99 protein-coding genes, 1 tRNA gene and 1 pseudogene are annotated in these 106,058 nt (G+C 28.9%); 47 read left to right on the top strand and 54 right to left on the bottom strand.

Annotated elements, in window-relative coordinates:
- Positions 1–176: 176 nt before the first annotated feature.
- On the top strand, positions 177–1,367 hold the full coding sequence (locus tag KO506_RS06760; RefSeq protein WP_215994139.1) for a pyridoxal phosphate-dependent aminotransferase: 1,191 nt from the start codon (positions 177–179) through the stop codon (positions 1,365–1,367).
- Between the two features lie 3 nt (positions 1,368–1,370).
- Positions 1,371–2,513 carry a permease gene (locus tag KO506_RS06755; protein ID WP_215994138.1) on the top strand — a complete coding sequence of 381 codons (1,143 nt, stop codon included), beginning with the start codon at positions 1,371–1,373 and terminating at the stop codon, positions 2,511–2,513.
- A 79-nt stretch (positions 2,514–2,592) separates the two neighbouring features.
- Here the strand turns inward: KO506_RS06755 and KO506_RS06750 are convergent, their stop codons facing one another.
- Positions 2,593–4,023, bottom strand: a complete 1,431-nt coding sequence (locus KO506_RS06750; RefSeq protein WP_215994137.1) for an SLC13 family permease — start codon at positions 4,021–4,023, stop codon at positions 2,593–2,595.
- A gap of 33 nt (positions 4,024–4,056) precedes the next feature.
- On the opposite strand from KO506_RS06750, the gene KO506_RS06745 reads away from it, so the two are divergent.
- Positions 4,057–5,715 carry a hypothetical protein gene (locus KO506_RS06745; protein WP_215994136.1) on the top strand — a complete coding sequence of 553 codons (1,659 nt, stop codon included), beginning with the start codon at positions 4,057–4,059 and terminating at the stop codon, positions 5,713–5,715.
- A 343-nt stretch (positions 5,716–6,058) separates the two neighbouring features.
- Here KO506_RS06745 and ahcY read toward each other — a convergent pair whose 3' ends face one another.
- Positions 6,059–7,372: an adenosylhomocysteinase gene (gene ahcY / locus KO506_RS06740; RefSeq protein WP_215994135.1), complete on the bottom strand. Its 1,314-nt coding sequence runs from the start codon at positions 7,370–7,372 to the stop codon at positions 6,059–6,061.
- Between the two features lie 62 nt (positions 7,373–7,434).
- Between ahcY and KO506_RS06735 the strand changes: the two genes are divergently transcribed.
- The 5 genes from KO506_RS06735 to arfB all read left to right on the top strand — a co-directional run bounded on the left by KO506_RS06735 (position 7,435) and on the right by arfB (position 10,714).
- Positions 7,435–8,061 (top strand): 4'-phosphopantetheinyl transferase family protein, encoded by a 627-nt coding sequence (locus KO506_RS06735; RefSeq protein ID WP_215994134.1) that lies wholly within the window; start codon positions 7,435–7,437, stop codon positions 8,059–8,061.
- A 94-nt stretch (positions 8,062–8,155) separates the two neighbouring features.
- Complete coding sequence (gene pnuC, locus KO506_RS06730; RefSeq protein ID WP_215994133.1) at positions 8,156–8,779, top strand: nicotinamide riboside transporter PnuC; 624 nt, start codon at positions 8,156–8,158, stop codon at positions 8,777–8,779.
- Positions 8,749–9,351 carry an AAA family ATPase gene (locus tag KO506_RS06725; protein WP_215994132.1) on the top strand — a complete coding sequence of 201 codons (603 nt, stop codon included), beginning with the start codon at positions 8,749–8,751 and terminating at the stop codon, positions 9,349–9,351. Before pnuC ends, KO506_RS06725 begins: the two co-directional genes overlap by 31 nt.
- 45 nt (positions 9,352–9,396) lie before the next feature.
- Positions 9,397–10,308, top strand: coding sequence for a phosphatase PAP2 family protein (locus KO506_RS06720; RefSeq protein ID WP_215994131.1), 912 nt, complete (start codon positions 9,397–9,399; stop codon positions 10,306–10,308).
- On the top strand, positions 10,301–10,714 hold the full coding sequence (arfB, locus tag KO506_RS06715) for an alternative ribosome rescue aminoacyl-tRNA hydrolase ArfB (protein WP_215994130.1): 414 nt from the start codon (positions 10,301–10,303) through the stop codon (positions 10,712–10,714). The genes KO506_RS06720 and arfB overlap by 8 nt, the downstream gene beginning before the upstream one ends.
- Before the next feature lie 4 nt (positions 10,715–10,718).
- Here the strand turns inward: arfB and KO506_RS06710 are convergent, their stop codons facing one another.
- Positions 10,719–11,888, bottom strand: coding sequence for a BamA/TamA family outer membrane protein (locus KO506_RS06710; protein WP_215994129.1), 1,170 nt, complete (start codon positions 11,886–11,888; stop codon positions 10,719–10,721).
- A gap of 512 nt (positions 11,889–12,400) precedes the next feature.
- On the opposite strand from KO506_RS06710, the gene KO506_RS06705 reads away from it, so the two are divergent.
- Positions 12,401–14,791, top strand: a complete 2,391-nt coding sequence (locus tag KO506_RS06705) for a TonB-dependent receptor (RefSeq protein WP_215994128.1) — start codon at positions 12,401–12,403, stop codon at positions 14,789–14,791.
- A gap of 81 nt (positions 14,792–14,872) precedes the next feature.
- On the opposite strand, the gene KO506_RS06700 is transcribed toward KO506_RS06705, so the two are convergent.
- The gene (locus tag KO506_RS06700) at positions 14,873–15,364 is read right to left on the bottom strand and encodes a hypothetical protein (RefSeq protein WP_215994127.1); all 492 of its coding nucleotides are present in this window, start codon (positions 15,362–15,364) and stop codon (positions 14,873–14,875) included.
- 384 nt (positions 15,365–15,748) lie between these two features.
- Here KO506_RS06700 and KO506_RS06695 point away from each other — a divergent pair, with 384 nt between their 5' ends.
- The 3 genes from KO506_RS06695 to KO506_RS06685 all read left to right on the top strand — a co-directional run bounded on the left by KO506_RS06695 (position 15,749) and on the right by KO506_RS06685 (position 17,832).
- Positions 15,749–16,612, top strand: a complete 864-nt coding sequence (locus KO506_RS06695) for a sigma-70 family RNA polymerase sigma factor (protein ID WP_215994126.1) — start codon at positions 15,749–15,751, stop codon at positions 16,610–16,612.
- 92 nt (positions 16,613–16,704) lie between these two features.
- Complete coding sequence (locus KO506_RS06690) at positions 16,705–17,214, top strand: DUF3124 domain-containing protein (protein ID WP_215994125.1); 510 nt, start codon at positions 16,705–16,707, stop codon at positions 17,212–17,214.
- A gap of 6 nt (positions 17,215–17,220) precedes the next feature.
- Positions 17,221–17,832: a MarC family protein gene (locus KO506_RS06685; RefSeq protein WP_215994124.1), complete on the top strand. Its 612-nt coding sequence runs from the start codon at positions 17,221–17,223 to the stop codon at positions 17,830–17,832.
- Between the two features lie 10 nt (positions 17,833–17,842).
- Here the strand turns inward: KO506_RS06685 and truB are convergent, their stop codons facing one another.
- The 7 genes from truB to KO506_RS06650 all read right to left on the bottom strand — a co-directional run bounded on the left by truB (position 17,843) and on the right by KO506_RS06650 (position 25,346).
- The gene (gene truB, locus KO506_RS06680) at positions 17,843–18,535 is read right to left on the bottom strand and encodes a tRNA pseudouridine(55) synthase TruB (protein ID WP_215994123.1); all 693 of its coding nucleotides are present in this window, start codon (positions 18,533–18,535) and stop codon (positions 17,843–17,845) included.
- A gap of 63 nt (positions 18,536–18,598) precedes the next feature.
- Complete coding sequence (locus KO506_RS06675) at positions 18,599–19,393, bottom strand: undecaprenyl-diphosphate phosphatase (protein ID WP_215994122.1); 795 nt, start codon at positions 19,391–19,393, stop codon at positions 18,599–18,601.
- Positions 19,394–19,396: 3 nt separating this feature from the next.
- Positions 19,397–19,639 (bottom strand): DUF3098 domain-containing protein, encoded by a 243-nt coding sequence (locus tag KO506_RS06670; RefSeq protein WP_215994121.1) that lies wholly within the window; start codon positions 19,637–19,639, stop codon positions 19,397–19,399.
- 5 nt (positions 19,640–19,644) lie between these two features.
- Positions 19,645–20,523 (bottom strand): cell division protein FtsX, encoded by an 879-nt coding sequence (locus tag KO506_RS06665; RefSeq protein ID WP_215994120.1) that lies wholly within the window; start codon positions 20,521–20,523, stop codon positions 19,645–19,647.
- Positions 20,524–20,596: 73 nt separating this feature from the next.
- Positions 20,597–20,998 (bottom strand): methylmalonyl-CoA epimerase, encoded by a 402-nt coding sequence (gene mce / locus KO506_RS06660; protein WP_215994119.1) that lies wholly within the window; start codon positions 20,996–20,998, stop codon positions 20,597–20,599.
- Between the two features lie 66 nt (positions 20,999–21,064).
- Complete coding sequence (locus KO506_RS06655) at positions 21,065–22,504, bottom strand: DUF5689 domain-containing protein (protein ID WP_215994118.1); 1,440 nt, start codon at positions 22,502–22,504, stop codon at positions 21,065–21,067.
- A 34-nt stretch (positions 22,505–22,538) separates the two neighbouring features.
- Entirely contained in the window at positions 22,539–25,346 is a 2,808-nt protein-coding gene (locus KO506_RS06650; protein ID WP_215994117.1) for a carboxypeptidase-like regulatory domain-containing protein, read from the bottom strand.
- Between the two features lie 146 nt (positions 25,347–25,492).
- Between KO506_RS06650 and KO506_RS06645 the strand changes: the two genes are divergently transcribed.
- The gene (locus tag KO506_RS06645) at positions 25,493–26,548 is read left to right on the top strand and encodes an endonuclease/exonuclease/phosphatase family protein (protein WP_215994116.1); all 1,056 of its coding nucleotides are present in this window, start codon (positions 25,493–25,495) and stop codon (positions 26,546–26,548) included.
- Positions 26,549–26,592: 44 nt separating this feature from the next.
- Positions 26,593–26,994 carry an ACT domain-containing protein gene (locus KO506_RS06640; RefSeq protein WP_215994115.1) on the top strand — a complete coding sequence of 134 codons (402 nt, stop codon included), beginning with the start codon at positions 26,593–26,595 and terminating at the stop codon, positions 26,992–26,994.
- An 80-nt stretch (positions 26,995–27,074) separates the two neighbouring features.
- Here the strand turns inward: KO506_RS06640 and KO506_RS06635 are convergent, their stop codons facing one another.
- The 8 genes from KO506_RS06635 to KO506_RS06600 form a co-directional block, all read right to left on the bottom strand.
- On the bottom strand, positions 27,075–28,667 hold the full coding sequence (locus KO506_RS06635) for an NADP-dependent glyceraldehyde-3-phosphate dehydrogenase (protein ID WP_215994114.1): 1,593 nt from the start codon (positions 28,665–28,667) through the stop codon (positions 27,075–27,077).
- A gap of 133 nt (positions 28,668–28,800) precedes the next feature.
- On the bottom strand, positions 28,801–30,063 hold the full coding sequence (ilvA, locus tag KO506_RS06630; protein ID WP_215994113.1) for a threonine ammonia-lyase IlvA: 1,263 nt from the start codon (positions 30,061–30,063) through the stop codon (positions 28,801–28,803).
- Positions 30,064–30,143: 80 nt separating this feature from the next.
- Positions 30,144–31,619 (bottom strand): ketol-acid reductoisomerase, encoded by a 1,476-nt coding sequence (gene ilvC, locus KO506_RS06625; RefSeq protein WP_215994112.1) that lies wholly within the window; start codon positions 31,617–31,619, stop codon positions 30,144–30,146.
- A gap of 81 nt (positions 31,620–31,700) precedes the next feature.
- Complete coding sequence (ilvN, locus tag KO506_RS06620) at positions 31,701–32,231, bottom strand: acetolactate synthase small subunit (protein ID WP_215994111.1); 531 nt, start codon at positions 32,229–32,231, stop codon at positions 31,701–31,703.
- Position 32,232: 1 nt separating this feature from the next.
- Positions 32,233–33,966 carry a biosynthetic-type acetolactate synthase large subunit gene (ilvB, locus tag KO506_RS06615; RefSeq protein ID WP_215994110.1) on the bottom strand — a complete coding sequence of 578 codons (1,734 nt, stop codon included), beginning with the start codon at positions 33,964–33,966 and terminating at the stop codon, positions 32,233–32,235.
- Positions 33,967–34,056: 90 nt separating this feature from the next.
- On the bottom strand, positions 34,057–35,733 hold the full coding sequence (gene ilvD / locus KO506_RS06610; RefSeq protein ID WP_215994109.1) for a dihydroxy-acid dehydratase: 1,677 nt from the start codon (positions 35,731–35,733) through the stop codon (positions 34,057–34,059).
- A gap of 356 nt (positions 35,734–36,089) precedes the next feature.
- Positions 36,090–37,211, bottom strand: a complete 1,122-nt coding sequence (gene leuB, locus KO506_RS06605) for a 3-isopropylmalate dehydrogenase (RefSeq protein WP_215994108.1) — start codon at positions 37,209–37,211, stop codon at positions 36,090–36,092.
- 13 nt (positions 37,212–37,224) lie between these two features.
- Entirely contained in the window at positions 37,225–38,400 is a 1,176-nt protein-coding gene (locus tag KO506_RS06600; protein WP_215994107.1) for a 2-isopropylmalate synthase, read from the bottom strand.
- 131 nt (positions 38,401–38,531) lie between these two features.
- On the opposite strand from KO506_RS06600, the gene KO506_RS06595 reads away from it, so the two are divergent.
- The 4 genes from KO506_RS06595 (at position 38,532) to thrC (ending at position 45,230) form a co-directional block, all read left to right on the top strand.
- The gene (locus KO506_RS06595) at positions 38,532–40,085 is read left to right on the top strand and encodes a hypothetical protein (RefSeq protein ID WP_215994106.1); all 1,554 of its coding nucleotides are present in this window, start codon (positions 38,532–38,534) and stop codon (positions 40,083–40,085) included.
- Between the two features lie 322 nt (positions 40,086–40,407).
- On the top strand, positions 40,408–42,846 hold the full coding sequence (thrA, locus tag KO506_RS06590) for a bifunctional aspartate kinase/homoserine dehydrogenase I (protein ID WP_215994105.1): 2,439 nt from the start codon (positions 40,408–40,410) through the stop codon (positions 42,844–42,846).
- A gap of 92 nt (positions 42,847–42,938) precedes the next feature.
- Positions 42,939–43,859, top strand: coding sequence for a homoserine kinase (locus KO506_RS06585; RefSeq protein WP_215994104.1), 921 nt, complete (start codon positions 42,939–42,941; stop codon positions 43,857–43,859).
- A gap of 87 nt (positions 43,860–43,946) precedes the next feature.
- The gene (thrC, locus tag KO506_RS06580; protein WP_215994103.1) at positions 43,947–45,230 is read left to right on the top strand and encodes a threonine synthase; all 1,284 of its coding nucleotides are present in this window, start codon (positions 43,947–43,949) and stop codon (positions 45,228–45,230) included.
- Positions 45,231–45,347: 117 nt separating this feature from the next.
- Here the strand turns inward: thrC and KO506_RS06575 are convergent, their stop codons facing one another.
- Together KO506_RS06575 and KO506_RS06570 are read right to left on the bottom strand one after the other, a co-directional pair.
- Positions 45,348–46,247, bottom strand: a complete 900-nt coding sequence (locus tag KO506_RS06575) for an EamA family transporter (RefSeq protein ID WP_215994102.1) — start codon at positions 46,245–46,247, stop codon at positions 45,348–45,350.
- Positions 46,248–46,323: 76 nt separating this feature from the next.
- Positions 46,324–46,395: transfer RNA gene (locus KO506_RS06570), tRNA-Gln, on the bottom strand.
- A 172-nt stretch (positions 46,396–46,567) separates the two neighbouring features.
- On the opposite strand from KO506_RS06570, the gene KO506_RS06565 reads away from it, so the two are divergent.
- Complete coding sequence (locus KO506_RS06565) at positions 46,568–49,699, top strand: glycosyltransferase family 117 protein (protein ID WP_215994101.1); 3,132 nt, start codon at positions 46,568–46,570, stop codon at positions 49,697–49,699.
- Positions 49,700–49,758: 59 nt separating this feature from the next.
- Here KO506_RS06565 and KO506_RS06560 read toward each other — a convergent pair whose 3' ends face one another.
- Together KO506_RS06560 and KO506_RS06555 are read right to left on the bottom strand one after the other, a co-directional pair.
- A complete protein-coding gene (locus KO506_RS06560; RefSeq protein WP_068356976.1) occupies positions 49,759–50,052 on the bottom strand; it encodes a thioredoxin family protein in 294 nt (97 codons plus the stop codon).
- Between the two features lie 86 nt (positions 50,053–50,138).
- Positions 50,139–51,362, bottom strand: a complete 1,224-nt coding sequence (locus KO506_RS06555) for a metallophosphoesterase (protein WP_215994100.1) — start codon at positions 51,360–51,362, stop codon at positions 50,139–50,141.
- Between the two features lie 301 nt (positions 51,363–51,663).
- On the opposite strand from KO506_RS06555, the gene polA reads away from it, so the two are divergent.
- The 4 genes from polA to KO506_RS06535 are packed head-to-tail and all read left to right on the top strand — an operon-like array spanning position 51,664 to position 56,378.
- On the top strand, positions 51,664–54,495 hold the full coding sequence (gene polA / locus KO506_RS06550; protein WP_215994099.1) for a DNA polymerase I: 2,832 nt from the start codon (positions 51,664–51,666) through the stop codon (positions 54,493–54,495).
- Between the two features lie 33 nt (positions 54,496–54,528).
- Positions 54,529–55,245 (top strand): glycine-rich domain-containing protein, encoded by a 717-nt coding sequence (locus KO506_RS06545; RefSeq protein ID WP_215994098.1) that lies wholly within the window; start codon positions 54,529–54,531, stop codon positions 55,243–55,245.
- A 12-nt stretch (positions 55,246–55,257) separates the two neighbouring features.
- On the top strand, positions 55,258–55,635 hold the full coding sequence (locus KO506_RS06540) for a hypothetical protein (RefSeq protein ID WP_215994097.1): 378 nt from the start codon (positions 55,258–55,260) through the stop codon (positions 55,633–55,635).
- Between the two features lie 20 nt (positions 55,636–55,655).
- Entirely contained in the window at positions 55,656–56,378 is a 723-nt protein-coding gene (locus KO506_RS06535) for a hypothetical protein (protein WP_215994096.1), read from the top strand.
- Between the two features lie 71 nt (positions 56,379–56,449).
- On the opposite strand, the gene KO506_RS06530 is transcribed toward KO506_RS06535, so the two are convergent.
- Complete coding sequence (locus KO506_RS06530) at positions 56,450–57,154, bottom strand: hypothetical protein (protein ID WP_215994095.1); 705 nt, start codon at positions 57,152–57,154, stop codon at positions 56,450–56,452.
- A 162-nt stretch (positions 57,155–57,316) separates the two neighbouring features.
- Between KO506_RS06530 and KO506_RS06525 the strand changes: the two genes are divergently transcribed.
- Both KO506_RS06525 and KO506_RS06520 read left to right on the top strand, forming a co-directional pair.
- Positions 57,317–58,987, top strand: coding sequence for an RluA family pseudouridine synthase (locus KO506_RS06525; RefSeq protein ID WP_215994094.1), 1,671 nt, complete (start codon positions 57,317–57,319; stop codon positions 58,985–58,987).
- Positions 58,988–59,029: 42 nt separating this feature from the next.
- On the top strand, positions 59,030–59,992 hold the full coding sequence (locus tag KO506_RS06520) for an L-threonylcarbamoyladenylate synthase (RefSeq protein ID WP_215994093.1): 963 nt from the start codon (positions 59,030–59,032) through the stop codon (positions 59,990–59,992).
- Between the two features lie 3 nt (positions 59,993–59,995).
- On the opposite strand, the gene KO506_RS06515 is transcribed toward KO506_RS06520, so the two are convergent.
- Positions 59,996–60,343 carry a phage holin family protein gene (locus tag KO506_RS06515; RefSeq protein ID WP_215994092.1) on the bottom strand — a complete coding sequence of 116 codons (348 nt, stop codon included), beginning with the start codon at positions 60,341–60,343 and terminating at the stop codon, positions 59,996–59,998.
- A 175-nt stretch (positions 60,344–60,518) separates the two neighbouring features.
- Between KO506_RS06515 and KO506_RS06510 the strand changes: the two genes are divergently transcribed.
- Together KO506_RS06510 and KO506_RS06505 are read left to right on the top strand one after the other, a co-directional pair.
- Entirely contained in the window at positions 60,519–62,348 is a 1,830-nt protein-coding gene (locus tag KO506_RS06510; RefSeq protein WP_215994091.1) for a transglutaminase-like domain-containing protein, read from the top strand.
- Positions 62,314–64,338, top strand: a complete 2,025-nt coding sequence (locus KO506_RS06505; protein ID WP_215994090.1) for a DUF3857 domain-containing protein — start codon at positions 62,314–62,316, stop codon at positions 64,336–64,338. The genes KO506_RS06510 and KO506_RS06505 overlap by 35 nt, the downstream gene beginning before the upstream one ends.
- A 2-nt stretch (positions 64,339–64,340) precedes the next feature.
- Here the strand turns inward: KO506_RS06505 and KO506_RS06500 are convergent, their stop codons facing one another.
- From KO506_RS06500 to KO506_RS06490, 3 genes are read right to left on the bottom strand one after another with little or no spacing between them, the layout of a single operon-like run.
- Entirely contained in the window at positions 64,341–66,146 is a 1,806-nt protein-coding gene (locus tag KO506_RS06500) for a GNAT family N-acyltransferase (protein WP_215994089.1), read from the bottom strand.
- A 57-nt stretch (positions 66,147–66,203) separates the two neighbouring features.
- Positions 66,204–67,457, bottom strand: a complete 1,254-nt coding sequence (locus KO506_RS06495; RefSeq protein ID WP_215994088.1) for an aspartate kinase — start codon at positions 67,455–67,457, stop codon at positions 66,204–66,206.
- 1 nt (position 67,458) lies between these two features.
- The gene (locus KO506_RS06490; RefSeq protein ID WP_215994087.1) at positions 67,459–67,938 is read right to left on the bottom strand and encodes a GNAT family N-acetyltransferase; all 480 of its coding nucleotides are present in this window, start codon (positions 67,936–67,938) and stop codon (positions 67,459–67,461) included.
- Positions 67,939–68,139: 201 nt separating this feature from the next.
- Here KO506_RS06490 and fbp point away from each other — a divergent pair, with 201 nt between their 5' ends.
- Positions 68,140–69,150: a class 1 fructose-bisphosphatase gene (gene fbp, locus KO506_RS06485; RefSeq protein ID WP_215994086.1), complete on the top strand. Its 1,011-nt coding sequence runs from the start codon at positions 68,140–68,142 to the stop codon at positions 69,148–69,150.
- A 113-nt stretch (positions 69,151–69,263) separates the two neighbouring features.
- Positions 69,264–69,872 carry a superoxide dismutase gene (locus tag KO506_RS06480; RefSeq protein WP_215994085.1) on the top strand — a complete coding sequence of 203 codons (609 nt, stop codon included), beginning with the start codon at positions 69,264–69,266 and terminating at the stop codon, positions 69,870–69,872.
- Positions 69,873–69,943: 71 nt separating this feature from the next.
- Here KO506_RS06480 and KO506_RS06475 read toward each other — a convergent pair whose 3' ends face one another.
- Both KO506_RS06475 and KO506_RS06470 read right to left on the bottom strand, forming a co-directional pair.
- Positions 69,944–71,842: an amidophosphoribosyltransferase gene (locus KO506_RS06475; protein WP_215994084.1), complete on the bottom strand. Its 1,899-nt coding sequence runs from the start codon at positions 71,840–71,842 to the stop codon at positions 69,944–69,946.
- A gap of 58 nt (positions 71,843–71,900) precedes the next feature.
- On the bottom strand, positions 71,901–72,827 hold the full coding sequence (locus tag KO506_RS06470; protein ID WP_215994083.1) for a PfkB family carbohydrate kinase: 927 nt from the start codon (positions 72,825–72,827) through the stop codon (positions 71,901–71,903).
- Between the two features lie 181 nt (positions 72,828–73,008).
- Here KO506_RS06470 and KO506_RS06465 point away from each other — a divergent pair, with 181 nt between their 5' ends.
- From KO506_RS06465 to KO506_RS06440, 6 genes are all read left to right on the top strand, one after another.
- Complete coding sequence (locus KO506_RS06465) at positions 73,009–73,434, top strand: SufE family protein (protein WP_215994082.1); 426 nt, start codon at positions 73,009–73,011, stop codon at positions 73,432–73,434.
- A gap of 36 nt (positions 73,435–73,470) precedes the next feature.
- Positions 73,471–73,791: a DUF59 domain-containing protein gene (locus KO506_RS06460; protein WP_215994081.1), complete on the top strand. Its 321-nt coding sequence runs from the start codon at positions 73,471–73,473 to the stop codon at positions 73,789–73,791.
- 73 nt (positions 73,792–73,864) lie between these two features.
- The gene (locus KO506_RS06455; protein ID WP_215994080.1) at positions 73,865–74,371 is read left to right on the top strand and encodes a DUF2480 family protein; all 507 of its coding nucleotides are present in this window, start codon (positions 73,865–73,867) and stop codon (positions 74,369–74,371) included.
- Positions 74,372–74,403: 32 nt separating this feature from the next.
- Positions 74,404–75,264: a DUF3078 domain-containing protein gene (locus KO506_RS06450; RefSeq protein ID WP_215994079.1), complete on the top strand. Its 861-nt coding sequence runs from the start codon at positions 74,404–74,406 to the stop codon at positions 75,262–75,264.
- Positions 75,265–75,331: 67 nt separating this feature from the next.
- The gene (locus KO506_RS06445) at positions 75,332–76,237 is read left to right on the top strand and encodes a DUF3078 domain-containing protein (RefSeq protein WP_215994078.1); all 906 of its coding nucleotides are present in this window, start codon (positions 75,332–75,334) and stop codon (positions 76,235–76,237) included.
- Between the two features lie 86 nt (positions 76,238–76,323).
- Positions 76,324–77,439: a CNNM domain-containing protein gene (locus KO506_RS06440; RefSeq protein WP_215994077.1), complete on the top strand. Its 1,116-nt coding sequence runs from the start codon at positions 76,324–76,326 to the stop codon at positions 77,437–77,439.
- Positions 77,440–77,443: 4 nt separating this feature from the next.
- Here the strand turns inward: KO506_RS06440 and KO506_RS06435 are convergent, their stop codons facing one another.
- The 3 genes from KO506_RS06435 to KO506_RS06425 all read right to left on the bottom strand — a co-directional run bounded on the left by KO506_RS06435 (position 77,444) and on the right by KO506_RS06425 (position 79,630).
- On the bottom strand, positions 77,444–77,641 hold the full coding sequence (locus tag KO506_RS06435) for a hypothetical protein (RefSeq protein ID WP_215994076.1): 198 nt from the start codon (positions 77,639–77,641) through the stop codon (positions 77,444–77,446).
- A gap of 319 nt (positions 77,642–77,960) precedes the next feature.
- Complete coding sequence (gene hflX, locus KO506_RS06430; protein ID WP_215994075.1) at positions 77,961–79,172, bottom strand: GTPase HflX; 1,212 nt, start codon at positions 79,170–79,172, stop codon at positions 77,961–77,963.
- A gap of 116 nt (positions 79,173–79,288) precedes the next feature.
- The gene (locus tag KO506_RS06425; RefSeq protein ID WP_215994074.1) at positions 79,289–79,630 is read right to left on the bottom strand and encodes a hypothetical protein; all 342 of its coding nucleotides are present in this window, start codon (positions 79,628–79,630) and stop codon (positions 79,289–79,291) included.
- 799 nt (positions 79,631–80,429) lie between these two features.
- Between KO506_RS06425 and KO506_RS06420 the strand changes: the two genes are divergently transcribed.
- Positions 80,430–81,404 (top strand): endonuclease/exonuclease/phosphatase family protein, encoded by a 975-nt coding sequence (locus tag KO506_RS06420; RefSeq protein ID WP_215994073.1) that lies wholly within the window; start codon positions 80,430–80,432, stop codon positions 81,402–81,404.
- Here KO506_RS06420 and KO506_RS06415 read toward each other — a convergent pair.
- On the bottom strand, positions 81,401–81,595 hold the full coding sequence (locus tag KO506_RS06415) for a hypothetical protein (RefSeq protein ID WP_252726809.1): 195 nt from the start codon (positions 81,593–81,595) through the stop codon (positions 81,401–81,403). The two genes, KO506_RS06420 and KO506_RS06415, sit on opposite strands and share 4 nt — an antisense overlap.
- 78 nt (positions 81,596–81,673) lie before the next feature.
- Here KO506_RS06415 and glpQ point away from each other — a divergent pair, with 78 nt between their 5' ends.
- Together glpQ and KO506_RS06405 are read left to right on the top strand one after the other, a co-directional pair.
- Positions 81,674–82,645: a glycerophosphodiester phosphodiesterase gene (gene glpQ, locus KO506_RS06410; protein ID WP_215994071.1), complete on the top strand. Its 972-nt coding sequence runs from the start codon at positions 81,674–81,676 to the stop codon at positions 82,643–82,645.
- A 75-nt stretch (positions 82,646–82,720) separates the two neighbouring features.
- Complete coding sequence (locus tag KO506_RS06405; RefSeq protein WP_215994070.1) at positions 82,721–83,254, top strand: hypothetical protein; 534 nt, start codon at positions 82,721–82,723, stop codon at positions 83,252–83,254.
- 85 nt (positions 83,255–83,339) lie between these two features.
- Here the strand turns inward: KO506_RS06405 and KO506_RS06400 are convergent, their stop codons facing one another.
- Positions 83,340–84,884, bottom strand: coding sequence for an Rne/Rng family ribonuclease (locus KO506_RS06400; protein ID WP_215994069.1), 1,545 nt, complete (start codon positions 84,882–84,884; stop codon positions 83,340–83,342).
- A 285-nt stretch (positions 84,885–85,169) separates the two neighbouring features.
- Positions 85,170–85,460: an HU family DNA-binding protein gene (locus tag KO506_RS06395; RefSeq protein ID WP_015481675.1), complete on the bottom strand. Its 291-nt coding sequence runs from the start codon at positions 85,458–85,460 to the stop codon at positions 85,170–85,172.
- A 141-nt stretch (positions 85,461–85,601) separates the two neighbouring features.
- Here KO506_RS06395 and mutY point away from each other — a divergent pair, with 141 nt between their 5' ends.
- The 6 genes from mutY (at position 85,602) to gldD (ending at position 89,597) form a co-directional block, all read left to right on the top strand.
- On the top strand, positions 85,602–86,645 hold the full coding sequence (gene mutY, locus KO506_RS06390) for an A/G-specific adenine glycosylase (RefSeq protein ID WP_215994068.1): 1,044 nt from the start codon (positions 85,602–85,604) through the stop codon (positions 86,643–86,645).
- Positions 86,646–86,709: 64 nt separating this feature from the next.
- Positions 86,710–86,955, top strand: a complete 246-nt coding sequence (locus KO506_RS06385) for a hypothetical protein (RefSeq protein WP_215994067.1) — start codon at positions 86,710–86,712, stop codon at positions 86,953–86,955.
- Positions 86,955–87,251 (top strand): type II toxin-antitoxin system RelE/ParE family toxin, encoded by a 297-nt coding sequence (locus KO506_RS06380; protein ID WP_215994066.1) that lies wholly within the window; start codon positions 86,955–86,957, stop codon positions 87,249–87,251. The genes KO506_RS06385 and KO506_RS06380 overlap by 1 nt, the downstream gene beginning before the upstream one ends.
- Positions 87,252–87,260: 9 nt before the next feature.
- A complete protein-coding gene (locus KO506_RS06375; protein WP_215994065.1) occupies positions 87,261–87,698 on the top strand; it encodes a single-stranded DNA-binding protein in 438 nt (145 codons plus the stop codon).
- A 20-nt stretch (positions 87,699–87,718) separates the two neighbouring features.
- Positions 87,719–89,050, top strand: coding sequence for a gliding motility-associated protein GldE (gene gldE, locus KO506_RS06370; RefSeq protein ID WP_215994064.1), 1,332 nt, complete (start codon positions 87,719–87,721; stop codon positions 89,048–89,050).
- Complete coding sequence (gene gldD / locus KO506_RS06365) at positions 89,043–89,597, top strand: gliding motility lipoprotein GldD (protein ID WP_215994063.1); 555 nt, start codon at positions 89,043–89,045, stop codon at positions 89,595–89,597. The genes gldE and gldD overlap by 8 nt, the downstream gene beginning before the upstream one ends.
- Positions 89,598–89,682: 85 nt before the next feature.
- On the opposite strand, the gene KO506_RS06360 is transcribed toward gldD, so the two are convergent.
- From KO506_RS06360 to rplU, 18 genes and pseudogenes are all read right to left on the bottom strand, one after another.
- On the bottom strand, positions 89,683–91,452 hold the full coding sequence (locus KO506_RS06360) for a MutS-related protein (RefSeq protein ID WP_215994062.1): 1,770 nt from the start codon (positions 91,450–91,452) through the stop codon (positions 89,683–89,685).
- A gap of 2 nt (positions 91,453–91,454) precedes the next feature.
- On the bottom strand, positions 91,455–91,931 hold the full coding sequence (locus KO506_RS06355; protein WP_215994061.1) for a hypothetical protein: 477 nt from the start codon (positions 91,929–91,931) through the stop codon (positions 91,455–91,457).
- Complete coding sequence (locus KO506_RS06350) at positions 91,921–92,997, bottom strand: HesA/MoeB/ThiF family protein (protein ID WP_252726807.1); 1,077 nt, start codon at positions 92,995–92,997, stop codon at positions 91,921–91,923. Before KO506_RS06350 ends, KO506_RS06355 begins: the two co-directional genes overlap by 11 nt.
- Positions 92,998–93,019: 22 nt before the next feature.
- Positions 93,020–93,322 carry a hypothetical protein gene (locus KO506_RS06345; protein ID WP_215994060.1) on the bottom strand — a complete coding sequence of 101 codons (303 nt, stop codon included), beginning with the start codon at positions 93,320–93,322 and terminating at the stop codon, positions 93,020–93,022.
- A 2-nt stretch (positions 93,323–93,324) separates the two neighbouring features.
- Positions 93,325–94,434: an NTP transferase domain-containing protein gene (locus KO506_RS06340; RefSeq protein WP_215994059.1), complete on the bottom strand. Its 1,110-nt coding sequence runs from the start codon at positions 94,432–94,434 to the stop codon at positions 93,325–93,327.
- Positions 94,427–94,903, bottom strand: coding sequence for a cyclic pyranopterin monophosphate synthase MoaC (gene moaC / locus KO506_RS06335; RefSeq protein WP_215994058.1), 477 nt, complete (start codon positions 94,901–94,903; stop codon positions 94,427–94,429). The genes KO506_RS06340 and moaC overlap by 8 nt, the downstream gene beginning before the upstream one ends.
- Positions 94,904–95,182: 279 nt before the next feature.
- A complete protein-coding gene (locus tag KO506_RS06330; protein WP_215994057.1) occupies positions 95,183–96,373 on the bottom strand; it encodes a molybdopterin molybdotransferase MoeA in 1,191 nt (396 codons plus the stop codon).
- On the bottom strand, positions 96,373–96,591 hold the full coding sequence (locus KO506_RS06325; RefSeq protein ID WP_215994056.1) for a hypothetical protein: 219 nt from the start codon (positions 96,589–96,591) through the stop codon (positions 96,373–96,375). The genes KO506_RS06330 and KO506_RS06325 overlap by 1 nt, the downstream gene beginning before the upstream one ends.
- Before the next feature lie 3 nt (positions 96,592–96,594).
- Positions 96,595–97,587, bottom strand: coding sequence for a GTP 3',8-cyclase MoaA (gene moaA, locus KO506_RS06320; protein WP_215994055.1), 993 nt, complete (start codon positions 97,585–97,587; stop codon positions 96,595–96,597).
- Positions 97,580–97,996: a hypothetical protein gene (locus tag KO506_RS06315; protein WP_215994054.1), complete on the bottom strand. Its 417-nt coding sequence runs from the start codon at positions 97,994–97,996 to the stop codon at positions 97,580–97,582. Before KO506_RS06315 ends, moaA begins: the two co-directional genes overlap by 8 nt.
- A complete protein-coding gene (locus tag KO506_RS06310) occupies positions 97,996–98,409 on the bottom strand; it encodes a YeeE/YedE thiosulfate transporter family protein (protein ID WP_215994140.1) in 414 nt (137 codons plus the stop codon). Before KO506_RS06310 ends, KO506_RS06315 begins: the two co-directional genes overlap by 1 nt.
- A gap of 3 nt (positions 98,410–98,412) precedes the next feature.
- Complete coding sequence (locus KO506_RS06305) at positions 98,413–98,970, bottom strand: YeeE/YedE family protein (RefSeq protein ID WP_215994053.1); 558 nt, start codon at positions 98,968–98,970, stop codon at positions 98,413–98,415.
- A gap of 2 nt (positions 98,971–98,972) precedes the next feature.
- Entirely contained in the window at positions 98,973–100,223 is a 1,251-nt protein-coding gene (locus tag KO506_RS06300) for a 3-deoxy-D-manno-octulosonic acid transferase (RefSeq protein WP_215994052.1), read from the bottom strand.
- A 230-nt stretch (positions 100,224–100,453) separates the two neighbouring features.
- Positions 100,454–101,170, bottom strand: coding sequence for a LytR/AlgR family response regulator transcription factor (locus tag KO506_RS06295; protein WP_215994051.1), 717 nt, complete (start codon positions 101,168–101,170; stop codon positions 100,454–100,456).
- A gap of 20 nt (positions 101,171–101,190) precedes the next feature.
- On the bottom strand, positions 101,191–103,122 hold the full coding sequence (locus tag KO506_RS06290; RefSeq protein ID WP_215994050.1) for a sensor histidine kinase: 1,932 nt from the start codon (positions 103,120–103,122) through the stop codon (positions 101,191–101,193).
- A 108-nt stretch (positions 103,123–103,230) separates the two neighbouring features.
- Positions 103,231–103,491 (bottom strand): 50S ribosomal protein L27, encoded by a 261-nt coding sequence (gene rpmA / locus KO506_RS06285; RefSeq protein WP_208080109.1) that lies wholly within the window; start codon positions 103,489–103,491, stop codon positions 103,231–103,233.
- A 39-nt stretch (positions 103,492–103,530) separates the two neighbouring features.
- A complete protein-coding gene (locus KO506_RS17240; RefSeq protein ID WP_394372179.1) occupies positions 103,531–103,767 on the bottom strand; it encodes a helix-hairpin-helix domain-containing protein in 237 nt (78 codons plus the stop codon).
- Positions 103,768–103,860: 93 nt separating this feature from the next.
- Positions 103,861–104,151: pseudogene (gene rplU / locus KO506_RS17235) on the bottom strand (50S ribosomal protein L21); the annotation flags it as partial.
- A 246-nt stretch (positions 104,152–104,397) separates the two neighbouring features.
- Between rplU and KO506_RS17160 the strand changes: the two are divergent.
- The 3 genes from KO506_RS17160 to KO506_RS06270 all read left to right on the top strand — a co-directional run bounded on the left by KO506_RS17160 (position 104,398) and on the right by KO506_RS06270 (position 106,001).
- A complete protein-coding gene (locus KO506_RS17160) occupies positions 104,398–104,532 on the top strand; it encodes a hypothetical protein (protein WP_289851793.1) in 135 nt (44 codons plus the stop codon).
- An 8-nt stretch (positions 104,533–104,540) separates the two neighbouring features.
- Positions 104,541–105,389, top strand: a complete 849-nt coding sequence (locus KO506_RS06275) for a hypothetical protein (RefSeq protein ID WP_215994048.1) — start codon at positions 104,541–104,543, stop codon at positions 105,387–105,389.
- A gap of 186 nt (positions 105,390–105,575) precedes the next feature.
- Positions 105,576–106,001: a cation transporter gene (locus tag KO506_RS06270; RefSeq protein ID WP_215994047.1), complete on the top strand. Its 426-nt coding sequence runs from the start codon at positions 105,576–105,578 to the stop codon at positions 105,999–106,001.
- The last annotated feature ends 57 nt before the right edge of the window (positions 106,002–106,058 follow it).

Genomic DNA, 106,058 nt, shown 5'->3' with positions numbered 1-106,058 from the left:
TTACAGTATACTTACAAATATTAATTAATTAAAAAATTATTAATAGTAAATATTTAAAATAACAAGAAATTATTCAATAAAAATTAAATATTTATGATTTATATTAAAATATCTATACTTTAAAAAAATATGATTTTCATAAATTGTAGACCAGTAAATTCTTAAAACATCAACTAATGAAAACAACAAACTTTAGCAGACGCGATTGGTTAAAAAAAGGAACTTTAACTTTAGGCGCTTTAGCTCTTGTACCGCACGAAATTTGGAGTAGCAATGTATTAACTGCTCAAAAAGAAAACCGAACTTTCTTATACAATTCTAACAATTATTTTAATGAGTTTACCCCTCCTATCATTAAAGAAGAGGCTTCATTAACTATTTTAAGAGCTAACGAAAATCCTTATGGGCCACCACCAAAATCTGCAGAAGCTTTTCAAAAAGAAGTTTTTAACGGAAATCGATATTCTTGGAAAACATTAACCAATTTAAAAGCTAAAATTGCTAAAAACGAAGGTATTGACCAAAATCAAATTTTAATGGGACCTGGCTCTTCTGATTTATTAGAAAAAGTGGCTATGGTTTTGTTTCAAAATGGAGGTAATGTAGTTAGTGCAGACCCAAGTTACATGTCTTTAATTGTAGTTGCTAAATCTGTAGGTGGTAAATGGAAATCTTATAAGTTACTAGATGATGCTCAGCACGATTTAGATGCAATGGAAGCTGGTATTGATGAAGACACCAAACTAGTATATATCTGTAACCCAAATAACCCAACTGGTTCTATTACAGACGCAAAAAAATTAAAAGAATTTTGTAGCAGAGTTTCTGAAAAAGTGCCTGTATTTGTAGATGAAGCATATATTGAATTGTCTAAAAATGGAATTAAAGATTCTATGAATTCTTTAGTTGCAGAAGGCAAAAACGTAATTGTTGCCAGAACTTTTTCTAAAATTCATGGAATGGCTGGTTTAAGAATTGGCTATGCAATTGGTAAAAAAGAAACTTTAGATATTATTTCTGAAATTACTAGAGGTGGAATGGGTATAACTGGTCCATCAATAGCTGCAGCAACTACTAGTTTAGAAAATACCGATTTTTTAGATATGTGTAAAACTAAAATTGCAGATGCAAGAGATTACACAATGTCTTATTTAAAAGAAAATAATTATTCTTATTTACCATCTGAAACCAACTTTATTATTTTTGAAATACCAATGACAGGTAAAAAATTCTTAAAAGAAATTTATGGTAAAAATGTTGCTGTAAGAGCTTTTAAATTTTGGGACAAAGATTGGTGTAGAGTTAGTATTGGTACTATGGATGAAATGAAAACCTTTACCAAAGCAATCACAGAAATTTTTGCCTAATTTATGGATGGAGCTTTAGAAAAATCCATTTCATTTTTACTTTTTATCTTTATAGGTGTTCTTTTAAAAAAGAAGATTTCTGTTGGTAATGAAACAAACGGAATTAAAAGTTTAATTCTAACCATAGCTTTACCTGCAACCATTTTTATTGCACTTTTAAAAGTAAAAATTGATGGTAACCTAATCCTTTTTCCTGTATTGGCATTAGGGTTAAACATTATTCTATTTGCAATTACGCCTATTTTACTCTCGCTAATTGGCATTAAAATGAATTCTGATAAAGGAAGAAGTGCAAGGTTATTAATATCATCTTTAGCACCAGGTTTGTCTTGTTTTCCATTTATTTTAGAGTTTTTAGGTGATGGGTCTTTAGCAAAAGCTGCAATGGCTGATTTAGGAAACAAATTTTTTGTACTATTTCTGCTATATTTAGTAGCCTTAAAATGGCACTATAAAAATGCAGATTTTGAAGCTAATTCGCTTAAAACAAAACTAAAATCTCTAGCAAAAACATTGCTATACGAACCTGTAAATTTATTTATAATAGTAGCATTAATACTAGTTTCCTTTGGCATTACTTTAGATAAAATTCCGAACTTTTTATCAAGTACATTAACTAGATTAAGTTATATTATGACGCCTTTAGTACTTCTTTTTATAGGTTTGGCTGTAAAATTTAAAAAGCAACAATTTTTTCAATTGTTTTCTTTATTACTTTTAAGAGCAGGTTTTACACTATTTTTAATTGCTGGCATCATTTTCTTTGCAGATATTACAATACAAAAAGACATTTTGGTAATGATTGCTTTTTCTTTAAGTTCTGCTAGTTTTTGGCCTTTTGCTCATATTTCTGCAGTAAATAATAAAGAGGAAAAAGAAAACACACCAGAAAAAACATTCGATACTAATTTTGCTTTATCAATTTTAGCACTCTCTTTACCCATTTCTGTAATTCTTATTTTAGGAATTTTAACAGCTGGCAATACGTTTACTAACATTAATAATATCTTACTTTTAGGCGGATGTTTATCTGCAATCGGATTATTTTATCCGATAATCATAAAAGTAAAATCTAATTTTTCTATTTCTAAAAATGATGTAAATACATCAAAAAAAAACTCAGTTGAGTTTTTAGCTGATAAATAATCTTTTCATTAATCTGTGCTTGTTTAAATTTTAAACAGGCTCAGATTTATGATTTTAATGATACATCAACTTAGAATTATCAAAAGAAAAGAGGAATTACAAATTGATAATATAAAATCAATAAGCAAACTGCAATAACATTTAAAATTACTCCTGCCCTAACCATTTGATTTACTTTTACATAACCACTTGCAAAAACAATTGCATTTGGTGGAGTTGCCATTGGCAACATAAAGGCACAACTACTTGCCATAGTTACAGGAATTAACAAATTTAAAATAGGAATATTTAACCCAATTGCAATACCAGCAACAATGGGTGCTAAAACAGCTACCAAAGCCACATTACTCATTAATTCCGTCATAAAAAGCATTAAAACAATCAACAAAGAAACAGTAAATAAAACATTAAACTCGCCAGAAGCAATTGTATCTGTAATTAGAGCAACTAAACCACTAGAAGCCATTCCTTTTGCTAATGCCAAACCACCACCAAAAAGCAGTAAAATTCCCCAAGCCAATTTGCTAGTATCTTTCCATTCTAATATAAAATTGTCTTTTTTAAAACTTAAAGGAATTGCAAATAAAGCAACTGCACCAATTAAACTAATAATTGTATCAGACAACTTTAAACCAGGAAAAACACTATTAATTAAGGTTCTTGAAATCCATAAAAAAACGGTGATTGCAAAAATGACCAACACTCTTTTTTCTTCGGATGAAATTTTGCCTAGTTTCTCTAATTCGTGATGAATTAAGTTTGCTGATGATGTAAACACAATTCCTTTACAAGGAAACATCCATTTTACAAGAACAAAATAAACTGCAGTTATCATTAAGACAGAAAAAGGCAAACCAAAACTCATCCAGGTTAAAAATGAGATTTGAATGTTATATTGATTCTCTAACAACCCAATTAAAACCGAGTTTGGAGGTGTACCAATAACTGTTGCTATTCCACCTGCATTTGCAGCAAAAGCGATGCCTAACATAATACTTAGTGCAAAGTTTTTATCGCCTTTTGTAAAACCATCTTTATCATCTATTAACAATTTTATTACTGATATTGCTATTGGTAACATAACTACTGTACTTGCTGTATTGCTAATCCACATGCTCATAAAAGCAGTTGCTAACATAAAACCCAACACTACTTTTTCTGGAGTTGTGCCTGTTAATTTTACAATAGTTAAAGCAATTCTTCTATGCAAGTTTACTTTTTCTAAAGCCAAAGCCAAAATAAAACCACCAAAGAATAAAAAGATAATTGGACTTCCATAATTTGCGCCAACATCTGCAATTGGCATGACTTTTAAAAGCGGAAAAAGGATTAGTGGCAATAAAGCTGTAACTGCAATATTTACGGTTTCTGTAATCCACCAAACAACCATCCAAACAGCTACTCCAATAACTGCATCTCCTTTTTGGGACACCAAGGTTATTGGTAAAAAGTGAATGATGAAAAATAATAATGGTCCTAGAAGTAATCCTATTTTTTTGGTGGGTTGCATTTTTGTAATTTTGAACAAAAATAAATTTTAATTGTGAAAAATTTAAAAGTACTTCTATATATAACTATATTTTCTGTTGTTCTAAGTTGTGAAAATGAAAATATATTTAATGAATCTCCCACTAGTTTTGAAGTTGAAACAGAAAATTTAAACTTTTCTACAGCTAGAATTAAATGGACTGAGTCAATAGATCCAGAAAATGATAAAGTTTATTATAATATTCTTCTTGAAAATAGATTGATAAAAGACTCTATTTATTACAGTAGAAACTACACAATCACTAACCTAAATGAGAATTCATTTTATTCAGGAGAAGTTGTTGCTAATGATTCATTAGGAAATCAGACAAAAGCTGTTTTTTCATTAAGAACCTTTACTTTTCCTTATCCGTCTGATTTTAATATCTCAATAAATTCTAAAAATCCTATTTATTCTGGTGTTAATTGGACAAAATCAACAGATACAATTAATAGAGAAATCCTTTACAATGTTTTTTTAAATGATTCTTTAGTTGCTGAAAAAACAAATCATCTCAATTTCACTTTTGGTGAACTAAAGGGGTTAACCAATTATAATGGAAAAATTATCGCTATAAATCCTGATGAAAAAACATTAACTAAGACTTTTTCTTTTACTACTGAAGAGAAAATTTTTGATGGTGATGTGCATTTGCAATCACAAGATGAAGTTAATGAATTCGCTAAACGATGCTATAACGTAATTACTGGTGATTTAATAATTGGAAATTTCCCTAATAATGTTAGTGATAATGATATTACAGACATATCTAAATTATCTGATTTAATTCGAATTCAAGGTGATAGGTTAATAATTAATAAAACTAAACTCGACAATATAAACAGTTTACAAAAGTTAACAACTACCAACGAAAATTTAATTTTAACCATAACTAATAACCCTTTATTGAAAAACCTAGATGGGTTTATTAAAATAAAATCTTTATATGATGTTTTTGTAACTTCTAATAATTCTTTAGAAAGTGTTGAGGGGCTTCAAAACCTTGAAACTGTAAAATTTAATGTTCATATAAACTTGAATCCAAACCTTAAGACATTAGAACTAAAAAGTTTATCTAATGTTAGATTTCTTAAGATTGAAAATAACGAAAAACTAAGACAACTCAAGGGGTTAGAGAATATAAAAACATTAAGTTCTTTATACATAATTGGACTTACTTTATTAGAAAATTACAGAGGCTTACATAATTTAAAAACTGTATCCGATTTTGTTATAGTAGAAAACAACCCTATAAATTTAATTGGTTTTGATAGTTTAGAAGAAGCTGGTTCAGTTAGTATTACTGATAATGAAAATATTACTTCGCTAGAAGGGCTAGAATCACTTACTAAATTAAATAACATATCAATTGCTCGAAATGACAACCTCGTCTATTTAACTGGAATTCAAAATGTCAATTTTAATGAAAATTATAATGTTAGGCATGATATAATAATAAGTACAAATCCTAAACTACTTGATTTAAATCCTCTAGAAAATTATAAGTTCAGCTACGGTAAAATATCAATAAATTTTAATAGTAATCTTACGGATTTTTGTGGTTTAAATAATTTATTCTCAGTTGTTAGTTTAGAGAATGGTTTTGCTTGGGCAACTAACAATGGGTATAACCCATCTAGAAATGATATGTTAAATAGAAAATGTAGATTATAAATTAACTATTATACTTCAATTTTCAACTTGTCAACTTCTATATCAGAATTACTAATATTACTGATGCACTTCTTTGATTATTGTCATTAAATTTTCTCTAACAATTAACTCTTGATATTATATAATTAATTAAGTATGTTGATAAATAATTAACGTGATTTCGATGTAAGAGATTGCAACAATCGTTTCTAGTTGACTTGAAAAAAGAAAACCCTTTCAATGAAACTGAAATACATTCAGTTCTATTAAAAGGATTTTTGCAGTTATTTGGATTCCCAATCAAGTTGGGAATGACAGATTTCATTGAATTAGTCACTAATTACCAACGACTAAAAGCTAAAGTTTAGTAACGATAATGCTCAGGTTTATATGGCCCCTCTACAGTAACACCAATATATTCTGCTTGGTCATTACGTAATTCTGTTAGCTCTACTCCTATTTTTTCTAGGTGTAATTTTGCTACTTTTTCATCTAAATGTTTTGGTAACATATACACTTCGTTTCCGTAAGCATCTGCATTATTCCAAAGTTCCATTTGAGCCAAAGTTTGGTTTGTAAATGAGTTAGACATTACAAAACTTGGATGACCAGTTGCACATCCTAAATTTACCAAACGTCCTTCTGCTAAAATAATAATATCATTACCATCAATTGTATATTTATCTACTTGAGGCTTAATTTCTACTTTAGAATCACCATGATTTTCGTTTAACCAAGCAATATCTAATTCGTTATCAAAATGACCTATATTACAAACAATTGTTTTGTCTTTTAAAGCAGAAAAATGTTTACCAGTTACAATATCTTTATTTCCTGTTGTTGTAATAATAATGTCTGCATTACCCATTACAGTTTCTAAACGTTTTACCTCAAAACCGTCCATAGCTGCTTGTAAAGCACAAATTGGGTCGATTTCTGTAACAGTTACAATAGAACCTGCACCTTTAAAAGAAGCAGCTGTACCTTTACCAACATCTCCATAACCACAAACTACAACTCTTTTACCTGCTAACATAATATCTGTTGCTCTACGAATTGCATCTACTGCAGATTCTTTACAACCATATTTATTATCGAATTTAGATTTTGTTACAGAATCATTAATATTGATTGCTGGCATTGGTAACGTTCCGTTTTTTACTCTTTCGTAAAGTCTGTGAACTCCTGTCGTTGTTTCTTCTGATAAACCATTGATTCCTGCAGCTAATTCTGGATATTTATCTAAAACCATATTAGTTAAATCTCCACCATCATCTAAAATCATATTTAATGGCTTTTTGTCTTCACCAAAAAATAAGGTTTGCTCTATACACCAATCAAATTCTACTTCGTTCATTCCTTTCCAAGCATACACAGGTGTTCCTGTTGCAGCAATTGCAGCAGCAGCTTGGTCTTGAGTAGAGAAAATATTACAAGAACTCCAAGTAACTTCTGCTCCTAAAGCTTGTAAAGTTTCAATTAAAACAGCGGTTTGAATTGTCATGTGCAAACAACCTGCAATTCTAGCTCCCTTTAAAGGTTGAGAATCTCCATACTCTTCTCTTAAACTCATTAATCCTGGCATTTCTGCTTCTGCCAATTCAATTTCTTTTCTACCCCAATCTGCTAAAGAAATATCTTTAACTTTAAATGGTACGTAAGCTGTTTTTGTGCTCATATTATGTATATTTATTGTCTGTTTTTTGCGACTGCAAAGTTACGACATAGAATTTAAAATATATGGCTCTTTACAAAACATTAACTATCAGCCCAGAAACGAAAGTTTTTATCTGGAAAATCGAAGAATCTATTGATGAATTAAAAGCTGGAATTTCTTTAACCGAAAAGAATCTTGCTAGATTTAATTTGATGAAATCAGATTTACATCAAAAAGGATTTTTATCTATAAGGCATTTGTTAAAAGAAATTAATTTAACTGATGCTGATTTAATTTATGATGAATTTGGAAAACCACATTTAGATAAAGGACGTTTTATTTCGATTACACACTCTTTTAATTTTACAGCTATTATTTATTCTACACAAACAGAAGTTGGAATTGATATTGAAAAACAACGTGATAAAATTTTAAAAATAGCTCATAAATTTACACCAATTGAAGAGTATAAAACCATTGCAAATGCTGATGCATTAATTAGTAAACTAACCATTGTTTGGGGTGCCAAAGAAAGTTTGTACAAAATTTACGGAAAGAAAAAACTACTTTTTTTACGTGATATTTATGTTGCTGATTTTAAATTTGCTGACGAAAAAACCACTGGTGAAATCCGTTTTAATGGAGAAACCTATGCTTATACTGTAAAATTTTTAGAGTTTGATGGCTTTACTTGTGTGTTTGCGTATTAAAATAAGTTGTAAAGTTTTGAGCCACAAATTTCCAAAGATTGGTAAATGCAAAAAATAACTTCTTACTTTTGATTTACAAAAACCCAAAAACATAATGTCAGAAATTTTTGATTTCTTTTTAAATGCTTATAAAAATACACCTACATTTTCTATAGTTTTAGAAGCCCTTGTTTTTTTATTTGGTATTGCCAGTGTTTGGTTTGCTAAAAAAGAAAACATTTTAGTGTATCCTACAGGTTTAGTTGCCACTGTAATTTCTGTTTACTTGCTTTACAAAGCTGAGTATTTTGGAGATATGATGATGAATTTCTATTATTCTGTAATGAGTATTTATGGTTGGTGGAACTGGTCTAGAACTAAAAATGATAAAGTTATAGTACCTATAACTAGAACTACATCTAAAGAAAAAATAATAGGTCTTGTTTTAGTTATTTTAACGATGATAGTTACTTATGCTGTCTATGTAAATTTTGATTACGAAATAAAAACTGAAAATTATATAGATATTTTTACATCAGGTATTTTCTTTACTGCAATGTGGTTTATGGCAACCAAAAAAATAGAAAACTGGACGCTTTGGATTTTTGCTGATTTAATAACTGTACCACTTTACGCATACAGAGGTTTAGGAATGTTATCTTTGCAATATTTAATTTTCACAATACTTGCAATACAAGGTTATTTAGCATGGAAGAAAAGCTTAGACAAAAACCAATAAACGTTGTAAAAGTTGTTTTATTCGGCCCTGAATCAACAGGAAAAACAACGCTATCCAAACAATTAGCACGTTATTACAACACTGTATGGGCACCTGAATTTGCAAGAGAATATTTACAAAACAAGTGGAATAATGAACGTAAAATTTGCGAGGCTGATGACTTACTACCCATAGCTATTGGACAAATGAAACTTGAAAACAAACTAGCAAAAAAAGCAGATAAAATTTTAATTTGCGATACAGATTTGCTAGAAACCAAAGTGTATTCTCAAGAGTTTTATGGTGGTTTTGTTGATGAAAAACTTGATGAAGCAGCTACAATAAATCAATATGATTTGTATCTCTTAACTTACATAGACACACCTTGGGAAGAAGATGATTTAAGAGATAGACCAGAACAACGTTTAGAAATGTTTAACGCATTCGAAAAAGCATTAAAAGATCATAATTGTAACTACATTTTATTAAAAGGAAATAAAGAAAGTCGTCTTAAAAAAGCTACTGATGTTATTGACAAAATTATCTACAAAAAAGAAAACTTACATTCATTTTCTGATTTAATGACTGAATAATTGTACTTTTAAATCCTGAAAAAGAATCCTATAAAAAATCAAAAAATGAAATTCTTAGTAACCTGTTTCTTATTTTTCTTTTCAATTTCTGTAATTTCTCAAAATCAAACATCTGATAGAAATCACTTGCAAACTGCTGGTTATGTATTTAAAACAAGCTTTAACACAATACCAAGTGATTTTGTTTTTTTAGGAAAAGAATTTTCTAACGATTGGAAAAAAACAGGTTATTATACAGCAGGTATTTTAGGATTAATTGCTACTGATAAAATTACTACTAAGTTTTATCATAATAATATAGAACCAAATATAGATTATAGCTTACCCAATATTACTCCTAAATTTTTAAGAAGCTCTAAAAACGTTTGGATTAATGGAGAAAACTCTTACTTAACCTATCCAATTATTGGGGTATATTTGGGTTCTTTAATTACCAATAGTGAAAGAGGGCAATTTGCTGCTGCAAACTCACTTAAAGCAATTGCTTATTCTACAATTATAACACAATTGTCTTTAAAAACAATTTTAGGTAGAAATAGACCCAACAGACCAATTGATGGTGTAATTTCAGAACCATTTACCAATAATAATTGGGATTTTTTTAATAGCAGAGATGGTTATTTATATGGTAGTGCAAAAGGAACTAGTTTACCTTCTATGCATGCAACTGGTTATTTTGCTTTAGCTAAAGTAATTCAAATGGAATTTGATAATTATTGGATTCCTTATAGTATAATGGCTATTACTTTTTTATCTGATATAAAAAGTCACGAACATTGGGTTAGTGATATGGTTGCTGGTGGAATTATAGGAACGCTTATAGGAAGGTCTATTGTAAAAAGTAGCTGGAAAGCGCGTGGAATTTTACCTCAAAAACAAAGAAGCATTTCTTTTAATTACATTCCTCAGTTTTCATCAGAATTTACAGGTATAAAAATTATTGCTAATATTGAATGATCTTAAACAACATCAATTAATAAACGAATTAAACTTCAAAGCCATCAGAAGTTCTGGAGCTGGTGGGCAACATGTAAATAAAACATCATCTAAAATAGAATTGACTTTCGATTTAGAAAACTCACTCTCTTTATCCGAAGATGAAAAAACACTTCTAAAAACCAAATTAGCATCTAAACTTACCAAAGAAAACCTCTTGATTCTTTTTTGCGAAGAAACACGATCGCAACATAAAAATAAAGAATTAGCTATAAAACGTTTTTTACAATTGATAAAAACCAACTTGGTGAAACCCAAAAAAAGAAGACCTACTAAACCTAGTAGATCTTCAATTTTAAAAAATGTTGAGAAAAATAAACGAAAATCGCTTAAAAAAGCCTTGCGTAAAAAACCAAGACTCGATTAAAACTCTAATAAGCTTCTGCAATATTTACATAAAAGTTTCCATCAGTTTCGCTACCCATTCCGTAATCGAACCTGATATTTAATTTTTCTTTTTTATCTAACATAAAACGCAAACCTACTCCATAATTCAATTTTATATCATTTAAACTTAAATCTTTAGATTTGTTAAACACGTCTCCTGCTCCTAAAAAAGCAACCATTCCAAATCTGCTATCTTTAAACGTTTTTCTATACTCAACTTGTGCTGCTAATAAATTTTCTTCAATATACCTACCTTCAATATAACCACGCATAATTTCTTCGTTACCAAAAAGCGCCAATTCAGACAAAGGTGTATCTCCATTTGCAAAATGTCCAATAGCTTGAAAAGCCAAAACATCATCATTTTTTTGAGACACTTTTAAATAATGTCTTAAATCGAATCTTGTTAACTCAAATTGATGAGTACCTCCTAAAGCCGTTCCATAAAAACCTCTGGTTAATTCTAAATACCAACCTTTAGAGGCATTTAAAATATTATCTCTACTATCATACAAAGCTGCTAACTCAAAACCGACAGAAGTAGAACCATCAAAACCTGAAGGCTGATTAGTAGCTAATAATTTATTGGGTTCTATTTTAGTTTTATAAATTTTATTATAACGCACACCACCACCTAAAAACAGATAACGTGTAAATGCCTGTTTTAATAAAATAGGTTCGAATAAAAATTGATAATTATCGTAATTTTCTTCGTTTGTTTCTGGTGAATTTTGACCAATTCCATAATACAATCTTGGGTAATTTTGAAAAATTATATTACCTGATATTACCCATTTTTCCTGATTTGTAAAAATCTCGAATCCAGAATATACAAAAAACTGATTTTTAAGCGTATATAACAAAGAAACTGGCATATTAGAAGTTCTTGTTTCTTCTCCACTTCCTTTAAACTTAAATAAATATTTTGCACCAACTCCAAAACCTAAACTCGTTTCTGGTGAGTAACTTAAAATAGGAGCTGTAATAATTTTTGATAAATACAAAGTAGAATCTTTTGCAACTTTATCTTTGTTTGGATAAAAAGTAAAGTATTCTACAAACTTATCTAATCCGCTTTCTTTTTCTTGTGCATTTAAAGGTAAACTTAGAGTTAGAATACAAATTAATAACCCTATTTTCTGTGATATTCTCATTAGTTGATATGTATTAGAAAAAAGTGTTTTTTCTTAAAAAAACAAAAGAACACTTTTATATTGAGTTACAAATTTATTGTTTTCTTATAGCAAGAATGTGCTCTATTGCAGTATATAATACACCATATGCGAAATGAAAGCTAATTTAATTTTTGTTTTTTTTTTAAAGAAATATACTTTGAAAAAAAATCAATTTTATATTTCATAAGAAACTTTTAGCACTTAATTTTGCAGCGTTCTCATAAAGGGGTGCTAAAACTGAATTAAGTTCCAAATTTGATAGATTTTGAAATAAATTCAGCTCAAGCTGAGATCATACCCAATGAACCTAGAACAGGTAATGCTGTTTAGGGATTATATTTTTAACGTCTTTGCAAGGCAATTTATAAAATTACTGTAGTAGTCTAAAAAAAATAGATTACAGCAAAAAATTGCAACGACTTAAATAACTAATTATTCAATATTAAACACAAGAATAATTACCTCTTTTTATTCGTTTTAAATTTTTTAAAATGAAAAAAATTACCTTTTTTTTATTCTTGTTTGCAAATATTATTGCAAACGCCCAATCGTTTACTGTAAAAGGAACTGTTTACGACGAAAACAAAAAACCTTTAGCTGGAGCATCTATTTTAGTTAAAGAAAAGAAACTAGGAACATCAACAGATTTTGATGGTAATTTTAGTTTAAAATTAGCAAAAGGGACTTACACTTTAGAAGTTTCTTTTTTAGGCTACAAAACGATTTCTGATAAAATTATCATCAACCAAAATGAAGCTTATGACATCATTTTAAAACAAGATGAAACTGTTTTGGAAGAAGTTTTAGTATCTGCAGTTCGTGCAAATACAGATGTGCCAGTAACCTTCTCTAATTTATCAAAAAAAGAAATTACAAAACGTAATTTAGGGCAAGACATACCTATTCTATTAAACTATATGCCTTCTGTGGTTTCTTCTTCAGATGCTGGTGCAGGTGTGGGTTATACTTATATGAGCGTTCGTGGTTCTAATGGAGAAAGAATTAATGTAACTGTAAACGGAATTCCTTATAATGATGCAGAAAGTCATGGAACTTTTTGGGTTAATTTGGGTGATTTTGCTTCATCAACTCAAAACTTACAACTGCAAAGAGGTGTAGGTACATCAACCAATGGTTCTGGAGCTTTTGGTGCAAGTTTAAATATTTTAACAGATGCAGTTTCTGATGAAGCTTTTGGAGAAATCTCTAATTCTTTTGGTTCTTACAACACCAGAAAACATACTGTAAAATTTAGTACTGGAAAAATTAACGATCATATAGAAATTGCAGGACGTTTATCTAATATTTCTTCTGATGGTTATATTGATAGAGCTACTTCAGATTTAAAATCTTACTATTTACAAGGTAGTTATACAGATGAAAATACATTAATTAAAGCGATTACTTTTGGCGGAAAAGAAAAAACCTACCAAGCTTGGTATGGTTTAACTGCGGATGAATTAGCTGCAGACAGAAGACAAAATCCGTACACTTATGATAATGAAGTAGATGATTATGGTCAAAATCATTATCAATTGCATTGGAATGAAAAATTAAACGACAATTGGTCTACAAACTTAGGATTAAATTATACAAAAGGATCTGGTTTTTTTGAGCAGTTTGAAGACGATACAGATGAAATAGATTTATATGATGGTATTGTTGTTGCTACAGATTCTTATATTAATGATTGGGGTGAAGTTGTACCAATTACAGATGTAATTAGAAGACGTTGGCTAGAAAATGATTTTTATGTTGTAAATTTTAATACAAATTATAAAACTGATCACTTAAATTTAATTTCAGGAATTTCGTATTCTAATTATACTGGAGATCATTTTGGTGAAGTTATTTGGGCAAAAGAATTATCTGAAAATGCAAATATCAGAGATCGTTATTATTTTTCTGATGCTAAAAAAACAGATTTTTCTGTATTTACAAAAGCTACTTTTGATATTAGCGAAAACCTTGCTGGTTATGCAGATTTACAAGGTAGATTTGTAAATTACGAAACTGCAGGTTTAACTTCTGATAGAGATCCTATAGATGTAGATGCTAGTTTTAGTTTTTTTAATCCTAAATTCGGATTAACCTATAAAATTAACAATAGTAATAAACTATATACTTCTTTTGCTGTGGCAAACAGAGAGCCAAATAGAAACGATTTTGAAGGTGATGTTACAACTCCTGAAAGGTTAAACGATTTAGAATTTGGATGGCGTTTAAACAAACCAACCATTAAACTAAACACTAATATCTACTACATGGATTATAAAAATCAGTTAGTTTTAACTGGTGCTTTAGATGATGTTGGAGCGCCTATTAGAGCTACTTCTGGTAGTAGTTACAGATTAGGTTTAGAAATTGATGCAGATATTAAAATCTCTAATAAATTTTCTATAAAACCAAATGCTGCTTTTAGTTCTAATAAAAACAGAGATTTCTTTGTTACTAGAGATGGAAACGAAAATCCTACTGCATTAGGTAATACAGACATTTCATTTTCGCCTGATGTTGTTGTTGGTAATATGTTGAACTATAATCCTACAGAAAATTTACAAATCTCATTTTTATCAAAATTTGTAGGCAAACAGTTTATGAGCAACTTTAGTAGTGCTATTTCTGAAAATGATGTTTTAGACTCATTTTTTACAAGCGATTTAAACATTGTTTATCAAATAAAACCGAATAAAATCTTTAAATCAATTACGTTAACAGCTTTAGTAAATAATATTTTTGACACGGAATATGTAGATAGAGGTTATTATGGTATTTACGATGATGATTGGTCTGTTGCTGGTGTTACAACTACAGTTGATTATGCAGGTTACTTTCCGCAAGCTACTAGAAACTTTTTAATTGGGGCTACTCTTCGTTTTTAGGTAAAAAAATTTTAAAAATATAAAAGCCGTTTCAAAAAATTTTGAAACGGCTTTTTAATTTTCTTTTTCAGTTAAAAAAAATTAGCTATTTGTATAATCTTCTACTCTTTCATTAATATCTTGTCTTAAATCTTTAAATTCTTTATTTAACTCTTTACAGTTGGCTCTTATTTGTTGAGTAGATTCGTTTAACTCATCAATTAAAACAGTGAATTCTTTTTCTACATCATTTATTTCTTCTTGCACTTCATTGGTTTGCAACCAACTTGGTATAGTTTCTGAGAGATTATTTACAAACTTTTTTAAATAAATAATTCTATTTTTAGATATTTTAAACTCATCATTTTCCATACTTAATAACTGAGCATTTGCCATATTATATGCGTTCCAATTCTCAAAAACAAAGCCATCTTCGTAATTTTTTCTGATAATTTCAGTATCACCATTATCTAATTCTATGTAAACAACATCAGAATTACTTTTTAAATCCGTTTTTTCTTCATTTTTAAAATTACAAGAACTAATAAGTAATATAGCTGCTAATAATATTTTAATTTTATGTTTAGATTTCATTGTTACTATCGTTTTTATTCTATACAAAATTAAAGCATAAACAAACTTAATTTTAGCGCAAATGATTTGATTGTTAACCCAATCAAAAAAACTAAAATTCTTCATTTTTCAATAAAAACTGATTAAAAACGAACAAAAAAACCTGTTTTCTTATTAAAATCGGCTTATTTTATGTAATTTCGAGATCTATGAAAAAATCAAAATTACATCAGCAAAGCACCATTATAAATAATAGAAATGCTGCTGATTTCTCTTCAAATTTTGTTTTCTAGTTTTTCTACATTCTACATCATTAGTTACAATTCATAAACTTTACTAACAAGTTTAATTGTTACAACCTATTTTAAAATTTCACCTTTCAAACATCAAAAAAAAATCTTATTTATGAGACAACTTAAAATTGCAAAACAAGTAACCAATCGTGATGAAAAATCCTTAGAAAAATATTTTCAAGAAATTAGTAAAATAGGATTAATTACGGCTGATGAAGAAGTTGAATTGGCTTTAAAAATAAAAAAAGGAGATGGCAGAGCTTTAGATAAATTGGTAAAAGCAAATTTACGTTTTGTGGTTTCTGTTGCAAAACAATACCAAGGACAAGGTTTAAAATTGTCTGATTTAATTAATGAAGGCAATTTAGGTCTTGTAAAAGCAGCCAAACGTTTTGATGAAACAAGAGGTTTTAAATTTATTTCTTATGCAGTTTGGTGGATTCGTCAATCGATTATGTCTGCTTTAGCAGAACAATCTAGAATTGTGCGTTTGCCTTTAAATAAAATTGGTAGCATTAGTAAAATTAAAAAAGTATACTCTAAATTAGAACAACAAAACGAAAGAATACCAACTTATGTAGAGATTGCAAATGAGTTAGATACTACTGTAAGTAGTGTTACACAATCTATGAAAAATTCTGGCAAACACCTTTCTATGGATGCGCCTTTTAAAGATGGTGAAGATACAAATTTATATAATGTTTTAAAGACAAATGAGTTTCCAAGACCCGATAAAAAGTTAATGAAAGAGTCTTTAAATACAGATATTGAAAGGGCTTTAAATATACTTACTCAAAAAGAAGCTAAGGTAATTAAAATGTTTTTTGGTTTAGGCAACTACAAACCTACTAGTTTAAGTGAAATTGGAGAAACATTCGATTTAACTAGAGAACGTGTAAGACAAGTAAAACAAAGAGCTATTAAACGTTTGAAAAACAAATATAAAACAGAGGTTTTACGTTATTATTTAGGGTAGACAAAAAGTAAGCAACCAAAAAATATCTAAGTAAAATACAATATATTTGTTTATAGAAATTAAATTGTTAGAAATTTGAAAATATTAACTTTATGAAACCAAAATATCTTGTATTAGTTTTAATATTCCTGATTTTTAATTGTGAAAAGAAAAACGGAATCGATACTTTAAATTCAGAAAACTGGTCGAAGCGAAAAATAAATCATGTTTTAAACGATTCTTTAGAATATGGAAAATCTTACCTTTCTATTTATTCTGAAATTTATAGTTTTACTGATAGTAAAAAAATAAGTTTAACATCGATGATAAGCATAAGAAATACAAGCGATTTAGATACCATTTATCTTTTAAAAGCCGAATATTTTGATACTGAAGGCAAATCGATTCGAAAATATTTTGATTATCCTATTTTTATTGCTCCATTAGAAACCACAGAAATCATAATTGGAGAAAAAGACGTAACTGGTGGTACTGGTTCTAATTTTATTTTTGAGTGGAAAAAGCAAAAAAACACACCAGAACCTATTTTTGAAGCAGTAATGACATCAACAATGAGTCAACAAGGGTTATCTTTTACAACACAAGCTAAACGAATTAAATAAACTAAAATGGCAGAATTTTTAACAACCATATTTTTTGTATTTGCTGTAATAGATCCTATAGGAACTATACCTGTTTACCTAGAAGCTACCAAAGAATTCGATTTAAAATACAAGAAAAAAATTGCTATTCGTGCTTCTGTAATTGCATTTTTAATTCTTTTATTTTTTATTGTAATTGGGCAATTGATTCTAGAAGGTATGTCTGTTTCTTTAGATGCTTTTCAAATTTCTGGTGGTGTAATTTTATTCTTATTTGCATTAACAATGATTTTTGGTGATGGCAAACCTGAACTAGAAAAAAGTGGAATTACTGATTATAAACATGTTACTATTTTCCCTATTGCAATACCATCTATGGCATCTCCAGGAGCAATTATGGCTGTTGTTTTAATGACTGATAATCATCTTTATACAATTCAACAACAAGTTATAACAACTGCAATTGTTTTATTGGTAATTGGTATTACTTGTATAATTCTTTTGGGTGCAAATTTGTTGCAAAAACGAATTGGAAACTATGGGATTACAGTAATTAGTAAAATTATGGGATTAATTTTAGCAGCTTATGCAGTACAAAGTATATTAACTGGTATTACAAGCTATTTCACCAACTTATAATAAATTACAATTACACCAACTCTTCTATAAATTGCTCTATAGAAACTGCATCATCTACAGAAAAATCACCAATTTTAGTTCTTCTTAAGACTGATAAATGTCCGCCAGAATTTAGTGCTTTCCCAAAATCGTAAGCTAAAGAACGAATGTAAGTTCCTTTGCTACAAACCACTCTAAAATCTACATTTGGTAAATTAATGTTTGTAATTTCGAATTCAGAAATGGTTATTTCTCTTGATTTTATTTCGGTAGTTTCACCTTTTCTAGCCAATTCATATAAACGTTTTCCGTCTTTTTTTATAGCAGAAAAAATTGGTGGTTTTTGCTGAATATTACCAATAAATTGATGGGTAGTTTCTTTTAATAGAGCTTCAGTAATATGCTCTATAGCAAAAGTCTCGTTAACCTCAGTTTCTAAATCGTAACTTGGTGTTGTTGCTCCTAAAGTTATAGTGCCTGTATATTCTTTAATTTGACCTTGATAAGTGTTAATTTCTTTAGTTTGCTTACCTGTACAAATAATTAATAAACCAGTCGCAAGCGGATCTAAAGTACCTGCATGACCCACTTTTATTTTTTTGATATTAAAGCGTTGCTTAATATGCCAACGTAATTTATTTACAACTTGAAAAGAGGACCAAGTTAAAGGTTTATCAACCAATAAAACTTGACCGTTTTTAAAATCTTCTTCTGTTCTTATCATTAAAAAATAAAGCGTTTCTTACTTTGGATAATCAGTTTAACACTAAATGAACATCAACCTAAATTAGTTAAAAAGTGCATAACCAATGGCAATTACACCAACTACTGCACAGTAAATTGAAAAGTAAGATAATTTACTTTTCTTAACCAAAGCAATCATCCATTTACATGCTAAAATACCTGCTAAAAATGCAGCTATAAAACCTGCTGAAATTGGTAACATTTCTGATGATTGGAAATTTAAATCGCCACTTAAAACATCTTTACCAATCTTTCCAAAAATTAAAGGAACAACCATTAAAAATGAAAATTTTGCTGCTCTAGTTCTGTCTATACCTAATAAAACTGAAGTAGAAATAGTTGCACCAGATCTAGAAATACCTGGCAACATTGCAATTGCTTGAGAAACACCTATTATAACAGAATTTACAAAAGACACTTCTTTATTGGTGTTTTTTGCCTTGTCTGCAAGTAATAAAAGTAAAGCTGTAACTAACAACATTACACCTACTAATAATATTTTACCACCAAAAAAAGACTCTAATTGCTCTTCAAAAAGTAAACCCACAATAACTGCAGGAATCATAGAAATTATGATTTTTAAAGAAAATTTTAATTCATCATTCCATTTAAATTGGAATAATCCTTTAAAAATTTCTGCCACTTCTTTTCTAAAGATAACCAAAGTACTTAATGCTGTAGCAAAATGCAAAACTACTGTAAAGGTTAAACTTTCTTCTGGTACTGATGTATCACCTAAAATAGCTTTTGCTAATTCTAAATGACCACTAGATGATACTGGTAAAAATTCTGTTAACCCTTGGATAACTCCAAGAATTATTGCTTCTAAAACATCCATAGCTTATTTTTTTGGGTCTACTAATATTGCATAAATTTCTATTCCTAATCCTATAATTACTAAAGTTGGCGCTAAACGAATTCGTTGCCAATTGTATATTTCTTCATTGAAAACGTTAGGATCATCACTACCTCCACCAGACATAAAAATAAAACCTAAAGTAATAAAAACAATACCTATAAGCATAATGATATAGTTCTTTTTGCCGAATAAAAATTCTTGATCTTGATTGATTTCTTTTTTCATATTTTTTAATAATAAAGTTCGTCTGTTTTTAGATTCAGAAAACGTTGTGTTGCAAAAAATGTACTAATCCAAGTTATTATAAATGCTGATAAAAGCACACCTACTGCAATATATCCTAAAGTAATATAATCTTCTAAAAACTGTAAACTTGGTATGTATTTATCTAAATAATATACAACAACTCCTAAACCTGCTAAAGCTATAATTGCCCCAATCATCCCTAATTTTATACTTCTCCAAATAAATGGTCTACGAATAAAACTTTTGGTTGCACCCACCATTTGCATGGTTTTAATATTAAATCGTTTCGAATAAATTGATAATCTAATTGAACTGTTAATTAATATCATTGCAATTAAGCTAAAAAATCCGCTTAAAACTAAAAGCCAAAAACTAATTCTGTTAATGTTTTTAGTTAACAAATTAATTAAAGGTTTATCGTAAGAAACATCAGCAACAAAGGCATTTTTAGAAAATCTTTGTTCTAACTCTGTAATTTTTTCTGGAGTAACAAAATCTGCTTTCAGGTAAATATCTATTCCGTTTTTTAAAGGATTTTCTCCTAAAAACTCTAAAAAATCTTCACCAATTTCTTCGCTATATTTTTTTGCTGCTTGTGCTTTGCTTGTATAAATTGCCTTTTTTGTGAATTCTTCTGTTAATAGAGATTCTCTAAAGGTTTTTATTTGTTTTTGAGTTACGTTATCTTTTATAAAAAGTGTAATAGCTACTTTTTCTTTAACGTAGTTAGCAGCTTTTGTAGATTTTAGTAATATCAACCCTAGAACACCTACCATAAAAAGCACCAAGGCAATACTAATTACAACTGAAATGTAAGAAGATGTTAAGCGTCTTTTTTGATAAGAGTCAAATTTTGATGACATTAATTAACTGTTAAAAATCGTTGCAAGATAATAATTACGTTTCAGTTGATAGTAAGAGTTTGCAGTATTTTAACTAATTGATTTCTTGGCACAATTCTATAAGAACTCCATTTGTACTTTTTGGATGCAAAAAAGCAACTAATTTGTTGTCTGCACCTTTTTTGGGAGTTTCGTTTAAGATGATAAAACCTTCGTTTTTTAATCTTTTTATTTCTGAAACAATATCGTTTACTGCAAAAGCTATATGATGAATTCCTTCTCCTTTTTTATCGATAAATTTTGCAATAGGACTTTCTGCATTCGTTGCCTGTAACAACTCTATTTTATTAGGACCTGTTTTAAAGAAAGAGGTTTTTACGCCTTCTGATAAAACTTCTTCTGTTTTATAATGCTTTTCACCAAAAAGCGCTGCAAATAGCTGATTCGATTTCTCTAAATCTTTTACAGCAATTCCTATATGTTCTATTTTATCCATTTTGTAAAAATAAAAAAACCAGTAAACTTAATTACTGGTTCTTTATTATTTTAAAAAACTAAAGGATTAGTTTCCTGAAATTTTTACATTATCTACTTGAAAAGTAGTTGTAACTCCATTATCTGCACCAACATATCTAAAGGCAACATGTAATTTACCTGTTAAACAAGATATGTTTATAGAACCTGAACTAGAAAAAGAATTATAACCAGAAGTTGGTCCTGAAGATAAATCTGCATCAACTTTTAACCAAGTTGCTGTTGTTACATCTCCTGTAAAATCTGAAGAAACAAATGCTGTAAGTGCAGCACCATTATCATAACCTGTATTTGTTTCAAATGTTAACTCTTCATCAGTTGTTGAATCTAAATCTACTTCTGGCGTAACTAACCAAACTTCTAAAGGAGACTCATCACTATTATATGCACTTATTTGCACATATCTGTTACCACTAAAACTTGTAGAAGAATAAAGAGTACTACCTCCATTTACGTTTACATTTGTCCATCCTGCAGCAGTTAAAGCAGTTGCAGAAGAAATGCTTTCAAAATCTTCTTCTAATAAAATTGTACTACCACCAACAGTACCTGTACATTCTAAAACTGGAGGATCACATCTAGCATCATCTGTAAAATCCATATCAGATGGTTTATTTACAACAGCTACTAAAAATTCAGATGCATAATCTTTAGATAAAACTCCTGTAAAAGAACCTTTACCTTGAGGTACTAAATTCGATTTAAAACTAGCAAAAGTACTTGTTTGTAGTTGAATTGTAGCTTCTGTATCGCACTCAAAAATAGTTCTAAAACCATCATACTCGTCACTAGATTCACCAGCAAAAGTTTTAGCTACATCAGATTTTAAGAATTGAGCAGAAGGTAATTGAATCATTGTATTTATGTGTGCATCTGTAATATCTGCTAATTGAATTGAAGTTGGCACAATATCTACTGTTGTAGCAGATCTCCAAATATGGTTTTCAATTTCTGTTGATGGTATATCATCTACTTGATCACCTGCTAAAACACCTAAAACGTATTTACCCAAAACATCGTTTGTTGGGTTTATCCAACTAGCGCTTTCTCCATCATCATAAGAAACAGATAAACCATCTAATTTAATATAAATTTTTCTACCTACTTCGTAAGTTTCACCTAATGAAGTTTGGTTTAATACAATTTCTATACCTGCTGTTGGGTTTTCTGGATTGTCTTGTACAATTAACTTTTTGTAAAAATTACCTGTTGCATCACTAGAAACAACATAAGCTTCTACATAAGTAGGGTTGTCTTCATTTTCATAAAAAGTATATGTAATATCTCCTGTAGAGTTGTACTCTTGTTGTAACGCTGTTTGAATGGCTAAAACTGAAGAATTAACTGTAATATCTGGTTCTACTACAGATACGTTTGGCACTGCAAAATCGCCATCTTCTACACAAGAAAATATTGTTAAGGCCACCATTATTAATGATAAAAAGCCGTAAATTTTATTTGTTTTCATAATTGTATTTATTAATTATTTTTTTATTTTTTATTTAAAATCTGTAGCTTAAGTTTAAGAAGTAATTTGTTCCTCTACCAAACCAATATTTGTTTCCAAAAACAGGTGTATCTAATTCTTTATCTGCTTTTAGTTCTCTATAATTTGCATTTCTACCTTGCTCAAAACCACCTGATTTGTACTCAGTGTTAAAAATATTACCAATACTAGCAAAAAGGCTAATGTATTGATTACCTATTTTCCAAGATTTACCACCAATCATATTTACTACCATATAATTATCAAACTTTTCTTGTTGTAACAATTCTCTAGCAATATCTTCATCATAATCGTTAAAAGGAACTCCTCCATCATCTGCAAAGTTAGATGTTCTTGTTAAAGGAGCTATATCTACATAAACATTATCGAAAAAGTTTGCAGTTGCACCTACAAACCAATAATCTGGATCTCTATATTCAAAACCAACTGAATAAGCTGTTTGTGGACCAGCTGCTAATTTGTAATTTTTAAGATTGGCTTCACCAAAATCTTTACGACCATCTACAAAACCTGCTTCTTGAGAACGAGTATTGTTTTCTGTAGTTAAGTATAAATTTGGATTATTATCATAAGTGTACTGACCAATATTACCTGCTGCTTTTAATTTAATAGTTGGTGTAACTTGTGCTTCTATACCAAATTCTGCTCCAAAATTCTTCTTATCAATACCTGATAAAACTTCTTGTACAAAGGCTGTATTGTCTCCTCCAATTCCATCAGCAAAGAAAAAAGAAATTTCTGTTGCATCTTGGGATTTAATATAATAACCTGTTAATTTAGCTTGAATAATTGGCCCCCTAAAAATGTAACTAATATCTGTAGCAAGTACTTTTTCGCTTGTTAAATTGTCTACAGTACTATTATTTTCTCTTGAGTTAGAAAATGAGTTTCTTAAATTAGGTGCTTTTGTTAAATAACCTGCATTAAAATCAAGTAAATGACGCCCTGTAAATTTATAGGTAAAACCTCCTTTTGCTCCGTAATTAGAAAAAGATAATTCATCAGATTTACCTAAAGAATTGTCTGCAAAACCTCCATTTTGGAATAACCCTTCTCTTTGGTGTGTAGTTCTTGATACATTTGCAGCTAAATAAAAATCTACTTTATTATATTTAAATTGCCCTTGAACAAAAGCATCAATTACACTTGAGTTTAAATCGAAGTTGTATTTAAATTTATCTCCTTCTCCTACAACATTTAAAGGGTTTAATAAATCATTCTGTTTCTCATCGAAAGAATCTGCAAAAGAATCTGCATCTAAATAACCTGTACCACCCAATAAATCGATTACTTCTGCAAAGTTTTCAGATTTTAATTGTGTGTATTGCAACCTTCCATTTATAGTAACGTTATCAGAAACTTCGTGTGCAAGAATACTATTAATTGTTAGTTGCTTATCATCATTTCTGTCTTCATATAAAACATAAGAAGAATTACCACCATTTGCAGGGTTTAAATTAGCATTATATAAACTATCCCAATCTAATTGGCCATCATTTAAAAAGTTTTGCTGAATACCGTAAATATTAGAATAACCTTGTCTTAAACCGTAACTTGGTAATTTTTGGTAATATGTAGGATCTGGATTAGATGCACCAAGATTTACAATATATGGGTTTCCATTACCATCAACAGCAGTTCCATCTACTCTAGTTCCATTATTATCTATTCTACTATTACCAGTTCTACCAAATTGATAAGAAACATTTGTATTTATAGATGTTTTATCACTTAAAGTCCAATAATGATTCAACATTAAAATTGGTTCAAAGACCTCTTTTATACGAGAGTTTCTCATTTGTCCATTTTGATATCCCCAGTACGAATTGTATGCGATACCTTTTAAATCAAAAACTTCTTGTGTTTGCGGAGCTGATTTACCTCTTCTATTAAAAGCACTTATAGAAGTAAAATTGATACTATGTTTTTCATTGAATTTCTTTTCTACGGATGCAAACATAGAAATTGCATTATAACTTGTACCATCTACAAAACCCTCTAAAGCAGATCTTCTACTTGCTGCAACTGTGTAAGCCCAACCATCTTGAGACAAACCAGAAGAATGAGTAACCATAAGTCTGTGAGCATAACTTCTGTTAGATGAAGAATAAGAAACTCTTGTACCTGCTCTTTGTTCTGCTGCTCTAACATTTATATTTGTAGAACCTAACACACCACCAAATGTATATGCAGAAGGTGTTAAACCATTGCTAAATTCTTGATTTCTTAAAACATCGTTTAAACCACCCCAGTTACTCCATTGTGGTCTTCCACTATAGAGCTTATTCATATCTAAACCGTTTATAAGCACTTTACCATTTTCTGAATCTAAACCTTTAATTCTAAAAAATGAAGAACTAAACTCATAAGCTGCAGTTCTTAAATAAAGATCTCTAGAAGCTTGTAATAAACCAGAAATATTATCTGCAGCACTTGCATCATCATTTAATTCATCGTCTGTGATGGTAATTAAACTTAAATCTTGATCTACAGTAATATCTTTATATAGTAGAATACTCCCTAAATCTATTGTTTTGCCATTTAGTTCTATAGGAAAATTTTGAGTTTCATAACCTAATAATTTTACCTCTAAGATATAAGTTCCATTTGGTATGCTTTCTATTACAAATACACCATCAGAACCAGTTTCTTGATTATAATTAGTATTTATAACGCTTACCAAAACACTAGCTAGAGGATTTTCGGAATCGCTATCTGCAACAACTCCTTTTACAATATTCTGTGCATTTATTCCGCAAAGCAAGAATAATGACATAAATATTGATAAAATATTTTTTTTCATAAATGTTTGATTATATTTCGTTATTTTTTTTGTTAAAAACGGGTGTAAATTTAAGAAATTTTAAGAAATTCTAATGTTAACATAACATTATATAATTTTTGGCTTAAAATTTGTTTCATAAATTTGCAAATCTAAATATAACCATAATGAATAAATATTTATCTTTTTTTGCAATTCTTTTTTTAACTGTTTCTATTTCTTTTTCTCAAAGTAAAGGGAAACAATACAATATTAGAACACTTGCTTTCTATAATTTAGAAAATCTTTTTGATACCATTAATGATACTACTATTAATGATGAAGCTAGCCCAATGATGGAATTAAAAGCAAACCGATCTAAAGTATATTGGGACAAGATTGACAAATTAGGTTCTGTTATAGTACAAATTGGTGCAGATAAAGCAAAAACTAGCCCTGCTATTATAGGTGTTTCTGAAGTAGAAAACCTAAGTGTTTTAGAAGATTTAGTAAAATCTGAACGTTTAAGAAAAAAAGGATATGGCATTATACATTACGATTCGCCAGACAAACGTGGAATTGATGTAGCTTTATTATATCAAAAAAGATATTTTAAACCTGTTTTTCACGAAGCTTTTAACCCTAAAATTTACAGAAATAATTTTCCTGTTTATACAAGAGATCAATTATTAGTTTCTGGTTATTTAGATGATGAACTTATTCATGTTATTGTAAACCATTGGCCTTCTAGAAGTGGTGGTGAAGCAAAAAGTAGACCTTTACGTGAAAAAGCAGCATTTCAAAACACAAAAATTATTGCGCAAGTACGTGAAAAAGACCCAAATGCAAAAATTATAATTATGGGAGATTTTAATGACGACCCAATAAATTCTAGTTTTAAAAAAGTTTTAAAAACAAAAGCTAAAAAGAAAAATGTAGACTCTTTAGATATTTATAATCCTTATGAAGAATTACATAGAAGAGGTTTTAATACTTTAGCATATAGAGATAATTTAAATCTTTTTGATATGATTTTAATTTCTTCTCCTCTTTTAGATAAAGGCGAAAAAGATTTTTCTGATTACAAAATGTTTCAAGCAAAAATTTTTAATAAACGTTTTTTAAGTGGTAAAAAAGGTCAATATAAAGGTTACCCTTTCAGAAGTTTTTCTAACGGAGGTTATACTGGTGGTTATTCTGATCATTTTCCTGTATATATGTATTTGATTAAAGAGAAAAAGTAATAGAAAATTTACTATTTATCTCTTTAAACAAAAAAACTTATTAAATGGCTGGAGAAACAAATTTATCTGAATTAATAAAAAGTATGTCTCCAAAATTAAATGATGGAGATTATATATTTTCTACTATTAAAGACATTACTAAAATTAATAGAAAAGATACCATTTGCGAGTTTAAAGAAATAGAGGGAACAACTATAGTTATTGAAAAAGAAAAAGCTGACAAACTAAACCTAAACTATGAATATATTGCTTCTTGGATTACTTTAAATATTCACTCTTCTTTAGATGCTGTAGGTTTAACTGCAATATTTTCATCAGAATTAGCAAAAAACAATATTAGTTGTAATGTAATTGCTGGTTATTATCACGATCATATTTTTGTTGATAAAAAAGACTCTGAAAAAGCTATTAAAATTTTAAATGCACTATCAAATAAAGAACAATAACACATCTATCTTAAAAAAAAACCTCCTTTTAAAGTGCATAAAAGGAGGTTTTTGTTTGTGTAAATATTATCAACAATCTATTACAAAAGATAATCAGTACTAATAAAGTTAGACGCTTTTTTATCTAATAATTCTTCTAAAATTGCATTGTTGTATTCTGTGTCTTTAGATGCTACAAAAGTTCTAATTGAAAAAGAACGTAAAGCATCATGCACACTTAAAGTACCTACAGCAGAATCTTTTCTACCTGTAAAAGGATATACATCTGGCCCTCTTTGTGCAGCACTATTTAAATTAACTCTACATACCAAGTTAACAAGTGTATCAATTAAAGGTGCTAAAGTTTTTACTTCGCTACCAAAAACACTTACTTGTTGTCCGTAATTCGATTCAGCCATATCATCTAAAGGTTCTTGAATATTTTTAAAAGAAACTACAGGAATTACAGGTCCAAATTGCTCTTCTTGATATACTCTCATATCTTTAGAAACAGGGTATAAAACTGCTGGAAAAATATAATTTTCAGTTGTTTTCCCTCCTTTTTTATTGATAACCTTTGCTCCCTTTTCAGTAGCATCATCTATCAATTCTTGAATATAAGCTGGTTTTCCTGGTTCTGGTAAAGGTGTTAATTTCACACCATCTTCCCAAGGATTTCCAAACTTTAAAGCATCTACTCTTTCTGCAAAACGCTTTTTAAATTTATCTACAATATGCTCATGTACATACAATACTTTTAAAGCTGTACATCTTTGGCCGTTAAAAGACGTAGAACCAGTAATACATTCATTTATTGCTAAATCTAAATCTGCATCTGGCAAAACAATTCCTGGATTTTTAGCCTCTAGACCTAAAACCAATCTCAATCTATTTTTATAAGGATGATTTGCCTGAATTGCATTTGCAGATTTACTATTACCAATTAAAGCTAAAACATCAACCTTACCAGTTTTCATTATAGGAGTTGCCAAAACACGGCCTCTACCATAAATAATATTTACAACACCTTCTGGAAAAGAGTTTTGAAATGCTTCCATTAATGGAGATAATAATAAAACCCCATGTTTTGCTGGTTTAAAAACAGTTGTATTACCCATAATTAAAGCAGGAATTAACAAAGCAAAAGTTTCGTTTAAAGGATAGTTATAAGGTCCTAAACACAAAACTACACCTAATGGTCCACGTCTTACATGTGCATAAACTCCACTATTTTTTTGAAATTTAGCAGAATCACGATCCATTTGTTTGTAATCTTCTATAGTATCGTAAATGTACTCTATTGTTCTGTCGAATTCTTTTTCAGAATCTGGCAGTGCCTTACCAATTTCCCACATTAACAATTTTACAACCTCATCTCTTTTGGTTTTCATTTGCTCTGCAAACTCTTCCATACAAGCAATTCTGTCTGCAACACGCATTGTAGGCCATAAACCCTGCCCTTTATCATAAGCTCTATAAGCAGAATCTAATGCTTCTATAGCTTGATCTCCAGTTAAATTAGGTACAGTACCCAACAAAGTTGGTTTATATTTTTCTGTTGATGAAATAGAGGAATATACTTCAGAAAATTCTCCTTTCCATTCTTTTAATTCACCACTAACTAAATATGTTTTTTGGTGTTTTAATTCCGAAATTTTAAACTTTTCTGGAATTTCTTTGAAATTGTTTTTCATTTGAAATATTTAAATTTTATACAAAATTTGAAATAATTTTATATAACGAATTTAGCAAAAATTAGCGCCATCTGTTCTTTTTTGAATCTAAAATAGCGAAAAGCATTTCGTATTATAATGCATTTTAAAATAATTATACTAAAAATTGAAACAAGTCTGGTTTATCATTTAAATAATCTCCAAAGAAATTATTGTCTTTCATTCTTTTAATTAAAGGTTGCAAATCTTTAGATGACTGCAACTCTAAACCAACTACTGCTGCACCTTTTATTCTATTATTTTTTTTGGTGTATTCGAAATGTGTAATATCATCATCAGGTCCTAAAATATCAACTACAAATTCTTTTAAAGCTCCTGCTCTTTGAGGAAATTTTATAATAAAATAATGTTTTAAATCTGCATACACTAAAGCTCTTTCTTTAATTTCTTCTGTTCTAGTGATGTCGTTATTACTACCACTTACTACACAAACTACATTTTTTCCTTTTATTTCATCAGCAAAAAAATCTAACGCAGCAATACTTAAAGCGCCAGCAGGCTCCACAACAATTGCATCTTTATTATACAAGTTTAAAATTGTTTGACAGACTTTACCTTCTGGAACTGTAATTACTTTATGCAAATTTTGCTGACAAATAGCAAAGTTTAAATCGCCAACTTTTTTAACAGCAGCACCATCTACAAAAGGATCTATAGTAGATAAAGCCGTATTTTTATTACTATTGATTGATGTTAGCATTGCAGGTGCACCTTCTGGCTCTATACCAATAATTTTTGTTTCTGGAGATAATAATTTAAACACAGAAGACAATCCTGATGATAAACCTCCACCACCAATTGGCACAAAAACATAATCGATCTTTTTACTGGTTTGTTCTAAAATTTCTAAACCAACAGTTGCTTGCCCTTCAATAACTTTTTCATCATTAAAAGGGTGAATAAAGGTTTTATTTTTAGCATCGCATTCTACTTTTGCAGCATTAAAGGCATCATCAAAAGTATCGCCACCAATTACAATATCTATATACTCTTCACCAAACATTTTCACCTGTTCTATCTTTTGATTTGGTGTTGGTGATGGCATAAAAATTGTACCTTTTATTTGTAATAATTTACAAGATAAAGCTACACCTTGTGCATGATTACCTGCACTTGCACAAACAATTCCGTTTTGTTTTTCAACAGTACTTAAAGCAAACATTTTATTATAAGCACCTCTAATTTTGTAAGAACGAACTACCTGCAAATCTTCTCTTTTAAAAAAAACATTAGCAGTAAACTCTTTAGATAGATTAGAGTTTTTAGTTAAAGGTGTCTTAGTAGCTACACCTTCTAAATTTTTGGCAGCCGCTTTTATGTTAATTAAACTTGGAAAAAAAATTGATTCTGATTGCATAAATCAAATGTAAAAATAAAACCTGTCAAATTTTTAAATCTAACAGGTTTATTCAAAATATTGGGGAAATTCTTATCTTATTAAGCAGATTTAATTACTTTCATTGCAGTCATAGAAGCTCTTAATTGCTCTCCTACAATTTCTACTGGATGATTTCTTATAATCTTGTTAATTTTAATTAATTCTTGGTTATCAACTCCGTTTTCTGAGCTAAAAGATTTACCAATTACGTTTGTAGAAACTGTTTTCATAAAATCAGTTAATAAAGGCTTACAAGCGTGATCGAATAAATAACAACCATATTCTGCAGTATCAGAAATTACACGATTCATTTCTGCTAACTTCATTCTTGCAATTGTATTTGCAATTAACGGAGTTTCGTGTAAAGATTCGTAATATGCAGATGCATCAATAATACCTGATTCTGTCATTGCTTCAAAAGCTAATTCTACTCCAGATCTTACAAAAGCAACTAATAAAGTTCCATGATCAAAATATTCTTGTTCTGGAATTTCTTGGTCTGTAATCGTTTGTTTTTCAAAAGCAGTTTCACCTGTTGCAGCTCTCCAAGTTAATAAGTTTATATCATCATTAGCCCAGTCTTCCATCATTGTTTTAGAGAAATGACCAGTCATAATATCATCCATATGTTTTTGGAACAATGGACGCATAATGTCTTTTAATTCTTCTGATAATCTAAATGCTTCTACTTTTGCAGGGTTAGACAATCTGTCCATCATATTAGTGATACCTCCATGCTTTAAAGCCTCAGTTACAGTTTCCCAACCATACTGAATTAATTTTGCTGCATAACCAGCATCAATACCTTCTGCAACCATTTTATCGAAAGATAAAATTGCACCAGTTTGTAACAAACCACATAAAATAGTTTGCTCTCCCATTAAATCTGATTTTACCTCAGCTACAAAAGAAGATTCTAAAACACCTGCTGTATGACCACCTGTTGCAACTGCATACGCTTTTGCTTGCGCCCAACCTTTACCTTCTGGATCATTTTCTGGGTGAACTGCCGTTAATGTTGGCACTCCAAAACCTCTTTTATATTCTTCACGAACTTCTGAACCAGGAGATTTTGGTGCAACCATAATTACAGTTAAATCTTTACGAATCTGCATACCTTCTTCTACAATATTAAAACCATGAGAATAAGATAAAGTAGCACCTTTTTTCATTAATGGCATTACTGCATTTACAACATTTGTATGTTGTTTATCTGGTGTTAAATTAATTACTAGATCTGCAGTTGGTAACATTTCTTCGTAAGTACCTACGTTAAAATTGTTAGAAGTTGCATTAATATATGATTGTCTTTTCTGTTCTATAGCAGCTGGTCTTAAAGTATAAGCGATATCTAAACCAGAATCTCTCATGTTTAAACCTTGGTTTAAACCTTGTGCTCCACAACCCACAATAACAATTTTTTTACCTTTTAGCGCTTCAACTCCGTCTTCAAATTCAGAAGCATTCATGAAACGACATTGACCTAATTGTTCTAATTTTTGTCTTAATGTTAATGTGTTAAAATAATTTGACATTTTTTTAGTTTTTGTTTTTGATGTAGAAAAAAGAAGTAAACCTTAAAAGTTGAATTCTTTTTTCTTTACTGTAATTTATTTTTAGTTATTATATGTTTCTAATAATGCAGAAATTTTCATTTCTTCTTTACTAACTGCAATTAAACCAGAACGAGTGTATTGCATAATTCCAAAAACACTTAATTCATTATAAAGTTCTACTATTTCTTCTTTTCTTCCTGATTTTTCAAGGACAAAAAAATCTTTATTTACAGTAACAATTCTAGCGTTACTTTCTTTGATGATATTTTGAATTTGACGTTCTTCAAATAACAATTCTGATTTAATTTTAAATAACCCCGAAATTTGATAAATAATCTCATCAAGATTATGGTAATATGCTTTAATTACTTCTACTTGTTTTTCGATTTGACCAATAATTTTCTTTACATCTTCTTCAATCATATTGACCACAATAATAAATTTAGAAACATTCTCTATTTCTGAAGGTGAAATATTTAAACTCTCTATATTTATATGTCTTCTTTGGAAAATTGCTGAAATCCTATTCAACAATCCAATATTATTTTCAGTATAAATAGATACTGTATAAAGTTGTTTTTCTGTATTCATCTTATTCTAGTCTTATATCTGAAACACTTGCTCCTGTAGGAATCATAGGAAATACATTATCCTCCTTTTCTACACAAACCTCTAAGAAATACGCTTCTTTACTTGCCATCATTTCTGCAACAGCATCTGCTAATTCTTCTCTTTTTGTAACCTTTTTTGCCTTTATATAATACCCTTCTGCAATAGCAACAAAATTTGGGTTCACCATTTCTGTGGATGCGTAACGTTTATCAAAAAACAATTGTTGCCACTGACGCACCATTCCTAAGAAATCATTATTTAAAACCACTACTTTTACAGCTGCTTTTTGCTGAAAAATAGTACCTAGTTCCTGAATCGTCATTTGGTAACCTCCATCACCAGAAATAGAAACTACTTCACGATCTGGAGCTGCCATTTTTGCACCTATTGCTGCTGGCAAACCAAAGCCCATTGTGCCTAAACCACCAGAAGTAATATTACTTTTTGATTTATTAAATTCTGCATATCTACAAGCAATCATTTGATGTTGACCAACATCACTTACAATTGCAGCATTTCCTTTACTTTGAATGTTGATTTCTTTTAAAACCTCACCCATTGTAATTCCTTCTTTTGTAGGATATAAATCGTTTTTAATTACTTTTTCATATTCAATAGCATATAAATCCGCAAATTTCTGACGCCATTCTGGGTGTGTATTTTCATCTAATAATGGTAATAACAACTCTAAACTTGCTTTTGCATCACCTAAAACAGCAACATCTGTTTTTACATTTTTATCTACTTCTGCAGGATCAATTTCAAAATGAATTACTTTGGCCTGTTTTGCGTAAGTTGATAAACTACCTGTAACACGATCATCAAATCGCATACCGATTGCTATTAAAACATCACATTCATTTGTTAAAACATTTGGTGCATAATTACCATGCATACCAACCATACCAACATTTAAAGGATGAGAAGTAGGAATTGCAGATACGCCTAAAATAGTCCAAGCAGCAGGAATTCCTGCTTTCTCTACAACAGCTTTAAAAGCTTCTTCTGCTTCACTTAAAATAACTCCTTGCCCCCAAACAATTAAAGGTTTTTTGGCTGAATTAATTAGTCTAGCAGCCTCTTCTACTGAGGAAAATACAGTTTTAGGAACTGGATTATAACTTCTTACTTTAGTACATTTTTCGTATGAGAAATCAAACTCCTCTATTTGTGCGTCTTTTGTTATGTCAATCAAAACAGGGCCTGGTCTTCCACTTTTTGCAATATAAAATGCTTTTGCTATAGCTGTAGGAATATCTGAAGCTTTAGTAACTTGACAATTCCATTTTGTAACAGGTGTAGAAATACCCACAATATCAGTTTCTTGAAATGCATCACTTCCTAATAAGTGAGAAAATACCTGACCAGTAATACATACCATAGGTGTTGAATCTATTTGTGCATCTGCAATACCTGTAATTAAATTGGTTGCACCTGGACCTGAAGTTGCGATTGCAACTCCTACTTTACCAGAAATTCTTGCATAACCTTGGGCAGAGTGTGTTGCTCCTTGTTCATGACGTGTTAAAACATGATGAATTTTATCTTGATATTTATATAACTCATCATAAACTGGCATGATTGCTCCTCCTGGATATCCATAAATTATTTTTGCATCCTCTTCAATTAAGCATCTTACAATTGCCTCGCTACCAGAAATACGTTCTGTTGTTTTTGTTGTTTTATCTTTTGTGTTTATGGTTTGTGTTTCCATATTTTTATATTTTTAGATTAGAGAAAAAAGACTAAAGATTTTACTATTTATCTCACCTTTCTTTTCTCTTATTCTTTTATCTATAATTATTTACAAATCAGTAACACATCCTTTAGATGCAGAGGCTACTGTTTTTGCATATTTATATAAAATTCCTTTTTTATGTTTTGGTTCTGGAGCAATCCATTTTGCTTTTCTTTCTGCTAATTCTTCATCAGAAATTAAAACATTAATCGAATTATCTTCTGCGCTAATTCTAATTTTATCTCCAGTTTCTAAAATCCCTATTGTTCCTCCTGATTGTGCTTCTGGTGTAATGTGCCCCACTACAAAACCGTGAGTACCTCCAGAAAAACGTCCATCAGTAATTAAAGCTACAGATTTACCTAAACCTGCTCCCATAATTAACGAAGTTGGCTTTAACATTTCTGGCATTCCTGGTCCTCCTTTAGGCCCAACATATCTAATGACGACTACATCACCTTTTTCTACTTCTCCATTAGAAATACCTGTATTTGCTGCTTGTTCTCCATCATAAACAACTGCTTTCCCTTCAAACAATAAACCTTCGTTTCCAGAAATTTTTGCAACTGCTCCTTCAGTTGCCAAGTTTCCATAAATAATTTGAATATTTCCTGATGATTTTAATGCTTTATCTTTTGGATAAATTACATCTTGATCTTCAAATTCCATTGCTTCAACATCCGCTAAATTTTCTGCTAATGTTTTACCAGTTACAGTCATACAATCTCCATGTAAATAACCATTATCTAATAAGTATTTCATAATTGCTGGTGTACCACCAACTCCATGAACATCTTCCATTAAATATTTTCCTGATGGTTTTAAATCAGCAATTAATGGAGTTCTATCAGATACTTTTTGAAAATCTTCTAAAGTAAAATCAATATCAGCTGCATGAGCTATTGCTAAAAAATGTAATACTGCATTTGTAGAACCTCCTAAAGCATTTACCAAAGCAATTGCATTTTCAATTGATTTTTTAGAAATAATATCTAAAGGTTTTAAATCTTTTTCTAATAAGTTTTTAATTGCTCTTGCGTGTCTTTCTGATTCTGATAATTTATTAGGATTTTCAGCAGGAATTGACGAATTGTAAGGTAATGCAAAGCCCATACACTCAATAGCAGAAGCCATCGTATTTGCAGTATACATTCCCCCACAAGCACCTGCTCCTGGAATTGCTCTTTTTATAATTTCTCTATACTCATCTTCCTCTATTTCACCTGCTACTTTTTGCCCTAATGCCTCAAATGCAGAAACTATATTTAATTTTTTTCCTTTATAATTCCCTGATGCAATTGTACCTCCATACATCATAATTGATGGGCGATTTAAACGCAACATAGACATTACAGCTCCTGGCATATTTTTGTCACAACCTACAATAGCAATTAAACCATCGTAACTTTGAGCGTTCATTACAGTTTCTATAGAATCTGCAATAATATCTCTAGAAACTAAAGAGTAGTTCATACCTGAAGTTCCCATAGAAATACCATCAGAAACACCAATAGTATTGAAACCTAAACCGACTAAATCTGCAATTTTACACTCGACCTTGACTTCATCTTTAAGTCTATTTAAATGCATATTACAAGGATTACCATCGTAACCAGTACTCGCAATTCCTATTTGCGCTTTTTGCATATCTTCGTCAGATAAACCAACTGCATACAACATTGCTTGAGATGCTGGTTGAGATTCGTCTTGTGTTAATCTGCTACTGTGTTTGTTTAGTTTCATTTAATGATTTCTTGATTTTGTTGACTAAATTATTCTATTTCTCTTTTTTCGTTACATTAAATTCAATTGAATACTTGAATTTCAGTTGTTTAAAATAACACTAATCTTACTGATTTACAGTTATTTAACCTTACTTAATTATGATACTCAATTATTCAAATAAATGCAATAAAAAACCTTCCGTTTTTAAAGGAAGGCTAAATTTAATTTTTATGTTATAAATACCACTTCCTGATCAATTCGCAATAATTACGATGACGTTTAAAATAGTAATAATATTTAAAATTTGTTTTTTCATTTGCGATTCAAATATTTAAAAATTTTATTTAAAAATCCTAATTTTAAATTGAATTAAATTAAATAATTGTACTCTGCCCCATATGAATGTTCTTAAAATTCATATTACTATCATCTTGATTTGTAATATAATCTGCAATAAAATCACCTACTTTAGATGTTGTTGTTGCATTTTGAATTTTACGCTTAATATCTTTAGTTGTAATACCTAAAGCCAACGATTTTTCTACTGCTCTTTCAATTGCATCTGCCTCTTCATTTAAACCTAAATGTTGTAATAACATACCTGCTGATAAAATTGATGCTAAAGGATTTGCTAAATCTTTACCTTTAGCTTCGAAATAAGAACCATGAATTGGTTCAAACAAAGCATTTTCTTCACCAATTGATGATGACGCTATTAAACCTTTAGAACCACTAATTACACTAGCTTCATCAGAAATAATATCTCCAAAAAGATTTTCTGTAAGAATAACATCAAACTTTTTTGGGTTTGTAATTAATTGCATTGTTGCATTAGCTACAAACAAGTATTCTAAAGTAATTTCTGGATATAATTTAGCAATTTCAGTAACTGTTTTTCGCCATAAACGCGATGTCTCTAACACATTAGATTCATCTACCAACGTTACTTTTTTCTTTCTTTTTTGTGCAGCTTTAAATGCTAAATGGGTTATTCTTGTAATTTCATCAACAGTGTAAACAGAAACATCAGAAGCTGTTTTACCATCTTCACTTAGTTCTTTTTTACCAAAATAAATTCCGCCAGTTAACTCTCTATACACTAAAAAATCTGTACCTTTTATTACCTCTCTTTTTAATGGTGAATTATGAATTAAATTATCATAAGCCTTTACAGGTCTTACATTACAATATAAATCCAATTCTTTTCTAAGTTGTAACAAACCTTGTTCTGGACGAATTCTTGCTGATGGATCATTATCATATTTAGGATCACCAATTGCACCATATAAAATGGCATCAGAATTTCTACAAATATCTATAGTTTCTTGAGGTAATGGATAACCCGTTTTTTCTATTGCACAAGCACCTAACAATGCTTCTTTATACAAAAAAATATGGTCGTAAGCTTCTGCTACTGCATCTAATGCTTTTTTAGCTTGATCTACTACTTCAGGACCAATACCATCTCCATGAATTACAGCTATAGTATATTTCATAATTCTATTACATTTAAGCCATTGCTATTTTAGATATTTTATTCACCTCTTTCATTATAGAATGAATATCATCATCTTTTACTTCTTTTTGTTTATCAGCAGTTTCTAAAAATGAAGTGTAAGCAGTATCTAATTGAACTTTAGTTAATTCGTAACCAATTTTTTTAGCTCTATAAGCTAAAGCTGCTCTACCACTTCTTGCTGTTAACACAATTGCACTTTCTGTAACCCCAACATCTTCAGGATCCATAATTTCGTATGTTTCTCTGTTTTTAATAACTCCATCTTGATGAATTCCAGAACTATGTGCAAATGCATTTGCACCTACAATTGCTTTATTAGGTTGTACTGGCATTCCCATACTTTCACGAACCATTATACTTGTATCATACAATAATTTTGTATTGATAGAGGTTTCTAAATTTAAATATGGATGTTGTTTTAACACCATTACAACTTCTTCTAAAGCTGTATTTCCTGCTCTTTCTCCAATCCCATTTATGGTACATTCAATTTGACGAGCACCATTAATAACACCAGAAATTGAGTTTGCAGTTGCCAGGCCTAAATCGTTATGACAGTGACAAGAAAGTGTAACATTTTCTATTCCTTTTACGTTTTCACGTAAATATTTCATTTTTGCACCATATTCTTCTGGCAAACAATAACCAGTAGTATCTGGAATATTTAAAACAGTTGCACCTGCTTTAATTACCTCTTCACATACTCTTGCTAAAAATTCATTATCAGTTCTACCTGCGTCTTCTGCATAAAACTCTACATCTTCTACAAAAGATTTTGCATAAGAAACTGCTTTAATAGCTCTTTCAATTACTTTTTCTCTAGTAGAATTAAACTTGAATTGTATATGAGAATCACTAGTACCAATACCAGTATGAATTCTTGGATGATTTGCAAATTTTAATGCTTCTGCTGCTACTTTTATATCGTTTTCTACAGCTCTAGTTAAACCACAAACTGTTGCATTTTTTACAATTTTAGCTATTTCTGACACTGAAGTAAAATCTCCAGGACTAGAAACAGGAAAACCAGCTTCAATTACATTTACACCTAGTAAATCTAATCTTTCTGCTATAACCAATTTTTGATTAGTATCTAACTTACAACCAGGCACTTGCTCTCCATCTCTTAAAGTTGTATCAAAAATTTGAACCTTATTATCTTGCATAATTTGTAAAGATTATCTTTATATTTAATCAAATGTATATTAATGAGATTAAAATAAATGGTTATTTTTACAGTTCAGTACGATTTCTAATATACTTAGCTAAAACACAAGTATTTTATAATCAGTTATTTATGAGTAAAACTACTACATCAGTCAATAATCAAAACGATGCTCTTTTTATATTAATCAAGTCTTTAACCAAGTCTGAAAAGAGGCAATTCAACTTATATGTTGGTAGATTAGGTGGTAATATTGACGCCAAGTTTTTTTCGCTTTTCAAGTTTTTAGAAAAGCTAAAAATCTATGATGAAAAAGTAATTATTAATAGCGGAATTGTCTCCAAACAACAACTATCAAATTTAAAAGCGCATTTATACAAGCAGATTTTAATTAGTTTACGTTTAAATCCTGCTCATAAAAATATTAGAATTCAGATAAGAGAGCAACTAGATTTTGCAACAGTTTTATATCAAAAAGGATTATACAAACAGAGTTTAAAGTTATTGGATAAAGCCAAAAATCTAGCCTTAGAAAACGAAGAAAAAAACATTGCCTACGAAATTGTTGAACTCGAAAAAGTAATAGAAACTCAATACATTACAAGAAGTTTAAGCAACAGAGCAGATCAACTTTCGGTACAAGCCAAAACATTAAGCCAGCAAAATGTAATAGCCAGTAAATTGTCTAATTTATCATTGCAATTGTACAGCCATTTATTACAAAATGGATATGTAAAAAACAATGAAGAATTAGAGTTTATTAATCAATATTTTCATAAAAGATTACCTAAATATAATTTTGAAGATTTAGGTTTTAGAGAAAAATTATGGCTTTACAAATCGCATTTATGGTATAGTTTCTTAACTCAAGATTTTTTACAGAGTTACAAGTATGCAAGAAAATGGGTAGATTTATTTAAAGAAGACAAAAAGCATATTTTACAACATCCTGTTTTTTACTTAAAAGGGATCAATTACTTATTAGAGGCTTCTTTTTTTGTAAAGAAAAAATCTACTTTTAAAAGAGAGTTAATCGCTTTTGAAGAAGAAATTGAGCAAAATACAATTCCATCGAACACAAATACAGAGCTTTTAATTTTTCAGTATTTGTATGCTAATAAATTGCACTTACATTTTTTAGAAGCTACTTTTTCTGAAGGAGAATACTTGGTTGAAATCATTAATCAAAAAATACAAGATTACAGAAACAGATTAGATAGCCATTATATTGTAATGCTATATTACAAAATTGCTTGTTTGTACTTTGGAATGGGTAAAAACGAACTATGCATTAGCTATTTACAGAAAATTATAAAGTCTAAAAATTTAAGCTCTGCAGAAGATTTACAGTGTTTTGCAAGAATTTTAAATTTGATTGCGCATTACGAATGCGGATTAGATTACGATTTAGAAAGACAGTTTTTAGATACTTATAAGTTTCTATTAAAAATGGAAAACCTGCAAGAAGTTCAAAAGATTTTCTTAACATCTATTAGAGACTTGAGCGATGTTTTTCCTCATGAAATTAAAAATGAGTTCAAAAAAATACACGCCAAACTGCAAAAGTTTGAAAATCATCCTTATGAAAAAAGAGCATTTTTGTATTTAGACATTCTTTCTTGGTTAGAAAGTAAAATAAAAAACAAACCTATTGCTTTGATAATTAAAGAAAAATCAAAGAAATAAATTAAATACTAAATTATTATTAATTATTTTAACAATTATTACGAACTATACATTTTTTAATAATTTACATAAAATAATACGCATCTAAACCCATCAAAATAAATAATACTTCTATTTTTGTGGTGTGAATCTTTCTAAATTAAATACAAATTCTTCTAAAACTACTTCTGTAGTATGTATTTCTATGAACACCATTATTCGCACAACAACTACAACTATTACCCTTTAGGGGTTTACTATATACATATTACTCAGGTTATTTATTGTTTCGTACACATCGAAATAAAAACAAAAAAAATTACAAACTATTTATCAATTTAAGATGAAAGTATTAAAATTCGGAGGCTCATCAGTAGCCAATTCAGAAAAAATAAAACAAGTTTTAAGCATTATTGCAAAAACATCAGAAGAACAAAAAGTAGCAGTTATTGTATCTGCCTTTGGCAAAACTACAGACAAACTTTTAGCAGGAGCAAATGAAGCTTTAGAAGATATTACTGCTGCTAAAGAAATTTTAGAGTTAATTAAAGAATTACATTTTAGAGTAATTGATGATTTAATTATCAAAAATAAAAAAGAGGTTTCAGATGAAATTACCTATTTATTCGATCGTTTAATTTCTATTTACGAAGGGATCTTTTTACTTCAAGAATTATCTAATAAAACATTAGCAAAAGTTTCTAGTTTTGGAGAACGATTATCTTCTTATATCATTGCAAATGCAGCAAAAGAAACTTTAGATGCTACTCATAAAGAAAGTAGAGATTTAATTGTTACCAATGATGAGTATTTAAATGCTCAAGTAAATTTTGAGGTTACAAATAAAAATATTGCCATCTTTTTTCATGATAATCAACATAGAATTGCAGTTTTAGGTGGATTTATTTCATCGAACACAGCTGGCGAAACTACAACTTTAGGTAGAGGTGGTTCTGATTTTTCTGCTGCCATTTATGCTGCAGCTTTAAATGCTAATGAATTGCAAATCTGGACAGACGTTAGTGGAATGTTTACTGCAAATCCTAGAATTGTAAAACAAGCGTATCCAATTTCCGAAATTTCTTACGAAGAAGCTATGGAATTATCGCACTTTGGTGCAAAGGTTTTATATCCACCAACAATTCAACCTGCTTTAAGAAAAAATATTCCTATCAGAATTAAAAACACTTTCGATCCTGAAAATTTCGGAACGTTAATTTCTAACGATCCTGAAAATGGAAATGAAGTAAAAGGAATTTCGCATATAGAAGATATTAGTTTAATTACTTTAGAAGGTGGTGGAATGATTGGTATTCCTGGTTTTTCTAAACGTTTATTCGAAGCACTTTCTGTAGCCAAAATAAATGTAGTATTTATTACTCAAGCATCATCAGAACACTCTATTTGTGTGGGTGTTTATGATTTAGATGCAGAAAAAGCAAAAACCATTTTAGATGAAACTTTTAGTATAGAAATATACAGAAAAAAGATTAAGCCAATTATTGTAGAAAACGATTTGGCAATTATAGCTGTGGTTGGTGAGAGCATGAAAAACTACCAAGGTTTAAGCGGACAAATGTTTAGTGCTTTGGGTAGAAATAATGTAAATGTTAGAGCTATTGCACAAGGTTCATCAGAAAAAAACATCTCTGCAGTTATTAATAAATACGATGCTAAAAAGGCATTAAACACTTTACACGAACAATTTTTTGAAGAAAGAACCAAACAATTAAACTTGTTTGTAACAGGTGTAGGTAATGTTGGCGAGCGTTTTTTAGCACAAATACATCAACAAAAGAAATTTTTAAAAGAAAATTTAAAACTAAACATTCGAGTAATTGGTATCTCTAATTCTAGAAAAATGGTTTTTGACGATTCTGGAATTAACTTAGATAACTGGAAAGATTTATTAGAAAATGGAGAACCAACCAGTTTAGATAATTTTTACATAAAAGTAAAAGAAGCCAATCATAGAAACAGTGTTTTTATAGACAATACAGCAAATCAACAAGTTTCTGAAGTATATGAAAAATATTTAAGAGACAGCATTTCTGTAGTTACTTGCAACAAAATTGCTTGTGCTTCTAGTTTTTATAATTATAAAAAACTAAAAGAAGTATCTAAAAAATACAACGCTTCATTTTTATTCGAAACCAATGTTGGTGCAGGTTTACCAATTATAGATACACTTAAAAATTTAGTGAATTCTGGTGATCAAATTCATAAAATTCAAGCAGTTTTATCTGGTAGTTTAAACTTTGTTTTTAATAATTTTGATAAAGACTCCACATTTCATGATGTTGTTGCTCAGGCACAAAAAGAAGGGTATACAGAACCAGATCCAAAAATTGATTTAAGTGGTGTAGATGTGGCCAGAAAAATTTTAATTCTTGCTAGAGAAAGTGGTTTTAAAATGGAATTAGAAGACATTAAAAACAATGCTTTTTTACCTGAAGAAGCTTTAAAAACTAAAAATAATGATGATTTTTATGCAGCCTTAACAAAGCACGAAAGTCATTTTCAAGATATATTTAAACAAGCCAATGATAAAGATTGTCGTTTAAAATATGTAGCAGAATTTGTAGACGGAAAAGCAAATGTAGGTTTACAGAACATACCTGCAGATCATCCTTTTTACAATTTAGAAGGTAGTGATAATATTGTATTATTTTTTACAGACAGATATCCAGAAAATCCTTTAATTATAAAAGGCGCAGGTGCTGGTGCAGATGTAACTGCTTCTGGTATTTTTGCTGATGTTATTAGAATTGCGAATCAATAATTATTAAAAAATTGAAGAATATAAACATTTAAACATTTCATTTGTTTATAATTTTTTAATTCTTGAATTTTAAATTTTTTAATAAAAAATAAATGGATTACTTAAAAATATTTTCTCCTGCAACTGTTGCCAATGTTTCTTGTGGTTATGATTCTTTGGGGTTTGCTGTTGATGAAATTGGTGATGAAATGACATTTACCAAAACGCCAAACAAAGGTGTAGAAATTACCAATATTACTGGTGCAGATTTAACTTACGATGTAGATAAAAACGCTGCAAGTGCTGTAGTTAAAAAAATGCTGTTGGATTCAAATGCAGATTTTGGTGTGCAACTCACTATTCATAAAGGATTTTCTCCAGGAAGTGGATTGGGTAGTTCTGCTGCAAGTGCTGCTGGTGCTGCTTTTGGCGCAAATCAATTATTAGGCAACATCTACTCTGAATTAGAATTAACAAAATTTGCCATGTTTGGCGAAGAAGTTGCTTGCGGAAGTCCGATTGCAGATAATGTGGCTGCAGCAATTTATGGCGGTTTTGTACTAATTAGAAGTTACGAACCCTTAGATATTGTAAAATTACCTGTACCAAATGAATTAAGACTTGTGGCAATTCATCCACAAATAGAAATAAAAACCAAAGATGCAAGAGCCGTTTTACCAACAGAAATTGCATTAAAAGATGCTGTTACACAATGGGCAAATGTTGGCGGACTAATTTCTGGTTTACATACAAACGATTATAATTTAATCAGCAATTCTTTGGTAGATATTATTGTAGAACCACATCGTAAAAAACTAATTCCTTATTTTGATGATGTACAAAAAGCAGCATTAAAAGCAGGTGCTTTAGGTGCTGGAATTTCTGGTTCTGGACCTACCATTTTTGCACTTTGTAAAGGCGATGAAAATGTAAAAGAGGTTTACAATGCAATTGAAAGAAGCTACAGAAACAAAGGAGTTGATTTCGAACTTTATACATCAAAAGTAAATCCAGAAGGAATAAAAATTATATAATTGCAATATGCTTAAAGCCATAAACTTTAAGCACTTTGTTTCATTTTGCCAAAAGCATAGAGCTTATGGCTTAAAGCAAAAAACACAATGAACTATTACAGTTTACATCATAAATCGCCAAATACAACTTTTAAAAACGCTGTTGTAGAAGGCTTAGCAAAAGATAGAGGAATTTATTTTCCAGAAAACATCACTCCATTATCAAAAGATTTTATTGATAATATTTCTGATTACTCCAACCACGAAATTGCCTTTGAAGCCATAAAACAATTTGTAGGTGATGAAATACCAACAGACATTTTAAAAGAAATTATTGCAGAAACTGTTTCTTTTGATTTTCCTGTGGTTAAGGTTGATGATAATATTGCAACTTTAGAATTGTTTCACGGACCAACAATGGCTTTTAAAGATGTTGGTGCAAAATTTATGGCAAAATGCTTGGAGTATTTTAACAAAGATAATGACAATGAAGTTACTGTTTTAGTTGCTACTTCTGGTGATACAGGAGGTGCTGTTGCTAACGGATTTTTAAGTGCAAAAGGCGTAAATGTGGTTATTTTGTATCCTTCAGGTAAAGTGAGCGATATTCAAGAAAAACAATTAACTACTTTAGGTAAAAATATTACAGCTTTAGAAGTAGATGGTGTTTTTGATGATTGCCAAGATATGGTAAAAACTGCTTTTTTAGATGAAGACATAGAGCGAACTTTAACTTCTGCTAACTCTATAAATGTTGCACGTTGGTTACCACAAATGTTTTACTTTTTCTTTGCTTATAAAGAATTACACAAACAACATAAAGACCTTATTTTCTCTGTCCCAAGTGGTAATTTTGGTAATATTTGTGCAGGAATAATGGCACAAAAATTAGGTTTACCTATCAAACATTTTATAGCATCAACAAACGTAAATGACACTGTCCCTAATTATTTAGTGGATGGAGTTTACTCTCCTAAACCATCAAAAGCAACCATTTCTAATGCTATGGATGTTGGTAACCCAAGTAACTTTATTAGAATTAGAGAATTATTTAACAACGATTTAGAATTGTTAAAAAGTGCTTTTTCTTCTTATAGTTTTTCTGATGATGAAACTCGAGCAACAATGAAAAAAATCTATGAAAATTCAGGTTATGTAGCAGATCCTCATGGAGCTGTTGGTTTCTTAGGATTAAAAAAACATGGATTAAAAGAAAACGAATTTGGTGTTTTCTTAGAAACTGCTCATCCAGTAAAATTCTTAGATGTTGTAGAAGAAACTTTGCCTGTTAAAGTTGAAATTCCTGAGCAGATTAAAAAAGTAATTAACAATACAAAAGTGGCATTAAAAGCAGCTACTTACGAAGACTTGAAAGCGTATTTAATGAAATAAATATATTTCTCTTACTATATTAAAAGCTATTAGCTTCCAGTTCTAATAAAATTATTTATTAAAATTGGAAGCTATTTTTATTAGTAGGATACAATATACCAACCAAACTATTAAAAACTAAGAATTTAAAATCAGAAAAACACCAATCATAATTCCTATTAGAGGCACAATCTTTTTACGTTTGTTTTTTTCTTTAAAAATAAATCCACCAATAACTACTGTGATTAATAATTGACTTCTTTTTATGGCTGATAACAACATAATTAAAGCTTCAGGATCTTGTAATGCTTTAAAATAAAAATAATCTGCAGTATACAACAACAACCCTACTAAAGGGATTAACCAACTCCATTTAAATTTTGCTCTTTTTTCTTTAAAAGGAAACCACATTACACTTAGTATAACCAATAAAATCAATAGAGTATAAAAGCAAAACCAGAACAGTAATGTTTGCGGATTTAAATGTAGGCTTTGCACCAAAAATTTATCGTACAAACCACTTGAGGCTCCTAAAAAAGTAGCTGCTATTATTGCAAAAATCCATTTGTTACTTTTAAAAATAATACCTTCTATTTTTCCGATTTTAGAATACAATATCACTGAGAAAATAATCAGAAAAAAACCAATCCATTGATAAATGTTTGGCTCTTCTTTAAATATAAATATAGCTCCAATAAAAGTAAAAAACGGACCTGCAGAACGTATTGGAGCTACAATTGTAATTGGTAAATGTTTTAAAGCACTGTAAGCTAAAACCCAAGAAGCAGCCATAATCATAGATTTTATAAAAATAAAACCGTGTTTTTCTATTGGCAATTCTTCAATATAGAATCCTATTGATTTAAAATATTCAGGATTTACAATTGAACCGATAAAAAAAGGTAAGAAAACTAAAAATCCGGCAGATAAAGTAATTGTTAATACAGGTAAAACCTCATTATTTTTAACAACTTGTTTTTTTATGATGCTATGAAACCCTAAAAAAAGTGCGGCTAAAAGCCCCAAATACATCCACATAAATCAAATTTTTTTTTACTTGAATTTAAACTAAAAAAAAAGCAACTGATAATCATAAGATTAAAAGTTGCTTTTGTTGGCCTACAAGGACTCGAACCTTGAATGTCGGTACCAAAAACCGGTGTGTTACCAATTACACCATAGGCCAATGCTTCTTAGCGGATGCAAATTTAATGCAATCTTTTAAATTTGCAAACATTTTTTTATAAAATTTACTTTTAACAAAGATTTATGAGGATTTCTTTACTTAGAAAAACAATAAGAACAAGCTTTTATTCATAATTATTAGTAAATTCGCCCACATACAATTACCTGCTTTTATGACACCAGCACAATTTAATAAATGGAACATCATTCTTGGATGGATTACATTTGCTATTGCCCTAATTACTTACACTTTAACCTTAGAGCCCACAGTTAGTGCCTGGGATGTAGGTGAGTACATTTCTACAGCTGTAAAATTAGAAGTTGGGCATCCACCAGGAGCGCCACTTTTTCAAATGTTAGGTGCATTTTTTGCATTATTTACATCAGATAATACAGAAATTGCTAAAATGGTAAACTTTATGTCTGCTTTAGCAAGTGCATTTACCATTTTATTTATGTTCTGGACAGTTAGTAATTTAGCTAAAAAGCTGGCAGCTAAAACAGGTAATATATCTAAAGGGAAACGAATTGCTATTTTAGGAAGTGCTTTAGTAGGTTCTTTAACTTATACTTTTTCTGATAGTTTTTGGTTTAGTGCTGTTGAAGGTGAAGTTTATGCAATGTCATCATTTTTAATGGCATTATTATTTTGGTTAGGTTTAAAATGGGAAAGCGAAATAGATACACCAAGAGGTAATAAATGGCTGGTTTTAATCAGTTTTGTTGTGGGTTTATCATTTGGTGTTCACATACTTTCTTTGTTGGTTATCCCTGCAATTGTAATGTTATATTTCTTTAAAACTTACAAAAGCATCAACTTAAAAACTACAGCTATAGCTACTATTTTTTCTGTATTTGTCTTAATGCTGGTTTTTAAATTTATATTCCCTTTTACATTAAAATTCTTTAGTGCATCAGAGTTATTTTTCATTAACTCAGTTGGTTTACCTTATAACTCAGGTAGTATTATTGCTGCAATAATCTTAGTAGCTCTTTTTATCTTCGGATTAAAATACACCAGAAAAAAGCAAAAATTAACGGCAAACACTTTAATTTTATCGTTACTTTTTATAATGATTGGTTTCTCTTCTTGGATGATGTTACCCATAAGAGCCAATGCAAACACTACTATTAACGAGAATAATCCTTCTAGTGCACGTGAATTATTGGCTTATTACGAACGTGAACAATATGGGGATGCCAATGTTTTTTACGACACGTATTATTCAAATACATACAGCAGAGAGCAAGATGCTACAAACCCAACTAAAGATGACAAACCAAAATATGAGAAAAAAGATGGTAAATATGTTATTGTAAATGTTTACAAAGATGTTTTACCTAATTATTCTGATAAACATAAGGGGTTTATACCAAGAATGGTAAATCCTGCATCCGAAGAAATGTATAAAAAAATTGCAGGAATACCAGCAAATAGCAAACGTAGACCAACTTTTGCAGAGAACATTAAGTTTATGGTTAGCTATCAATTTGGGTATATGTATGGGCGTTATTTTATGTGGAATTTTGTTGGACGACAAAATGATATTCAAGGACAATTAGATATACATAATGGAAATTGGATTAGCGGAATTGATGTAATAGATGAAGCAAGATTAGGCTCTCAAGAAATGTTACCTTGGCAATCTTTACTAAATAAAGGACGCAATAAATACTATTTTTTACCTCTTATTTTAGGGTTAATAGGTTTGTTATATCAAATAAAATGGGATAAAAATAATTTCTTCACCCTATTTTTATTCTTTGCATTTACAGGTTTTGCCATTATATTTTATACAAACCCAAAACCTTTTGAACCAAGAGAACGTGATTATGCAGTTGTGGGTAGTTTCTATATTTTCGCAATTTGGGTAGGTTTTGGTGTATTAGCCTTATATGAATACCTGAAAAATTTTGCAATGAGAAAAAAAGTTGCAATTGCTGTTACTGTAGTTACATTATTAGCTGTGCCTACTTTAATGGCCGTACAAAATTGGGATGATCATGATCGTTCTAACAGATACACAACACATTTAAATGCACAAGCTTATTTAGAAAGTTGCGACCCAAATGCAATTATGTTTACAATTGGCGATAATGATACTTTTCCTCTTTGGTACATGCAAGAAGTAGAAGGAATTAGAACCGATGTTAAACTAGTAAACACAAGTCTTTTTCAAACAGATTGGTACATAGACCAGATGAAGAAGAAAAGTTATAAAGCAGAACCAATTCCATCGCAATTAGAACATGATGAATACAAATACGGAACTTTAGATGTTGCTTATTACTTTCCTGAAATATTTCCTCAATTAAAAGACTCTGTTATAGAATTAGATTATTTCATGAAATGGATTCAGAGTGATAATAAACGTACTTTCTATGATTTAGATGAAGATGGAAACCCAGAAAAAGTATTACTTGCTAACAAAATTCGTATTCCTGTAAACAAAGAAAATGTTTTAAAATACGGAATTGTGGCACAAAAAGACGCTGATAAGATTGTACCTTACATAGATATTACGATTGATAGAGCCATAGGTAAAAATGCAATCTTAATGTTAGATATTTTAAATAATTTCGACTGGAAAAGACCTATTTATTTTACTGGTGGTTCTAATGCAGATAATGAATATATATGGCTTAAAGATTACTTACAATTAGATGGTGTTGCTTTTAAATTTGTACCTATAAAAACACCTACCAAAATTTATAATGAAAACGGACAATTAATTCGTGAGTTGAGTTTGTTTGATATTGGTAGAATTGATACTGAAAAAATGTACAGTAACGTTAAAAAATGGAACTGGAGAAACATTAATGATGGTAAAATTTATTTAGACGAACAAACTAAAAGAAACGCAATCTCTCTAAGAAACAGTTTAATGCGTTTGTCTGCTGCATTTGCAAAAGAAGGTGATACTTTAAAAGCAATTGAAGTGTTAGACTTATCTTTAGACAAATTACCTATCGAAGATTTTGACCATTACAGTTTATCTATGGAATACCCAGAAATGTATTATAAATTAGGTGAAGCAAAAAAAGCTAGAAAAAATGCCGAAGATTTAATTAGATTATTTAAAGAAAAACTAGTTTGGTATAGTACTTTTTCTGTCGAAGATTTTGATATGGTTTTCGAAGATTTCGATTTAACTTTTAGATATCTTTATAGAGGAATTATAGATCAAGTTGTACAGTATGATACTGACCAAGAATTTATAAACGAAATACAAGATGACTTTAACAAAACACTGAGTTTATTTGAACACATTATGCCCAGTGACAGTGTAGAAGTAAAACAATAAAACAAAAAACCACAAACTTAAAAGTTTGTGGTTTTTTTATAGTTATTATTTAGTAAAACTTAAACGTATTGTTGCACCAAACCAATTAAAGTATTTGCATCTTGAAAACCTGTTTGGCGCCATTTCATTTCGCCATTTTTATAAATCATAAAAGTAGGGTTTCCTTTAACACGTAAAGCATCTGCTAAAGTTTCGTTCTTTTTAATATCGATCTTAATTACTTTAGCTTTATCACCTAAAGCAGCAGCAACATCTCTTAAAGTTTGTACACTATTTTCTACCTCATTCCAATCAGCATAAAAGTCGATTAAAACAGGCTTATCAACACTAATTAACTCTCCAAATTTTGTCATAACCTAAGGTTTTTAAAGGAAAAAATTGCGTAAAATTTCTATTTTATTAACACAAATATAATAAATCTAATTAAATAAGCTGATTATCAGGCTTTTTTAAGCTCTATAACAGTAATCTCTGGCCAAATACCTACTCTACCAGGAAAAGCGTGATAACCAAAACCTCTATTTACATTTATAAATCTACCAAATTCTTGATACAAACCAGCCCATTGTTTATACACATATTGAGAAGGACTCCATTTAAAAAAACCAGGAATCTCAATACCCATTTGCAAACCATGTGTATGGCCACTTAAGGTTAAATGATAATTAAAATCATCTTTCTTTACTTTTTCTTGCCAATGACTTGGATCGTGACTCATTAAAATTTTAAAATCGTCTTTTTTAACATTTACTGATGCTTTTTCAAGATCTCCTGCTTGATTAAACCCTTTACCCCAATTTTCAACACCAATTAAAGCTATTTTTTGTCCGCCTTTTTCTAAATATCTGTTTTCGTTACAAAGTAAATCAAAACCTATCTTTTGATGAATTTCTTTTACTTTTTTAAAGTTATTGGTTTTATCTTCTGGCGATTTCCAATCCATATAATCACCATAATCGTGATTTCCAAGAATAGCGTATTTACCTTCTTTGGCTTCTAGTTTTGCAAAAACATCAATCCAATTGTCCATTTCCTTTGCCTGATTATTTACAATATCTCCTGTAAACAACATTAAATCTGATTGCTGCTCATTAATCAAATCTACACCATACTGTATTTTTTCTTTGTTGGTAAAACTACCAGAATGTATATCCGAAATTTGAGTAATGGTATAACCATCAAAAGCAGCAGGTAAATCATCAAAAGAAAGTTGATATTTTATCACTTTATAATTGTATTTACCTTGTATAATTCCGTAGATAAAAGACACAAAAGGAATGGCTGCCAACCCTAAAGCCAATTGAGAAATAAATTTTCTTCTACCAGCCAAAGGCTGTGTTTCTGAACTAGAAAATGCAGATATTCCTTTTACAATCCATCTGTAAACATCTTCGCCAAAAAGTAATAAAAAAAGCACCAACTTCGGAATTAGAAAAGTAAGCAACAAACCCATTGCCATTTGAAATTGTGGTGTTTGTCCATTGCTTCTATCATAAGAAAAAATGGTGATAAAAAAATTGATATAAACAATAGAACTTGCAACTAAAACAGCATATCTTAAAAACTTATTTTTAGAAACTATTTTTAAGGCATTAAATGTATAAACCTCTAAAATTACTGCAAGAATCGTTACAATTATTAGTGGAATTAACCAACGTAGCATAAAATTTATTTTAAACAAACAAAGGTAACTGTTAAAAAACGAATGAATTTTAACAACTTGTTAAAGTTTAAAAGTGCTTTTTTATTAAATTAATACCAAATAAAATTACCTATTCATTTTTAACAATTCATCTAAATTCAAATATTTAAAATCTTAAGAACAAGATTCATATCATCAATTTAAACGCTTATTAAGATTTATGATAGATTTTACAATGCAAGCTCAAATTAAAATCAATAGAATATAAAGCGCAATTTTATACAGTTTTTTGTAGTTTTATCTTTTTTCAACTCTATACAAAATGGCAGATCAAAAAAGACTTTTTTTAGTAGATGCTTACGCATTAATTTTCAGAGGATATTACGCTTTTATAAAAAACCCAAGAATTAATTCTAAAGGGTTAGATACTTCTGCAATAATGGGTTTTATGAACTCTTTATTAGATGTTATAAAACGTGAAAGACCAGATAAATTAGCAGTTTGTTTTGATAAAGGTGGTAGCGTAGATCGTGTAGAAATGTTCGAAGCTTACAAAGCCAATAGAGACGAAACTCCAGAAGCCATAAAAGTTGCTGTGCCATATATTTACGAAATTCTTAAAGCTATGCACATACCAATTATGGTTAAAGAAGGTTTTGAGGCAGATGATGTAATTGGTACACTTTCTAAACAAGCAGAAAAAGAAGGTTTTAAAACTTATATGGTAACTCCAGATAAGGATTTTGCTCAACTGGTTTCTGAAAATATTTTCATGTACAAACCACGTTTTGGTGGTGGTTATGATATTTGGGGAGTGCCAGAAGTACAAGAAAAATTCGGAGTAGAAAACCCAGAACAAGTCATCGATTTTTTAGGAATGATGGGAGATTCTGCTGATAACATCCCAGGTTTACCTGGAGTTGGAGAAAAAACAGCCAAAAAGTTCTTAGCACAATTTGGTTCTATGGAAGGTTTATTAGCCAACACAGATCAGCTAAAAGGAAAAATGAAGGAAAAAGTTGAAGCTAATGGAGAGTTAGGTTTACTATCTAAAAAATTGGCAACAATTATGTTAGATGTTCCTGTAACTTTTGATGCTAAAGATTTTAATTTAGATGAACCTGATAAAGAAAAAGTAACTGAACTTTTTAATGATTTAGAATTCAGAAATTTATTAACCAACTTTTTACGAACTTTTACAACAGAAACTACTACAAAAACTGTAGAAACTAGCGTTGCTGAAAAATCAAAAAAGCCATCAGTAAAAGCAGATGGGCAATTCGATTTATTTGCAGCTCCTGGTTCTGGAAGCGTTTCTGAAGAAGATGTGGCTTCTGGGTTTAAAACTATAAAAAACACGAGTCATTTTTATCAGCATATAAATACTGCTTTTTCTAGAAAATTATTAATTCAGAAATTAATGCAACAAACTTCGGTTTGTTTTGATACTGAAACTACAGGTTTAAAAGCTTTAGAAGTTGAGTTAATAGGAATTGCTTTTTCTTACGAAACAGGTAAAGGTTATTATGTTTCTTTTCCTGAAGACCAAACAGAAACCCAAACTATTTTAGAAGAATTTAGACCTTTTTTCGAATCTGAAAATATCGAGAAAATTGGTCATAATTTAAAATACGATATTAAAGTTTTATCAAATTATAAAATGCCTGTAAAAGGTAAATTGTTTGATACCATGATTGCTCATTATCTAATTAATCCTGATATGAGGCACAATATGGATATTTTGGCAGAAACGTATTTAAATTATCAACCAGTTTCTATTACAGAATTAATTGGTAAAAAAGGAAAAAATCAGCTTTCTATGCGAGTTGTGCCTATTGCAGATCAAACTGAATATGCAGTAGAAGATGCAGATATTACTTATCAATTAAAACAACTTTTTACTACTGAATTGGATTCTGGTAATGTTACCAATTTGTTTAATGATGTAGAATTGCCTCTTGTTTCTGTACTAACAGCTATGGAAATTGAAGGAATAAACATTAATACTGAATTTTTAAAAGAACTATCTGTTGCTTTGTCTGATGATATTATTAGACTAGAAAAAAACATTTACGAGCAAGCAGGAGAAGAATTTAACATTGCATCACCAAAACAATTAGGTATTGTTTTATTCGAAAAAATGCAATTGGTTGATAAACCTAAAAAGACAAAAACTGGCCAATACAAAACTGGTGAAGACATTTTATCTTACTTGGCAAAAGATCATAAAATTATTCAAGATGTTTTAGAATATCGTCAATATAAAAAATTACAAAGTACTTATGTTGATGCTTTGCCTAATGAAATCAACAAAAAAACAGGAAGAATTCATACTGTGTATGCACAAGCAGTTGCTGCAACTGGTAGATTGAGTTCTAACAACCCTAATTTACAAAACATACCTATTAGAACAGAAAGAGGTCGTGAAGTAAGAAAAGCATTTATACCAAGAAGTCAGGAATATGTTTTATTAGCTGCAGATTATAGCCAAATAGAATTAAGAATTATTGCTGCTTTAAGCGAAGAAGATAATATGATAAATGCCTTTAAAAATGGCAAAGATATTCACGCTTCTACTGCTGCAAAAGTGTTTAATGTTCCTTTGGATGAAGTTACTCGTGAGCAAAGAAGTAATGCAAAAACCGTAAACTTCGGAATTGTTTATGGAGTTTCTGCTTTCGGATTAAGCAACCAAACCAACTTGTCTAGAGGCGAAGCCAAAGAATTGATTGATACGTATTACGAAACTTATCCGAAGTTAAAAGCCTATATGTCTGCACAAGTAGATTTTGCTAGGGAAAATGGTTATGTAGAAACCGTTTTAAACAGACGTAGGTATTTAAAAGACATTAATTCTAGAAATGCAATGGTTAGTAGTGGTGCAGAAAGAAATGCTGTAAACGCCCCAATACAAGGTTCTGCTGCAGATATTATAAAACTAGCCATGATAAACATTCATAACCGATTTGAAAAGGAAGGTTTTAAATCTAAAATGTTATTGCAAGTGCATGATGAATTGGTTTTTGATGCACATAAAGACGAACTAAAAACCATAGAACCAATTATTAAACATGAAATGGAAAACGCTTTTAAAATGAGTGTGCCTTTAGATGTTGAAATTGGTTTGGGTTATAATTGGTTAGAGGCGCATTAGATATGATTCTCTTTTCTAAAAAATAAAAAGCTAGTGAAAAACGAAAAACTATGGATTAAAATTAAAAACTTTAATCTAGATGATGAAAGCTCTGATTTTCCTTTTTCTAAAAGGTTAGCCAGAGATAATAATTGGGAAATTAAATTTGCTTTAAAAAGCATTCTAGAATACAAAAAATTCATTTACCTATGTTGTGTATCTAACAAACAAATTACACCTTCAGATGCTGTAGATCAAGTTTGGCACCTTCACTTAACTTACACCAAATCTTATTGGAAAACATTCTGTAACGAAACACTTGGCAAAGAAATTCATCATAACCCAACAAAAGGAGGTACAAATGAAAGAGAAAAATTTTCTGATTGTTATGATTCTACATTTGAGATTTATAAATCTGAATTTAAAGAAACACCTCCTAACTCAATTTGGCTAAACAATAAAAAAAGGTTTAAAGAGGTTAATTTTAAAAGAATTAATATTGACTCTTTTTGGCTTATAAAAAAACCATCAAAACAATTTTTATTTGCATTTAAATTATTAACTATTCTACTTATAATTCCTCTATTATTTATAAGAGCTAAAGACAGTTTAACTGATTCAAGTTCAATAATTATAGTATTAGTTGTTGTAATAATTTTGATAACCTTAAAAAGTAAAAATAACAACAATAATAATGGATGCTCTTATGATGATTTTCATGATGATGGATGTGATAGTGGGTGCAGTGGCTGTTCTGGCTGTGGAGATTAAATAAAACAAAAAATGAAACTAGATTACATAGAAAACTACAACGAACTTAATGAAAACTTGGTTCGTCTTTATAATTTTAATAAAGCAGAAGCCATAAAATTTAGAGACTTATTAATTGAAGTTGTTATTCTTAAAAAACAAAAGTTAGATTTAGCTCAAGTTGATTTTATTGAACCTAGAAATTGCAATTTAATTTTAGGTTTATTTAAAACTGATGAAGGTATTTTAACAAAAGACGACTATAATTTTTTCTGTATTTTAACCCTACAAGGTTTTGAAAAAATGATAAGATTAATAGAACCATTTTGCAATAAAGAATCTAGAGCTCATCAATACTTGTATGATATTGACAACCCTACAGATTTGTTATTTTGCCCAAGTGCTAGTTAAAATAATTCTAACAGAATTAAATGAATAAAAAACTTAAAAATCTATTTTTTTTAGTTCTATCTATCATCACCTTTATAAATTGTGGTGCTAATCGTTTGTTTATGAAACAAGATTCTTCCTTTACAGAAAACTTTAATAATCAAGAAACTTTCAAAAAAAACTGGAAAGATAACTCTTGGAAAAGTCCTGCATTGTATCAACTAGAAAACCAACATTTAAAAATTACAACAAGACCCAATACAAAAGATCGAGTAAAAATAAGAAGTAAACAAAAGTTTACCACTGGCACATATTCATGGCGCATTTTTGTACCAAAATTTAAAATGTACGAACAAGTTAGTATTGGCGCATTTTTATATCATAATCAAAAAGAAGAATTTGAGTTTGATTTTGAAATTGGCTCTGGTCAAAAAATAGATAGAGAACAAATAAATTTAAAAGACAATGAAGCCATTGTATTTTGTGTATCACAATTTTCGCCTTCAAACTCTAGCCATTTTGCAGTAAAAATGGAGGAATATGCTACTTTTAAAATGGAGCTAATAGATGTTAATGGCTTTTATTTAGTAAAGTGGTTTATCAACAATAATTTAGTTAAAACGCTACAAACTAACGTAAAAAGTAACACTAAATTTAAAGTACATTGTAGTTTAGAGAATTTACATTTTATGGGAGATTTGCCAACATCAACAGAAAATAATGTGCTTTTTGATGCTTTTCAATATCAAGAAACACTAGAATAAAACGCATAAAAAAAGGTAGATTAAAAATCTACCTTAGTTTAAAAACTTTTTCTTTTAAAGAGTGTTATTTATTATTGATCTTCTTTTACAATTTTATCTAACTTTTTAATCTCTTCATTGTACTCCTCAATAGCAGCATCAAATTTTCCTTTTTTAATTTCTTCGTTAAATTCTTCAATAGCTTCTTCGTGAATTTTTATATATTCATTTACAGTTTCATCTAACTCCTCTTTTAAGTCATCAAATTTTTCTGAAAGCTCTTCTAAATTCTCTTGCATTTCTTTTTCTGATGCATCTTGGTCTTCTATAAGTTCTAAATATTCATCTTGAATATCTTGTACATCTTCCATAACTTCCTCAGTTTTTAACCAAGCAGGAATTGTGTTTCCTAAGTTTGCAATTCTATAATTCATATTCTGAATTCTTTCTCTTGTTGTAACATAATCAACTTTTCTTAAATTAGTTAATTCGTAGTTTACAACTGTATAATCTGCCCAATCATTAAAACCAGATATTCCTCTAGCATCTAAGTCATATACAATTGGTGTTTCTTTTTCTTTCATTTTATAGGTACGTGTTTTTACCTCATCTTCTGCTAAATCACTTTCCATTTCCACGTCTAAATTATCTTTATCCATATCTACAAGCTCTGCAATTTCTTCTTTTGCTTCATCCATGTTGTTTTTCTTTGGAGTATCACAAGAAACCAACATAAAGTTAGATAATGTTAAAACGATAGCTGCTACTCTTACTGAATTCATATTCATAATTTTCATAATATTTCTATTTTAAGTTCGATACAAAACTATAGGATAACAAAACAGTTCTTTAACGCAAATAATGTAATTCTTTGCTCTTTAGATATTTTAGATTCTATAAACTGTTTAAGTGGTATTTTATAACGAAACAACCTATCTTTGGCAATTATTCTTATAAAATTGAAACATTTTCATCATTTTAAAACTGATATTTCAGAAATTAAACTTCCAGAAAAGTTTACATTTCCATTCTATTATGAGCCTCATTTATTAGCAAAAACTGCTGTGGATGAAATTCAGAAGTATTTAGAAAATCAAACTGACTTTACACACAATTTTGGTTTAGATGATAAAAATTCTGAAACTGCCATTGGTAAAATGTTTGGAGTCTTAGTAGTTAAAGATGATAAAAACCAATTGGGTTATTTAGCCGCTTTTTCTGGTAAATTAGATGATAATAGTTTACCCAAAGCTTTTGTCCCACCTGTTTTTAATATGAGAACAGAAGGTAGTTTTTACACCAAAGGAGAAAAAAAAATTGAAGAAATAAATGCTCAATTAGGTTCAATTTTAAAGGATGAAAACTACTTAACTATAAAAGCAAATCACAAAAAACTTGTTTTAAATATTGAAACTGATTTAGAACTGCAAAGAAAAAAAATGAAACTTTCTAAAGCTGATAGAAAAGCAAAAAAGCAACAAGCAATTTCAGTTTTAAGCGATGTTGAGTTTAAAAAACTAACACAAATACTACAGCAAGAAAGTTATAACGATCAATTTTTTTACAAAGAATTACAAGAATACTATCAATCTAAAATTGATAAAAGTGCTAAAAAACTAACTTTTTTCCAAAATAAAATTGAAGCTTTAAAAACCAAACGAAAAGAAAAGTCGAACTATTTACAGCAAACTTTGTTTAGTAAATATGCTTTTTTTAATCAGAAAAAAGAACTAAAAAGTTTGTTAGATATTTTTAACGATCCAACAATAAAACCTCCTGCAGGTTCTGGAGAATGTGCTGCACCAAAATTATTACACTATGCGTTTACCAACAACTTAAAACCCATTTGTGTAGCAGAATTTTGGTGGGGAATTTCGCCAAACTCGGCCATTAGAAAACACAAAAACTACTATCCTGCTTGCCAAAGCAGATGTAAACCCATTTTAGGACACATGTTAAATGGCATTAAAATGGATGATAATTTGCTGTTAGAAAGCTTATCAAAAAAAGAACAGTTAAAAATTATTTTTGAAGATGATGTTTTAATAGTAGTTAATAAACCAGCAGAATTTTTATCTGTACCTGGTAAAGAAATTAAAGATTCTGTGTACACCAGAATTAAAGAGCTATACCCAACAGCAACAGGCCCTTTAATTGTGCATCGTTTAGACATGTCTACTTCCGGAATTTTAGTGCTTACAAAAACTAAAGAAGCCAATAAAGTTTTACAAAGTCAGTTTATAAATAGAACTGTAAAAAAAAGGTATGTTGCTTTATTGGATGGTAAATTATCAGCAAAAAAAGGAACAATTAAACTTCCTTTACGTGTAGATTTAGATGATAGACCTAAACAATTGGTCGATTTTAAATATGGAAAAAATGCAGAAACGAATTGGGAAATTATCAATATAAAAAATGGTAAAACTCGTGTTTATTTTTATCCTATAACTGGTAGAACTCATCAATTAAGAGTACATGCAGCTCATAAAAACGGTTTAAACACTCCTATTTTAGGTGATGATTTATATGGAAAAAAAACAAACAGGTTGCATTTACATGCTCAATTTATTGAGTTTTTACACCCATCAACTCATAAAAAAATGAGTTTTAAGGTTGATGCTGATTTTTAAATCAACAAAGCATTTTTATATGTAATTTTGTACCCGAAAATTATGAGTATTATTTCTAAAGACATACAAAACGCAATTGCCATTTTAACCAATGAAGAATTGGTGGCAATACCAACTGAAACCGTTTATGGTTTAGCTGGCAATATCTTTAGCGAAAAAGCGATTAAAAGCATTTTCGAAACTAAAAAGCGTCCTTTTTTTAATCCTTTAATTGTTCATATTCCTTCTGCTGATAAATTAGAAACTATTGTTTCTGAAGTGCCTAAAAAAGCAAGGATTTTGGCAGATAAATTCTGGCCGGGTTCTATGACATTGGTTTTAAAAAAGCACGAATCAATTCCTGATTTAATAACTGCAGGTAAAGATACAGTTGCTGTTCGTGTTCCAAATCATACTACAACAATTAGTCTTTTAAAACAATTACCTTTTCCTTTGGCTGCACCCAGTGCCAATCCTTTTAACAATATTAGTCCTACAAAACCAGAGCATGTAGAACGCTATTTTAAAAATGATATTAAAATGGTTTTAGATGGTGGTACTTGTAAAAACGGTATAGAATCTACCATTATTGGTTTTGAGAATAATGAACCAATTATTTACAGATTAGGTGCTTTGGCTTTAGAAGAAATTGAGGCAGTTATTGGTAAAATAGAAATAAAAAATAAAAAAGAAGAAAACCCTGATGCTCCAGGAATGTTAGACAAACATTATTCGCCTTTAACTACAACCATTTTAACAACTTCTATTGTTGATGAAATAGAACAACATCCAAATAAAAAAATTGGCGTTTTAACTTTAAATTCTTCTTTTAAAAGTGATAAAATTAGTGCTGAAATTATTTTATCAACTTCATCTAATTTAGAAGAAGCTGCATCAAAATTATACGATGCTTTACATCAATTAGATCATCAAAATTTAGACATTATTCTAGTAGAAAAAATGCCAGATTTTGGTTTAGGAAAATCGATGAACGATCGCTTGCAAAGAGCTTCTTTTAAAGGATAATTACTACTTCTTTTCGTCTTTCAATAAAGAGAATAATGCTGATCTAAATATTGAAAGTAAAATGCTAAAAAAGAGTGCTGCCCAAAAGCCAGAAACTTTAAAACCGTCTATTAAACTGTCTGCCAATAAAATAATGCAAGCATTTATTACAAAAATAAATAGCCCAAAAGTTACAATGGTAGCAGGTAGTGTAAAGAAAATTAAAAGTGGCCTAACAATCATATTTAAAATTGCAATTACAATAGCTACAATTATTGCTGATAGATAACCAGTTACAGCAACTCCAGGTAAAATATTAGCTAAAACAATTACTGCTAAAGCCGTTAATAAAATTTTTAGAAATGTTTTCATAAGTATAAATTTAACTTACTGATTGCTAAAAGTGTACCAATTTTAAAATCGGAAGTTTTGGCAGGTTTTTAGTTTATAATAAAATTCTTTATGCTTAAAAAAGTTGTAGTTAACCTAAAGATAATTTACTAGAAATATTAAATTTCAAAAAATAATTATATCTTTAAACTTGCTTATGAAAATCCCTATAATTAGATTAATTCTCTTCTATTTTATATTAAGTAATCTTAATATAAATTCTCAAAATATTCACTTAAAATCGAAATTAGAAAACATAAAGGTTTTAGAAGATTCTACTTTTGTAAACGAAATTTCTATCCTTTTTAATAAAAGTACTGAAGATCAATTTTATCCAATATTTTATGACTCAGAATTAGAAAAAGTTTCTAATATTCAATTATTTGAAAAGAAAAGAACACGTTTTAAAAGCATTGATCTTAATAAAGTTTACGAAGAAGATGTAGAGTTAGATTACATTACTAGTCAAAAAGTAAAATCTTTGGTAATACCCGCTAATAAAGAGATTAAGTTAACCTATTCTTTGTCTTGTAAAGAATTAATGTATTTTTCTAGTTTACATTTCTTTTCTTATAATCAAATAGATACACTAGAATATAAAATTAAAATTCCGAAAAAATTCGATTTAGCTCATAACACTATTTACAAAGATTCTTTAAGCTATTTTAAAATTGATTCGATTAAAACAGATACAAGTTCTAGCTGGAATATTAAAGTAAAACCCAAAAAAGTTAAATCTGACCCATTACAATTTTTTGGTATTTATAAAAACATGAAAGTTCCATTAATGCGAACTCTTGTTATTCCAAATTCATATAAAAATAAACCTACCAATTATATGAACGATTGGTATTACAAAAACTTACTTGAACAAAAAGGTTTAAACCCTACAGTAAAAGAAAAAATAGATGAATTAACTGCAAATGTTACAGACCCTAAACAAATTACAAATATTATTTACAATTATGTTAAAAATAACTTTAAATACGTTGCTATAGAAATTGGTTTAGGCGCTTTTATTCCTACACACGCAAATGAAGTATTTGCCAATAAACAAGGAGATTGTAAAGATCTTTCAAATTTTTTATCAGAAGCTTTACGATACAAAAATATTAAAAGTGATGTGGCTTTGGCTGCAACTTTCGATCATATAAGTGATTGTGATTTTCCGTCATTAAGTTCTGCCAATCACGTAATTTGTATTGCGTATATAAATGGTAAGAAAATACTGTTAGACCCAACAGACCCTATACATTTAGCAGAATCTCCAGTACAAAGTTTACAAGAAAGAACAATATTGATAATAAACGCAAAAGAAGGTTCATTTTATAAAATTAAAAATTTTACACCTCAACAAAATGAAATTTCTTATGAGATGGATGTAAAAATAGACTCAAGTACTAATGTTATAAATGGTGATTTTAATATAAAATACAATGGTATTTCTGGAAACTTTTTAAAAAGAGACCTAAAAAACCTAAACAAAAAAGATTTTGAAAATTCTATAAAATTATTATACGAACAAATTTTTGGACAACAATCAGTTTATAATTTATCACATTCAAATCATCTTAAAAATATATCATTTAAAGGAGATATTTCTATTAACGGAAAAACATTTGGAGATAACACCCATAAATATTTATTTATAGATTATTTACCTAGAATTTTTGAAACTGAAAGTAGAGAAACATTAATAGAAGGCACGTATTTATACAATCCATTTCATAAAAAAGTACGCGTTAAAATTACCTTAGATGAACCTATAGAAATTTTTAAAGCTATAGAACAAAATTTTAATAGTACAGAAGTATCATTTAACTTAAAAATAGAAGCCAAATCTAATCTAGAAATAGAGTGTAGTTACGACTTTATTTTCAAAGATGTTTTTGTAGACCATAACAACATCAAGACAATTAATAAGATTTTAAAATCATTTAAAAAAATAATTAATGAGCCAATTGTTCTCAAAAAAAATAAAAGTTAGTGTAAATATCATTTGTATTTGCGTTCTTTTTTACGGCTTTAAATCAAACTTTAAAAGTATAGAGCAAGACTCATTTTTAACGCTTTGTAAAAACTCAGATGCTTATTATTTGCATTCTTATACAGATGCAGCGTATATGAAAAACTGGTCTAGCTATAAAAGTTTTATTTCTATTAATAATAAGTTAGTTGTAAATAATGCAAATGGTGTAGAAAAATATGCGTTTTTAACATTAAGTGAATACGAGAGTAATCATATAAAAAAAATTAAAGTAAGAACCTTAAAAAAAGACGGTTCTATTGTTGAACTTGATTCTAGTTTAGTTTTTCAGAAAAAGGCGAAAAACAAAAAATTTGGAGAAATAAACTACCCAATACCAGCTGTAGAACCTGGAGACACAATAGAAACTACATACACTTATTACGAAAACTTAAAGTTAGATGAATTAATAGGTTATGTAAGCTTACACTCAGACATACCCAGTAAAAACACACAATACACTGTACAAACAAATAAAGATTTAGGTATACGTTATAAATCTTATAATAATTTTCCAGAACCTGAAATTGTATCTAACGATTCTTTAGTTTACTTACAATTTTCTATGGATAAAATTAAAGGTTTTGAAAATAATGATTACAGCTGTTTTCCTTGTGAATTGCCTTATTTATATTATTCATTAGAAAAAAAAGATGGTAAATTAAGAACTTGGAAAGATGTTTATAATGAAGAATTTAATTTTTTAACGCAACCTTTAGCTATTGATACAGAAAAATCATCTTATTACAAAAGATGGAAAAAAAGAATAATTGGAGAAGCAAAAGACAGCTCTAAATATTATAAGTTTAACTTGTTATTTAATGAAGTATCAGAAAATTTTAACATTGATGTTATAAAGGGAAAAGAATTTATAAAATCTAATGGCTATTTTTTAAAAGAAAAAAGATTTGACGTAATTAGTATCAGAAGGTTTTATAGACAAATTTTAGAAGATTTAGAAATACCTTATTGGGCGGTTTTTGGTAAGAGTAAATTATCTGGTAATATAGACCCTTATTACATTAGAAAAGGCGAATACGACCATATATTTTTTGCCTTCGAAAACAAAGATAAAAAGTTGTTTTTTTTATACCCTCATAGCGAATCTTATAAATATCAAATTGATGAAATTCCTACTTCTTTATACAATACCAATGCAATTTTAATTAAGCCCATACTTACAAGTAAAAAGAAGAAAAAAGATAAATTTATTTCTAGAGATTTAAAATTTGCTGAAGTAGACTCTATCAGTAGAATAAAAGTAAAATTACCAGGCCTAAGTTCTAATCAGAATTACTTAAATCAAATTGTTTATAGTAATGTTGATATAAAAAAACGAACTACATCTTTTAAATATATGTTTAAAGTTTCTGGTGGTTCTTCTACAGATTTAAGAACTTTTTTAAATATGATTAATGAAAATGAAGAAGTTAGCGACTTTTACAATGCCTTGTCTGAATATGAAGGGGATGATAATACAATGCAAATTGATACAGTAACCCGAATAAAACTAAATAAGCACAAACCTTACACTTATAATATTAATGCACAAGGAAAACTAAATAACACAGTTACATTTTTAAATGATAGCCTTGTAAGTATTTCTTTTGATAAATTAATAAATCACAACCAAATAGAAACCAATACAGATGCTGCTGCTTTAAATTATTACCTAGATTACAGTTATTCTGATAACTTTATGCTAAACCTTCAGTTTCCATGTAAAATTGAAGTTCTAGGCTTAGATGATGGAAAAGTAAATTTTAAAAATGATTTTGGAGAATATTATTTTGAATTAAAACAAAATAATAAAAATCAACTTATTGTAAAATCTAATTACAAAATCTTACAGAATCAAATTCCAAAAGAAAACTATCAAGAATTAAAACTATTAAACGAGAAAGTAAAAAACTCAGAAAGTAAAAGGTTAATTGTTAAATTAAAAATATAATCTTACTTCTTCTGCAACTCTGCAGCTTTACGTTCTAACTCTGCTTGAAATTCTTCCATAACAGGTTTTACAGTGCTTTGTGGTATGTCTGCCACTTTAATATACATTAAACCATCTACAGCATTGTTAAATTTTGGATCTACATTAAAAGCCACCAAACGTGCATTTTGTTTTACATATTTTTTAATTAAAACCGGAATTCGAAGTGCTCCAGGTTCTATTTCATCGATAATTTTATCAAACTTTTGCATATCTGCTTTTGTAGCATCAAACACAAAATCTTTATCACCATCTTTTAATTTTACCTTGTATTCTTTCTTCGGATAAATGTATTGTGCAATATAAGGATCGTAATAATGAGATTTCATAAACTCAATCATTAACGATTTTGAGAAATCTGAAAACTGATTGCTAATAGAAACGCCACCCATTAAATATTTATGTTCTGGATAACGTAAAGTAACATGCACAATACCTTTCCATAATAAAAATAAAGGCATAGGTTTTTGCTGATATTCGCCAATAATAAAAGCACGTCCCATTTCTATAGTATTTTCCATCATTTGATGCAATTCTGGCTCAATTCTAAACAATGTTTGTACATAAAAACCATTAATACCATACTTTTTATAGATTTCTTTACCTAAACCCATTCTGTATGCACCAGCCAAACAATTTGCAGCTCTATCCCATAAAAACATATGATAATAATACTTATCATATTTGTCTAAATCTATGGCTTTGTTTGTGCCTTCACCAACATCTCTAAAGGTAATTTCACGCAACCTACCAATTTCATGTAACAAATTAGGGATGTCTTTTGCGTTTGCAAAAAAGACTTCATAATTTTTACTTTCTAACAATCTACCATTATTCTCTCTTAAAGTATCAACCTCTTCAATAAATGAATCTATACTTTTTTGTGGAGTAATTTTCTTAGCAGATTTTTTAATTTTTATTTTTTCTGTTGATAAAATCTTGCTCTTTTTATCATAAGGATTTGCTAACATATAAGTCTTCTTGCGAATAAATTCGTAAAAAGCGGGTATGTCTTTAAATTCGTTTTGATCTTTTACAGCAATCGGTTTCCCAATTCTAACTTTAACTAATTTATCATCTTGAGAAACAGCTTCTGATGGTAATTTGGCTGTTCTTAACGTATCAGATATTTTTGATAAAAAGTAAAAAAATCGACTGTTTTTTGCATGAAAATAAATAGGTATTACTGGTACTTGAGCTTTTTTTATCAAACGTACAGCACCTTCTTCCCAAGGTTTATCTACTTTCAATTTTCCTTCTGTATAGGTAGAAACTTCTCCTGCAGGAAAAATACCCAAAGGTTTACCTTCTTTTAAATGTAATAAAGCACTTTTAATTCCTGCTACACTAGATTTTGCATCCTTTCTGTTTTCAAAAGGATTTACAGGCATTACATAAGGTTTTAATGGCTCAATTCTATGAAGCAGAAAATTGGCGATTATTTTATAATCTGTTCTTTTTTCAGTTAAAAGTTTTAATAATAAAATACCATCTACACCTCCTAAAGGATGATTAGAAATCGTAATAAAAGGACCATCTTTTGGTATTCTTTTTAAATCTTCTTCTGGTATTTCGAATTGAACATTACAATCTTCTAAAACAGCATTTAAAAACTCTAAATCAGATTTATTTTTATTCTTATCATAAATCTTATTTACTTTAGAGATTCTTAACACCTTTATAAGCAACCAACCTATAAAAGTACCAATAAAACCAAGTTTCTGTAAACCAATTACTTGCGCTATTTCTTTAGAAGTTACTAATGCCATAAAGTTCAGTTAAAACTAAATACAAACATAGTAAAAAAAACGAAGTTCTAATTTGTTTTAATTTGGATTAACAACTATTTGTGATGTTTCTTTATTTACCTGAGTTAGCAAAGATTTTCCTTTACTTTCTATCAATTCTATTGCATTATCATCAAAATGACGAACTGTATATAAATCCACTCCTTTTTGAACTTCAATTTTAAATTGATTTTTTAATTCCTCGTAAAAAGCATCAAATTTATTGAACTTATTATCAATACAAACAGAAAAACTAATGGCAGAGTTCTGAATTAAATTTACTTTCAGTTGATAATCGTGTAATTTTTGGAAGATAAAACTGATGTTATTTTCTACCATAAAAGAGAAATCTAAAGCAGAAATAGAAACTAAAACCTGATCTTTCTTAACAATAAAACAAGGTATATATGGCACTAATCTTGTACCTTTACTAACCTTTGTACCTGTTTCTTTAGGATTTACAAATGAACGAACCAATAACGGAATTTCTTTTCTTTCTAATGGTTGTAGCGTTTTTGGATGAATTACAGAAGCACCATAAAAGGCCATTTCTATAGCTTCTTCATAAGAAATTTGCTCTAACAAAGTAGTATCAGAAAAAACTCTTGGATCTGCATTTAAAACTCCAGGAACATCTTTCCAAATAGTTACGCTTTCTGCGCTTAAACAATAGGCAAAAATACCAGCTGTATAATCTGACCCTTCTCTACCTAAAGTGGTTGTATTTTCAGTATCATTAGCAGCAATAAAACCTTGAGTTATATTTATTTTAGAAGTATCTACTTTTTTAGTAATTAACTCTTCTGTTAGTTGCCAATCTACTTTTGCATCTCTATAATTAGAATCTGTTTTTATGTAGTTTCTTACATCAAACCAAACATTTTCTTGACCTAATTTTGCCAAATACGCACTTACAATTTTGGTTGATAATAATTCACCAAAACAAATAATTTGATCGTAAACATAATTAAATCTTTGCGATGTATTTCTAGCCAAAAACCAACCTAATTCACCAAACAAAACATCTATTTCTTTGTAAACATCATCACCTTTATCAAACAAAGAACCCATAATATTTTTATGATATTCTTCTATAAAATTAAGCTTGTTAGGTAAATCTTCTTTTTTATGATAATAAGATTCTATAACATCTTCAAAAGCATTTGTCATTTTTCCCATTGCAGAAATTACAACCAAGGTATCTTTAGCACCTTCATTTTTTATAATACTTGCAACGTTTTTTACACTTTCTGCATCTTTTACAGATGCTCCTCCAAACTTAAAAATCTTCATCTTAATTATTTTCTATAAATTTTGCTAAATTCTCTTTATTCATTTGCACCACAGACCAATCACTTAAATAAGTTGCGCCTGTACTTTTATAAAATTCTATAGCACTTGTATTCCAATCAATTACTTCCCAAGCAACTCTATTGTAATTATTATCGTAAGCATATTTTAAAACAGCTGTATATAGAGCCTTACCTGCTCCTATTTTTTGTTTTTCTTTGGTAACAATAAGATCTTCTAAATGTATAGTTCTACCTTTCCATGTAGAAAAACGTTCATAAAAAAGTGCAATACCAATAATTTTACTTTCTTGTTCTGCTACAAAAACTTTAAATTTTGGATTTGCAGAAAAACCATCATTAATTAAATCTTCTACAGTAATTTCTACAGCATCTGGCTCTTTTTCAAAAACTGCTAATTCAGTAATTAAATCTAATACAGATTGCATGTCTTTTTGTTTTCCTAACCTTATGTTGAAACTCATACTATTAAAATTTTGGTCAAAGATACTTGATTTTATAATCGCTAAAAATTATTGAAGATTTTTGACAATAAAACTTATTTTGTTCAATTTTTTAAAGATTCTTGAAAACAGTCAATTATAAATAAAAATATAATTCGAAAACGTTGTAGTAACTCAAAAAAGTTCAGATATTTGTTAAATAATTAACTATTAATCATAATAATGGCAAAAAAAAATCAAACTTTAGGAGAATTTATTATTGAAAATCAGAGCGATTTTAAGTATTCATCAGGAGAATTATCTCGATTACTAAATTCATTAAGATTAGCTGGTAAAGTTGTAAATCACGAAGTGAATAAAGCCGGACTTGTAGATATTACTGGAGCTGCAGGAGACACTAATATTCAAGGAGAAGATCAACAAAAGTTGGATGTTTATGCCAATGAGATTTTTATTCAAACACTTACAGACAGAAATATTGTTTGTGGAATAGCTAGTGAAGAAGAAGACGATTTTATTGTTATTAATAGTAAAGATGAGAATCATCAAAATAAATATGTTGTTCTTATGGATCCTTTGGATGGTTCATCAAACATAGACGTTAACGTTTCTGTTGGTACCATTTTTTCTATTTTTAGAAGGGTTACTCCTGTTGGAACACCTGTTGAAATACAAGATTTTTTACAATCTGGAGACCAACAAGTAGCTGCAGGTTATATTGTTTATGGTACCTCTACTATGCTGGTATATACTACAGGAAATGGTGTAAATGGTTTTACATTAAACCCAGCTTTAGGTAGTTGGTATTTATCACATCCTGATATGAAATTCCCAGAAGATGGAAGTATCTATTCTGTAAACGAAGGAAATTATTTAGATTTTCCTGCAGGAATTAAAATGTATATAAAATATTGCCAAGCAGAAGAAGGAGATAGACCTTATACAAGTAGATATATTGGTTCTTTAGTTTCTGATTTTCATAGAAATATGATAAAAGGTGGAATTTATATGTATCCTAAAGGATCAAAAAACCCAAAAGGAAAACTACGTTTGTTGTATGAATGTAGTCCTATGGCATTTTTAGCAGAACAAGCTGGTGGTTTAGCCTCAGATGGATATAATAGAATTATGGAAATAGAACCTAAAGAACTACATGAAAGAGTTCCTTTTGTTTGCGGAAGTAAAAATATGGTGAAAAAAGTTGAACAATTCATGAAAACTTTTGGCGAATAAATCTTTCTTATACAGCAATAAATTATCAAAACGTAAACTTCTTGTAAAACCATGTATTTATAGTTAAATTTGTGGAACAAAAATTTTATTTAATCAATTTAATATAAAGAATTATGGCTTTTGAATTACCAGAATTAGGATATGCTTACGATGCACTAGAACCAAATATTGATGCAAGAACTATGGAAATACACCATACAAAACATCATAATGGATATACAACAAAATTAAATGCAGCAATTGAAGGAACTGATTTAGAAGGAAAATCTATTGAAGATATTTTAACTAATTTAGATATGAGTAATGGTGCTGTTAGAAATAATGGTGGTGGTTTTTACAATCATTCTTTATTTTGGTCTGTTATGAATCCTGAAAATGGTGGTTATTTATCTGGTGAATTAAAAGATGCAATTGAAGAAGCTTTTGGTACTAAAGAAGCGTTTATAGATGCTTTTTCTAAAGCTGCAGCTACTCAGTTTGGTTCTGGTTGGGCTTGGTTATGTGTTTTACCAGGTGGTAAAGTAGAAGTTTGTTCTACACCAAACCAAGACAATCCATTAATGCCAGGTGTTACTTGTGGTGGAACTCCAATCTTAGGTTTAGATGTTTGGGAACATGCATATTACTTAAATTACCAAAACAGAAGACCAGATTATATTAGTGCTTTCTTTAAAGTAATTAACTGGAACGAAGTTGAAAAAAGATATGCAGAAGCTAAGTAATTAGATTCTCTATGATATAAAAAAAGCATCCAATTCTGGATGCTTTTTTTATATCAATAATTTATAATATTCTAATAAGCTCTTTCATCATTACCTTCATAAAAATTAATGAAAGCTTGGTTTACAACTCTCATACCTCCAGGAGTTGGATAATCTCCAGTAAAATACCAATCTCCCAAATTATCAGGGCAAGCTTTGTGTAAACCTTCTATTGTTTGATAAATAACTTCTACTTCTGCTTTAATATCTTCTGTTTTTAACATCTCAGCAATTTTAGCAGAAATCTCTTCAGCCTTAAAAGGGCTATAAATTCCCTTTACATGGTTTATAATTTCTTCGTCGTTTTTAGATTGTTGCTCTTTACATTTTTTATAAACATCATCTACAATATGATATTGATTTGTGTCTTTTAACAACTCTAAAGCAGCTTTAAAGGCAATAAATGCTTCAATTCTTGCCATATCAATTCCGTAACAATCTGGATAACGAATTTGAGGTGCAGAAGACACTACCACAATTTTTTTAGGGCTTAGCCTATCTAAAATTTTAATAATACTTTTCTTTAAAGTTGTTCCACGTACAATACTATCATCAATAATTACCAAATTATCTGTAGGCTTTACAACCCCATAAGTAATATCGTAAACATGCTCTACCAAATCATCTCTAGAACTGTCATCAGCAATAAAAGTTCTTAACTTAGCATCTTTAATGGCAATTTTCTCAAAACGTGGTCTTTCTGATAAAATTTCAGTAACTTTTTCTGCAGATAAATTTTTACCTCCAGCCAAAATTTTTGCTGTTTTTTGTTGATTTAATAAATCTTCAGCAGCTTCTGTCATTCCATAAAAAGATGTTTCTGCAGTATTTGGTATAAAAGAAAATACTGTATTAGAAATATCGCTATCTATTGATTTTAATATTTCAGGAAAAACATATTTCCCTAAATTTTTACGTTCTTCATAAATAGCAGCATCACTTCCTCTAGAAAAGTAAATACGCTCAAAAGAACAAGCTAAATTTTCTCTTGGTTCGTTTACTTTTTTAATCGAAGTTTTACCACTTTTTTTAATAATTAGCGCATGTCCTCTTTCTAACTCTTTAACTTCATCTATTTTTACATTAAAAACAGTTTGTATAACTGGTCTTTCTGATGCTACAACTACTACCTCATCATCTTCATAAAAATAAGTTGGTCTAATTCCATTTGGGTCTCTTAAAACAAAAGCATCTCCATGACCAACTAAACCAGCCATTGCATAACCACCATCCCAATTTCTAGAAGATCTTTTTAAAACTTTTTTTAGTTTTAAATTTTCTTCTATATAAGGTGATGCGTTTCTTTTGTTAAATCCTTTTTTCTTAGCTTCTTGGTATAATTTTGCAACTTCATCCTCTAGAAAATGCCCAATTTTTTCCATTACTGTTACTGTATCTGTAAATTCTTTTGGATGTTGCCCTAACTCTACCAATTCTTCTAAAATTTGATTAGAATTAGTCATGTTAAAGTTACCAGCTACAATTAGGTTTTTGTGTTTCCAGTTACTTTGTCTTAAAAAAGGATGTACACTTTCTATACTATTTTTACCAAAAGTTCCATAACGTACATGCCCTAAAAATAAATTTCCTACATAAGGCATATTTTCTTCTTGCCAAGCAACATCGTCTTTTTTATCTGGGTTTTGCTCTAAAACACCATTTAAACGTTCGTTAATTTGTGCAAAAACATCTTGTATAGGTTGTGGTTTATTAGAACGTACTCTACTAATATACCTTGTACCTGGCTCTACATTAAATTTTACACTTGCAAAACCTGCACCATCTTGCCCTCTATTGTGCTGCTTTTCCATTAATAAATACATTTTATTAATTCCGTAAAAGGCAGAACCATATTTGTCTTTGTAAAACTGTAAAGGCTTCTTTAATCGAACAAGTGCAATTCCACATTCGTGTTTAATAGCATCACTCATTATAGTAATATTTTATGTTATTGAAATAAAAAATCCGCAGCAAAAACCGCGGATTAAATTATGAAATGTTTATATCAAATTGAGTTAATTCCCTAAAAGCTTGTAATCGAACTCTTACTTCATCTTGGGTTAACTCTTGCATACGTTCTGTACCAAATTTCTCTACACAAAAAGAGGCTAAATTAGAACCGTAAATAATAGCGTTTTTCATATTCTCAAAAGAGATGTTTTCTGTTTTTGCTAAATAGCCACAAAAACCACCTGCAAAAGTATCTCCTGCACCTGTTGGATCAAAAACTTCTGCTAAAGGTAAAGCTGGTGCAAAAAACATTTTTCCTTCGCTAAATAATAAAGCTCCATGTTCTCCTTTTTTAATTACTACATATTTAGGCCCCATTTCGTGAATTTTCTTTGCTGCATTTACCAAAGAATATTCTCCAGAAAGCTGACGTGCTTCCTCATCATTAATAGTAATTACATCTACTCTTTTTAAAACAGTATGCAAATCTGCCAATGCAATATCCATCCAAAAATTCATTGTATCTAAAACAACTAGTTTTGGTCTTTCCGTCATTTGGTCTAAAACAGAAGCTTGTGTTAAGGGGTGTAAATTACCCAACATTACAATACCTGCATCTTTAAAACTTTCTGGCACAATTGGTTTAAAGTTTTCTAACACATTTAATTCTGTAACTAAAGTATCTCTAGAGTTCATATCATTATGATATTTACCACTCCAAAAAAACGTTTTTCCTTCTTTAATTACCTCTACACCATCAGTATTAATTCCTTTAGCATTCATCATTTTAAGATAATCATCAGGAAAATCTCCGCCAACAACAGAAACAACACCTGTTTCAATACCAAAAGTGCTTGCAGCTAAACCTACAAAAGTTCCTGAACCTCCTAAAATTTTATCAGTTTTACCAAAAGGTGTTTCAATTGCATCAAATGCTACAGTACCAACTGCCAATAATTTACTCATAAATTGCTCTAATCCTTCTAAAAAAGAAGGGATTTTTAAATTAAGAGAAACATTACTCTCTCTATAGTTTGTTAATAAAAAATCTTTCTTTTATATTATTAAGACATAAAATGCCTTTTTATGCCTAATTTTGCACGATTATTGTACAATAAATTACAAAAGGCAAAAATAAGTTTTAAAAATGACTATCAAAGAAATACAAGAAGAAATTATTGATGAGTTTTCTATGTTTGATGATTGGATGGAGCGTTATGAATACATTATAGAATTAGGTAAATCTTTACCAATTATTGATGCTCAATACAAATTAGATGAAAACTTAATAAAAGGATGCCAATCTAAAGTTTGGCTCTACTCTGAATTAGAAAACGATACCATAAAATATACAGCAGATAGTGATGCAATTTTAACAAAAGGAATTGTGGCATTATTATTGCGCGTTTTTTCTGAACAAAAACCAACAGATATTTTAAATGCTGATACAAATTTTATTGATGAAATTGGCTTAAAAGAACATTTATCGCCAACAAGAGCAAACGGCTTAGTTTCTATGGTAAAACAGATAAAAATGTACGCAATTGCGCAACAAACTAAATTAGCTAATTAAGTTTCCTAATAATTTTAGGAATAACACAACAACAGAATGACAGACAAAGAATTAGAAGAAATAGGAGATAAAATTATAAGAGTTTTAAAAACCATATTTGATCCAGAAATACCAGTTGACATTTACGAGTTAGGTTTAATTTATGATGTTTTTGTTTCTGATGAAAACAATGCAAAAATATTAATGACCTTAACATCGCCAAACTGCCCTGTTGCAGAAACTTTACCTGTAGAAGTTGAAGATAAAGTAAAAACATTAAAAGAGATAAACGAGTGTGAGGTAGAAATTACTTTCGACCCAACTTGGACCCAAGAAATGATGAGTGAAGAAGCAAAACTAGAATTAGGTATGCTTTAGTATTCAGTATTCAGTATTCAGTATTCAGTATTCAAAACTAAAAAAACTTTGAAACTTTGAAACTTAAAGAAAAATGGAAGAAATTATAAATAGAGTTGCCAATAGCAAACTAAAAACTTTTGATTTAGAAGAAATTTATCCTGAAGGAAAAAGAGTTTTGTTTGATATTAAAGATTGGCTTTATGAAGAGTTAATTCTAAAAGAAAAAGACTTTAGAGATTCAGTAAAAAACCATAATTGGGAACAGTACAAAAATTCTTTTGTAGCTGTAAATTGTTCTGTAGATGCTATTGTGCCTTCTTGGGCTTTTATGCTAGTCGCTTCAGAATTAATACCTTTTGCAAATAAAGTAGTAATTGGCGATTTAGAATTATTAGAAACTGTAATATATCAAGAATTAATTGGTTTTTTAGATTTAAGAGATTTTGCTAATAAGCCTGTAATTATAAAAGGTTGTGCAGAAAAACCTATACCAGCATCAGCATTTGCTTTTTTAATTGAAAAACTACAACCTATTGCAAAGTCAATTATGTTTGGCGAAGCTTGCTCAACAGTACCTCTTTATAAGTCTAAAAATTAATTTTATTTTTGTGTAATTTAAAGTTTTATATCGTGAAAAATTTATTGCTATTGCTTTTCTTTTTAAGCTCTGTAAGCGTTTTATCTCAAAAAAAGAAAAAAGAAGAACCACAACCCAAATGGAAAATTAATGGCAAATTTACTTTTGTTTTTAATCAATCTTCATTTTCTAATTGGTCTTCAGGAGGAGAAAATACAATAGCTAGTAACTTTAACGTGAATTACGATTTTAATTACAAAAAAAATAACGTGAACTGGGATACTAGACTAATAACCAGTTACGGATTAAGTCATTTAAGCGAAAATGGTTGGAGAAAAACGGACGATCGTTTCGAATTAAATTCTGTACTTGGTATTAAAACAACCACATATTGGTTTTTTTCTTTTATCAGCAATTTTAAATCACAATACTCAGAGGGTTTTAATTACAATGTTGAGCCTAAAGTTGCTGTTTCTGACTTTTTATCGCCTGCATATTTAACTTTTGGACCTGGTATGTTATGGAAAAAATCGGACAATTTAAATGTTAATATTGCACCAGGAACTGCAAGATACACTTTTGTTAACGATGATTTTTCTGGTCAATTTGGTGTAGATGATGGTAGAAATACCGCTTTTAGTTTAGGTTTTAACTTATCTGGCTATTATAAATTTAAATTGATGGAAAATATTCAGATGGAAAATATCTTAACGCTTTATTCTGATTATTTAGCAAACATTGGCAATATAGATACTGATTATCAAACAAATATTCGTTTTACAGTAAACAAATCTATTAAAATGCTTATGACTTTTCATACTATTATTGATGATAATGCTTCTAGTAGAATTCAATTTAAACAATTATTTGGCTTAGGTGTTAATTATAATTTTCATGATAAAGTGACTTATTAATAAATTTATTGTCTAAAGAATAAAGTGTACTTTTGCACGCTTATTTTTTAAAAGTAAAAACAAAAAAATGAAAAAACTTTCTATTCTACTATTATTAGTATGCATTAGCTTTACTGCAAATGCACAAACTGCTGAAGAATTAAAAAAAGAACAAGCTCCTAAAAAAGCTCAAATTGCTAAATTACAAGGAGAAGTAAAAGCTTTACAAGCTAAAATTGATGCATTACCTGGCTGGAGAAAAGGTGCTTTTGGTACTATTGGTGCTAGTTTATCTGGTTTTAACAATTGGTATGCAAGAACTGCCCCAAATACATCTGCAGGTAATATTGGTATTACTGTTAACGGATTTGCAAATCTAATTGAAGAAGATTTTTTCTGGAGAAACTCTGGTACAATTAATTTAGGTTGGGTTAAAATTGATGATAAAGACGACCCTACAGATTCTGATAAATTCGAAACTGCAACAGACGTTTTTACAATTTCTTCTTTGTATGGTAAAAGATTAAATAAAAAATGGGCAATTTCTGCTTTAGGTGAATACAGAACAACATTATTAGACAATTTTAATGACCCTGGTTATTTAGATCTAGGTGCTGGTGCAACTTGGACACCAACAAGCCATTTAGTAGTAGTTATACACCCAGGAAACTACAATTTTGTATTTAGTAGTGGAGATACTGTTTTTGAATCTTCTTTAGGTGCAAAAATTGTTGCAGATTACACAAACAAATACAAAGGTTTAAGTGTAAAATCTAACTTATCTATGTTTCAAAGCTATAAAGATGGTGATTTATCTAACTGGACATGGACCAACTCTTTTGGTTACACAATCTGGAAAGGCATTGGTTTAGGTTTTGAGCTTGGTTTAAGAAACAACAAACAAGAAGCAGCAAACTTTCAAGGAGTAGATTTAGGCGCAGAAGATAACAAATTACAATCTTACTGGTTATTTGGTTTAAGCTATGCTTTTTAATTAAATAAAAAAATAATATATATTAAACCTCAAGAAATTCTTGAGGTTTTTTATTTTAATTACTTTTGTAACTTAAATTTCTGTGGATGACCTTATTAATAATTTACGCAACAATATCTATTTTTTTCTCATTTCTGTGTTCTATTTTAGAAGCAGTCTTATTAAGTATTACTCCTACTTTTATCAACCTAAAAAAGAGCGAAGGTGAAAGTTACGCAAGTGAATTAGAAACTTTAAAGAAAGACGTAGACAAACCTTTAATTGCTATTTTAACAATTAACACAATTGCACATACTGTAGGTGCAATTTTAGTAGGTGTACAAGCAAAAGTTGCTTACGCAGAAATGTACGGAACTACCACAAGTAGTATTTTAGGCTTTGAGTTTACAGAAGATATAATGGTTGGTGTTGTTTCTACAATAATGACAATTCTAATATTAGTAGCTTCAGAAATTATTCCAAAAACCATTGGTGCAACTTACTGGAAACAATTATCTAACTTTACTTCTAAAGCCTTAAACATTATGATTTTTCCGTTAAAATGGACAGGTATTCTTTGGGTTTTACAGCTTACTACAAAATTAATTGGTGGTAAAGGCCATGGAAGTATTTTAAGTAGAGAAGGCTTTTTAGTAATGACAGAAATGGCTGAAAAAGATGGCGTTTTTCAAAAGAATGAAAGTAAAGTAATTCGAAATCTTTTAGGTTTTAAAGAGATAAAAGTAAATGATGTAATGACCCCAAGAACGGTTTTAGAAACTGCTGATGAAAGCCAAACTATACAAGCTTTTTACAACGATCATAAAAATTTACGTTTTTCTAGAATTCCGGTTTTTAAAGAAAATCCAGATGAAATTACAGGTTTTTTCTTAAAAGATAATTTATTAGAAGCTATAATTAATGGTAAAGGTTCTGAAACTTTAGCAACAATTAGAAGAGATATTCTAATTACAAACAGAGATTTATCTATTGCAGATTTGTTTGATAAATTGATTAAAGAAAAAGAACATATTGCTTTAGTTGTAGATGAGTATGGTTCTGTAAGCGGATTAGTTTCTCAAGAAGATGTTATAGAAACTTTATTAGGTTTAGAAATTATGGACGAAACCGATAATATTGCAGATTTACAATCTTATGCAAGAAAATCTTGGGAAAATCGCGCCAAAAGAATGGGTATTATTGAGGAAGATAAAAAGGGATAAATAATTATTTTTTGAATCCTGACATTTCATCAACTAAAATTTGGTAATTATTTTGAATCTTATCCTCTATTTGATCATAAGACAAATCTTTACCTTTTAATTTAGAAGCTATTTGTTGATTTTCTTTAACATTATAAACTCTAAAATTTAAGTCCCATTTTTTATTCTGTTTCAGAATATCTTTTAGGTCAATTTTCGACATTATTATAAAATCAACATTTATTTTTTCTGAAATTAATTTACAATATTTTTTATCGTATACATTTTGATATGGAACCTGTATAAGTTTCTTGAAAGGAAAATTTATCAGAATTATTTCAAAATTATTGCTAAAATTTGTTTCTAATATATCTTGTATTTCAGGAGAAAAACCTCCATTGGCATTTAAATCATAGGGAGGTAAAACTAAAACAGAGGGTTTCTGTATTTTTCTAAAAACAGATTTTTTAGAAAAACCAGAAACCAAGAATATTATTAAAAATAAAATTACTAGCTGTTTAAAACATCTAATATTAAAAAAACTATTCCTCCTCTTTATACTCATAGTACAAAAAGTCGTTATAAGGAAAACGTTGAATGTGTATTTTCTTTACTTCTTCGTAAGTTTTGTCTTTAAAATCGTCTAGATTTTCTTTATTTAAAGCAGAAATAAAAATAGATTCAACCTCATTTTTATTCATCCAGGTTTTTTTCCAGTCTTTTAAAGTATAATGTTCTTTACCTTTTTCTGTTTCTAGATCATCCTCATCAATAGTTTCGTGTGCATAAGCATCAATCTTATTAAATACCATTAAAGTAGGTTTGTCATCACTTTTTATATCTCTTAAAATATCATTTACAGAAGCAATATGATCTTCAAAATTAGGATGAGAAATATCAACCACATGTAACAACAAATCTGCTTCACGAACTTCATCTAAGGTAGATTTAAAAGACTCTACCAATTGTGTTGGCAGTTTTCTAATAAACCCAACAGTATCTGTCATTAAGAACGGAATATTCTTAATAACTACTTTACGAACTGTAGTATCTAAGGTTGCAAAAAGTTTATTTTCGGCAAAAACATCACTTTTACTAATTACGTTCATTAAGGTAGATTTACCAACATTGGTATACCCAACTAAAGCCACACGAACCATTTTACCACGATTCTTGCGCTGAACTGACATTTGTTTATCAATGACTTTTAATCGTTTTTTTAGTAAAGATATTTTATCACGAATAATACGTCTATCTGTTTCTATTTCTGTTTCTCCAGGTCCACGCATACCAATACCACCTTTCTGTTTATCAAGGTGTGTCCAAAGTCTCGTTAAACGAGGTAATAAATATTCGCTTTGTGCTAATTCTACCTGAGTTTTAGCAGAGCTTGTTTGTGCTCTTTGAGCAAAAATATCTAAAATTAAATTGGTTCTATCTAAAATTTTACAATCTAAAATTTTCTCTATATTACGTAATTGTGCTGGCGATAATTCATCATCAAAAATGGCAGTACCAATATGATTGGAATGAATATAAGCTCTAACATCTTCTAATTTACCAGCGCCTAAAAATGTTTTAGGATTAGGTCTTTCCATTTTTTGCACAAAACGTTTTACAGCAACTCCACCTGCAGTTGATGTTAAAAACTCTAACTCATCTAAATATTCTGTAGACTTTGCTTCATCTTGCTGTTGTGTAATTACACCAATTAAAACAGCTTTTTCTGAAATGGCTTCTTTTTGATCTATCATATAATACAAAAATACAAACTATTCTTTATTTTAAAACCCAAAAAAGCCCCAACAATTGTTGAGGCTAAGCTAAAAGCTTTAATTAACCAATTCAAATTCAAATATTTTAAAAAATATTACTCTTTCACAAACTTTACAGGTAGTGTATAGGTTCTTAAAAATTTTACATTTTTAATTGTAGCCACTTTATAGTTTAATTTTCTTTTTATAAACTTGGCTATGTTTTCTTTTTCTGTGTTAACTGATAACACAATAATTTCTCCTTGTCTGTTAATGATAAATTTAATAGAAGCTTTTTCTTCTGTATTATCTAAAATATTTTGATAGTCTCCTAATAAGTTTTCAATCTTAACTCTTAATCGATTATTTACCTCTTTTTTTACTCTTTCATCATTATTAGAAAAAGTAGAAAACACAGTCATAAAAGTTAGTAAAATTACAATAGATAGCTTTTTCATTTTATTATATTTTGTTTTTAGGTATTATTATTTAACACTGTAAAATTAATAGAAGTATAATTTTAAAAGCTAAAGTAAATGTTATAAAAACATGTAGTTTTAGTTAGTTTGGGTACTTTTTTAAAAGGGTTAACATTAAAGATAAACTATCAAAAAAGTGTTAATAATTATTAAAATACAATTGTATTAATAATAGAAAATAAAGATTGTAAGAGTAATTTAAGCAATTACCTTATTCTTATAAAAACAATGCAATATCTTAGATTAATTTAACATTAAGAGTATAAAAATTATTTGTGAAAATTATTTTATTTCAATAAAAAATTAGGAAATCATCTTGTAGAATTACAAAGAACAAAAGCTATATAAATAGAAAAAACCTCAATTTACATTGAGGTTTTAACTAATCAATTCAAATTTTTTACACTTCTTTTTTTCTTATACTCTTTCTTTTTAATAGTTAATTTTTATTTATGCAAAAATAAAATGTTTTTATTTATTTGAGTTGATTTTAATGTTAATAAAACATTTACTAAAAGTTAAAAGTTGCTTAAAAAGCAATTTTAAGCGTTTAATTTATAATTAAAATTAAAAATCCTCAATGAAATTGAGGATTTTATAGCTATTTTAAATTTCGTACTTATTCAGTTAATTCTTTCTATAGCCAAATTCAAATTTTAATCACTACAAATTTATAATAGTAATTATTATTTATAGTTATTTGAAAGTTAATAAAACTAGAGGTTTAAGTTATGAATGCCCTAAAATAATTGTCTATTTTTACAATAAAGTAAAAAATATGTTTCCAACACTATCATCATCTAAACAGAAAAAAAATATAACTACAATTGCATTTTATAATGTAGAAAATTTATTTGATACTATAGACAATCCTAAAACTGCGGATGATGATTTTACACCTAAAGGAAGAAACAAATGGAACTATAAACGCTATGATTCTAAAATAAAAAAACTGAGTTCTGTAATTTCTCAATTGGGTTTAAACAGATCTAAATATCCGCCTGCAATTGTAGGTTTGGTAGAAGTTGAAAATGCAAAAGTGGTTTCTGATTTGGCAAATTCATCTTATTTAAAAAAACATCATTATGGTTTTGTACATCATAATTCGCCTGATGAACGTGGAATTGATGTTGCTTTATTATACAATAAAATTGCTTTTGAGTTGATTGATTCTGAAACTTACCCTGTTTATTTAAAAGATGAAAGAGGCAAAAGAGATTACACCAGAGATATTTTAAAAGTTAGTGGAAATTTAAACGGTGAGTTAGTACATATATTAGTAAATCATTGGTCTTCTAGAAGAGAAGGTGCCCTAGAAACTGAACCTAAAAGAATTATTGCTGCAGAAACTGCAAGAGGTATTATCGAAGAAATAAAAAGTAAAGAAATGAGCCCAAAAATTATAATTATGGGCGATTTTAATGATGACCCTACAAGTACAAGTGTAAAAGATTTTTTGGTTAAAGATGATTTTTACAATCCTATGAAAAGTCTGTTAGCAAAAGGCAATGGTACTTTAACTTATAATGGTAATTGGAACTTATTTGATCAAATTATATTTTCTAAAAACTTCTTAGAAAAAAAAGAGGGTAAAAGCTACTTTAAATATGCAGAGGTTTTTAATAAAAAGTGGATGAAAATTTACAAAGGCAAATACAAAGGAAGCCCTTTTAGAACTTATATTGGCCCTTGGTATAAAGGTGGTTTTTCAGATCATTTCCCTGTATATGCTTTTTTAAAAAAGAAAGACTAATCTTTTTTAACACCTTTAAAAGCATTCAAAAGTTTTTCATCATTTAGAATATACTTCTTGTATTTACCATCTCTATATCTATAATAAATAAACAAAGGCATAAATAAAAAAGACAAAAACAAAACGCCTAAACCCATAACAATTTGGGCTTTTTCATGTTCTGTATTAACAAGATATATTCCTACTATCATCCAAAGTAAAAAGACAATAAACATTATTTTTAACGCTAACTTCATATCGCAAAACTACAAAAGTTATACTTTTAAAGAATGAAGAAAATAATACTTTTATTAATAATTATCTTTGGATGTAAAAAAACACATCAAAAACTAAAACCAATGAGCAAAAAAATAGTCATAGCACACAGAGGAGCTTCTGGATATTTACCTGAGCATACTTTGCAAGCAAAAGCAATGGCTTATGCAATGAATGTAGATTTTATTGAGCAAGATTTGGTATTAAGTAAAGATGATGTGCCTATTGTAATTCATGATATTTATTTGGATGATGTAACTGATGTTGCTAAAATATTTCCTGAGAGAAAAAGAAGTGATAATCGTTATTATGTTATCGATTTTACTTTTGATGAATTAAAAACATTACAAGTTTCAGAACGATTTAATCCAAAAACAGGCAAACAAGTATATTCGAATCGCTTTCCTGTTTGGCATGGAGATTTTAAACTGCATTCTTTACAAGAAGAAATCGAATTAATACAAGGTTTAAATACATCTACAGGTAAAAATATTGGGATTTATCCAGAGATAAAAGCGCCAGAATTTCATCAAAAAGAAAATAAAAATTTAACCGAAATTGTTTTAAAAGTTCTTTCTGATTATGGTTACAAGACCAAAAAAGACAACTGTATATTACAGTGTTTTAATGCCAAAGAATTAGAAAGAATTCGTAAAGAATTAAAATCTAAATTATTTTTGGTTCAGTTAATGGAGTTTAAAGAAGAAACAAAACAATTAGTACATTTTGCAACTTATGCAGATGGTATTGGCCCTTGGTACAGACAAATTCTAAGTGAAAAAGAAGGTGATAAATTTACGTTTACTACACTTGTTGATGATGCCCATGAGTTAGGTTTAAAAGTGCATCCTTATACTTTTAGAGCAGATGATTTAGCAGAGTTTTCATCCTTTAAAGAAATGATGCAAACACTTTTAATTGATGCTAATGTAGATGGTGCTTTTACAGATTTCCCTGATAAAGTTATTGCATTTTTAAGAAAATAAAGGCGTTATTTTAATCATATAAATAATTCAATTTTACTTTAGTTATTCTATTTTTGTGAACTAATATTGCTCCCTATGAATTTACATTTATACACAATAAAACACAACAATAATACTTTAATTACTTATTTATCAACAGAAATAAAATATATTTCTAGTTGGTTTATGGATTTTGGTAAATTTGGTTGTGAGGTTTTTAATAAAGAGGAAAATATCATTTATAAAATTACAAAAAAGTTTCAATTTTGGAAATGGAAAATGGTATTTAGCATAGAGAATAACAATGCTGCAATTATAGAACTGATTTCTCAAAACAATAGAAAAACCATTTATTCTATTAATATTAATGGAGTTACTTATGCAGTTAACATTCATTATAAAAAGAGAATATCTATTTATAAAAACGAAATTAAGATTGCAGAATTTGATGAATCTTTTTCTGATGAAAATTTTAAAGAATCTATAAAACTCTTATTATTAGATAAAAAGGACTTAGAAATTAGTTTTTTATTATACTCTTGTTTAAAAATTGGAGAAACAGAACAAAATAAAAAAGCCTTGCTTACAAGCCAAAAACAGTTAGAAGTTAACAAAGAACCTTGGTCTTAAAATTAAGATTTATATAAAATAGAAAAACCCCACAATTAAAAATTGTGGGGTTTTTTGATAATAAATTATTGCCTTATTATATAGGTTACTCTTTTACAGTAGTAAATTTATAATATAAGTATGTGTAAGCATCTCTAGGTATAATTGTAATCCACTTTTTGTGTTTTAAATACCATTTAAAACGAATTGAATTTACTCCTTTTGTTAAATAAGCAGCAATAAAAGGATGAATATGTAATTGTATCTTTTTATTTGTTGATTTATTACTTTCTAGTTTAAAGATAAGTTTTTCTAAATCAGCCTCTATTTTGTCTAACAAAACAATAGGAGCTTCTACTTGTCCATTTATATTTGGGTTGTCTTCGGTAGTTTTTATACTTAACTCAGGTCTAACCCTTTGTCTTGTAATTTGAACTAACCCAAATTTACTTGGAGGTAAAATTTTGTGTTTTGTTCTATCTAAAGCCATTTGATCTTTTAAGTGCTGAAACAATTTATTTCTGTTTTCAGCTTTGTGCATATCAATAAAATCAACAACAATAATACCACCCATATCACGTAATTGTAATTGACGTGCAATTTCTGTGGCTGAAATTAAATTTACCTCTAATGCAGTATCTTCTTGAGAACCAGCTTTATTAGAACGATTTCCGCTATTTACATCAATAACGTGTAAAGCCTCTGTGTGCTCTATAACTAAATAAGCACCTTTACTCATAGAAACAGTTTTTCCAAACGATGTTTTAATCTGTCTTTCAATTCCGTATTTTTCAAAAATAGGAGTTGTAGATCTATGTAGTTTTACAATGTTTTCCTTTTCAGGATAAATTTCTTGTAAATACTCCTTAATTTCTACTTTCAAAGTCTCATCATTTGTTACAATGTTTGTAAAGGTTTCATTCATAACATCTCTTAAAATAGAAGATGCTCTGTTTAACTCACTTAAAATTTTTGTTGGTGTGTTTGTGTTAGGTATTCTTTTACACATTGTTTTCCAACGTTCTAAAGAGTTTTGTAAGTCTTTATCTAATTCTGCAACCATTTTACCTTGAGCTACAGTTCTTAAAATTACTCCAAAACCTTTAGGTTTAATACTTTTTGCCAACCTTTTTAAACGTTCTTTTTCTTTAGGATCTGCTATTTTTTGAGATACAGAAACTCTATTAGAAAAAGGGACTAAAACTAAATATCTACCAGCTATAGAAAGCTCAGAGCTTAATCTTGGTCCTTTTGTAGAAATTGGTTCTTTTACTATTTGTACTAACAAGTTTTGCCCTGTTTTTAGTACATCTTTAATACTACCGTCTTTGTTAATGTCTACTTCCTTTCGAAAGTTTTTTAAAGTGAAATCTTTATACTTACCTGTGCTTACTTTCTTAATGAACGAATTTAATGAGTTTACTTGTGCACCCAAATCATGATAATGTAAAAAACCATCTTTTGGATAGCCAACATTTACAAATGATGCATTTAAACCTGTTAACACTTTTCCTATTTTGGCTAAAAAGATATCGCCAACAGAAAATTTGTTATCAGTTGTTTCATTATTTAATTCAATAAGTTTTCCATCTCTTAATAAGGCAAAATCAATATCAGATGAATTTGAACGAATTATTAATTCTGTTTTCATACTGAACTGGTTTTAACACTGCACTTTTTTGTGCAGATGGATTAATATTGTCAGGTATTTGTAATACCATTTGAGGTTTGTGTAACCTCGATGTCAATGAACTTGTAATTCTTTTCGCTAAACTATAAACGAAAAAGTAAGCTAACGCTTACTTTTTCTTGTGTCTATTTGCTCTAGCTCTTTTCTTTCTTTTGTGTGTAGAGATTTTTGCTCTCTTTCTTTTTTTACCACTTGGCATAATGTTCTGATGTTTTTAAACCTGTTAAGGTTTAGATTAGTATTTTGTTATTTAACAGCTACTTTATTTTTTACTCCTTCTGTAAAAGTTTTAGCTGGTTTAAAAGCTGGAATATTGTGAGCTGGAATCTTAATAGTTGTATTCTTAGAAATATTTCTACCTGTTTTTTCTGCTCTTGTTTTGATAATAAAACTACCAAAACCTCTTAAATAAACATTATCTCCATTTTCTAATGCGTCCTTAACTTCAGTCATAAACGCCTCAACAGTTGCTAAAACATCTGTCTTTTCGATCCCTGATTTATCTGAAATTTTTGATACGATATCTGCTTTCGTCATGTCTCTACTTTTATTATATTTTTATTAATTTACTTTCAAAAATGCGGATGCAAATATATGATAATTAATCAATTCCAAAAATTTAAACAACTAAAATTATGTGAATTTTAAAATGTAATATTGCATTTCTATTTTTAATCGATGATTTTTTCTAACACTTTAATTTACTGGTATTTACAAAACAGCAGAGAATTGCCTTGGCGCAAAACTAAAAATCCTTATTATATTTGGTTATCAGAAATTATGTTGCAACAAACAAGAGTTGCACAAGGTTTGTCTTATTACTTAAAATTTACCTCCACTTTTCCTACAGTTTTCGACCTTGCAAAAGCAGAAGAAAGCACCGTTTTAAAAATGTGGCAAGGTTTAGGGTATTACTCTAGAGCAAGAAATTTACATTTTACTGCAAAACAAATTGCGAGTGATTTTAATGGCGAGTTTCCATCAACATTTAAAGAAATAATAAAATTAAAAGGAATAGGCGATTATACAGCATCAGCAATTGCTTCTATTTGTTTTGATGAACCAACAGCAGTTGTAGATGGTAATGTGTATCGTGTTTTATCTAGATATTTTGGTATTGACACTCCTATTAATTCATCTGCAGGTATAAAAGAGTTCAAAAAATTAGCACAAACGTTAATAGACGAAACACAACCAGGTACATTTAATCAAGCAATTATGGATTTTGGCGCTATACAATGTAAACCTAAAAAACCATTGTGCATGTTTTGTCCTTTTGCTGATGGTTGTGTTGCCCTTCAAAAAAACTTGATAGAAACTTTACCTGTAAAAGAGAAAAAAGTAAAAGTTAGAAATCGTTATTTTAATTTTTTAGTGATAAAAACAAATGATAACAAAACGATTCTGTCAGAAAGAAAAGGAAAAGGTATTTGGCAGGGCTTGTATCAATTTCCATTAGTTGAAAGCGATAAAAACATCAACAAAAATGATATAATTTCTTCTGATGAATTTGTAGCACTTTTTCCTAATGAAACAACAATTTCACTGTTCAATAAAAAGGAGATTGTTCATAAATTATCTCATCAACATTTACACACACAATTCTGGATTGTAGAAACAGCTACTTCATCCGAAGCAAAAATAAATTGGTCTGATATAGAAAAATATCCTGTACCTGTATTAATCGCTAATTTTTTAAAAGCGTTTATAACTAAAAAGTAATCGATGTTAACTTATTTTAAGATTTATTTTTTGAGTTTTTAGTATATTTACATAAATATTAGTCATGAATGTAGAAGCAAAAAGAGACGAGCTCGCTAAATGGATTAATAATCTAGATGAAAAGATGCTCAATAAAATTGATGAACTTAAAAAAAGTTCATTAAATGAATTTGTTATTTATACTGCTGATGGAAAAGGTTTAACAAAAAAACAATACAAAGCGCATTTAAACAAAATTAGCGAAAGCGTTGAGGCTGGAGAAAAAACATATACTTCTGAAGAAGTCAGAAATTATGTTTTAAATAGATAATGAAAGTTTTCTGGTCTTCTAAATCTATGCAATCTTTAGCTAAAATCTATGATTATATTTATGAAGATAGTCCAAAAAACGCAAAACACGTTTTTGATTCTTTACTAGAATTAGGAGATTCTTTAAAAGATGAACGTTTTGATTTTTCTAGAGAACTAATTATAGATGATGACAAGTATCGATTTATTCCTAAATGGAGTTATAAAATAATCTACGAAAGAAAAACTAATAAAGTAATCATTATTGATGTGTTTAACAGTAAACAAAACCCTGATAAACTATCTAAAATATTTTAAAATTAAGCTATGGCAGCAGGTACAATAAACAAAGTAATTTTAATTGGTAATTTAGGTGATGAAATAAAAATGCATTATTTTGATGATCAAAATTGTGTAGGTCGTTTTCCTATTGCAACATCAGAAAGTTATACCAATAAACAAACTGGAGAAAAAATCACAAATACAGATTGGCATAATATTGTAGTTAGAAATGGCTTGGCTAAAGTTTGCGAAAAATACCTTAGTAAAGGTGATAAAGTTTATGTTGAGGGTAAATTAAAAAACCGTCAGTGGGAGCAAGATGGCATAAAACGCTATTCTACTGAAGTGCATGTAAACGAAATGACAATGTTATCTACCAAAAACAATAGTGCTAACGCTAATAATCCTCAGCAAAACCAACAACCTTCTGCTCCAGAAACTAAAACTGTTACACCAGAAGAAAATGACGATTTACCTTTTTAATTAATCAAAATATTTAAATTTTGGACCCAGATCCTGAACCTTTATTACTCTTAATATTTACTTCTATAGATTTTATTGTAGGTCTAAATATTCTTGCATTAATTTTTCTTTTTATTAGTTCTGCATTAATTTCAGGCACAGAAGTTGCTTTTTTCTCTCTTTCACAAACAGATTTAGATTCGCTTTCTAGCGAAGGCAAAGAACAAAACATAATTGTAGATTTATTAGATAAACCTAGAAAATTATTGGCAACAATTTTAATTACCAACAATTTTATAAATATTTTAATTGTACTCTTATTTGCCTCTTTAGCAGAAACAATATTTGCTGATTTTGATTATCAATTAAACCTAATTTTATTCGAAGTTCCTGTTCGTTTTTTAATAGAAATTGTTTTAGTAACTTTTTTAATTCTCTTGTTTGGTGAGGTTTTACCAAAAGTTTATGCGTCTAGAAATGCATTGAAATTTTCTAAATTAATGGCAAAATTTATTAATGGAGTAAATGTAATTTTAACACCTTTTAGCTTACCATTAATTACATTAACTAAGTTTATAGAAAAGAAATTAGGTAATAAAAATTCTAATTTTTCAGTAGAAACTTTATCGCAAGCTTTAGAACTTACTTCTGAAGGTGCAACTACAAAAGATGAGCAGAAAATTTTAGAAGGAATCGTAAATTTTGGTAATACAGAAACTGTGCAAATTATGAAACCAAGAATAGACATTTTTGCACTTTCGGATGAAGAATCTTACGAAGTTGTCTTAAATAAAATTCTTGAAAACGGTTATTCTAGAAACCCTGTTTATAAAGAAAACATCGATAATATAGTTGGTGTTTTATATGCTAAAGATTTATTAGCACACTTAAATAAGAAAACTTTTAAATGGCAAGAATTAGTTCGTGAAGCTTTTTTTGTACCAGAAAATAAAAAACTAGACGATTTGTTAGATGATTTTAGAGACCGTAAAAATCATTTAGCAATTGTGGTTGATGAATATGGAGGTACAAGTGGTTTAGTTACCTTAGAAGATGTTATTGAAGAGATTGTAGGCGATATAAATGATGAGTTTGATGATGATGATTTACAGTATTCTAAAATAGATGAAAACAATTATATCTTTGAAGGTAAAACTACAATTAAAGATTTTTGTAGAGTTTTAGATGATGAAGACGAAGAAATTTTTGAAGAAGAAAAAGGCGAAAGCGAAACCTTAGCTGGCTTTATTTTAGAAATATCTGGAAAATTTCCAAGAAAAGGAGAGAAAATAAACTTCAAGAATTATACGTTTACCATAGAAGCGTTAGATAAAAAACGCATTAAACAAGTAAAAGCAACCAGAAATGCGTAAAATCTCTTTTCTCTTTTCTCTCATCTTTATTCTCTTTATTTCTTGTAATGATGATGTTTTACCAAAACCAAAAGCATATTTGAGTTTAGAATACCCTGCTAAAGATTATGAAAAGCTATCCGTTTCTAGACCTTATTCTTTTGATGTTTTAAAAAGTACAACCATATTTGATGATAAAAATAATTGGTTAAAAATTAAATATCCAGATTTAAAAGCATCTATAGATATTACTTACAGACCTGTAAAAAACAACATAAAAGAATTACTTACAGAAGCTGAAAAATTAGTTTTTAAACACGCTGTAAAAGCAGAACAAATAATACCAAAAGATTTTATAAACCCAGAAAAAAGAACTTTTGGCAGCTTATACGAAATTACAGGAAATGCAGCTTCTCACTTACAGTTTCACATAACAGACAGCACAAATAATTTTATAAAAGGATCTTTGTATTTCTACGCAAAACCAAATTACGATTCAATTTTACCAGCAGTTGCTTACATTAAAGAAGATATTTTAAAATTAGTAGAAAGTTTGGAGTGGGAATAAAGCCCATCCTAACCTTCCCAAAGGGAAGGAATATTGTTGTGGAAAATTAACTCTTATTTTTAGTCTTGTCTCAAGAAACATCACTCTAAACAATTTCCATTTTTTGCAACAAAAAAGAAGCATTCATATTTTTACAAACACCGTTTTTTAAGGTGTAATCGAAATGCAATTCATCATTAATTATTTCTGCATCAAAATAGTAGTTTTTAATATCAGTAAACTCATTTTCTAAGTCGCACAAACTAACATCGTGTGTTGCTATAATTCCTGTAGATTTCGATTTTGATAATTTTTCAACAAACTTTTTAGAGCCAATTGCCTTATCTTTACTATTGGTTCCTTTTAAAATTTCATCTAAAATAATAAAATATTTTTCTGTTTTAATTTGATCTACAATAAACTTTAAACGTTTTAATTCAGAATAAAAATACGATTCATCATCTGTTAAAGAATCAGAAGTTCGCATACTTGTAATTAATTTTATAGGATGATATTTAAAATGTTCTGCACAAACTGGCAAGCCACAATTTGCCATAACAATAGACAAAGAAACCGTTCTTAAAAAAGTACTTTTACCAGCCATATTTGCACCAGTTACAATAAAAAATTGCTCATCATCAATAAAAAAATCGTTATCAATTCTTTTATCAACATTTAATAATGGGTGCCCTAAATTGGTAGATTTTATAATCTCTTTTTCTGATGAAATTTCTGGAAACACAAATTTTGGATGATTGAATTTAAAGTTTGCTAACGAATTCTGAGCATCAAAATAAGCAACAACATCAAACCAATTTTCTACTGTGTGTTTGTAGTTCGTAATCCATTTTCCTACTTTACAAGCATTTAAAATATCCCAAAGAAAAAGTCCGTTTCCAAAAACAGCAATCACAACGTTGTTTCGATTATCAAAAGCATCTAAAATTTTAGAAAATTCTTTAAATATTGTTGATGCTTTTTTGTTTTCTGATTGAATAATTGCTTGTTTCTCTACTAAGTTTTTAGCAGTAAAACTTTCGTTCTCAATTTCATTTAATAATTGATGATATTGCTTAAAAGTTTCTCTAGCTTTATCAGTTTCTACATATAAATTATTTGTTTTTTTTAGAAACCTAGCAGTAATAAAAAGTCCGATAAAAAACCAAGCAGTTAAGTAAGAAAAAGATAAAAATCCGAAAGAAATTAAACCCAATAACAGTAAAGAAATTACAGAAAACCCAATTTGTATTTTAGCTAAATAATTAGGAAAAACTGAAGTGTAATTCCCTAACCAATTTACAATTGATTTCGAAGTGTTTTTTACAGTTACCAAACTTGCCAAAGCAGAAAAATGTTGTCTCCATTTTACTTTTTCAGAAAGCTCATTAATAGTATGTTGCTTGGCTACAATAGCATCAATATTATTATCTGTAAAAAGGTTTGCTAATGCTTTTTTACCATCAAAAGTGGCAGTTCTGTTTGCATACTGAAAAAAAGAACCTCTATCAAATAAATCGATATCATTACTATAAAAATGTGTTGGATCTATAAATTCTTTACCAGTTTCTAACTGATAAAAATTGCCATTTAAAACATTAATTTCTGTTTTATTGATCTCTATTTTTTGATCAACAATTGCCTTTTCTCTTTTTAGGTTGATGTATTTTATCACCAAAAAAGAAAAGAGTGAAACACCTAAAAAAGCAATGATAAAAACATCTGGATATTTGCCAAAAGTAAGATAAACCAAAAAGGCTGTAATTAAAAAAACAACCAATCTAAAAACACCTAAATTAATAAGTTTTGTTTTCAGTTTAGAAGCTTCATTTTCTAGTTCTTCTTTTTGTTGATTATAAAATTCTAAAGGATTTTTCATTCTTAATTTCTTTCTAAAAATTTAATTTTTAAATTTCCGGCTAAATCTCTACCATAAATAACTGCATCATCAATTTTATCAAAAGCAGCAATTTTATACCTGTTATTTCTTTCATCCCAAATATTAACTTCGCATTCTTTTCTAGAATTTAAAAAAGTAGATACTCTATCTAATTTCCTAAGATTTCTCCAAGAGCCATAACCTATTGGTCCAACATAATAAAACTTTCTGTATTTCATCTCTTTAAAATTAAAATGATGAGAAACTGAAACAGAAAAAGGCAAAGCAAAGCCAATTATATAGATTTCTAACTCTAGTATATGCAAAAAAGAAATTACGTAACTTTCGGAAAAGGAAAATGGTTTTCTAATAAAAAAAAGAGCTAAAACATAAATTGCTACAGCATAAAAAACAGAAGACAAAATCCGATTAAAAAGAGATCTTTTACCAAAAGAAATAATAACATTTTTATTCTCCATAAGATGAAATACCACCTGTTAAACTCAACACTTCTAATTTTGGATACTTCTTTTTTAACCTTTCTGTAGCTCTATAACTGTTAAAACCTCTTTGACAAACCATAACATAGGTTTTATTAAAATCTACTTCTATTTTATCTGCATCAAATTTATTAATGTGAATGGTTTGATTAACAGTAAAAGGCAATTTTAAGTTATTTAAAACTGCAATAATTTCTAGATTTTCACTACCTAATTTTTCTTTTAAGGTTGATGGTGATATTTGCCAATCAGTATTTTGACCAGAACAAGCAGCATCTACATAAGTCTGAACTTTAAATAATTTGGCAATTTTATCCTTTATAGTTGATGTTTTTAGTTTCATTTTCAATTGTGTGTTTTGCAGCGAATTGTAAATTAACAACTCATTTGTTAGTGGTTTTCCAATTCCTGTTATCAATTTTAAAACTTCATTTACTTGCGTAGTCGCAATTATGCCAACAATAGCATTTAAAGTTCCTGCTTCTTCGCAATTTGGTATATCTGTTGCCATTTCAGGAAAAGCATCTCTTAAATTTGCAGAATAAGTTCCATCTTTTTGCAACACATTAAAAGTAGCTACATAACCATCAAACTTATACAAAGAACCATAGACTAATGCTTTGTTTTTAATGATACAAGCATCATTTAACAAGTATTTTGTGGGTAAAGAATCTGTACTATCAACTATAATATCTGCGTTTTCTATCAACTCAAAAACATTATCTTTTGTTATGGATTTGTTAGTAAAATTAACTTCTGTAAAAGGTGCTCTTTTTTTAATAAATTCTGATAAAACTTTTGCTTTTGGTTGATTTACATCTTCTAAAGAATAAAAAACTTGCCTGTGCAGATTTGTAATATCAACAGTATCAAAATCTACCAAATGTATTTTTCCTATTCCACTTGATGCCAAATAAACTGCAATCGGACTTCCTAAACCTCCACAACCCACTACCAAAACAGATGCGTTTTGTAGTTTTTGTTGCCCAATTTTACCAATTTCTGATAAAGTAATTTGACGTTTAAAAAGTTGATTTTTTAACATTCTAATTTAAGTATCTTACCAATTATAATTTTGTTCCTTTTATTAATAAACTAGAGCTAATAGACTCTTGTTTAAGATGTAAAAAGTCATTTCTTTTTTTATCTTTTGTAAAGTTTAAAAAATCATTTTCAGTATTAAAAGATAAAAAGTGAATTTCATAAGGTAGTTTTTCTTGAGCAGAAATAAAAGATTCTTTATTTGGTCTTATTCTATAAATTAGTTTTCCATTATAATCTTCTAAAATTGGAAGTGACAACTTTTCAAATTGATGAAAAACTTCTTCTTTACCTTCTTTAACAAAAATCATTAGTGTAAAATACAACATGTTTACTTTTTTTGAATCTCACTTTTAGCAGCTTCAAACTCTTCTGGAGTATTTATATTTCTAATAAAATCGTCATCAATTTCTAAAATTTCTACATCAGAATTGATTAACATTTTTCTAGGACAAGAATAACCTTGTGCTAAATATTGCAATAAAATTGGATAGGCTTTAGGCTCGTAAATAGTAATTAAAGGCTCTACAAACTGTTTTCCTTTTCCTTTTATTGCAGTTGCAGCTTTACTTGGGTTTCTATGTTTTAAAACCAATTGAATGATTTCTTCATTTACAAAAGGAACATCTGTTGCCAACACAAACCAAGCTGAATTCGGGTCTTTTTGAAAAGCAGAACAGATACCTCCAAAAGGTCCTAGGTTTAAGAATTTATCTGATATTTCATTTTCATTGTTACCTTCTTGAACTGAATAAAAAGTTTCTAAATTATTATTCTCTAACAATTCTTTAGCTGTTTCTTTTTGAGGTTTTCCAAAATAATTGAGTTCAGCTTTATCTGTACCCATTCTTGTACTTTTTCCGCCAACCAAAACCAAACCTTTTATAGGTGCTATTTTTTCTTGAATTAAACTGTTAATGTGATTTGCAATTTGATCAACCTCATCAATTGTATAACAAGTTATGTTTTTTATCTGCGGATATTTCTCTACTAAAAAGTCAAAATATTTAGTTTCTGATTTTAATTTTACCACAAACTGAATGCGATCTAACTGCTCTAATCTTTTTAAAACTGAAGCTTCTTTTGCTTCATCTAAAATTAAAATTTGTTTTGCTCCTTGATAATGATTTCCGTTGATAAAAACATAATCAAACTGCGCAAAATCTAATCGTTGTTGGAATTTATTTATGTTTCCAGAAGTTGTAATTTGTAAATTTCCTTGATGATGAAAAACATATTCAGATAATTTATTCTCCTCAACATTTTTTGCGTGTGAAGCATCAAAATACGCTAAATTATAATCAGATAATTTTTGAGAAACTTTTGTTACTAAATCAGAAATATTATTACAATTTGTACCTAGAATAGCAATTTCATTAGGAGCAAAATTATCGTTATTTCTTCTTTCTAAATTTGTGTGTTTACTGTGTTTTTTAACCATTTTTAATATCAGATTTTCCTCCTGTTTTTTCTAATAATTTCACTTCTTTAATCACCATTTTTTGACTGATACTTTTGCACATATCATAAATGGTTAAACAGGTTATATTTGCCCCAGTTAAAGCTTCCATTTCTACGCCTGTTTTACCTGTAATTGTCACTTCGCATAAAACTTCAATATTTTCTGAGTCAATAATAGTAATATCAACATCTACTCCATTTATTAATAACGGATGACACATTGGTATCAATTCTGATGTTTTTTTAACACCTTGAATTCCTGCAATAATTGCCGTTTGAAAAACAGGTCCTTTTTTGGTAATTAACTCATCATTTGTAAAATGAGCAATTACTTCTTTCCCTAAAAACATGGTAGCTTTTGCAATGGCTGTTCTTTTGGTAATTTTCTTATCAGAAACATTTACCATTTTAGGATTTCCTTTGGAATTTAAATGACTGAATTTACTCATTATTATTCACCTTTATTATCTGAAAAATACTTAATTATCTTTCTTAATTCAACAATAGTACTAACTTTAGTTTCTGAACATGATTTCACTTTAAATTCAGAGTCATTTTTATATTTCAACTTATGATTTCTTACTAGTTCTTCAATTTGATTCAAATTTAAAACTTCATTATTAACAGAAATATTATTTTCACAATCAACTTCAAACTCTATTGTATTATTCGAACAATTCGTAAAAAGAATAACAGTAAGAACTAAATACATAAAAACTCTCATTTTGCTAACTTCTATATCTTAAGACAGAAAAACTCTCTCCTTTTTTAAATTCTATTTTATCACTTGGTAATTGAATAAAAGCATCCGTATTTACCAAACTTGCTAAATCTCCAGAACCATTTCCTTTAATTGGAGATGCAACTAAATGTCCGAATTTATAATCTAATTGTACTTGTAAAAAGTAAGTTAAATTAGGTTTAAAAGTTACATCTGCATTTAAAATTGCAGTTTCTTCTTTGGTTTCTAATCCAACAGATTTGTAATACCAAGGATAAAAATATGCTAGACAATTTACAAAAGTTGAAATTGGATTCCCAGGAAATCCGAAGATATTACAATCACTCGTTTTTCCGTAGAAAAAAGGTTTTCCTGGTCTTTGAGTTACTTTATGAAACAATTTTTCTACTCCTAATTCCTCAAAAACTTCAGGTAAAAAATCGTATTTACCTTTACTAACGGCTCCACTAAAAAGCAAAACATCATATTCTTGTAAATACGCTTCAATTTTAGATTTTAAAATTGGTTTATCATCTGTAATATGTGCAGTTTCTGAAGGGATTTGTAATCTTTCTAACAAAGAAACCAATGTAAACACATTGCTTCTTCTTATTTGATGTTCTAACGGAATTTCATCTACGTCAACCAATTCATCACCTGTAGAAACAATCATAACTTTTGGTAGTTTTGTAACTTTTACAAAAGATTTTCCAACGGTTGCTAAAACACCAATTTCAGCAGCTGAAATAATTTTATTTTCTTTAATTAAAACATCGCCAACTTTACCATCTTTTCCTTTGTTATGGACATTCTGACAATCGTTAATTTTATCAACAGTAATGGTTGCAATTCCGTTTTTTATAATTACATCTTCATAACGAATTACAGTATTACAATTATTTGGCAAAACTGCACCTGTCATCACTTCAATACAATTCTCAGCATTTTTCATTGACAATTGCTTACTTCCTGCAGCTTGAATTCCTTCTACTTTAAAATCTCTTTGTCCGTTTTTAAAACACGAATAATTGATTGCAATTCCATCCATAGAAACTCTATTAAATGGCGGAAAATCTCTGTCTGCCGTAATTTCTTCTTTTAAAATTCTACCAACAGATTTTATAAACGGAATTTCTTCAACTCCAAAATTTTGGGTTGAGTTTAAAATAATATTTTTTGCTTCTTTTACTGAAATCATTATAATCCTTTAATAATTAAAATAATTCCTGATATTAATAAGATACTAATTATTCCCCAAGATTGTATTACAGAAACTTTACTCATTACATTTTTAGTTTTATAACTTTCTTTCTTTTGATTGTCTACTCTAAAAATTAAATATATAATTCCTAATCCTATCAAGATAATACCAGATTGAATTGGGTAATTTTCTAAAGCGCTAACAAATAAATCCATAATTTACCCTCCAATAGTACTCATACTTTCAGAAACATTTCCTTTTTTACGATTTGCTTCTGCAATAAAACCATTTTCTGGTTTTTCTTTTACTAAAGATAAAAAGAGTTCTTTTAAATCATCATTAGAAGCTCCTTTTCTTATAAAATCTCGCAGATTAAAAACGCCATCATCAAACAAACAGTTTTTAAAAGTCCCTGTACTGGTAATTCTAATTCTATTACAATCGTTACAAATAGTTCTTGTAAATGCAGGTATAATACCGAAAGTTCCTATATGATTATCAACTTTATAATTTCTAGAAGTTGATGATTTTTCAGACTGAACTTCTTGCACATCAAACTCTGTTTTAATTACGTTTAAAATCTTTTTGAAAGTCCAATTTTCTTGCATATCTCTTTGTCCTTTTCCATTAAAAGGCATTTCTTCTATAAAACGAACTGCAACATTTTTATCTTTTGTGAGTCTAACAAAATCTACAATTTCATCCGTATTAAAACCAGATTGCACAACTACATTCAGTTTTAAGTTTAAGTTGCTTTTTTCTAAGAGTTCAAACGTTTTATAAACTTCAGGAAAAACATCTCTTCGTGTAATTTTAGTAAACTTATCTCTCTGTAAACTATCAATACTTAAATTGATGTTTTTAACTTTTTCTAGTTTTTCAATTTTATCTATATGATGAGAAATTAACGCTCCATTTGTTGTGATATTTATAGCTTCTAACAAATCATTATAAGACAACATTTCTAAAAAACCAACAAAATCTTTACGTACAAAAGGTTCTCCACCTGTTAAACGCACTTTATTAACGCCCAATTCTGTTAATACACGAATTAAACGATACATTTCTTTAAAAGTCAATAATTCTTGTCTAGGAACAATATCTATTCCGTGAGCAGGCATACAATATTGGCAACGCAAATTACAACGATCTGTAACTGCCAATCGCACATACTCCATTTGTCGTCCAAAATTGTCTACTAATTTACTCATGAAAGGGTTTTAAATCTGGTTGTAAAACTTGTTGTTTTGCTTCTTTTGAAGTAAAAACATCACCAGAATAATAGGTTGAAATAATTTCTTTAAAATTACTTTTTAATTGTGAGAATTCATTGATAAAATCTTGAAAATCATAAGTATCAGATTTCTGAATAAAAGCATCCATAATTTGAATAGATGCAAAAGTTACAGTAGCATTGTATTTACCTTCTGCGTTATATTTATTTGCAAAGTCTTGCAATTGTTTACTGTACTTTTTTAAGGCTATTTCTTTTCCGTATTTGGTTATATAAATCCACGCTAAACGCAAATGTGCCTCATGCGTAAACCATAGAGGACGATATTTATTTGTAGAGAATTGCTCTTCAAATTCAGTATCAGAAATTTTCCAATGACGTTCCATTAATTGGGTAATTTCTTACTGATTAAACCGTATAAAAATGCGCCTAAAAGTGCACCTGCCAAAATAATAATTGCTGGCACTAATTTAAATCCAAGAATCACAAAAACTGGTGCTGCACAAGCTCCAGAAATCCCCCAACCTAAACCAAAAAGTGTTCCTCCAAAAATGGTACTTATAAATCCTTTTTTCTTTGGTTTTGGTACAATTTTATTTCCATTAATATCTTTTATTTTTCCGCTTTTAAACAACTGCATAATAATCGCTGATATTACAACTGCGCCACCAATAATACCAAACATATGAAAAGATTGGAATTTGAACATTTCGTAAAATCGATACCAAGAAATTGCCTGAGATTTACTTAAAACAATTGCGAAAAAGATACCTAATATTAAAAATTTGATATTCTTCATCATCTAAAAAATTAAAGGAATTATTAACCAAGTAGCAATAATACCACCAATAAAAAAGCCAATTACCGCCAATAAAGAAGGTAACTGCAAACTGCTTAAACCCGTAATTGCGTGTCCAGAAGTACAACCACCTGCATAACGTGTTCCAAAACCAATAAGCACTCCAGAAATTATCAGAATTAAGAATCCTTTTAAAGATGTGTATATATCATCCCCAAAAATTTCATCAGGAAAATATTGATTACCCACATTAGAAAAACCTAAATCTGTTAACTCTTGAACTGTTGTTGGATTTAAATCTATGGTTTGATTCGGAATTAAATAACTTGAAGAAATAAAACCACCAATTATTAAACCAACCACAAATAGTAATGCAAAATCACGCTGTTTCCAATCTTTTTTAAAATAGTCGGATACTTTTCCTGCACCAGCCATTGTACATAGAGTTTCAAAGTTTGTTGAGGCTCCAAAATCCCGTCCAAAATAGAAATATAAAAATAGCGATAATGCTATTAATGGACCACCAATATACCAAGCCCAAGGTTGAAATATAAAATCCATTTTTAAATTTTATCTTTTAAATAATTCATAATTAGTTTTGTTGCTCCTAAATTGGTTGCAATATATTTTTTATTGATTGCGCCTGTTAACTTTCTGAAATTTTCATCGTTTTTAAAATTGATAAAAGCTTCTGTAAATTCTTCTTGATTTTTAATTGAAATACATCCGCCGATTTTAACCAAATCAACAGCTTCTTTAAATTTGTCGTATTTATTTCCAATCACTACAGGAATTCCAAAAGTTGCTGGTTCCAAAATATTATGTAAACCTGTTTTTAAACCTCCACCAACGTAAGCAGCATCTGCAGCAGCATAAATTTTGGTTAAAATACCAATAGTATCAATTATAAAAACTTGATATTCTGTTAGATTTTGAGAATTCTGAACTCCATTAGAAATGACATCAGAATATTTTATAACTTTTTTACTAATGGATTTCTGTAATTCTAAAATTGCATCTGCTTTAATATTATGAGGTGCTATGATAAATTTTTCATCTTCGGATGCATTATTGTTGATGTAATTCACCAAGAGTTCTTCTCCTTCACTCCAAGTACTTCCTGCAACAACTGTGTATTTATCATTTTTAAATTCATTAATAAAATCAAGAGTATTGTCTTGTTGTAAAATTTTAGAAACTCGATCAAAACGTGTATCACCAGCAACTGTTATATTTTTAAAATTGATGGAATTCAGTAAATCTTTAGAAATTTCATTCTGTACAAAAAAGTGATGAAAAGCTTGTAGAGAATCTCTCATAAAACCACCATAACTTTTAAAGAACAATTGTTTTTCTCTTAAAATACCTGAAACTAAAATTGTAGGAATTTCTTTTCTTTTAAGTTCGTTTAAGAAGTTTGGCCAAAATTCATACTTTATAAAAATAGCCATTTTAGGATTTACAATTTCTATAAACTTTTTTGCATTCGATTTAGAATCTAAAGGTAAATAACAAATTACATCTGCTAAAATATAGTTTTTACGAATTTCATATCCTGAAGGAGAAAAAAAGGTAACTAGTATTTTATACTGTTTATACTCTTTTTTAATCTCTTCTATAATTGGCCTTGCTTGTTCAAATTCGCCCAAAGAAGCAGCGTGGAACCATATCGTTTTCTTATCCTTTAGTATATCAATTTTTGAAAATATTTCTTTTCGCCCCGCTACAAAAAGCTTTAATTTTTTATTAAAAATAGCTAAAATTGAAAGCACAATAGAGGCTTTAAAAACAAGGAAGTTATAAAGGAAATTCATTGTGGTAAAAATACAAAATAGAAGTTTGTTAAATACCCAAAAAAGAAATTTGACCATAAAAAAAAGTTACCCTAAAAAGGGTAACTTGATTAAAAGTTCTTATTATAAAATAACTTTTATAAAAATAGTTACATCCCCCAACGTAAATATTTTTAATAAAAATAAACAAACTCAACTGTTTTTGCTAACTAAATGTTCTAAACACAGTGTTTTTTGTTCTAAAAAGCAATTTAAATTGACTTAATTCTATCTATTAATTCTTCTTTATATTTTTTACCTATAGGTATTATCTCTTGATCAACTATAATAGAATCTATTTTAACCTCTTTAACATGATGAATATTTACAATAAAGCTTCTTTGTACACGAACAAAATTTTTATTTAATGTTTCTTGAATGTTATTTAAACTTTTTCTTACCAAAAACTTTTTATTATCTACTAAAAAAAGCTCTACATAAACATGTGAACTTTTAAAATATAAGATATCATCGAACTTTACTTTTAACAAAGCTCCTTTATTTTTAATAAAAATTGATTTATCAGAAACACTTTTTTCTTCTTCTATTACTCTTTTAGAATAATTTGAAATTGCTATTTCTATAGAAGTAAAAAGTTCTTCTTTAGAAAATGGTTTTACTAAATATGCAGGTGGCATAACTTCTTTTGCCTTATTTAAAGTAATTGAATCTGAATTGGAAGTTAAAAAAACAAATGGAAAATGGTAATTATCTATAATTTGTTTTGCAATATCTATACCCGTTTTTTTACCAGATAAAATAATATCTAAAATTGCAATATCTGGTTTTTCTTTTTCTATAGTTATCATAGCTTCAGTATAACTAATAGCTGGCTCTAAAACATTATAGCCTAAGTCTTCTAAGGTATTACAAATATTATCTGCAATTATCATTTCATTTTCAACTACTAAAACCTTTACACTTTCCATAAACAAAAATTTATAAAAATTTAATCGATTAATTGTCTTGCTTGTTCATCTTTAAAAGTAATTTCAAATCTCGCTCCATTTATATTTGTTACTTTTAAAGTACCATGTAATTGTTTTACCAATCTGTTTACTAAACGTAAACCTAAACTTTTTGTTTTTTTTACATCAAAATCATTAGACAACCCTGGGCCATTATCTTCTATTACAAGTTTAAAATCATCATTATCTTCTTTACCTATAGAAATAGACAAGATATTTTCTTTTTCACTACCAAACGCATATTTGTAAGAGTTTGTAATTATTTCATTAATTATTAAGCCAAGAGGAATTGCTGTATCTACATCAAATTCCATATTTTTTGATTCTATTGATGTTTCAATTTTGTTATTAGATTTAAATAAGGATGAAAGTTCTTTAACTAATAAGTGTATATATTCATCAAAATCTACTAAACCACTTTCATTTTGATATAGTTTTTGATGAATTAAAGCCATCGATTTCACTCTATTCTTACCTTCATTGACTAATTCTAATGCTTTTTCATCTTCTATGCCTTCGCTCTGTAGTTCTAATAAACTAGATACAATTTGAAAATTATTTTTTACCCTATGATGTACTTCTTTAACTAGTAATTCTTTTTCTTTTAATGATTGTTCTATTAGTGTGTTTTTTTCGCTTAACTCTTTAGATTGCTTTCTTATTTTCCTTAAAACTAATAATGAAATTAATAGTAAAATAAAAGCTAAAGATGCAATAACTGCATATAAACTTGTTTTTTCTTTTTCGTGTTCTATAACTTTTTCTTGTTCTTTAACAGCTAAATCTGTTTTATAATTTGCTAATGTTTCTGATAAATCTTTAGAGTAAATATTTTTGATTAGGGTTATTTGGCTTTCTTTATACAAAATTGCTTTTTCGTAAAAACCATGAGCAACTAAAGCTCTTGCACTGCTACTTATTAAACTGGCATAATCATGATGATTTAAAACTTCTCCTAATTTTCTAAATTTTTCTATTAGTTCTAGTACATTTTTTACTTGAAATTTTTTTAGAATTTTTTTCTTTTCTATTGAGTTCTTGTTTAGTTTAGCTATAAATTTAGCATAGAATTCAAATGATTGTATTCTTGAAGTTTCATTTTCATAAATTTCCGCTAACAAACCTTCTACCCTGTCATTATTACCCCCTTTATAAATATAAGCATCTACTAAATGCTCTAATATAGCATGATGAAAACCTGTTTGTTTAGGCAACTTTTTTTCTAATTCTAAACTTTGCTCACAAACATCTATATATTCTTGTAATTTACCTTCTTGTACCAAAAAGTCTGTTAGATAGTATAAAAAAATAATTTCTAAATTTATGTCTTTTAGTTCTCTTGCAGATTCTATACTTTTTAAACACAACTCTTTTCCCTTTAAATCTTGTTTAATATTAAACATTATTATAGGATGACTTGTAATTTTTGTCTTCAACTTTAAAACATCAATATCAGAATCATCAAACTTATTTACATAAATTTCTAGTTTTTCATGCTCTTTATTAGCGGCTTCTAACGTAACCTCATCTCTTAAATTACCTATTTGATTCCACTTAATATTTACATAATCTATATCTATTTTTTTATCATTTACTGGCTCTTTTATAAAGTTTTTTATAAAATTATGTATAGATAAATAATTTACAACCTGTCTTGTACTTACAGATTTTAAAAATTGATTATACTCTGCATAAGAAACAAGTTCCTTGTTTTTAATCTTATTTAAAATTGTTGTATAGCTGTTTTTATTAAGTTGATTTAAAAGAAGAGATGCAGAATCTAATTTCTTTTCTAAAATAAAAATCTCAACTTTTTGTATTAGTTCAGTTTGTTGATTGTTTTGATCTTGAGCTACACTACTACTAAAAGAAAATAGGTAGACAAATAAAGTAAAAAAATGGATTCTCGTCATGTTTTTTTTATATATCATAGAAATATACCATAAAATTTACTAAAAATAAAAATGCTCTAACAAATAAATGTTAGAGCATTTTTAATATTGTAAAAAACTTACGTCTTTTTAAGCTTCAAATGGAGTAATAGATACATAAGATCTATTATCTCTTTTCTTTTGAAATTCTACAATTCCATCAACTTTTGCATGTAAAGTATGATCTTTACCCATGTAAACGTTTTCTCCTGGATTGTGAGTAGTTCCTCTTTGACGAACAATAATATTACCTGCAATTGCAGCTTGTCCTCCAAATATTTTAACACCTAGTCGTTTCGATTCTGATTCTCTACCATTCTTCGAACTTCCTACACCTTTTTTATGTGCCATTTTGTTGAGTTTTTATAGGTTAAAGTAAATTATAAATGGTTATTTTTCAATACCACCATCTAATCTATCTTGTAATTCTTTTAATTCATCCCACTTACCTTCTGCAGCTAAACCAGCTTGCTTTGGCCAAGTAGTTGTAACTAAATGAGACAATCTAGAACTTGCTTCAGTTAAGATTTCACTCAATTTAGCTGGATCTGCTTTTGCAACTTTAGCAAAAGTATCTAAACCTGCATTTACTAAAGCTTCAGCTGCTTTAGGTCCTGCACCTTCAATTTTCTTTAAATCATCAGCTTTAGCTTTTGTTGCTTTTTTTGGAGCAGCTTTTTTAACAGCTTTCTTTGCACCAGTTGCAGCAATAGATTCAATTTGAATCTCGCTTAAATACTGTCTATGACCATTTTTCTTTCTGTAACCTTTTCTTCTTTTCTTTTTAAAGACGATTACTTTATCACCTTTTAAGTGACTTAAAATTTGAGCTGTTACTGATGCTCCTTCTATAGCTGGGGCGCCTAAAGTTACGTTACCAGCATCATCAAGTAAAAGAACGTTATCAAAAGTCACTTTTGATCCTTCTTCTCCTTGTAAACGATGAACGTATACTTTTTGGTCTTTTGCTACTTTAAATTGCTGCCCTGCTATCTCTACGATTGCGTACATACTAATTGTTTTGCGTATTTATACTTATTTATTGCATTTAACTTACTGAAAATGCGGATGCAAATATACATCTTTTTTAATAGTTAACAACATCAATTATAATATTTTAAAATTAAATAATTATATAAGAAATCATTTATATTATATTGGTCTTTATTATTTTTGATTGTTGATATTTTTATGTTGTTACAAAACATAAAAAATTGCGTCAAATCTAAACACTTATTAATAAACTAAATTAAACCAATGAAGAAAAGTATTTTATCTTTTGCTGCTTTGGTGGTGAGAACTTACGATGCTAATATTAGTATTCCTGCAATTATTGCTGCATATAGAACTCCTGAAATGACCACAAAAGACTCCAGAGTTTTAGATCTATAAGCAGAGAATTGTACAATTTACCAGATGATTTTTATGAAAATTACCTAAAAAACATAAATGCGGATACTATTGATGAAGTTCAGAATGCAGCCATTAAATATTTTAAAGGTAATAAAGCTAGAATTGTAATTACAGGTAAAGGAATTGATGTACTTAAAAATCTTGAAAAAACAGATTATGTAATTAAGTATTTTGATGATAAAGGAAACCCAACAGTAAAACCACCAATGACAATGCCTATTCCTGCAGGAATGACAGCTGCAACTGTTGTTGATAAATACATAGAAGCTATTGGAGGTAAAGAAAAAGTGATGGCTATAAAAACCACAATGATGGTTGCAAATGCTACTGTACAAGGAATGGCTTTAACAATGACATCTAAATCAGCTGCACCCAACAAAACTTCGCAAGAAATTGCTGTAGCTGGTAATGTTATGCAAAAAGCTGTTTTTAATGGCACAACTGGTTACCAAGAAGCTAGAGGACAAAAAATAGAGATGAAAGCTGAACAAATAGAAGAAGCAAAGTCTAATTTAGTTCCTTTTTCAGATTTGGCGTATAAAACTGGTAAACTAGAGAGAATTGAACCTATTGATGGTGTAAATTATTACGTTATAAAATTCAATGATACTGAAGCTTTTTACGACCTAAAAACAGGTTTAAAAGCAAAAGAAGTAAAAACGGTAAAAGGACCAACAGGTGAAATGAAAGTACCAACAACATTCAGCAATTATAAGGCTGTAGAAGGAGTTTTGTTTCCTTATTCTATTGGGGTAAAATCTGGACCTATGGATTTAAAATTTGAAGTAAAAGAAATAAAAGTAAATGAAGGTGTTACTGATGAAGATTTTAAGTAAACACTTTTAAAATAAATTTGATAAAAGAGTTAAAACTTAATGTTTTGGCTCTTTTTTTATTGTTTAAAGTTATATTTTGCAGTATAGGACTCATTTTCAGTTAAAATTGATGTAAAAAACCTCGACTTTTTCAAATACAAGTCATATTATTAATAAATTTGCAAAATAATTCAATACTATATTCAAATGAAAACTCAAAAAATATTTACTGCAATCGCAATTGCTTGTTTTATACTTACTTCATGTAAAACTGAAAAGAAAGAAGTGAAAAATGAAAACGTTTCTTTAGCGATTTCTGGAATGACCTGCGAAATAGGTTGTGCAAAAACCATTCAATCTAAATTATCTAAAAAAGAAGGTGTTATAGATGCTAAAGTTATTTTTACAGATAGTATTGCTAATATTCAATTTGATGCTAATACTACTTCTAAAAAAGACCTAATTGCTTTTGTTGATGGTATTGCTGGTGGAGAAATGTACTCAGCTTCTGAAACAACCAAGAAAGCACACGCTTGTTCTGAAGCTTGTAAAGAAAAATGTGAAACTTCTACTGATAAAAAAGAATGTAAAGAAGATTGCACAATGGATTGTTGTAATGATAAAAAAGCTTAACAATCATTTTAACTTATAAGATAAAAAGCAGGCTAAAAGCTAGTCATGGTCGGAAGA

This window comes from Polaribacter vadi, assembly GCF_018861005.1.
Lineage (GTDB): Bacteria > Bacteroidota > Bacteroidia > Flavobacteriales > Flavobacteriaceae > Polaribacter > Polaribacter vadi_A.
Note: the sequence above shows the minus strand (reverse complement) of the source record. Positions and strands in the feature narration are given on the sequence as shown.

What these genes read in the sequence shown, in the direction of transcription:
- KO506_RS06375 (WP_215994065.1), top strand. Translation starts at nt 87,261, where the DNA reads ATGGCAGCAGGTACAATAAACAAAGTAATTTTAATTGGTAATTTAGGT.
- moaC (WP_215994058.1), bottom strand. Translation starts at nt 94,903, where the DNA reads ATGAGTAAATTCAGTCATTTAAATTCCAAAGGAAATCCTAAAATGGTA.
- thrC (WP_215994103.1), top strand. Translation starts at nt 43,947, where the DNA reads ATGAACTATTACAGTTTACATCATAAATCGCCAAATACAACTTTTAAA.
- KO506_RS06705 (WP_215994128.1), top strand. Translation starts at nt 12,401, where the DNA reads ATGAAAAAAATTACCTTTTTTTTATTCTTGTTTGCAAATATTATTGCA.
- KO506_RS06405 (WP_215994070.1), top strand. Translation starts at nt 82,721, where the DNA reads ATGAATTTACATTTATACACAATAAAACACAACAATAATACTTTAATT.
- fbp (WP_215994086.1), top strand. Translation starts at nt 68,140, where the DNA reads ATGGCAAAAAAAAATCAAACTTTAGGAGAATTTATTATTGAAAATCAG.
- KO506_RS06295 (WP_215994051.1), bottom strand. Translation starts at nt 101,170, where the DNA reads ATGGAAAGTGTAAAGGTTTTAGTAGTTGAAAATGAAATGATAATTGCA.
- KO506_RS06650 (WP_215994117.1), bottom strand. Translation starts at nt 25,346, where the DNA reads ATGAAAAAAAATATTTTATCAATATTTATGTCATTATTCTTGCTTTGC.
- KO506_RS06345 (WP_215994060.1), bottom strand. Translation starts at nt 93,322, where the DNA reads ATGTTGTATTTTACACTAATGATTTTTGTTAAAGAAGGTAAAGAAGAA.
- leuB (WP_215994108.1), bottom strand. Translation starts at nt 37,211, where the DNA reads ATGAAATATACTATAGCTGTAATTCATGGAGATGGTATTGGTCCTGAA.
- ilvD (WP_215994109.1), bottom strand. Translation starts at nt 35,733, where the DNA reads ATGAAACTAAACAAACACAGTAGCAGATTAACACAAGACGAATCTCAA.
- KO506_RS06695 (WP_215994126.1), top strand. Translation starts at nt 15,749, where the DNA reads ATGAGACAACTTAAAATTGCAAAACAAGTAACCAATCGTGATGAAAAA.
- ilvC (WP_215994112.1), bottom strand. Translation starts at nt 31,619, where the DNA reads ATGTCAAATTATTTTAACACATTAACATTAAGACAAAAATTAGAACAA.
- pnuC (WP_215994133.1), top strand. Translation starts at nt 8,156, where the DNA reads ATGTCAGAAATTTTTGATTTCTTTTTAAATGCTTATAAAAATACACCT.
- KO506_RS06720 (WP_215994131.1), top strand. Translation starts at nt 9,397, where the DNA reads ATGAAATTCTTAGTAACCTGTTTCTTATTTTTCTTTTCAATTTCTGTA.
- KO506_RS06330 (WP_215994057.1), bottom strand. Translation starts at nt 96,373, where the DNA reads ATGATTTCAGTAAAAGAAGCAAAAAATATTATTTTAAACTCAACCCAA.
- KO506_RS06300 (WP_215994052.1), bottom strand. Translation starts at nt 100,223, where the DNA reads ATGAATTTCCTTTATAACTTCCTTGTTTTTAAAGCCTCTATTGTGCTT.
- KO506_RS06350 (WP_252726807.1), bottom strand. Translation starts at nt 92,997, where the DNA reads ATGTTAAAAAATCAACTTTTTAAACGTCAAATTACTTTATCAGAAATT.
- KO506_RS06290 (WP_215994050.1), bottom strand. Translation starts at nt 103,122, where the DNA reads ATGACGAGAATCCATTTTTTTACTTTATTTGTCTACCTATTTTCTTTT.
- KO506_RS06425 (WP_215994074.1), bottom strand. Translation starts at nt 79,630, where the DNA reads ATGAAAAAGCTATCTATTGTAATTTTACTAACTTTTATGACTGTGTTT.
- KO506_RS06600 (WP_215994107.1), bottom strand. Translation starts at nt 38,400, where the DNA reads ATGCAAGATAATAAGGTTCAAATTTTTGATACAACTTTAAGAGATGGA.
- ahcY (WP_215994135.1), bottom strand. Translation starts at nt 7,372, where the DNA reads ATGAGCACAAAAACAGCTTACGTACCATTTAAAGTTAAAGATATTTCT.
- KO506_RS06735 (WP_215994134.1), top strand. Translation starts at nt 7,435, where the DNA reads ATGGCTCTTTACAAAACATTAACTATCAGCCCAGAAACGAAAGTTTTT.
- gldD (WP_215994063.1), top strand. Translation starts at nt 89,043, where the DNA reads ATGCGTAAAATCTCTTTTCTCTTTTCTCTCATCTTTATTCTCTTTATT.
- KO506_RS06595 (WP_215994106.1), top strand. Translation starts at nt 38,532, where the DNA reads ATGAGTAAAACTACTACATCAGTCAATAATCAAAACGATGCTCTTTTT.
- KO506_RS06385 (WP_215994067.1), top strand. Translation starts at nt 86,710, where the DNA reads ATGAATGTAGAAGCAAAAAGAGACGAGCTCGCTAAATGGATTAATAAT.
- KO506_RS06700 (WP_215994127.1), bottom strand. Translation starts at nt 15,364, where the DNA reads ATGAAATCTAAACATAAAATTAAAATATTATTAGCAGCTATATTACTT.
- KO506_RS06490 (WP_215994087.1), bottom strand. Translation starts at nt 67,938, where the DNA reads ATGAGTTTCAACATAAGGTTAGGAAAACAAAAAGACATGCAATCTGTA.
- hflX (WP_215994075.1), bottom strand. Translation starts at nt 79,172, where the DNA reads ATGATAGATCAAAAAGAAGCCATTTCAGAAAAAGCTGTTTTAATTGGT.
- KO506_RS06415 (WP_252726809.1), bottom strand. Translation starts at nt 81,595, where the DNA reads ATGATAGTAGGAATATATCTTGTTAATACAGAACATGAAAAAGCCCAA.
- KO506_RS06760 (WP_215994139.1), top strand. Translation starts at nt 177, where the DNA reads ATGAAAACAACAAACTTTAGCAGACGCGATTGGTTAAAAAAAGGAACT.
- KO506_RS06585 (WP_215994104.1), top strand. Translation starts at nt 42,939, where the DNA reads ATGGATTACTTAAAAATATTTTCTCCTGCAACTGTTGCCAATGTTTCT.
- KO506_RS06435 (WP_215994076.1), bottom strand. Translation starts at nt 77,641, where the DNA reads ATGTCGAAAATTGACCTAAAAGATATTCTGAAACAGAATAAAAAATGG.
- KO506_RS06315 (WP_215994054.1), bottom strand. Translation starts at nt 97,996, where the DNA reads ATGGAACGTCATTGGAAAATTTCTGATACTGAATTTGAAGAGCAATTC.
- truB (WP_215994123.1), bottom strand. Translation starts at nt 18,535, where the DNA reads ATGATAAGAACAGAAGAAGATTTTAAAAACGGTCAAGTTTTATTGGTT.
- KO506_RS06530 (WP_215994095.1), bottom strand. Translation starts at nt 57,154, where the DNA reads ATGAAAATTATGAATATGAATTCAGTAAGAGTAGCAGCTATCGTTTTA.
- KO506_RS06310 (WP_215994140.1), bottom strand. Translation starts at nt 98,409, where the DNA reads ATGAAGAATATCAAATTTTTAATATTAGGTATCTTTTTCGCAATTGTT.
- KO506_RS06355 (WP_215994061.1), bottom strand. Translation starts at nt 91,931, where the DNA reads ATGGAGAATAAAAATGTTATTATTTCTTTTGGTAAAAGATCTCTTTTT.
- KO506_RS06640 (WP_215994115.1), top strand. Translation starts at nt 26,593, where the DNA reads ATGGCTGGAGAAACAAATTTATCTGAATTAATAAAAAGTATGTCTCCA.
- KO506_RS06725 (WP_215994132.1), top strand. Translation starts at nt 8,749, where the DNA reads ATGGAAGAAAAGCTTAGACAAAAACCAATAAACGTTGTAAAAGTTGTT.
- KO506_RS06540 (WP_215994097.1), top strand. Translation starts at nt 55,258, where the DNA reads ATGAAACTAGATTACATAGAAAACTACAACGAACTTAATGAAAACTTG.
- KO506_RS06710 (WP_215994129.1), bottom strand. Translation starts at nt 11,888, where the DNA reads ATGAGAATATCACAGAAAATAGGGTTATTAATTTGTATTCTAACTCTA.
- KO506_RS06560 (WP_068356976.1), bottom strand. Translation starts at nt 50,052, where the DNA reads ATGACAAAATTTGGAGAGTTAATTAGTGTTGATAAGCCTGTTTTAATC.
- KO506_RS06555 (WP_215994100.1), bottom strand. Translation starts at nt 51,362, where the DNA reads ATGCTACGTTGGTTAATTCCACTAATAATTGTAACGATTCTTGCAGTA.
- KO506_RS06690 (WP_215994125.1), top strand. Translation starts at nt 16,705, where the DNA reads ATGAAACCAAAATATCTTGTATTAGTTTTAATATTCCTGATTTTTAAT.
- KO506_RS06420 (WP_215994073.1), top strand. Translation starts at nt 80,430, where the DNA reads ATGTTTCCAACACTATCATCATCTAAACAGAAAAAAAATATAACTACA.
- KO506_RS06470 (WP_215994083.1), bottom strand. Translation starts at nt 72,827, where the DNA reads ATGAGTAAATTATTGGCAGTTGGTACTGTAGCATTTGATGCAATTGAA.
- polA (WP_215994099.1), top strand. Translation starts at nt 51,664, where the DNA reads ATGGCAGATCAAAAAAGACTTTTTTTAGTAGATGCTTACGCATTAATT.
- ilvA (WP_215994113.1), bottom strand. Translation starts at nt 30,063, where the DNA reads ATGCAATCAGAATCAATTTTTTTTCCAAGTTTAATTAACATAAAAGCG.
- rpmA (WP_208080109.1), bottom strand. Translation starts at nt 103,491, where the DNA reads ATGGCACATAAAAAAGGTGTAGGAAGTTCGAAGAATGGTAGAGAATCA.
- ilvN (WP_215994111.1), bottom strand. Translation starts at nt 32,231, where the DNA reads ATGAATACAGAAAAACAACTTTATACAGTATCTATTTATACTGAAAAT.
- KO506_RS06465 (WP_215994082.1), top strand. Translation starts at nt 73,009, where the DNA reads ATGACTATCAAAGAAATACAAGAAGAAATTATTGATGAGTTTTCTATG.
- KO506_RS06440 (WP_215994077.1), top strand. Translation starts at nt 76,324, where the DNA reads ATGACCTTATTAATAATTTACGCAACAATATCTATTTTTTTCTCATTT.
- ilvB (WP_215994110.1), bottom strand. Translation starts at nt 33,966, where the DNA reads ATGGAAACACAAACCATAAACACAAAAGATAAAACAACAAAAACAACA.
- KO506_RS06750 (WP_215994137.1), bottom strand. Translation starts at nt 4,023, where the DNA reads ATGCAACCCACCAAAAAAATAGGATTACTTCTAGGACCATTATTATTT.
- KO506_RS06460 (WP_215994081.1), top strand. Translation starts at nt 73,471, where the DNA reads ATGACAGACAAAGAATTAGAAGAAATAGGAGATAAAATTATAAGAGTT.
- thrA (WP_215994105.1), top strand. Translation starts at nt 40,408, where the DNA reads ATGAAAGTATTAAAATTCGGAGGCTCATCAGTAGCCAATTCAGAAAAA.
- KO506_RS06400 (WP_215994069.1), bottom strand. Translation starts at nt 84,884, where the DNA reads ATGAAAACAGAATTAATAATTCGTTCAAATTCATCTGATATTGATTTT.
- KO506_RS06495 (WP_215994088.1), bottom strand. Translation starts at nt 67,457, where the DNA reads ATGAAGATTTTTAAGTTTGGAGGAGCATCTGTAAAAGATGCAGAAAGT.
- KO506_RS06685 (WP_215994124.1), top strand. Translation starts at nt 17,221, where the DNA reads ATGGCAGAATTTTTAACAACCATATTTTTTGTATTTGCTGTAATAGAT.
- KO506_RS06755 (WP_215994138.1), top strand. Translation starts at nt 1,371, where the DNA reads ATGGATGGAGCTTTAGAAAAATCCATTTCATTTTTACTTTTTATCTTT.
- KO506_RS06645 (WP_215994116.1), top strand. Translation starts at nt 25,493, where the DNA reads ATGAATAAATATTTATCTTTTTTTGCAATTCTTTTTTTAACTGTTTCT.
- KO506_RS06480 (WP_215994085.1), top strand. Translation starts at nt 69,264, where the DNA reads ATGGCTTTTGAATTACCAGAATTAGGATATGCTTACGATGCACTAGAA.
- KO506_RS06325 (WP_215994056.1), bottom strand. Translation starts at nt 96,591, where the DNA reads ATGGATTTATTTGTTAGCGCTTTAGAAAATTACCCAATTCAATCTGGT.
- KO506_RS06520 (WP_215994093.1), top strand. Translation starts at nt 59,030, where the DNA reads ATGAGTATTATTTCTAAAGACATACAAAACGCAATTGCCATTTTAACC.
- KO506_RS06475 (WP_215994084.1), bottom strand. Translation starts at nt 71,842, where the DNA reads ATGAGTGATGCTATTAAACACGAATGTGGAATTGCACTTGTTCGATTA.
- mce (WP_215994119.1), bottom strand. Translation starts at nt 20,998, where the DNA reads ATGGATAAAATAGAACATATAGGAATTGCTGTAAAAGATTTAGAGAAA.
- mutY (WP_215994068.1), top strand. Translation starts at nt 85,602, where the DNA reads ATGATTTTTTCTAACACTTTAATTTACTGGTATTTACAAAACAGCAGA.
- KO506_RS06635 (WP_215994114.1), bottom strand. Translation starts at nt 28,667, where the DNA reads ATGAAAAACAATTTCAAAGAAATTCCAGAAAAGTTTAAAATTTCGGAA.
- glpQ (WP_215994071.1), top strand. Translation starts at nt 81,674, where the DNA reads ATGAAGAAAATAATACTTTTATTAATAATTATCTTTGGATGTAAAAAA.
- KO506_RS06670 (WP_215994121.1), bottom strand. Translation starts at nt 19,639, where the DNA reads ATGAAAAAAGAAATCAATCAAGATCAAGAATTTTTATTCGGCAAAAAG.
- KO506_RS06305 (WP_215994053.1), bottom strand. Translation starts at nt 98,970, where the DNA reads ATGGATTTTATATTTCAACCTTGGGCTTGGTATATTGGTGGTCCATTA.
- KO506_RS06445 (WP_215994078.1), top strand. Translation starts at nt 75,332, where the DNA reads ATGAAAAAACTTTCTATTCTACTATTATTAGTATGCATTAGCTTTACT.
- KO506_RS06380 (WP_215994066.1), top strand. Translation starts at nt 86,955, where the DNA reads ATGAAAGTTTTCTGGTCTTCTAAATCTATGCAATCTTTAGCTAAAATC.
- KO506_RS06510 (WP_215994091.1), top strand. Translation starts at nt 60,519, where the DNA reads ATGAAAATCCCTATAATTAGATTAATTCTCTTCTATTTTATATTAAGT.
- KO506_RS06340 (WP_215994059.1), bottom strand. Translation starts at nt 94,434, where the DNA reads ATGGTTAAAAAACACAGTAAACACACAAATTTAGAAAGAAGAAATAAC.
- KO506_RS06395 (WP_015481675.1), bottom strand. Translation starts at nt 85,460, where the DNA reads ATGACGAAAGCAGATATCGTATCAAAAATTTCAGATAAATCAGGGATC.
- KO506_RS06535 (WP_215994096.1), top strand. Translation starts at nt 55,656, where the DNA reads ATGAATAAAAAACTTAAAAATCTATTTTTTTTAGTTCTATCTATCATC.
- KO506_RS06565 (WP_215994101.1), top strand. Translation starts at nt 46,568, where the DNA reads ATGACACCAGCACAATTTAATAAATGGAACATCATTCTTGGATGGATT.
- KO506_RS06575 (WP_215994102.1), bottom strand. Translation starts at nt 46,247, where the DNA reads ATGTGGATGTATTTGGGGCTTTTAGCCGCACTTTTTTTAGGGTTTCAT.
- KO506_RS17160 (WP_289851793.1), top strand. Translation starts at nt 104,398, where the DNA reads ATGAAGAAAAGTATTTTATCTTTTGCTGCTTTGGTGGTGAGAACTTAC.
- KO506_RS06515 (WP_215994092.1), bottom strand. Translation starts at nt 60,343, where the DNA reads ATGAAAACATTTCTAAAAATTTTATTAACGGCTTTAGCAGTAATTGTT.
- KO506_RS06270 (WP_215994047.1), top strand. Translation starts at nt 105,576, where the DNA reads ATGAAAACTCAAAAAATATTTACTGCAATCGCAATTGCTTGTTTTATA.
- KO506_RS06455 (WP_215994080.1), top strand. Translation starts at nt 73,865, where the DNA reads ATGGAAGAAATTATAAATAGAGTTGCCAATAGCAAACTAAAAACTTTT.
- KO506_RS06360 (WP_215994062.1), bottom strand. Translation starts at nt 91,452, where the DNA reads ATGAAAAATCCTTTAGAATTTTATAATCAACAAAAAGAAGAACTAGAA.
- KO506_RS06665 (WP_215994120.1), bottom strand. Translation starts at nt 20,523, where the DNA reads ATGTCATCAAAATTTGACTCTTATCAAAAAAGACGCTTAACATCTTCT.
- KO506_RS06675 (WP_215994122.1), bottom strand. Translation starts at nt 19,393, where the DNA reads ATGGATGTTTTAGAAGCAATAATTCTTGGAGTTATCCAAGGGTTAACA.
- KO506_RS06500 (WP_215994089.1), bottom strand. Translation starts at nt 66,146, where the DNA reads ATGGCATTAGTAACTTCTAAAGAAATAGCGCAAGTAATTGGTTTACAG.
- KO506_RS06655 (WP_215994118.1), bottom strand. Translation starts at nt 22,504, where the DNA reads ATGAAAACAAATAAAATTTACGGCTTTTTATCATTAATAATGGTGGCC.
- KO506_RS06505 (WP_215994090.1), top strand. Translation starts at nt 62,314, where the DNA reads ATGAGCCAATTGTTCTCAAAAAAAATAAAAGTTAGTGTAAATATCATT.
- moaA (WP_215994055.1), bottom strand. Translation starts at nt 97,587, where the DNA reads ATGAGTAAATTAGTAGACAATTTTGGACGACAAATGGAGTATGTGCGA.